Genomic DNA, 114,132 nt, shown 5'->3' with positions numbered 1-114,132 from the left:
CTTCGCCTTGCCGGTGAAGGTGAACTTGGCGTCCTCGCCGGAGCCTTCGCCGTCCCAGCCCTCGACATCGACCGAGATGGTCTGGCCCGGGCCGATCTCGCCGAAGAGGATCTTCTCCGACAGCTGGTCCTCGATCTCGCGCTGGATGGTGCGGCGCAGCGGCCGGGCACCGAGCACGGGGTCGAAGCCACGCTTGGCCAGCAGGTTCTTGGCGTTCTCGGTGAGCTCGATCGCCATGTCCTTGTTCTTCAGCTGCTTGGCGACGCGGTTGATCATCAGATCCACCATCTGGACGATCTGGTCGGTGGTGAGCTGGTGGAAGACGATCACGTCGTCGATGCGGTTGAGGAACTCCGGCCGGAAGTGCTTCTTCAGCTCGTCGTTGACCTTGAGCTTCATCCGCTCGTAGTTCGAGCCCTCGGCATTGCTCTGCGTGAAGCCCAGGCCGACGGCCTTCGAGATGTCCGAGGTACCGAGGTTCGAGGTGAAGATCAGCACCGTGTTCTTGAAGTCCACGGTCCGGCCCTGGCCGTCGGTGAGACGGCCGTCCTCCAAGACCTGCAACAGGGTGTTGTAGATCTCTTGGTGGGCCTTCTCGATCTCGTCGAACAGCACGACCGAGAACGGCTTGCGGCGCACCTTCTCGGTGAGCTGGCCGCCCTCCTCGTAGCCCACGTAGCCCGGAGGGGCACCGAACAGCCGCGAGGCGGTGAAACGGTCGTGGAACTCGCCCATGTCGATCTGGATGAGCGCGTCGTCGTCGCCGAACAGGAAGTTCGCCAGCGCCTTGGACAGCTCGGTCTTACCGACACCGGACGGACCGGCGAAGATGAACGAGCCGGACGGACGCTTCGGATCCTTCAGGCCGGCGCGGGTGCGGCGGATGGCCTTGGAGACGGCCTTGACCGCGTCCTCCTGGCCGATGATCCGCTTGTGCAGCTCATCCTCCATGCGGAGCAGACGGGTGGTCTCCTCCTCGGTGAGCTTGAACACCGGGATACCGGTCCAGTTCGCCAGCACCTCGGCGATCTGCTCGTCGTCGACCTCGGCCACGACGTCCAGGTCACCCGAGCGCCACTGCTTCTCCCGCTCGGCCCGCTTGGCGACGAGCTGCTTCTCCTTGTCGCGCAGCCGCGCGGCCTTCTCGAAGTCCTGCGCGTCGATCGCGGACTCCTTCTCCCGGCGCGCCTCGGCGATCTTGTCGTCGAACTCGCGCAGGTCCGGCGGAGCGGTCATGCGACGGATGCGCATCCGGGCGCCCGCCTCGTCGATCAGGTCGATCGCCTTGTCCGGCAGGAACCGGTCGTTGATGTAGCGGTCGGCCAAGGTCGCCGCAGCCACCAAGGCGCCGTCGGTGATGGAGACACGGTGGTGCGCCTCGTAGCGGTCGCGCAGACCCTTGAGGATGTTGATGGTGTGTTCGACGGTCGGCTCGCCCACCTGCACCGGCTGGAACCGGCGCTCGAGGGCGGCGTCCTTCTCGATGTACTTGCGGTACTCGTCGAGGGTGGTCGCGCCGATGGTCTGCAGCTCGCCGCGGGCCAGCTTCGGCTTCAGGATCGAGGCCGCGTCGATGGCGCCCTCGGCGGCGCCCGCACCGACCAGCGTGTGCAGCTCGTCGATGAACAGGATGATGTCGCCGCGGGTGTTGATCTCCTTGAGCACCTTCTTCAGACGCTCTTCGAAGTCACCGCGGTAACGGCTGCCTGCGACCAGGGAGCCCAGGTCCAGGGTGTAGAGCTGCTTGTCCTTCAGCGTCTCCGGGACCTCGCCGTTGACGATGGCCTGTGCCAGGCCCTCGACGACGGCGGTCTTGCCGACGCCGGGCTCGCCGATCAGCACCGGATTGTTCTTGGTACGGCGGCTGAGCACCTGCATGACGCGCTCGATCTCCTTCGAGCGGCCGATGACCGGGTCCAGCTTGCCCTCGAGCGCCGCCTGGGTCAGGTTGCGACCGAACTGGTCGAGCACCAGCGAGGTGGACGGGGTGCCCGCCTCGCCACGCGAACCGGATTCCACCGGTTCCTTGCCCTGGTACCCGGACAGCAGCTGGATGACCTGCTGGCGCACACGGTTGAGATCGGCGCCCAGCTTCACCAGCACCTGCGCCGCCACGCCTTCGCCCTCACGGATGAGGCCGAGCAGGATGTGCTCGGTGCCGATGTAGTTGTGCCCGAGCTGCAGCGCCTCGCGAAGACTCAGCTCCAGCACCTTCTTGGCGCGCGGGGTGAACGGGATGTGCCCGGACGGGGCCTGCTGGCCCTGGCCGATGATCTCCTCCACCTGGCTGCGCACGCCTTCCAGCGAAATGCCGAGCGACTCCAGCGACTTGGCCGCGACGCCCTCACCCTCGTGAATCAGCCCCAGCAGGATGTGCTCGGTGCCGATGTAGTTGTGGTTGAGCATCCGGGCCTCTTCCTGGGCCAGGACGACGACACGCCTCGCGCGGTCGGTGAACCTCTCGAACATCGCTCCCTCACTCTCCTGCTCCGACATTCTGGCAACAGACGCCGCAGTGTGCTGTGTACAACAACCGTGGGCGTCAGCCTGCCATGAAGCCCGGGGGTTGCGGCCCCCGCCTCCACTCTAGTTGGCGGGAGATGCCGCCGCCGCCAGTCCACCCTATTGCCGACCGGCAGCAGCACGGTCATTCACTCATAACGTGGGCGGCGCGGGATTCGTTTCCGGCCGGGTTTTGCCCTCAGCGAACAGAACACTCGCCGACCGGAACTCCACCGCACACGTACGACCTGGGCTGCCTACCCGGTGTATGGGTCGACCTAACCGCAGGGCACGGGGCGTTGATGTGCGGGATCGAGCGCGTTGAGCACGTAGGTCGCGGCCCTTCGACTGCCCGCTATGCCCGTATGCCCAGAGTAGTCCGTCGCGCAGCCGTCCTGAACCACGATATTCGTCACTCGCGGCCCGGCTACCAGCCCCGAGGTGTACGGCACCACCAACTCGTCCAGCACGGTCGCGATGTTCGTGTAGGTCACGTCCGGGTGGTACACACCGTCGGCGTTGAGCGCGCGCACGAACTCCGAGCCTTGCAGCACCTGGCGGCAGGCCATGCAGGGCGACCCGGCCACGGCGTCGAAGAACGGGCCGAGACCCAGCCGCGTGCCGAATTCGTTCAGGTCCGCCATGCCTGCGGCGTTCGAGCCGAGCCAGGGCGGGGCCAGCCCGACCATCCTGTCGACCTTCGCCGCGCCCGCGAGCCGCTTGACGAAGTAGTTGCCGATGAAATTGCCCTGGGAATGGCCGATGAGGTCGACCTCCGCGGCGCCGGTCGCGGCGCGTACCCGGTCCACGAAAGCGGCGAGCTGCGCCGCGCTCCGCTCGATCGGAAGCATGCCTCCGACGGCCGACGCGGGCCACGGCAGGTCGTAGGCGCCGAAGGTGGACGCGTACACACAGTAGCCCTCGTTGGCCAGCAGCGGCGCGAACACGCCCCAATTCGTCTGTGCGCCACCCCCCGTACCGTGCACGAGAACCACCGGATTCGGATGCGCGGAACCGGGCCGGCAGGACCAGTCGTTGGTGCCGGGCAGCGAACCGCCCGGATTCGCCAGCTCCGCGGGGATGCCTGCGAAGAAGTTGTAGTCGACCGGATAGCGCTCTTGCGCGTGTGCCGCGCCCGCGGTGGCGCACACCGCGGCGAGCAGAGCGATGAACAACGAAAAGCCTGGGACACGCCGCACGATAGCCTCCCGGTCCGGTCTCGTCTTCCGGGGAAGCTACCGCACGCAGTGGCCCAGACGGGGCACATTCCGGCGGGTCGTTGCGGAAACTAGCTCTGACCGAAGGCAGGCGCGCCGGACCGGTCCGGCACCGCGTACTGCCCCGCAGCCGGGTGGCCCTGCGTTCCCGCCGCGGCGGCGATCTTACCCTGCTGGACGCCCGCGACGAACAGCGCGCCGCACAGCGCCAGGAAGGCCAGCGTGTGGAAGACGCCGCGCACGATGTTCCAACGCACCCAGACGGATTCGAAATCGGCGCGCACCGCGGCGAGGTCGGCGATCGAGCTCGGGTCTCCCGCGGCGGCCAGCTGGTCGTTGAGCGGGACGTTCAGGCCGGAGGTCACCGCGAAGGCGATGACGTTCAGCACCAGCGCGAGCCCGATCCAGACCAGCGTGGCCCGGTGCTCGCGCCCCAGATGCAGCGCGGCGGCCAGGATGGTGAACCCGACCGTGCCCAGGAAGCCGATCATGAACCACGGATTGATGATCACCACGTTGATCTTCTGCATCACATCGATCATCGCGCGGTCGTCGGTCCGGGCCAGCGCGGGCATCACCGAATTGGCGTACGCGTAGAAAAGGCCCGCGATCAGGCCCGTCGCCAGCGTGGCGAGCACCAATGCGGCGAGACGTGTGGCGGTCATGAACTTCCTCCTGCTCGGAAAACCCGGCCGGAGTCGTCGTGGTTCCGGCTGTGTCTCCAAGTCAAGCCGTTGCCGCCGGGACTCTCCATGGTCGAGAAGCTCGACCACTTGAGCGAGCGTCTACGGTGGAGGTCTCACAGGTCCCGATCGGAAATGAGCCCACTCTGCATGGCCAGTCCAGCCAGCCGCACCCGCTTCTGGTTCTGCGGCAGATCCTCCACCCCGAACTTGGCGAACAAGGCGCGCAGATGGGTCTTGATGGCGTCGACGCTGAGGAACAGCTCTTCGGCGATCTGCTGATTGGATGCGGGAGTGGCGAAGCCCGCGCCGTGCTTGTACGGGCGGCACAGCGCGATCAGGACCGAGCGCTGCGTTTCGGTGAGCGACCGCGCGGTGGGCATCGAGCCGGTGGAGGTGCGGGTGATGTCGTCGGACACGCCGCCGAAGTCGTGAAAGGACACCCGCGAGGTACCGACCCGGATGACGTCGCCCGCCATCAGCCTGCGGCGGCCGACGAGCCGGTCCCCGTTGACGAACGTGCCGTTGCGGGAGAGGCCGTCGTCCACGATGGTCCAGTGCGCACCCAGGTACTCGACCGCCGCGTGCAGCCGGGAGACCTCCGCATCCCAACTCAGGGCGAGATCGGCATGCGGGGAGCGGCCGATGGTGACGCGACCGCGATCGGGCGTGAGCGTGAGCTCCTGCTGCCGACCTGCGTCATCGGTGAACCGCAAGAATGATCCGACGAATCCTGTCACTGCGCCGATACCTCACCTCTCCATACCGCCAGTGACCGTCGCACGGTTCCATGGTGCCCCGTTCGGGTACCACGAGCAAGATCGATCCACCCCGCCGCGACGGGCACCGCGTGATCAGGTTTCGTTGCTATATCGAAGCCCTATCACAAACAAGACCGCCGCCCCGGCGTCGCACGATTCGCCGGGACGGCGGCCGAAAAAGAACTATCCCTTCGCGGCCTTGTTGTACGCGTCGGTGATGTCGGCGGAGATGCGGCCCCGCGCGGACACCTTGTGTCCATTCCGACGCGCCCACTCCCGAATTGCGGCGCTTTGTTCCCGGTCGATGGAGACCCGGCTCTTGGGAGCGCCCGCAGCGGCCGCGGCGGCCTTGACCCGGCGCCGGCCGCTGACCCGGCGCGCATTCGAAACCCACTCTTCCAAACCGTCGCGCAGCTTCGCCGCATTTGCCGACGACAGGTCGATCTCGTACGACACACCGTCGATCGCAAACTCGATGGTCTCGTCCGCGATGGACTCACCGTCGACATCGTCGATCAGGCTAACGGTGACCTTCTTTGCCATGAGATGAACGTCCTCTCGAAATCGTGCGACCCGCATACTAGGCCGATTACCCGAGGCAAGAATACCTCGAATTCCGGAAATTCCAAGACGGAGTCGCTGCTTTGCAATCCAGTTGGTCACCTGGTGACCGGACGCACAATTGGGAACAGTATCGTTTCTCGGATTCCCAATCCCGTGAGCGCCATCAACAACCGATCGATTCCCATACCCGTTCCGGTCGTCGGCGGCATGCCGTGCTCCATCGCGGCGAGGAAGTCCTCGTCCAGCACCATAGCCTCGTCGTCACCCTGCGCGGCCAGCCGAGCCTGATCGAGGAAGCGCTCGCGCTGGATCACCGGGTCCACCAACTCCGAATAGCCCGTGGCCAACTCGAAGCCGCGCACATACAGATCCCACTTCTCCGTGACGCCTGCCGTACTGCGATGCTGCCTGGTCAACGGGGATGTCTCCACCGGGAAGTCCCGCACGAAAGTCGGCGCGTACAGCTTGTCGCCATACTGGTGTTCCCAGAGTTCCTCGACGAGTTTCCCGTGGCCGTAGCCCTTGCCCTCCGGAATTTCCAGACCGACCCGATCCGCGAGTGCGCGCAATTCGGCGACCGACGTTTCCGGGGTGACCCGCACACCCAGCGCGTCCGACAGCGAGGGGTACATCTCGACGGTGGCCCACTCACCGCGAAGATCGTATTCGGTGCCGTCGGCCAGGGTCACCACCTGCGTGCCGAACGCCTCCTGGGCCACCTCCTGCACCAATTCCCGGGTCATCACCGCCGAGTCGTCATAGGTGCCGTATGCCTGGTATGTCTCGAGCATCGCGAACTCGGGGGAATGCGTGGAGTCCGCGCCCTCGTTGCGGAAGTTCCGGTTGATCTCGAAGACCCGCTCCAAGCCGCCGACCACGCAGCGCTTCAGGAACAGCTCCGGCGCGATGCGCAGGTAGAGATCCATATCGAGGGCATTGGAACGGGTGACGAACGGCCGGGCCGCCGCGCCGCCGTGCAGCGTCTGCAGCATCGGCGTCTCCACCTCGAGGAATCCCCTGCGCTCGAGCGCGTTGCGCAGCGCGCGCACCACCGCGATCCGGGTACGGGCCATTTCCCTGGCCTCGGGACGCACGATCAGGTCGACATAGCGCTGCCGGACCCGCGACTCCTCGTTCATCTCCTTGTGCGCCACCGGCAGCGGCCGCAGGGCCTTCGCCGCCATGGACCAGGAATCGGCCAGCACGCTCAGTTCGCCGGTCCGCGACGAGATGACCTCACCGTGCACGAAAACGAAGTCACCGAGGTCGACATCGGTCTTCCAGGCGCCGAGGGCGTCCGCGCCGACACCGTTCAGGCTGATCATCGCCTGCAACTTGGTGCCGTCGCCCTCCTGCAGTGTGGCGAAACACAACTTGCCCGTATTACGCAGGAATATGACGCGGCCCGCGACGCCCACCTCTTGTCCGGTGGCCGTGTCCGCGGCGAGGTCCGGATATGCGGCCCGAATTTCCGCGAGGGTGTGCGTGCGCGGCACGACGACGGGATAGGCTTCGCCGCCGGCCGCGAGTAGCCGCTCCCGCTTCTCCCGCCGAATCCGTATCTGCTCCGGGGCATCGTCGGCGTCGAGCGACACGGCGGGCCGCGAATCCGATGACGATGCGCTGGAGGATGCAGAGTTCGGGGTGCTCACATCGAACAACCCTAGCGTGCACCGGAAATCGTTTTGCGCGCCGCCCGGCCTCTGACTCGGAGTAACGAAACGGTATCGAAGCCTCATCCCATCCAGGACCGGCGCAGCGGCGCTCCAGAGACGCGAAATAGCCGGTGCGCATCAGGCGATGTCCGAAAACACCTGCGCGCCCGGCTATTTCAGGATGGAAGTGTTCGCGGGGATTTACAGCGACGCCAGCGCGTCGAGCTCCCGTGCGAAGTGCGGCGCCCCTACCGCGACGTTCAACAGTCCCGCCGCCTTCAATGCCTGGTATCCGCCCACCAGGTCGGTGGCCCGGTGCAGCCCGAGTTGCTGCAGCGCGGCGGCGGCCAGGCTGGAGGTATAGCCCTCGGAGCAGACGACGATCCATTCCACGTCGTGATCGGCGGCCAGCGCCAAGCGGGCGGAACTGGTGGGGTCCAGCCGCCATTCCAGTACGTTGCGCTCGATCACCAGAGCGCCGGGCAGGGTACCCTCGCGTCCGCGCTGGGCCTGGGGCCGGATATCCACCAGAATGGCGCCGCGATCGATGGCTTCCGGCAATTCGAAGGCGTAGATCCGGTCGAGCTGGGCCCGTGCGTTCTCCAGCATCTGATCGATGGTCAAACGGGTCATCACATATCACCTTCGGGCTGGTCGGTGAGGACGGTTCGGGTGCGCCGCAGGGTGCCGTGACCGGTCACCTCGTAATACGACATGGCGGTGAGAGGCGGGGAGTAGGCGTGCACGCTCAGCGTCGGGTCGAGTGGACCCGCGGATTCGACGGCGGCGGGCGCGCGCATCACGTCGTGCACCCAGCCGATCGGGAACGAGGCCTGGTCACCGGCGGCGAGCGTGCGGCAACGCAGTTCCGTTCCGTTCCATCGGTATTCGGAGAGCGCCCCGCTGAGCACGGTGAGCGCGCCGAGCGAACCGGCGTGGTCGTGCAGCTCCGTCGACTTACCCGGCGTCCAGCTGATCAACCAGACGTCGACCTCGTCGTCGGCGAGCAACCGAGCCGCCCAGCGCTCGTCTTCCGGCCACGTCCCACCCCCGGGAAGCAGGTGGTCGTAGCGTCCGGCGAGCACGTCCTCGGCGCCTTCGTCGGTCAACCGGAGCAAATCGGCCGGACGTAGCCGAGTGGGCAGCGCGGGCGCCACCGAGCGCTCGACCGGCGGAGTAGCCGAGAAAGCGGTACGCGCGGAGGAAGCGGAGGAAAGGGAAAGAACGGAAGAACGCATGAGCGAATCTCCAGGAGGAAGGTATCGGTCGAGGGCGGGTAATCAGCCTCGATCGGTCGAGGCATGTCAGCCTCGACAACACTCCTGGGTGCTCACGACAAATGTCACGAGAGGGAGTTTAACAGCATGCGACACGGTGACGGCAACCATCCGGCCTGCGACGAATACAACACCGCGCAAATCAGACACTTCCCTTGCGCCGCTGGTTGCGTTCGTATACGAGCCGCAGACCGGTCAGCGTGAGGTGCGGATCGTGGTCCTCGATGGTTTCCGATTCCGGGACGATCAGCGGTGCGCTCGCGCCGGTGGCGACCACCGCGACATCGTCACCCGCGAACGCGTCGAACTCGTCCCGAATCCGATCGATCAGGCCGTCCACCAGCCCGGCGAAACCGAATACCGCGCCGGACTGCATGCATTCCATGCTGTTCTTTCCCAGCACCGAGCGTGGCCTGGTCAGCTCCGCCCGCCGCAGCGCGCTGCGTTCCACCAGCGCCTCGGTGGAGATCTCCACACCGGGCGCGATGATCCCGCCCAGGAACTCGCCCTTCTTCGACACCAGATCGACACAGATCGCCGTGCCGAAATCGACGACGATCGCGGGTGCGGAATACCGCTGATAGGCGGCCAGGCAATTGACGATGCGGTCCGCCCCGACTTCTTTCGGATTGTCCACCAGCAACGGAATCCCGGTGCGCACACCGGGTTCCACCAACACGTGCGGAACATGACCCCAGTACTGGCCGAGCATGCCGCGCAGTTCGCGCAGCACCGGCGGCACCGTCGAAAGCGCGGAGACGCCGATCACCTCATCCAGTTGCGCGCCGACCAACCCGCGCACCTGCATGGCGAATTCGTCGGCGGTCAGCAACGGATTGGTGTGCATCCGCCAGTGCCGCACGAGTTTCGAATGCGCTCCGGAACCGGAGAACAAACCGAGTTCGATACTGGTGTTGCGAACATCGATGGTCAGCAACATGTCCGGATCGCCGGCCCTCAGACGAACGACAGGGAGCGCGGCGAGGTGAGGCCCGAGCCCTCCGGCGCGTGAGCCGGGTCGGAGCCGAGCTCGACCGGGCGGTTGCGCTCGTCGACGAACACGACCTTGGGGTCGTATTCCGCGATTTCCTGCTCGTTCAGCTGGCCGTAGGCGATCAGGATGACGAGGTCGCCCGGGTGCACCAGGTGCGCCGCGGCGCCGTTGATCCCGATCACCCCGGAACCCCGCTCGCCGGCGATGACATAGGTCTCCAGGCGGGCGCCGTTGTCGATGTCCACGATGCAGACCTGCTCGCCTTCCAGCAGGTCGGCGGCGTCGAGCAGGTCCTGATCCACCGTGACCGAACCGACATAGTGCAGGTCGGCGTGCGTCACGGTGGCACGGTGGATCTTCGACTTCATCATGGTGCGCAGCATTGCGTCGCCCTTTCTAGTTGGCGGGAGGGAGCAGGGCGGGATCGGACACCGCCGTGACGGGCTGGGAGGAGTCCGCGACGGACCGCGACTCGGAGACGGTGGGATGACCGTCGATCGGAGCGCCGAGCGTGACGGCGATGTTGTCGATGAGCCGGGTCGCGCCGACCCTGGCGGCGACCAGCAATCTGGCGTTGCCGGACGCCGGGGCGGGCCCCAGAGTGGCCGAGCGCAGCTCCAGATAGTCGACGTCCACGCCGGTCGCGGCGTCGAGAACCTGGCGGGCGGCCGCGAGTACCGCCTCGCCACCGCGTCCGCCCGCGTGCTTGCCCGCCGACAGAGCCGCGGACAGGGCGAGCGCCGACTCGCGCTGCACCGGGTCGAGGTAGCGGTTGCGCGAGGACAGCGCCAAGCCGTCGGGCTCACGCACGGTGACCACCGGCGTGATCCGGACGTCGAAATTCAGGTCGCGAACCATCTGCCGGATCAACGTGAGCTGCTGGTAGTCCTTCTCGCCGAAGAACGCCTCGGTCGGCCGCGTGATCTGCAGCAGTTTGGCGACCACGGTGAGCATGCCCGCGAAATGCGTCGGGCGGCTGGCGCCCTCCAGTTCCGCCCCGAGCGGACCGGGATGCACCGTGGTGCGCGGACCGTCCGGATACATGTCGGACACGCTCGGCGCGAACACCAGCTCCACGCCCTCCGCGCGCAGCAGTTCGACGTCGGCGTCCAGCGTTCGGGGGTACTTGTCCAAGTCTTCGTTCGCCCCGAACTGCAGGGGATTGACGAAAATCGACACGATGACGACCTGGTTGGTCCGCTTGGCCAGCCGCACGATCTCCAGATGACCCTCGTGCAGCGCGCCCATGGTCGGAACCAGCGCGACGGTGCGGCCGACACCGCGCAGGGCAGTGGACACCGCGCCGAGTACCGCGGGATCGTGGTGCACGGTCAGCGTGCCGGGCCGATACGCGCCGCGCAATTTCGGGTCGAACATCAGCGTCCTTCCAGCAGCTCGATGACGGCGGGAGCCGTGCCGGCCCGCTCCGCGGTGCGCAGCGACAGCGCGCGATAAGCCTCGGCCAGCCGGGTATCGACGGACTCGAGCGCGCGCAGGTGCACGGCCACCGCGTCCGCGTCACCGCGGGCCACCGGACCGGTCAGCGCGGACTGACCGCGGCGCAGGGCGTTGTCCAGCGCGGCCGAGGCCAGCGGGGCGAGCAGACGCTCGGCCAGACCGTTGGGCTGGTCGTCGACCAGTTGCTGGCCAATCAGGCCTGGGCCATCCAAGGCGGCGCGCAGGGCGGTCACCGCGTCGACGATCACCGTGACCAGGTGATTGCTGCCGTGCGCGAGCGCGGCGTGGTACAGCGCCCGGTTCTGCTCCGGGACGCGGACCGGCTCGCCGCCCATCTCGATCACCAGCGACTGCGCGATGGCGTAGCCGACCTCGTCGGCGGCGGTGATGCCGAAGCACGCGTTGCCGAGACGGGTCACGTCTTCGTCGTGGCCGGTGAAGGTCATGGCGGGGTGAATGGCCAGCGGAAGGGCGCCGACCTCGGCGAGGGGGGCCAGCACGCCGACGCCGTTGGCGCCGGAGGTGTGGGCCACGATGGTGCCGGGCCGGACGACTCCCGCACCGGCCAGGCCACGGGCCAGGCCCGCCAGTTCGGTGTCGGGCACGGCGAGCAGCAGCAGTTCGCTGCGGGCGGCCACCTGTTCGATCGGCAGGATCTCCGAGTCGGGCAGCCGGGTGCGGGCACGGCGCACCGAGGCGTCGGAGATCGCACAGACGCCGAACACCACGTGTCCGGCCCGCTCCAGTGCGGCGCCCAATGCCGAACCCACGCGTCCCGCCGAGACGATTCCCACCGTCAGGCGTGCAGGGGCGGGGTCGTAGCCCGAAGTAGCGTTATCGGAATTCACGCTTCTCGAGGTCAACGTTGTCCTCTCGATGTCGTTCCAGTCCCGCCATGCGGGTACCGGACGGTACGCCAAGAGAATATCGGCAGGTGGCTCGCCGCCGCCACGGGGTGCCCACGTGATCTATGACGCAGTGCGGGCCGGGCCCGGCCCCGGGTCATCGACCTTCGCGCTCCTCGGACTGCAGGTTGGCCATGATCTCCGCTACCGACAGACGTCGCGATGGCGACTCGTCGTCGCTCTCGGCCCGGCGCCGCCTGCGCGCGCTGGGCGTGCCCACGGTGGGCGCGGAGGCCGGCCGTGTGACCGGTTCCGGGTCCGGCTGGGGCCGCACGGCGGGCTGGGTCGGGGGCTCGTCGACCTGCTCGTCCACGGTCTCGGTGAACGCGTCGGCCCAGCCGCGCGGCCGGGCGTAGCGCGCCCGCTCCGTGTCGGCCTGGTCGGCGGGGTCGTCGTCCGCGGAGACGACCGCGGTCTCAGCGGTGACCGGATCGTCGAAGGGGCTGGCGAAGACCGGCGGCTCGGGGTGATCGGGCTCGAAGATCGGCGTCATACTGCTGCGGGGTTGCTGGTCGGCGAACACCGACCACATCCCGGCATTCGCCGAGCTATTGTTCCCCGATTCGGCGCTGGAACTGGTCAGCTCCTGAATCCGGGTCGCGTCGGCCCGCAACGCCGGGCGGTCCATCGGCAGATCGCCGTCGAACAGTCGTTGCAGGCTCTGCCGCAGCACGGTGAGTTCCGCCCGCAAGGCCGCCATCTCGGCCGCGTCGGCGCCCACTTCCTGGCGCACCCGCGCCTCCACGCCGAGTTCGTACTCGCGCCGCGCGGTGACCTCACGCTCCAGCTGTAACTCGTAGACGGTCTGCAGATCGCGGACCTTCGCCTTGTCGATGGTCGCCTCTTTGCGGTACTTCGTCGCAGTAAGAGCGCCGATTGCGGCCGCCCACAGCGCCACAACCAGACCTACCCGTACGAACTCCACGCTGTTACTGAAGATCAGGAAAACGCTGGCAACCAGACCGAGCAGGATCAAGACGCCGACGAATAATTTTCCCGCGTCGTCCCGCCGTCGACGGGAAGTGCTGCTACGGGAGGGTGAAACCATGCCAGCCAGGGTAGCCAATAGGTGGTGCCGCGCCCAGATTCCGGTTTTGTGATTCCGTTCGTTCCACTAGCTATGTAGTTGCCGCATCGTCTGGGGGGTCCTCCGGAGCTCGGCAGCAGTACTCCAGCCAGAGGGCCGCAGCAACCAAAGCGAATCCCGCCAGCATCCCGACGATCGCGCCAGGGCTGTCGGCCGCCGCCGCGCGCAGAGTGCCGCGCTGCGGGAAGACCCAGCACAAGAAGCCGAGCCAGATGCCCGCCGCGATCGAACCGACCTGCACCGACGCCTTGGCCAACGCGACAGCGCGGGCCGCGGTGATCGGATGCAACTGGTGGCGCCCGTCGCCGATCTCGTGGTCGTTCACCCTGGCCCGGATGACAAAAGCTAGCACCGCCTCGATGGCGGCCACCGGGTACAGCGAAGCGCCCGCGAAAAGCGAGATCGGCGGGAAATTGTCATAGGCCACGCGGGTGGCGATCCACGCGACTATCGCGGCGATCAGCACGTTCGCCACGAGGTCGAGGACGCGAGTCGGCTTGAGTTTCACGACGGCGTGCCCGTCAGCGAGAATTCGGTGCGGCGCACGCCCGCGCGCTCGGCCGGATCGAGCCGGGCCAGCAGATCCGCCACTGCGCGCGGCGAGCCGTCGACCTCCAGCACCGCGTCCGGCGCCACGTCCAGCCACGGCACGAGCACGAAGGCGCGCCGGTGCGCCTGGGGGTGCGGCAGGAGCAGATCCGGGTCGGCGCTGCGGCACGCCACCGGCTCCCCGTCGCGCAGTTCGGCGCACCACACCACGTCCACATCGAGTGTGCGTGCGCCCCAGCGCACCTCGCGCACCCGTCCCGCGGCCTGCTCCAGTTCCTGGCCGCGACGCAGCCAGTCCGCGCAGCCGAAAGCTGGATCTTCCACCAGCACAGCGGCGTTGAGATAGTCCTCTTGCGCGACGCCACCCCAGGGCGCGGTGGCGTACACGGCGGAGACGGCAAGTACTCGATGCCCGAACCCGTCCAGGACACTACGCAAATGCGCGAGCCGGTCACCCAGATTCGACCCTATGGATAGGACGGCACGGGTCATCGGCGTGCCTCCGCGGCGCCCGGCCCGCACTGGAAAAGGGCCGCGCGGCAGTTCCGCTCGCTCATTCGGCGGGCTCCCCCCGGTGCCGCGAGGTGATCACCCGGACGTCGGCGAACGTGTGCGGGATCGGCGCGGACGGCTTGTGCAGCACTACCTCGACCGCGGTGATCCGCGGATCGGTCATCACGTCGTCGGCGATCTCCGAGGCCACGGTCTCGATGAGATTGCGCGGCGGGCCCTGAACTATCCGCACCGCGCGCTCGGCGAGCGCGCCGTAGTCCACGGTCGCCACCAAGTCGTCGGACGCCGCCGCCACGCCGAAATCCACCCACACGGTCAGGTCGACCGAGAACTCCTGACCGTCGCGACGCTCATGATCGAACACTCCGTGATGCCCGTAGGCACGCAGGCCGCGCAATTCGATCCGGTCCGCGCCGCGCCGGATCGCCGAATCGCGCGGCGGCGCATGTTCTTCGGCGTGGACCGGGGACCGGCTCATCGGTGAGCTCCTTGCGCACTGGATCGGATGGTGTCGTGCTGCGCGGCGCGCTGCCGTGCGGCATTCTGCCACGCGTCGGTGACCGCGATGGCGTCCAGCGACGCGCGCACGTCATGCACGCGCACTCCCCACGCGCCGTGGAGCGCGGCCAGCGCGGACACGGTCGCGGTGGCCGTCTCGCGGCCGTCCGGTGGACGTGGCCCCGTCTCGTCGGCGAGCAGCGAACCCAGGAAACGCTTGCGTGAGGCGCCGATCAGGATCGGCAACCCGTGCGCGACGAGTTCGGGCAGAGCGCCCAGCAGGGTCCAATTGTGCTCGGCGTTCTTCGCGAAGCCCAGGCCGGGATCGAGGACCAGCCGGGAGGGGTCGACGCCCGCGGCGACAGCCGAGTCCACCTGCGCGGTCAGCTCTGCGAGTACCTCGGCGACCACGTCGTCGTAGTGGTCGGCCGGTCCGGTGTGCCGGTAGTCCGCGCCCGCCCGCCAGTGCATGAGAATCCACGGGACCTGCGCGGAGGCGACCACGCGCACCATATCGGGGTCGGCGCGGCCACCGGAGACGTCGTTGACCACCGATACCCCGGCTTCGATCGCCGCGGCGGCCACGGCGGCGCGCATGGTGTCCACGCTGGTCGGCACCCCTGCCGCGACCAGTCCGCGGATGACCGGCGTCACCCGCGCGGCCTCGGTCGCCGCGTCGATGCGCACCGCGCCCGGCCTGGTCGACTCACCGCCGACATCGATGATGTCCGCGCCGGCGGCGTGTAGTCGCACGCCGTGCGCGACGGCCAGCTCGGGGTCGAGATATCGCCCGCCGTCGGAGAACGAATCGCTGGTGACGTTGACCACGCCCATCACCACGCAGGAGCGCCCCTCGCGTGCGCCGACGTTCTCGAGTCCGCTCGCCGGGGTCGATCGCCCGTCCGGGCGTGCGGCGGCCTCGGTGGCGGTGTCTTCTCCGGTCGCCGCGCGCCCCGCGCCCTTCAGCTCGGACACCGCGGCCCGCTCACTTCCGCAGGATCAGATCGAGCGCCTCGGCACGCGAGGCGGCGTTGGATTGCAGCAGTCCACGCACGGCGGAGGTGGTGGTGCTCGCGCCCGGCTTGCGGATACCGCGCATGGCCATGCACAAGTGCTCGGCCTCGACCACCACGATGGCGCCGCGCGGGTCCAGCTTGCGCATCACCGCGTCGGCGATCTGGCTGGTCAGTCGCTCCTGCACCTGCGGGCGCTTGGCGTACAGATCCACCAGCCGGGCGAGCTTGGACAGACCGGTGACCCGGCCGTGCGGGCCCGGGATGTAACCGACGTGGGCGACGCCGTGGAACGACACGAGGTGATGCTCGCAGGTGGAGTACATCGGGATGTCCCGAACCAGCACGAGTTCCTGATGGCCCTCGTCGAAGGTGGTGTTGAGCACCGAATCCGGTTCCACGTAGAGCCCGGCGAACGTCTCCCGGTAGGCGCGGGCGACGCGGGCGGGCGTCTCCCGCAGGCCGGGCCGATCCGGGTCTTCGCCGACGGCGAGCAGCAACTCCCGAACCGCCGCTTCGGCCCGCGCCTGATCGAACGATCTGCCGGTTTCCAGGGCGACGAGGCCGGGGTCGGTGATGCCGATGTCGACACCGTCGTACTCAGCGTCATCCGCTTCGGCGAGGGTGTAACCACCGCCATGCTCGTTGGCCGACAATCGAGGACACCTCCAAACTCCCGGGGCACCGGCAATTTCTCGGCACCCCCACGATGGTCGAGCCTAATCGTCACTCGTCAGTGACGACCGTTCGGTCCATCCCAATCGCCGTTGTCGCCCTCGCCGTTCGGGTTGGTCCGGCGCGGCTCGTCATAGCCGCCGTTGTCGCCGTACCCGTCCCGGTCGTAGCCGCCTTCCGGCGTGCCCTGCGGACCCCACTGCTGGTAGCCGGGCCGCGACTGCTGCTGGTCACCCCAGCCGGGCTGACCCTGCTGCTGCGGCTCGTCCCGCGGCGGCCAGCCGGGGGCCGACCATCCCGCCGGAGCGCCGTAGTCCGGCCGCGAACCGTGCGTGCCCTGGCGTGGATACGCCGGAGCGGGCGCCTGCGGCAGTGGGTAGCCGGGCGCGGCCGGGCGCGCGTACTGCGGCGCGCCGTAACCGCTCTCGTGCGGCGGGTAGCCGTTGGAGGTCTGCGGCTCGCGCTGCGCGGAGGCGGCCACCGGCTGCGCCACCGGTTCCGGCGGCCACGATTCGCCGCGCTCGGCGGCCAGCTCGCCCGGCGTCTTCACCGGAGGCTTGTCCGAGGGGACGCGGTCGCCGAAATCGTTGAACGCGGTGATCCGCGGGCGCTTCTCCACCGAGGCGAGGATCTGCTCGAGATCCTTGCGGTGCAAGGTCTCCCGTTCCAGCAGCGCGGTGGCCAGGTCGTCGAGCACGTCGCGGTACTCGTTCAGGATGGCCCACGCCTCGGTGTGCGCGGCCTCGATCAGGTTGCGCACCTCCTCGTCGATCGCGCCGGCCACCTCGTGCGAGTAGTCCGAACCCATGCCCATCGAGCGTCCGAGGAACGGGTCGCCCTGCTCCTGCCCGTAGCGGACCGCGCCCAACCGGGCGCTCATGCCGTACTCGGTGACCATCGCGCGCGCGATCTTGGTCGCCTGATCGATATCGGAGGACGCGCCGGTGGTCGGCTCGTGGAACACCAGCTCCTCGGCCGCACGGCCACCCATAGCCATGACCAGGCGGGCGATCATCTCCGAGCGGGTCATCAGGCCCTTGTCGTCCTCGGGCACCGTCATGGCGTGGCCGCCGGTGCGGCCGCGCGCCAGGATGGTGACCTTGTACACCGGCTCGATGTCGGGCATCGCCCAGGCGGCCAGCGTGTGACCGCCCTCGTGATAGGCGGTGATCTTCTTCTCGTGCTCGCTGATGATCCTGCTCTTGCGGCGCGGGCCGCCGATGACGCGATCGACCGATTCCTCCAGCGATTCCCCGGTGATCATCGCGCCGTTCTCGCGGGCGGTGAGCAGGGCGGCCTCGTTGATCACGTTGGCCAGGTCGGCGCCGGACATGCCGACGGTGCGCTTGGCCAGGCCGTCCAGGTCGGCGTCCGGCGAGATCGGCTTGCCCTGGGAGTGCACCCGCAGGATCGCGCGGCGACCGGCGAGGTCCGGATTGCCGACCGGGATCTGACGGTCGAAGCGGCCCGGACGCAGCAGCGCCGGGTCGAGGATGTCGGGACGGTTGGTCGCGGCGATCAGGATGATGCCGGTGCGGTCGCCGAAGCCGTCCATCTCGACCAGCAGCTGGTTGAGGGTCTGTTCGCGTTCGTCGTGACCGCCGCCGAGGCCCGCGCCGCGCTGGCGGCCGACCGCGTCGATCTCGTCGACGAAGATGATGCAGGGGCTGTTCTGCTTGGCCTGCTCGAACAGGTCGCGCACGCGGGAGGCGCCGACACCGACGAACATCTCCACGAAGTCCGAACCGGAGATGGTGAAGAACGGCACACCGGCCTCACCCGCGACGGCACGAGCCAGCAACGTCTTACCGGTGCCGGGCGGGCCGTAGAGCAGGACGCCCTTGGGGATCTTGGCGCCGAGAGCCTGGTAGCGCACCGGATTCTGCAGGAAGTCCTTGATCTCGTAGAGCTCCTCGACCGCTTCGTCGGCTCCGGCCACGTCGGCGAACGTGGTCTTGGGCATGTCCTTGGACAGCTGCTTGGCCTTCGATTTGCCGAAGCCCATCATGCCGCCGCGGCCACCGCCCTGCATGCGGGCCATCACGAAGATGAACAGGCCGAGCAGGATGACCATGGGCAGCACGAACAGCAGGATCTGGGTGAACCAGCTCTCCTGCTTGACCACGGTGTTGTAGGGCGCGCCGGAATTCTTCACGGCGTCGAAGATCTGAGCGGAGGTCTCGCTGCCGCCCGGATACTTCGCGATGATCTTGTTCTGCCCGCTGGTGGCGTCGTTGCCGTCTTTCAGTTCGATGCGCAGCTGCTGCTCGCGATCATCGATCTGCACGTTCTCGACGTTGCTCTTGTTCTCGAGCTGGCTGAGGGCAACCGAGGTATCGACGCTCTTCCAGCCCCGCGTGTCGTTGCCGAAGTAGCTGAACGCATAGATCACGAGCAAAATGCCCGAGACTATGGCCAGGGTGCGAAACACTGTCTTGCGGTTCATAGAGCGTCGGCCGGGGCGGCCAGTCCTTTCCGGTGTCTCCGGTTCTTGCCTAGCGATGCGTCTGGCGCGTCCGGTTCCGCGGGGGTTCGGATGCGGACATGCCACGTTACCGCGTACGGTCTACTCGATACATCGCGCAGTTCGGCTGCAGGTGCAGTTAATGAGGTAAACGGCCGGGGATCGACGGTGGTTCCCGATGTCCCCGGCCCGGCTTCCTCCAAGTGGCAACAATCATGGCATGTTCGGCCTATCGTGAGCGACGACACAACATGGCGGCGCGAGCGACGGGCACGTAAGCGGTAGCTCGCAAACCACGAAGAGCCCCGGAGCGCCGCAGACCAGACACGAGCGCAGGGGGTATGGACATAGTCGAGTTACGCACACCTACAGCGATACTGCGCCACGGCCGCGGCAGGTTGATCGTCCTGCGGCCCGGGTCCGACGGCGAGCGCGTACTGGATGTTCCGGTCTCGGACCTGCTCAAGGTCCGGCTGAACCGGCGCGCGGACGACGCCGTCGTCATCGAGATCTATCTGCGTTACCCCACGCCCGTGCTCACCGGCGTGCCCGCGGACCGCACCCCGCTGCCGGTCCTGATCGCCGAGCACGACGTACCGGCGGCGACCGAGATCATCGACCGGATCAACGCGCACATCCTGGCCACCCAGCGCATCGATATCGCGGCGCCGGATCTGCAGCCACCCGCCCCCACCTGGGGCCGCGGCGGTCCCACTCGCGCGGACGTCGATCGGGCGACGCGCAGGATGTCCCCGCGCCGCGAGGCGAAGCAGGCGATAGCGGCTCTGCATCGTTACGTGACGCCGGAAGAGTACGTTCTGGAAACCGCGATCGCGGTCGCGCATCCGCCCGCGGGGACCGGCTCCGGCCTGCTCGCCGCGACGACGGCGCGACTGCTGTTCATCTCGATCGGCGACGACCGGTACGCGCACGAACTCCCGATTCCCGTGGTCTTGTGGGCGCGCACCACGGATACGCCCACCGCCGGGCGCGGCGAGATCGGTCCCGGGCGCGGCGCGACAGGCATCGAGGTGCACGACGGCAGCCGGACGCTGCACTTCTCCGGCGCCGACCACGCCGACACCGAACGGGTCACCTGCGCGGTCAACTTCGCGGTGCGCCGGGAATCCGCCGACGGCGCCGCGGGCTTCGCCGACCCTGGTGTGGCCCAGCTGTATTCGGAGTGGGAACTGCTGGTCGAGCGGCACTCCCTCGGCATGGTGGACGACGCGCAGTTCCAGCGCTACGGCCGCGGCATCCTGCGCTCACTCCCCGACGGGAACTGAGTTCAGCGCGACCCGCCGCCACGGGCTGGTCGGGCGCAGCCACAGCCGCAGCAACTCCTTGCGGCGGTCGACGCCGCCGTTCTTCAGTTCCGCCAAGTCCTCGCAGGCCTGCCAGTAGGTCCAGCCGGTGAGGTAGGCGTCGCCGAACTGACGCCAGTTGCGGTACTTGCTTTGGGCCAGCGGCAGGGCGCGCGCCAGATAGCTCCAAGCCACCTCGGCATCGAGGTACCCGGCGGTGTAGGCCATCCTGGCCACCGCGACCACCCTGGCCAGATCCCAGGCATGGATGTCACTGGGCAGCGGCCGGGCCAGATGGTCGGTGAATCCGATCTTGATCGCCTGCGACCAGATGTCGTAGTCACGAACCAGCGCCTCGGGGTTGTCCATCCCGCGGAACGCGCCGACCTGCCGAAGGAACGCCCGATGCCGGTCGGCCCGCTCACCGAAACGGTCGCGCTCACTGGCGTTGATGGACGCCGTCACCAGCGGGTGCACCAGCGCGTAGAGCGGGGCGTGCATGCCACCCAGCAACTGCTCCATCGATGCTTGCGCCTCGGTACCGTCGGTGATGCCCCACGCTCCGGTGAGGGTGTCTATGGCCAGCTCACGTCGGTCACCGAGGGGATGCGCGCGCTCGGGGCCGAGCAGCAGCGCGTCATGGAAGGCGTCCCAGCGCGCCGAGTAGAAGGCGCCGAGGGCCAGCGCTCGCAGTTCGTCGTCGGAGATCGCGGCGCCGGACCAATGGTCTTGCTCCCGTTCGTCCAGCTCCGCGTACGGAAACGTGGTCAAGGTGGGTACACCGCGCGAGGACATGCCCCGATTGTTCCCCATCGGTCCCGGCGAACGCGCCGTATTCATCGATGGCGGCGAATGTTCGATGACTTCTTACCCTGACGCAGGTCGTGATCTGGGGCTAGTGTGCTCGCATGTGTAGAAACATCACCGTCCTGCGTGGTCTGGAACCTGCCGCAACCGAGCAGGAGATCTATGCCGCCGCACTGCAGTACGTGCGCAAGGTCGGTGGCGTGTCCGGCCTGAGCTCGACCACCAAATCGGCCGTCGACAAGGCCGTCGCGGCCATCGCCGAGGCGACCACCACCTTGCTCGCCGAGTTACCCGACCGCAGGGTGGCGCCGCCCACCGAGCCACCGCTGCGCCGCATCGCCGCCCGCGAAGCCGTGGCGGGCGAGTAGCCGGGCATTCAGGGCAGGGCGTCCACGCCGTAGACAGCGACGCACACCAGCGCGATCTCCAGCGGCAAGCCACGCTCTTCGATCGGATATCCCAGGAGTTGTTCGATCCGCTGCACCCGGTAGCGGACCGTGTTCTTGTGCACACCCAGCACTTTTGCCGTCGCCTCCGGGCTGCGGTGACTGCGCAGATAGGCGTGCAGCGTCTCGCGCAATCGCGCGGCGTTCGCATCCCGGCCCGCCAGCGCGCCCAGTTCGCGCTCGACCAATCCGCGCATGGCCGCTTCGTCCGCGCCGGCGAGATAAGCGATCTCCACCGCTCGATACCCGGTGACCCGTCGGCCGCCGACGGGTGCGCGCTCGGCGACCTGCCGCGCGGCCACCGCCTCGTGATGACTCCGGCGGAAGCCCGCGATCCCCCCGGCCGGCACACCGAACGCGACCCGCACCGGGGCTTGGACGTGCGCCGCTGCCAGCCGCTCCACTTGTCCCGGCGCCGCGATCTCGGCGCCGCGTTCCGCCTCGTCCCAACCCGACCACGCCCACATCGCGCTGGCGCCGGAGGCAACGGTGAGCACGCGCGCGCTGCCGAGCGCCGCGGCCAGCCGCGCCGCGACCCGATCCAGCAGTCCGGTCGCCTCCGCCTCCGCACCGGTGGGTTCTCCGGTCGGCTCGTCGGTCCACAGCACGAAGGCCAGATGTTGCTGGGAGAGCCGGTAGCCCAGCCGCATCGATGCCTGCTCGATGTCGACGTCGTCCCCGTCCAGCAGGGCGCGCACGGTCTCGGCGCGTCGGTTGAGCGCCGCGCGCAGGACCTGCTCGCGCTCCTCCATGTAGGTGTCGGTGAGCAATTCGACCGAGGTGTTCATCCACTTGGTGGCCCGCTCGAACAGCCGCAGCAGCACCACGCGCTCGAGTGCGGGCGTCGCCTGCCGCTGCTCGACGACCTCGGTCATGTAGTCCAGCACCGCCTCCATGCCCACGTGATAGACCCGCAGCAGCAACCGCAGCTCGAATCCGCGCCTGGCCACGCTGCGTGCGAAGGCGTGCGCCTCCTCCGGCAGCGAGAATTCGAAGGTGTCGCTGGTCAGGCGACTGAGCACGATCCTCGCGTGCGCGCGGGTGCTGGCCGCGAGGTCACGGCGCATATCGCGATCGGCGAGTTCGGGGATGCGCGCGATGATCACGTCGTCGAGCCGGCCGACGATCTGCTCGAGGGTGTCCGCGCGCATCGTCTCGTAGACGTACTCGGCGAGCCAGTCGCGCACTTCGTCGGGAGCGGGGCTCGGCCGGGCGGCGCCCGGAGATGGCCGAACGTTCATCGCCACCTCCTTCGGCTCGGCGGATGCCCGTCACTGATTGTTCCGAGGGAACAAATTCGCCCGTCCTACTTGACCGAATGGGCCAAGAAAGTCTGTTCGGATTGTGTCACGATCATAGTTCAGTGGCCTGCCTCACAGCAGTCAGCAGACCGCGGTTCAACACGACGTCAGTGGGAGAACAGCAGTGACCAACACCGAACCAGCGCCCGCGAACGAGAAAGCGCGGGCAGACAAAACGACCGCGCGGATGGACGGCCCCGCCGTCATCGAGGTGCGCAATCCCGGCACCGGTCAGGTCGTCGGCACGGTGCCGGACGAGACCGCCGACGCGGTCGCCGCCAAGGTTCGTGAACTGCGGCTGTACCAGCCGGAGTGGGAGGCGATCGGTCCCGAAGGTCGCAAAGTCTGGCTGCTGAAGTTCCAGGACTGGTTGATCGACAATACCGACCGGCTGGCCACCGTGCTGCAGTCGGAAACCGCCAAACCTCGGGTGGACGCCCTGATCGACCCGGGGTTCGCGACCGATCTGATCGGCTACTACGCGCGCCGCGCGGCCAAGTTCCTGGCCGACGACCACCCGTCGCCGCACAGTCCGCTGGCTCGGGTCAAGCGACTGACCACGGTGTACCGGCCCTATCCGGTGGTCGGCGTCATCACGCCGTGGAACTTCCCGCTGGCCATGCCCGTGATGGACGTGTTCCCCGCGCTCGCCGCCGGGGCGGCCGTCATCCTCAAGCCGTCCGAGGTGACTCCGCTGTCCGCGCTCGAACTGGCGAAGGGCTGGGCCGAGATCGGCGCGCCGCCGGTCTTCTCCGTGGTCACCGGCGCGGGCGCGACCGGAGCGGCCGTGGTCGGCAACGCCGACTACATCCAGTTCACCGGCTCCACGGCCACCGGCCGCAAGATCGCCGCCGCGTGTGTGGAGCGGATGGTGCCCTACAGCCTCGAACTGGGTGGCAAGGACCCGGCCATCGTCCTGGCCGACGCCGACCTCGACCGGGCCGCGCACGGCATCGCCTTCGGCGGCATGTTCAACTCCGGCCAGGTCTGCATCTCGGTGGAGCGGGTATATGTCGAGGCGCCCGTGTACGACGAGTTCGTCGCCAAGTTGACCGCCAACGTCAAGGCGCTGCGCCAAGGGCTGGACGGGCGCGACTCGAAGTACGACGTCGGGGCGCTGGCCAACGAGAACCAAGTGGCCATCGTGCAGCGCCACGTCGAGGAAGCCGTCGCGGCCGGCGCCAAGGTGCTCACCGGCGGCAAGCGGGCCGGGTTCGGCACCGCCTTCGAGCCGACCGTCCTCGTCGACGTCGACCACACCATGTCCTGCGTCACCGAGGAGACCTTCGGCCCGACGTTGCCGGTGATGAAGGTGGCCGACGAGTCCGAGGCGGTTCGACTGGCCAACGACTCCATCTACGGCCTGTCGGCCTCGGTGTGGACCGGCGACAAGGAGCGCGGGGAGCGGATCGCCCGGCAACTGAACGCGGGCGCGGTCAACATCAACGACGTCTTCGCCAACCTGTTCAGTTACGCGTTGCCGATGGGCGGCTGGGGCCTCTCCGGTGTCGGCGCCCGCTGGGGCGGAGCCAACGGTGTGCGCAAGTACTGCCGTCAGCAGGCGATCACCACGCCGATTCTGCCGACCCAGCAGAAGGAACTGTTCTGGTACCCGTATTCGATGCCGAAGCTGCTGTTCGCACTCGGCGCCATGCGCGCGGCGGGCGCGCGCGGCCTGCGTCGTCTCGACGTTCCGGCCCTGCTGAAGCTCAGAGGAGGCGACAAGTGACCGAAGCGAAGCAGATTCGCGGCAAGGTCGTCGTCATCACCGGTGGCGCCCGCGGCATCGGGCTCGCAACCGCGACCGCGCTGCAAGCCCTCGGCGCGCGGATCGCGATCGGCGACATCGACGAAACCACGGTCAAGGAGTCGGGGACGGCGCGTGATTTCGAGCTCTACGGCAGGCTCGACGTGACCGACCAGGATTCGTTCGACGGCTTCCTCGACGAGGTGGAACGCACCCTCGGCCCGATCGATGTGCTGATCAACAACGCGGGCATCATGCCGACCGGCAAGCTGGTCGACGAGCCGGACCCGCTGACCCGGCGCATCTTGGACATCAACGTCTACGGCGTGATCCTGGGGTGCAAACTGGCATTGCGCCGGATGCTGCCGCGCGGCAGCGGCCACATCATCAACATCGCCTCGCTGGCCGGCGAGACCCACATCCCCGGGCTGGCCACCTACAACGCCAGCAAACACGCGGTGCTCGGGTTCACCGACACGCTGCGGGAGGAGTACCGCGGCACCGGCGTGCGCTTCTCCTCGGTGCTGCCCACGTTGACCAACACCGAGCTGGGCTCGGGTGTCACCGCGCCCAAGCTGCTGCGCCCCGCCGAGCCGGAGGAGATCGCCGACGCCGTCGCCGAGCTGATCGTCAGGCCGAAGTCGAAGGTGCGGGTGACCGCGGTGGCCGGCTTCATCTCACAGTTCGTCGGCTTGCTGCCGGAAAAGCTCGGCGACGGTATCGGTCGGGCGCTCGGGTCCGGGCGGGCTTTCCTCGACGACGTCGACGCCGAGAAGCGCAAAGCGTACGAGGAGCGCGCCCGCGGGGTGTGAACTCGGCGCCGAGCCAGGGCGCCGCGGCCGGGATTCCTTTCGGCCGCGGCGCTTCGCCGTGCGGCCGCTCCGGCTACGTGACGAACAACTTGTGAGGAAAATCACGCGAGCTGTCGCTTACACCGCGTAGCCGGTCAGCGGCAAATTTTCAGCCCGCAGGCGGCAATCGCGGCGGCGTCCACTATCCGCTACCCGCACTCCCGACCGGCCCTCATCCATGCTGGTCAACCGCCCAATTGCGGGGATGCGGCCGGAAACGCTCGATGCATGCCGGAAATTCGCCAACCGCCTAGTGCGGAGCACCACCGGAAGCAATATGCTGTCTCTAACAAACCTGCCGACTGTTTCGGCGCCAGTATCCGAACTTTTCGGCCTGATAAGGCTGGAAATTCCGGACCGATTCTGATAGCAAGGGGCTATGGACCCGCACTTGCGCGATCTGCGGTATTTCGTCGCCGTCGCTGAGGAACTTCACTTCACCAACGCCGCTCAGCGGCTGCACATCGCTCAACCCACCCTGTCGCGTCAGATCCGTCAGCTGGAACGCCAGCTCGACGTGGTCCTGTTCGACCGCAACCAGCGCAGTGTCGCGCTGACCGTCGCGGGCAAGGAGCTGCTCGAAGGCGCCCGCAAGATCCTGGAGCTGTGGGAGGTCACAAACGTCTCGCTGCAGGAGGCGGGCGAGGTGCTGCGCGTCGGCATCCAGTCCGCTCTCGGCCGCGGCCTGCTCAGCGACCTGGAGAGCGCGAGCGGACACCGCCTCGCGCTGCACGCGGCCTCGTGGACCGATCCCTCCAGCGGGCTCGCCGGCCGTCAGGCCGACCTCGCGCTCGTCTGGTTGCCGCTGCCCGACCAGAGCCGCTACCGGTGGCAGGTGCTGCGCACCGAGCCGCGTTGGGTGCTGCTCCCGGAGAACCACCCGCTGGCCGTCTCGGAGACCATCGAGTTCACCGATCTGCTCGACGAGCCCTTCGTCGCCCTGCCCACCGAGGCAGGTGCGGTGCGCGACTTCTGGCTCGGCAACGACGGACGCGGCGGCCGTCCGCCGAAGATCGGCGCGGAGGCCGCGACCGCCGAGGACAAGCTGGAAGCCGTGAGTCTCGGCCTGGGCGTGTGCCTGCTCGCCGAGAACAACGTGCCGATGTACCGCTGGCCCGGCCTGACCGCGCGCCCCGTGGCGGGACTCGCGCCGTGCGAGCTCGCCGTGGCATGGCGGGCCGACGACAACCGGCCGACCATCCTCGAGTTCGCCGGGCGGGCCGTGGAGGGCGGGTTCGCCGCGCAGCAGTCGCCGGTCAGCGTCTGAATCGGCCCGGCGGGGCCGCGGGCGCGGTGCGCCGCCACGGGTGGCGTGCCTCCAACTGCGCGGACAGTCGCAGCAGAGTGGATTCGCTGCCCGGCGGTCCCGCGAGCTGGGCGGCCACCGGTGTGCCCGACCGAGGGTGCATGCCCATAGGGACGGAGGCAGCGGGCCAGCCCACCAGATTCCACATCGGGGTGAAGGGTGCGAACCGCGCGCCGGCGAGCAGAGTGGCCGGTCGATTGCGGAAGTGCCAGGCCCGCGCCGTGGGTGGCGGGGCGGCGAGCGTGGGAGTGATCACCACGTCGTAACGCTCGAAGAACTCCAGTAGCCGCGCCTCGACCCGGTCGATCTGGGCGGGGCGCGCGAGCCGCAGTCGATGCACTGTCCGGCCGAGGGCCAGTCGACGGCGGGCTCTACGCGATAGCTGGTCGGGCTCGGGTAGTTCGGGGGCATCGCGTGCGCCGAGGGCCAGCCAGCGTAGGGATGCCGCGAACAGAGCGTTCCCATACGGTAGCGCGGTCGGTTCGACCAGATGGCCCGCCGCCGCGGCCACCGAAGCCGCTCTGCGGGCCGCCGCCGTCCAGTGCCGGTCGACACGCATCAGGCCAGAGGGTGGATCCACGGCCAGACCGATGCGTAGTCGGGCGGGTGGATCCACGTCGGCTAGGTCGGGCCGCGCCGCCAGCACCGACAGCGCCAGCGCGGCGTCGTCAACACTCGTCGCGAGCACACCGCTTTCGACCAAGCCGGACCAGGCGCCCGCACCGGGGACCGTGTACTGCCCCGGCTTGATCCCGAAGATTCCGCAGCATGCGGCGGCGACCCGCACCGACCCCAAGCCGTCGCAGCCGTGCGCCACCGGAACCAGCCCGGCCGCGATCGCGGCGGCGGCCGCACTTCCCGCGTTGCGTGTGGGGTTCCATGGATTGCGGACGACGCGCTCGCCGTCCGCGCTGGTCACCCACCGGCCCAGTTCGGGCGCCGCGACGAGCCCCAGGACCACCGCGCCCGCGGCGCGCAGCCTGGCCACCACCGGATGATCCGCGGCGGCTGCCGTACCCCATGGCACCGGCTCGCCCGCGATCGCGACGCCGTGTTCGACCGCGACCGGAACACCGGCCAGCGGCAGCACGTCGAGGTCGTCGCGCTCCATCAGGCCGACCGACTCGGCCATGGCCTGCTCGGCGCGAAGGACGCTGAACGCGTCGACATCCCGCTCCGCGGCCGAGATCCGCGTCCCGGCGTCCGCGGCCACCTGGCCGGGGTGCAACAGTCCGTCGCGCACGCACGCCGCGATGGTGGCTGCCGGGCCGCGTTCGAGGCCGTACTCGGCTTCTGCGATGCGCTCCGGTCGCGCGTCGGCAGCGGCCCCGAGTAATCGCGCGAACGCCGTTTCGGTGGTCTTCGCATTCGGAATGGTTGTTTGCGGTGCGGCGTTTCTCGCCGACATCGAGCCGTTCGCCACTACCGCGGCCTCGTCAGACATGTGCTGGTCATCCCCCGTCGCGTCGTTGTCGAAATCGGGTGATCCACTGTCGAGCCGCAAGTTATCATTTCGGATACGGCGCGGGGGATGATGGTGTTGGGTGTGGCGGGAAATTTTCGGCGCATCCGACCAACCACCGTTGCGGATTCCGCGGCGTCCGCCGAGCCACTAGGTCCGAGCATGAGTGCGAACTCTGAGAGAAGTTCCGAGCGCGACACAGGTGTTTCCACCCGTGCGAGGAGTGGCGACCTGTCGCGTGCCGAATCCGACGCGGTATCGGCATTCTCCGCGGCCTGGGAATCCACCCGGCGCCCACCGCCGATCGCCGAATACCTGCCCGACGCCGCCACCTTGCGCCGCGCCGCATTGCTGGAGCTGATCCGCGTCGACTTGCGTCATCGCTGGCTGCGCCGTTCCCGCGCGGGCACGGCGCCGGAACCCGCCACGCGCCTGCGCTTGGCCGATTACTGCGCAGAATTTCCCGAACTCACTTCCGATGATTTTCCTGCCGGTCTGGTGTACGAGGAGTTCGTCATCCGCCGCCAGAGCGGGGCGCGGGTCGATCCGCGCGAATGCCTGCGCGAATATCCGCGACAGGCCGAGGAACTGCGCGAGTTGTTGAACGCCGACGAGATCGACCAGAGCACCCACCGCGCGACCCCGGACGATTCCACCCGGACCGTCGTGGCGCGCCCCCAGGGCCTCCTCGCCGACACCGCGTTGAACCGAACCGCCGAGTCCGATCGTGATTCGGAGATGACCAGAACGACCGCAGCGGATCCGACCGGAACGGCCACCGCCGTGCCTACGACGATCGGCACCGGACCGGGCAGATACAACGCGCTCGACCGCATCGAGGTCGGGCAACGGATCGATGATTTCGATCTGCTGACCGGTTTGGGCAGTGGCGCGTTCGCCCGTGTCTTCCTCGCGCGCCAGCGCTCGCTGCAACGGCTGGTGGCGGTCAAGATCTCCGCCGACCACGGCACCGAGCCGCAGACCCTGGCCCAGCTCGACCACGACTACATCGTGCGAGTGTTCGACCAGCGCCTACTCGACGACGCCGAGGGCGCCGCGCGCCGGCTGCGGCTGCTCTACATGCAGTTCCTTCCCGGTGGCACGCTGCTCGGCCTGCTGCGCCGGGTGCGTGCCACCCCACCCGCCGAGCGCAGCGGCCGGCTCCTGCTCGACGCCGTGGACGCGGCGATGGAGGAGAAGGGCGAGATTCGGCCGACCGACTCCAGCGTGCGCGCCGAGATCACGACACTGAGCTGGCCGGAGACGGTGGCCTGGCTGGGCCGCAGGCTGGCCGAGGCGCTGGAATACGCGTCCTCGCACGGAGTGCTGCACCGCGATGTCAAGCCGGCCAACGTCCTGCTCACCGCCGAGGGCGTGCCGAAACTGGCCGACTTCAACATCAGCTTCAGCCGCAACGTGGAGGGCACCAGTCCAGTGGCCTACTTCGGCGGCTCGCTGGCCTACATGTCGCCGGAACAACTGGAGGCCTGTCATCCCGGTTTCGGCCGTAGCGCCGCCGACCTGGACACTCGCGCCGACATCTATTCGCTCGGGGTGGTGCTGTGGGAGCTGCTCACCGGCGCCAAGCCGTTCGACGACAGCACGGCGGGCGTGGGCGGCCAAGGCGACGACACCACCTTGGAAGCCATGCTGGAGCGGCGCAGCGCCGGTGTGGACACGGCCGCGCTGGAGGCGGTCCCGCCCGACTGCCCCGCCGCGTTGCGCCGTGTGCTGCTGACCTGCCTGGCGCCGGAGCGGGCCGACCGCTGGTCCAGCGGCACCATTCTGGCCAGGCAGCTGGAGATGTGCCTCGACGAGCGCGCACGCGAACTGGTCGATCCCGCGCCGAACAGCTGGCGGCGGCGGCTGCGCCCGTACATAGTGCCGGTCGCGCTGGTGGCGGTGGCACTGCCGAATGTGCTCGCCTCGCTGTACAACATCCAGCACAACGAAAACCTGATCATCAGCCGCATGACCGAGGATGCCCAGCGGACCTTCCTCGTCATCACCGGCACCGTGAACGCGATCTTCTTCCCGGCTGGTATCGCGCTGGTGCTGTACATGGCCAGATACGTGCTCACGGTGCCCCGCGGTCTGCGCAAAGGACGACGATACGACCCGGAGACCCTACAGCGCGCCAGAAAGGACGCGCTACTGATGGGCGATCGTGCCGTGGCCGTGGCATTCTCGCTGTGGGTACTGGCCGGGTTGATCTTCCCGCTCGCATTACAGGTCTCGACCGGGGACATTTCGACACCAGCCATGGTGCACTTCTTCTCTTCCCTGGTGGTGTGCGGTGCGATCGCGGTCGCCTATCCCTTCTTCCTGCTGACCTTCTACATGGTCCGGTGCATCTATCCGCTGTTCCTCCGGCACGGCGACATCAGCCCCGAGGACGCGGTGTGGTTGCGTGGCCTGGACCGGCGCTGCAACCGCTACCTCGCGGTGGCCGCCTCGGTGCCGCTGCTCGCGGTGGCCGGAGTCACTTTCCTGCCCCCGCCCGACATCCCGTCGGTGATCTTCGCGGTCCGGCTGCTGTGTGTGGGCGGCATAATCGCGTTCGTGGGCACCTACTTGCTGTTCCGTGCGCTGGAAGCGGATCTGCATGCGCTGGAGCGGGTCGTCGATCCCGAATCCGCCGCGATGGGAGCCCCCGCGGGCCAGCCTGTACGAGTGTCGACGGCCACAGTGGAGACCAGCACGTGACCTCCTCGCGCACCGATGCCGTCGCCCGGTTCGCCACCGACTGGCAGCGCAGCCTCCACAACGATCGGTTGCCGCCCCGAATCTCCGACTATGTGCCCGACGGCGCGCGGGTGCGCTTGGCCGTACTCGTCGACCTGATCCGGGTGGATCTATGGCGGCGCTGGGAGCGCGAAGGGCTCGGTAAACGGATCGCGGAATACCGATCGGAATTCCCCGAGGTGGAAGACAGCCCCGAGCTGGTCGATCTGGTGTGCGAGGAATTCCGCGCACGCCGGGAACGCGGACCGCTGCCGCCGGAGGACTTCCTCGCCGAGTATCCGGACCTCGCCGACTCGATCCGCGAACGTCTCGCCGTCCTCGCCGCCGACGCCGACCTCAGCGCGGCCGAGTCTCGTGCAGCCGCCGCGGCGCTGGCCGACCTCGCGCCCGGTCTGCGGATAGATGACTTCGACCTGCTCACCGACTTGGGCGCGGGCCTGCTCGGCCGCGTCTTCCTGGCCAGGCAACGTTCGATGCAGCGGCTGGTCGCCGTCCGGTTCTCGGCGGGACGCGCGGGCGCGCCGCACACGATGGCCCAGCTCGACCACTCCCATATCGTGCGCGTCTTCGACCAGCGGGTGCTCAGCGCCGACGCCGCGCGCACCCTGACCGTCGCGGGTCCGCTCGCGAACGGCGGCCGCACCACCACGGCCGCTGAACCGAACGCGACCATCGCGGTGCGTGACCTCGACGCCACGGTTTCCGAGCCGTTCGATCCCGACGCCACGGTCGCGGTCACGCCGGCCCGCCCGACCGCGAGCCACACCGGCGACGATCCGGCAGTCGCCGAGCCCGGTGCTCCGGGCATGGGACGAGCCGACGTAGCCGTCGGCCGACGATCCACCGCGGACGACGCGACGGTCGCCGCCGGAACGAGCGCCGCCGCGGGTAGCAGCAGTGACGACACCACCGTCAGTGCGCCTCGCACGCGTCCTGCGCGCCGCGACGGCACGCCGATCCCCGAGCACGAGGCCGGGCAATCCGCCGGATCGGCCGACGGCACCGTGGTCCTCGCCTATCCGGACGCGACGCAGGCCGAATCGACCGACCCGGACGCCACGCTCCCGGCCCCGCCGGACCAGGCCGACGCCGCGCCCGGCCCACAACTGGCCCCGGACTCCCGCTTGCCCGCACTCCCACGCCTGGTCTACATGCAGTACCTCCCCGGCGGCACCGCGGTCGGGCTGCTCGAGCAACGCCGTCTCGGCCCGGTGACCGACGGCGGCACCCTGCTGCTGCGGGCGGTGGACACCGCCATGGAGGACAAAGGCGAGATCCGTCCGGCGGATTCGAGCGTGCGCACCGAGATCGCGCGGCTCACCTGGCCGGAAACCGTGGCGTGGGTGGGCAGGCGGCTGGCCGACGCGCTGGATTACGCCGAGCACCACGGCGTGCTGCACCACGACATCAAACCGGCGAACGTCCTGTTCACCGCGGAGGGCATCCCGAAGCTCGCGGATTTCGCTCTCGGCGAGGCGGCGCCGCGCACACCCGCTCCGCACCAGCCCGGCGCGACCGACGCACTGGTCTATCGCTCCCCGGAGCAGCTGGCCCATTATCTCGATCCCGATGCGCCCGCCCCGGGTAACGGCAGCGACATCTACTCCCTCGGCGTGCTGCTGTGGGAAATGCTGACGGGGGCAACCCCGTTCGACGATCCGCCGCCCACCGACGACGTCCCCGAGACTTACGCGCGGATGCTCGCGGTGCGCCGTGGCGGCGTCTCGGCGGCGGCCCTGTCACTCCTGCCCGAAGACACTCCAGCCACGCTGCGCCGCGTGCTGCTGGACTGCTTACACGCGGAGCCCCAGCGGCGCTGGCGCAGCGGCGCGGAGCTCGCGGGACAACTCGACCTGTGCCTCGACACCCGCGCGCGCGACCTGGTCGATCCCCCGCCCGACAGCCTCGCCCACCGAGCCCGCGGCTGGCTGCTCCCGGTAGCGGCGCTGTGCGCCGGCGTGCCGAACGTGCTGGCCAGCTTCTACAACATCCAGCTGAACCAGACTCTGATCATCGACCGGATGTCGGCCGCCGACCAGGAGAAGTTCGCGGCGGTCGTATTGATCAACAATCTCATCGCGTTTCCGGTCGCCGCGCTGCTTTTGCTGTTCATCACCCGGCGGCCGCTCGCCATCGCCTACCGGCTCGGCCACGGCCGGGGATACTCCGCGCGCATGCTCGCGAAAGCGCGTCGCGACACCCTGCTGATGGGCGATTGGGCAGTGTGGATCCCCTTCGGTTTCTGGCTGATCGCCGGCATCATCTGGCCGCTGGGAGTGGCCTTCTCCGGTGTAAGCCTGCCGAGCGGGACCTTCTTGCATTTCTTCGCGGCGCAGGTGGTGTGCGCGGCGATAGCCCTGGCCTATCCGTTCTTTCCGATCATGGTCTACTCGGTGCGCTCGATCTATCCACAACTGCTCCTGCGCGGTGGCATCGGCCCTGACGACGAACGCCAGCTGCGCGCGCTGGCCAAGCGCGGCAATTTCTACCTCGGTGTGGCGGCGTCGGTTCCCCTGCTGGGAGTGGCGACCGCGACCTTCGTCGACCCCGCCGACCTGCAGCTGGTGATCGTTCCGGTGCGCGTGCTCAGCGTGGGTGGCATCCTGGCATTCGTGCTGACCTATCGGCTGTTCCGGTTCCTCGAAGCAGATCTGCTCGCTTTGGCCAGGGCGATTCCGCAGCGGGCGCGATGACCCCACCGCGGCCGCTGGGGCGGCTGATGAGCCTGTCGCACGTCCACGATCCGGTCACCACTCCGCTGTATCCGGACGATCCGGAATTCCGCACCGACATCGTGGCCACGATCGCGAACGACGGCTATCACCTGCGCTACATCCAGCAAGGCGAACACACCGGAACACATTGGGGCGCACCGATCCATTTCCGTGCCGACGGGCTGGCCGCGGACGAACTCGAACTGGACGATCTGCTGCTGCCCGCGGTGAAGATCGATGTGCGGCAGCGCTGCGCGGACGATCGCGACTACACGATCACGGTCGGCGATGTGAAGCAATGGGAGGCCGAGCACGGCCGGATTCCGGACGGCGCCGCGGTGGTCGCCTGGACCGGCTGGGACGCCAAGTGGGGTACGCCCGAGTTCATCGGCACGGGCGAATCAGCCGGTCGGCAACCGGGTTTCGCGGTGGAGACGGTGGAATGGCTGTTGCGCACCCGCAGGCTCGGCCGCCGCGGCGCGCTCGGCATCGACACGTTCGGCCCCGACGTGGGAACCGACGAGACGTACGCGGTGTCCAAACTGCTCTACGGCGAGCACCGGATCAGCTTGGAATGCTTGGCGAACCTGACCGCGCTGCCCGCGACCGGGGCGTGGGTGCTGGTGGGCGGACCGATATACCGCGGTGGTTCCGGCTCTCCCGCAACCATTTTCGGTATCCTGGGCGGCTGACGCCTCAGCCGCCGTATACCTTCGGGTCCAGGGTGCCGATGTAGGGCAGGTCGCGGTAACGCTCCGCGTAGTCGAGGCCGTAGCCCACGACGAATTCGTTCGGGATGTCGAAGCCGACGTGCGCGACTTCCACGGGTGTGCGTAGCGCGTCGGGCTTGCGTAGGAGGGTGACCACCTCGAGCGAGGCCGGGTTTCGGGTGGACAGGTTCCGCTTGAGCCACGACAGCGTCAGCCCGGAGTCGATGATGTCCTCGACGATCAGGACGTTGCGGCCGGCGATGTCCTTGTCCAAGTCCTTCATGATGCGCACGACGCCGGAGGAGGAGGTCGACGACCCGTAGGACGAGACGGCCATGAACTCCATCTGGGTCGGGATCGGCAGGGCCTTGGCCAGGTCGGTCATGAAGAAGATCGCGCCCTTGAGCACGCCCACCAGCAGCAGGTCCCCCTCGGGAGCGCCGGGGGGATACCGTTTGGCGATGAGTTCGGCCAGCTCCTGGGTCTTGGCGGCGATCTGTTCCTCGGTGATCAGCACCGACGCGATGTCGTCCCCGTACACGTCAGCTGGTGTCCCTTCCGTGGTGGTGAGCCCGTTGGGCCGGTTCGGTCTGCTTCATCGGTCCGATGTCTTCCGCGCCCAGCCGCAGTGTCAGCCTGCCATGTTCGCGCCCGGCGACCAACCTGCTACCCGGCCTTCCTCCGCCGACCGCGACGCCGCCCTGCCCACGCCACGCTGTCACCAGGTCGTCGACCGCCTGTAAGTGCTTCGTGGTCAGGGCTTTCGCCCCGTTGGCCAGCAACCATGACCGAATGGCCCGTTTGCGCAGGGCCGCGGGCGCAGTGGCGAGGGTCTCGATCACCAGCGTCTGCCCATCACTGGCGGTGTGCCGCAGTTCGGCGGCGAGCGCGTCCAGCACCGCGCCGTCCTCCCGCAACTGCTCGGCCGTCCGCGCGAGCGCCGGGGCGACCCCGCCGCCGAGAATTCGCTCCAACAGCGGCAACGCCTCGGTGCGCAGCCGGACCCTGGTGAACTCCGGCGAGAGGTTGTGCGGGTCCTCGTGCGGCGTCACGCCCAGGTCGGCGCACACTCGCCGGGTGGTCTCCCGGCGCACTCCGAGCAGCGGCCGCCCCCAAGGCTCGCTACAGGGCGCCATCCCTTGGATCGAGCGCCCACCCGAGCCGCGCGCGAGCCCGAGCAGCACGGTTTCGGCCTGGTCGTCGAGCGTGTGCCCGAGCAGCACCGGCAGGCCCCCGCGCGCGGATTCCAGCGCCGCGTAGCGGGCTTGGCGCGCGGCGGCTTCCACCCCGCCCTCGGTGCCGACCTGGACCGCGAGCACACGCGCGGACCGGCAGCCCAGAGCGAGCGCCTGAGCCGCCGCCTCGGCGGCGACGGCCCCGGAACCGGGTTGCAGCCGGTGATCGACCACCAGCGCGTCGACCGCATGCGTCTCGACCACCGCGGCCGCCGTGAGGGCCAGCGAATCCGCGCCACCGGACAGCGCCACAGCGACTGCTTGCTCCTCGGTTTCTCGCGGCCCGAATCCGGTCAGCCAGTCCCGGACGGCTCGGCGGACGGCGAGCACGGCGGCGGTCTCCGGGAGGCGCCGAACGGTGCCGGGCTCAGGCGGACGCCCGACGCCGGATGACCCGGCCTCCGGCCCGGAACGCCCGTGTGTCCCTCTCGGCGCACGCCCCATGGGCGCAGCCTACCGACCGGACTCGCGCACCGCCGCACCGCCGGGCCCGAAGGCGGCGCGCTCGCTCAGGCCAGCACGCGCTCGATCCAGCGCTGCGGATGCTCGATCTCGTCGGGGCGGGGCAGCGTGTCGGCATCGGTCCACACGGTGTTGAACCGCGTCATCCCGACGGTGCCGACCACCTCGTCCACGAACTTCTTGCCGCGCACATACTGCGCGACCTTCGCGTCCACCCCGAGCAGGGCGCGCAGGATGCGTTGCACCGGGTTGGTCGGACGCCTGCGCCGCTGGTCGAACGCGGTGCGGATCTGCTCGACCGACGGGACGACGGCGGGGCCGACCGCGTCCATGACGTGATCGGCGTGGCCCTCCAGCAGAGTGCCGAGCATGAGCAGGCGGTCCAGCGCCTCGCGCTGCGGCGGCGCCTGGGTGGCGCGCAGCAGACCGATCACGCCGCGTGCGGCCGGGTCGTCGGAGGCGGTGCCGCGACGGCGGTCACGTACCTCGTCGACCAGGCGCGACAGCATATCGCCGAGCGGCTCGTCACCGACCTCGCCGAGCACCTCGACGTTGGCGCGCATGTAGTCGCCGAGCCAGGGCGCGGAGGAGAACTGCACGCGGTGGGTCACCTCGTGCAGGCAGACCCAGAGCCGGAAATCGCTCGGTGACACCCCCAGCGCGCGCTCGACCGCGACGATGTTCGGCGCGACCAGCAGCAGGGTGCCGTCCGATCCCGTGAACGGGTCGTATTGGCCGAGGATGGCGGTGGACAGGAAGGCGAGCATCGCCCCCGCCTGCACACCGGCGGGTTTGCCCGCCAGCAGCTTGCGTTCGGCCCGCGTTTCACCGGTTCCGGTGAGCTGGGCCATCGAGTCGGCGGCGGCGGAAATCCATCCCGGCCGGTCGACGATCCTGGCAGCGGGCACCGGCCGGTCGTCCAGCAACCCGGTGACCTCACGCACGGGCCCCTCGGCTCGCACCGAGGCATCGGCGAGTTCGGTGACCACCTGCCGGGCCGAGTAGCGCGAGGTACGCGGACCCGCGGGTACCAGCGCGGAGCCGGTTCTCGCGGCCAAGCGCCAATCGACCACGCCGGACAGACCCGAACGGGCCTTGCCTCGGCCGACCGCGCCCGCGGAGCCGGACTCGGCTGTGTCGGAACCTTGCTGGGTCATACTCAACCACCCGTCACGAGCATCCACAGTTTCGCAGCGTGCCTGCGATCGCGTCCAACGCGGGCCTGCTCACCTCCGGCGGTCGATCGTTCGACATCAAAGCGAAGGTCAGCACCCGCCCATCGGCGTCCAGCACATACCCGACCAACGCGCTGGACACCGACAGAGTTCCGGTCTTGGCCCGCACCCAGCCCGCGGCCTGCCGGTCCCGGGTGACGTAGCGGCTGGTCAGCGAGCCCGTGGCGCCCGCAACCGGCAGGTGGTCGAGCATCGGCGCCAAGGTGGCCGCGATCCGGTCGTTCTCCGGCTTGGCCTTGGTACCGGCCGGTTGCACCGCCGTGGCGCCGGTGGGCTTGGCCGCGGTCGCCACGACCCGGTCGAGCAACCGCGCGGGAATCCGGTCGTCGACCGAAAGCCCACTGCTGTCGTGCATATCCAGGCCGGACAGATCGAAACCGGCCTTGCTCAGCGCCGCGCGCACCGCGGCGACGCCACCGTCGAAGGAAGCCGGGCCACCGGTGGCCGCGGCGATCTCCCGCCCGATCGCCTCGGCGAGCACGTTGTCGGAATAGACCATCGTGTCGCGCAGCCGGTCGCGCAGCGGCGCCGACTGCACAGAAGCGACCTCGGTCGCGCCTACGGGGGCGACGCCCGCCCGCACTCGCGCCGGGTCGAGCCCCAGATCGGCGGCGAGTCGCCGTCCGGCGTCCAGGGCGGGCGTCGGGGTGCGGGGCGAGTACTCCACAAGGGGCTGCAAGCGGCCGCCGTCGATCATCACCGGCTCGATAGGGGCGATGGAGCCCTCGGGGATGTCGATCGGGTCCCAGCCCTTCGCCATGGTCGGGCCGGTGTAAGCGGAGGTGTCGACGATGATCGTGTCCACCGGGCGGCCCGCGGACTTGATCTGGGCGACCAGGTCGGACAGACGCGGTCCGTTCGGGTAGTAGCCCTTGCCGTCCGGTTGCGCGGTGAGCGTCGGATCGCCGCCGCCGACCAGCACCAGTTCGTTCGGCGCGGAACCGGCGACCACCTTCGTGGTCACCCGATGCTCGGCGGGCAGCGTGAGCAGGGCGGCCGCGGTGGTGAGGATCTTCGCGGTGGACGACGGGATCATCGGGCGGTTCGCATCGCCGCTCCACAGCACCATCGCGCTGTCGGCGTCGGTCACCTGGCCCGCGAACGCGCCGAGGTCCGGGTTGCCGATGACCGGCGCGAGCGCGGCCGCGACGCCCGCCGGACTCGGTGCGGAACCGGTGGGCCGGGCCGCGCCGACCTGTGGCGACGGTTCGACCGGAGCGGGCGGGGCGGCGATGGTCAACCCGCCGTGCCGGAACTCGTCGGTCCACGGCCGCACCGCGAGCAGTGCCACGACGGCGACGGCGAGCAGCACGACCAGCGTGGCCGAGATCCAGATCCATCTGTTGCGACGCCGCCGGGCGGCCAGCCCACCGATGTTCTCGTTGCCACCAAACACGTCGCCGCCGCTCTCCTGACCGATTCCCGCAGCAGCCGCCTGCCGCACCCATATCCCCGGGGACCACACTATCCTCGTTGCGCAACCGTTCCCCTGAACAACCTGGCGAGTCGGCGCACTCCGCAGCGGCCGAGTCGGCAGTCGCCGAAAAGAAGCCGAGTCGCCGGGCTCGGCACCGATGCACGAAGGAGATGGCGTGGAGTTCGACGTCACCATCGAGATTCCCAAGGGTTCTCGGAACAAGTACGAGGTCGATCACGAGACCGGCCGGGTCCGGCTCGACCGGTTCCTGTACACGTCCATGGTCTATCCCGCCGACTACGGCTACATCGAGAACACCCTCGGTGAAGACGGTGACCCGCTGGACGCGCTGGTCCTGCTGCCCGACTCGGTGTTCCCCGGCGTGATCGTGGAGGCCCGTCCGGTCGCGATGTACAAGATGACCGACGAGGCCGGCGGCGACGACAAGGTTCTGTGCGTACCGGCGGGCGACCCGCGCTGGGACCACATCCAGGATCTGAAGGACGTCCCGGAGTTCGAGCTGGCCGCGATCAAGCACTTCTTCGAGCGCTACAAGGACCTGGAGCCCGGCAAGTACGTCAAGGGCTCGGAGTGGGTCGGGCGCGCCGAGGCCGAGGCAGAGGTCGAGGCGTCCATCCAGCGCCTGAAGGACCAGGGCGGACACTGAAAGCCGCTACGGCACAAGCGAAGCGGGGAGTCCGGTAGGCCCGGACTCCCCGCTTCGCTCTGCGGGCCGCATCGAAGGCCCGAGAGGGTGAAAAGGGACACCCGGATACCGGATGCCCCTTCTCGGTGACAGGTGGCTCAGTAGGAGATGTAAAGGTCCCAGCCGTCGTAGGTCTCGATGCACTCCCAGTAGTAGCCGCCGGTGCTCGGCGAGATACCGTCCGCCCGGCAGGCTTCGAAGGTCGCGTAGGTACCGATGTAGGTGCCGCTGTAGGCGACGTCCTGGTAAACCGGCGCGGCCGAGGCCGAAGCGGCCGTCGACACCCCGGCGACGGCAGCGGTGGCCAGCAGACCAGCGGCGAGGAAGGACTTGATACGCATTTCTTGTGCTCCTGAATGCGAGGCGAAATCTTTTACGTCCCAAACGATATGGACGTTCGGCGCCGCACACAGCCACCCCTAGGGTGAGGGCAGGGCAACCCTGAGGCGAATCACCTTGCCCACCCTTCCTACCCACCCTTGGTGCACGGCGCGCCCGACCCGCCGTCGGGCGCCGTGGGCATCACCGACCGCGGAACTCGGGCGGGCGCTTCTCGAAGACGGCCTTGATCGCCTCGGTGAGGTCCTCCGAGGGCAGGAACGCGGCATTCCACGCGGAGACGTAGCGCAGGCCCGCTGCGACCTCGTCCTTACGCCGCTGATCCAGCACGTCTTTGACACCCTGCACCACCAGCGGCGGGTTCGCGGCGATCTCGCGCGCGGTGGCGTGCGCGGCGTCCAACACCGACTCCTGGTCCGGGAAGACGTCGTTGACCAGGCCGATCTTCTCCGCGCGCGCGGCGTCGATGTCCTTGGCGGTGTAGGCGAGCTCACGCAGGTGTCCCTCGCCGATGATGCCGGGCAGCCGGTGCAGCGAGCCGATGTCCGCGACGATCGCGACCTTGGCCTCTCGCAGGCTGAATTTGGCGTCCGCGCTGGCATAGCGGATGTCGACCGCCGCGATCAGGTCCAGCCCGCCGCCGATGCACCAGCCGGACACGGCGGCGATCACCGGCTTGCGGCAGTCCGCCACCGCCGTGACCGAGGCCTGCATCTTGCGCAGTTCGGTCAGGAAGTCGGTGCGCGGCGCGGCCAGCGCCCGTTCGGCCAGCAGCGGACCGAACGTGCCGCTCATCGCGGGCAGGTCGAGGCCGTAAGAGAAATGCTTTCCCGAGCCGGTCAGCACGATCGCGCGCACCTCGGAATCGGCGTCGAGCGCTTGGAAGACCTCCGGCAACTCGCGCCAGAAGTCGGGGCCCATCGCATTGCCCTTGCCGGGGCCGGTCAGCGTCACCTGCGCGACGTGATCCTTGGTTTCGACGGTGAAAGCCTGCCAATCTGTCATTTGTACAGCGTATCGAGACTCGTCGCGGCCGGTATTCCGACCCGGGAAACGTCCCGGCGTGCGCGACTCGCAAAGGAAGTCGCGCGAGTGTAAAGGCTGTGCGAATTCGCAGTGATCTACTGGTTCCCGGTTCGGAGAAAAGCGGATCATGAGCAGGTCAGCAAACCTCATTCATCGGGTTCGGAGGACACTGTGCTGATGCATCGCGGAATCGGCCTCGACCGATTCAACCAAATGCCCCGCGGTCGCGCGGTTCACGCGCTGTATGAATGCTGTTGCAACGTGACGTGGGCGGCGACACTCGCCGACGCTCGCCCGTACCGGGACCGCGAGGCACTGCTGAGCAAGGCCGATGCCGAACTGCTCGCGTTGTCCCCGCGGGATGTCGACCGCGCCTTCGAAGCGGTTGCGCACGAAGCGGTCTCCTCGCGCGACGTGACCGAACTCGCGCGGATCACCGGCGAACGCATCGCCGGAATGCTCGGTCCCAGCGAGGGATACCCGGAATACTGAGCGGGCGGCGCGACTCGCCCGGCGTACGGTCCGCAATCGCTCTACCCTGGTGAGATGCGCAGGTCGTCATTGCCCCCGGTCGCCTGCCGGGTCGCGGACACCCTCATCTCACGGGGCCATCACGGTCTCATCGTCGCCCAGCCGGAACCGACGCACACCGCCGCGGATGCCGCGCGCGCACTCGGCGTCGATGTCGGGGCGATCACCAAATCACTGGTATTCCTGCTCGACGACGACCCGGTGCTGCTACTGGTTTCGGGCGCGCACCAGGTCGACTTGGCGAAGACCGGTGCGCGCCTGGAAGGGACACTGACCCGCGCCCCCGCCGATATGGTGCGCGAAGTGACCGGTCAGCCCATCGGCGGCGTCGCGCCGGTCGGCCACCCGACCAACCTTCCCACCTGGGTGGACAACGCGCTGGCCGCCCATCGAGAGATATGGGCCGCGGGCGGGCACCCGAACACCATTTTCCGCACGTCGTTCCCACAGTTGCTGCGGATCACCGCGGGTCTTCCGATCGACGTGGACTGACTCGGGCCCGGGCCGCGGAAATCATGCCGAAGGCCACACACCCCGCGCGGTTCGGGCGTCCGGGCGTAGTTTCGTCATGTGACCGACGCACCACGGCCGGAGACGGGACTACAGATTCCCGATGATCTGAGCGGCATCACCGCGGAGCAGTATCGCGCGTCCATGCGCCACTATCCGGCGGGCGTCACCGTCGTGACGCTGAACTCGCCGCAGGGGCCGGTCGGCTTCACCGCGACCTCCTTCGCCTCGCTGTCGCTGGATCCGCCGCTGGTCTCGTTCAACATCGCGCACACCTCCTCCAGCCTGTCCGCCATGCTGGACGCCGAGTCCGTCGTCATCCATTTCCTCGGCGAACACCAGCAGCACCTGGCCCACCGGTTCTCCCGCGCCGCCGAGGAGCGCTTCACCGACCGCGCACTGTGGACCACGTTGGACACCGGCGAACCGGTTCTGCACGGCACCCCCATCTGGCTGCGCGCCACCGTGCACCAGTTGATCCCCATCGGCGACCACACCTTCGTCGTCGGCTTGGTCACCCGCGTCCACGACAACACCGACGAAAAGCCCGCCGCCTCGCCACTGCTGTACTACAACGGCCGCTACTACCGCCCCACCGCCCTGGGCGACTGACCGTAGATTCCGACTACGCCACCCGGCCTCACGCCCCGTCCAAGGTGGCGAAGTCGACGTCCACGGGGAAAGGGCCGGTCAGCCGGAGCACGTACTCGGACACTGGTGAGACGACTTCGACCACCAGCAGTACGTCCGCCGTCGTCAACTTGCGATCGCCATTGATACACCGGTGCAACGCCACGTCCGGGCGGCGAAAAGAGAAACCAGGGCTTCCCAGGCGGCTGCGCACGTAATGCATTTCGAAGTCGGTCACTACTCCGGTGCACGGCTCGTCCGGGGCGGCCTGCTCCAACGCGTTGGCCAGTCGCCGCGCCACATTGTTGTGCTCGAAGGTCCCACTGCGGCAGATGATCACATGGCCGTCGACCACCTCGATCTGCCGCTGGATGTCTTCGGGAAGCGCCGCGTAGCCCTCCTCTGTGATGAGGAGGGCCCCCGGATCGGTGGCCCAGACGGGCAGCGTGCTCATAAGTTCGCCTCAGCTCGGATTCGAATACGGCGATAGTATCCGGCGGCGCTGCCCTGATCGGGCGTACGCGGACTCAGCCGACCAAGCAGGGGGCAGCGCCGGCGGGAGCCGTGGAGGTGAAGGGGCGGGTTTCGGGGGTGGGATTCCACAGGCCGTTGGTGACGGTGTAGTCCCAGGTGGGGCCGGTGCGCACCAGGGTGTCCACGGCCTCGACGAGACGGTCGGCGTCGGCGGAGGTGGTGCCGAGGCCGATGCTGGCGCGCAGGGCGCCGGCCAGCCCGAGGCGGGTGAGCAGCGGATGGGCGCAGAAACGTCCGTCACGCACGCCGATGCCGTGCTCGGCGGAGAGATAGGCGGCCACGTGGCCGGGGGCGAAGTCGGCGAGTGTGAAGGCGACGATGCCGACGGAGTCGGGACTGTCAGTCCAGATGCGCAACAGCTGGACGCCGGGGATCGCGGCCAAGCCGTCGCGGAGGCGGTCGGCGAGCCGATGCTCGTGCGCGGCAAGGGTTTCGGCGTCGATGGCACCGAGCGTGTCACAGGCGGCGGCCAGCGCGGCGGCGCCGAGCACATTCGGCGAACCGGCTTCGTGCCGCTGCGGAGCAGGCGCCCACTCGGCCCCGTCGGTACGCACCTCGCGCACCGCCCCACCACCGGCCAGGTACGGCTGGGCCGCGTCGAGCCAATCCCGCTTGCCCACCAGCACACCCGCACCGAACGGCGCGTACAGCTTGTGTCCGGAGAACGCCAGATAGTCGATGCCGGTGTCGCGCAGGCTGATCCGCCGATGTGGCGCCAACTGCGCCGCGTCCACCAGGATGCGGGCGCCGCACTGGTGGGCGATGGTGGCCAGACGCTCCAGCGGAAGCACCTCACCGGTCACGTTCGAGGCGCCGGTCACCGCGAGCAAAGCCGCGGGCCTGCTGCACAGTTCGGCGACCAGCTTGCCGATCGTCTCCTCGACCGTGCCCGCCGCCTGCACGACGCGCCTTCCATTCCTGGTCCACGGCAGGAGGTTGGCGTGGTGCTCGATGTCGAGCACCACCGTGTCGCCGGGGACACAGGACGCGAGCAGGTTGAGCGAGTCCGTGGTGTTGCGGGTGAAGACGACCACCTGGTCGTCGGCGGTGTCGAGGAACCGACAGACCGACCCGCGAGCGGCCTCGTAGCACTCGGTGGAGATCCGGGAGGCGTAGCCCGCACCGCGGTGCACGCTCGCGTAGAACGGAAGCAGCTGCTGCACACGCTCGCTGACCTGCGTCAAAGCGGGCGCACTCGCCGCGTAGTCGAAGTTGGCGTAGGTCGCCGTTCCGCCTTGCACCAGCGGCACGCGCAGTTGGTCACCGGAGACCTGGGCGAGTGCGGCACAGGCGTTGTCGAGGGCAGTAGTCATCACGTGAATCCCGTCGGCTAAGGGACCCGCGATCAGATGAGTCGTCGAGTCCGCGCTTGCCGCGCCCGGTCGGGCGGCGGCCGGGTCGTCACCCGGAGCACCCCACCGCGGAGGAGGGTTGCCGGCCAGCAAGCCGGGGCTTTGCACTGGCACTCATGACCTGACCCGAGAGTGGCAGAAGCGCCCCGGCACTGTCAACCACATCCGACCCGAGTCCCCCACGAGCACCGCGTGGACCTAACCACCATGTGGGAGCCATTACAAGCACCCCCACGAAGACACGCGAGCCGCGCCTGCCTCGCGAAATCGTGGACCCCTCGGCGACAGACGACTGCCACCGCGCCCGGTGCCGCGATCCGCGACTCGACGTTCGGCACCACCGTGCGGGAGGCAACCGACCACTTCGATGAGCGGAATCACACCCTCGGTTCAGCGATCTCGTGGCGAATGCACGAGACTGACCCGCCGACCAGCCGTTGCCCTGCGGAAAGCCGTAAATAGCGGGCTCACCTGCAACAACACCCGCAGCACCGGCCGCTCCCGCGCGCCGTCCGGTGAACAACAAACGACGACAACCCCGGGTACCGTGGACAACTGGCCAGCATGGCGTTTGCCCTTTGGTAACCCAGCTATGACACAACAACAGGAAAGTGTGAGGCAGGTCGATGGGAGGTGCACAGAGCACCATGCTCGAGACAGAGCTCGAGACAGAGGTCGACGCGCCGGCGCGTCCGTTGTCGCGCGGCGATCACGCGCCGGCGGCCAGGACGCTGGTCGACATCCTCACCGCGACGGCGCTCGCGCACCCCGATGCCCCCGCCATCGATGACGGCCGAGTCGTGCTGTCCTACCTGGAGCTGGTCGTCGAGATCGAGAAGACCATGGCTCGCCTCGCCACGGCGGGCGTGCGGCCGGGCGACCGGGTCGGCGTGCGCATGCCCTCGGGCACCCGCGAGCTCTACGTCACCATTCTCGCCATCCTGTACTCCGGCGCCGCCTACGTGCCGGTCGACGCCGACGACCCGGACGAGCGCGCCCAACTGGTCTTCGGGGAGGCGCAGGTCACCGCGATCGTGACCGCGCAAGGCATCGAGACCACCGCCGCGGGCATCCGCGCGGCGGAGCGGCAGCGCGAGGAGACCTGGTCGACGCTGCCCGGCCCCGGCGACGACGCCTGGATCATCTTCACCTCCGGTTCCACCGGAACCCCGAAAGGCGTGGCGGTCACTCATCGCAACGCCGCCGCCTTCGTCGACGCCGAAGCGGACCTGTTCCTCCGCGACGCTCCGATCGGTCCCGGTGACCGGGTACTCGCGGGTCTGTCGGTCGCGTTCGACGCCTCCTGCGAGGAGATGTGGCTGGCCTGGCGCAACGGCGCCTGCCTGGTGCCCGCCCCACGCGATCTGGTGCGCACCGGAGCTGATCTCGGTCCCTGGCTGGTGCGGCGGGAGATCAGCGTGGTCTCGACCGTACCGACCCTGGCGGCGACCTGGCCGGTCGAGGCGCTGGAGGCGGTGCGCCTGCTCATCTTCGGCGGCGAGGCCGTGCCGCCGGAACTCGCCGAACGCCTTGCGGGCAACGGTGATTCGGCTCGCGAGGTATGGAACACCTACGGCCCCACGGAAGCGACGGTCGTCGCGTGCGCCGCGCGCTTGGACGGCCGGTGGCCGATCCGGATCGGACTGCCGCTCAACGGCTGGGATCTGGTCGTGGTGGATCCAGCGGGCAATCCGGTGGCCGAGGGCGAATCCGGTGAATTGGTGATCGGCGGAGTCGGTCTCGCGCGCTACCTCGACCCGGTCAAGGACGCCGAGAAGTACGCCCCGCTGAACTCCGTCGGCTGGGAGCGCGCCTACCGCAGCGGCGATCTGGTCCGCAACGACAGCGCTGGGCTGATCTTCCTCGGCCGCGCCGATGATCAGATCAAGCTGGGCGGTCGGCGCATCGAACTCGGCGAGATAGACAACGCTCTCCAGCACCTCCCGGGCGTCACGGGCGCCGCGGCGGCCATCCGAACCACGAAGGCGGGCAACAAGCTCCTGGTCGGCTATTTGACCGGGCCGGGGACGGACTTCGATGCCAAGGCCGCGCGAGCCGCCCTCGCCGGACAACTCCCGGCGCCGCTGGTGCCCAGGCTCGCGGTGGTCGACGAGCTGCCCACCCGCACCTCCGGCAAGGTCGACCGGGACGCGCTGCCCTGGCCGCTGCCCAATGCCGCCGAGGACGACGACGACAACGACCTGACCGGCACCGCCCAGTGGGTTGCGGGGCTGTGGGATTCCATCCTCGGCGCGGAGGTCGGCGATCTCGACGCGGACTTCTTCGATCTGGGCGGCGGCTCGCTCGCGGCGGCGCAACTGGTCACCGCGCTGCGCGAACGGTATCCGCAGATCACGGTCGCCGATGTCTACGACCATCCCCGCCTCGGCGCGCTCGCCGACCTGCTGGAGCAGACCACGCCCGCGGTGGCGGTCGCCGAGCGGACGGTGCGACCGACGCCACCGATGGCGCAAGCGGCGCAGGTGCTCGCCACCATCCCCCTCACCACCCTCACCGGGCTGCAGTGGCTCACCTGGCTGGCGATCGTCGGCAACATCGCGGCCTGGTCCGGCTCGCTGCCCTGGCTGCCCCAGCTGTCCTGGTGGTGGACGCTGGTCGCGTTCGCGCTGTTCATCTCCCCACCCGGCCGCATGGCCATCTGCGTGGCAGGCGCGCGCCTGCTGCTGCGTGGCATCCGCCCCGGCCGTTATCCGCGCGGCGGATCGGTGCACCTGCGCTTGTGGGCGGCCGTCCGCCTCTCCGCGGCCAGCGGCGCCGAGAACCTCTCCGGTGCGCCGTGGATGGTGCCGTTCGCTCGCGCGCTGGGTGCGAAGATCGGCAAGGGCGTCGACCTGCACAGTCTCCCGCCGGTGACCGGCATGCTCGAACTCGGCGACGGTTGCAGCGTGGAACCGGAGGTCGACCTGTCCGGTTACTGGATCGACGGCGACGTGGTGCATCTCGGTCCGATCGCCATCGGCCCCGGCGCGGTGGTCGGCTCGCGCTCGATCTTGTTGCCGGGCACGAAGATCGGCAGGAACGCCGAGGTGGCGCCCGGCTCCGCGGTATCGGGCAAGGTGAAGGCCGACCAGGAGTGGGCCGGTTCGCCCGCGGTGAAGGTCGGCAAGGCCCAGCACCGCTGGCCGTCGCACCGGCCCGACCGAGCCCGGCACTGGGTCGGCGTCTTCGGCATCACCTCGATGGCCTTGGCCGCCATGCCGATTCTCGGTATCGGCGCGGGTGGCGTGTTCATCGCGTGGTTCGTTCGCGACACCCGCACGCTCGCCGACGGCGTCGCGCGGGCGTTCACCGTCCTGCCCCTCGCGACCCTGCTCAGCCTGGGCGTGTACGCCGCGGCGACCATCGTCGCGGTCCGGCTGCTGAGCATCGGTCTCACCGAGGGCTACCACCCGGTGCGCAGCCGCGTCGGCTGGCAGGCCTGGGCCACCGAGCGGCTGCTGGATTCCGCGCGCACCTTCCTGTTCCCGCTGTACGCCGGCCTGCTCACGCCGCTGTGGCTGCGCTCGCTCGGGGCGAAGGTGGGCAAGAGCGTCGAGGCGTCCACGGTACTGCTGCTGCCCAAGTTCACCACCGTCGCCGACGGGGCGTTCCTGGCGGACGACACCATGATCGCCGGGTACGAACTCGGCGGCGGCTGGCTGCGCATCGGTGAGGCGAAGGTCGGCAAGCGCGCTTTCCTCGGCAACTCCGGGATGACCGCGCCCGGCCGCCGGGTGCCGAAGAACGGCCTGGTCGCGGTGCTGTCGGCGGCGCCGTCCAAGGCGAAGGCCGGCTCGTCCTGGCTGGGCAGCCCGCCGGTGCGGCTGCGCCGCGCCGCGGAGAGCGCCGACACCGCGCGGACCTTCGACCCGCCGTTACGCCTGCGCGTCGCCAGGGGCCTCGTCGAAACCTGCCGCTTGTTCCCTGTCCTGGTGACCTTCGCGATCGGCCTCGGCGTGCTGTTCACCCTGGCCTGGCTCGCGCGAACTTTCGGCCACCTCACCGCCGGACTGCTCAGCGGGCTGGTGCTGCTGGCGGCGGGCGCCGTCGCCGGAGCGAGCGCGGTGGCCGCCAAATGGTTGCTGGTGGGACGAATCCGCAGCGAGGAGCATCCGCTGTGGAGCTCGTTCGTCTGGCGTAACGAGGTCTCCGACACGTTCGTGGAAACGGTTGCCGCACCGTGGTTCGCGCGCGCGGCGACCGGGACGCCCGTCCTGAACCTCTGGCTTCGCGGCCTCGGCGCCCGCATCGGCCGCGGGGTATGGTGCGAGTCCTACTGGCTACCGGAGGCGGATCTGGTGACTCTCGGCGACGGCGCGACCGTGGAACGCGGCTGTGTGGTGCAGACCCACCTGTTCCACGACCGGATCATGGCCATGGACACCGTCACCCTCGGTGCGGGCGCCACCCTCGGACCGCACTGCGTGGCGTTGCCCGCCTCCGCGATCGGCGACGGCGCGACCGTCGGCCCGGCCTCTCTGGTCATGCGCGGTGACGCGGTGCCCGCCTCGACGCGCTGGTGGGGCAACCCGATCGCGCCCTGGTTCACGGGCGACCCCGGGGCGAGCTGATGGCGGGCAAGTTCTACGAAGCCCCCATCGACGAGTACCTACCGCAGAACGGCAACCGGGGGTATCGGGTGTCCCGATACGAACTCGATCTGGCCTACCGGGTGGCCGCCAACCGGCTCACCGCGCGCGCCGCGATCACCGCGGTGACCACCGAGGCGCGGCCCCGGTTCGCCCTCGATCTCGCTCAGGGGCTGAGCGTCTCGAAGGTGTTCGTCAACGGGGTCAAGGCCGCGAAATTCGCCCACCAGCACGGCAAACTGGTGGTCACGCCGCAACAGCGGATCCCCGCGGGCGGCGTGCTCGCGCTGGTGGTGCAGTACGGCGGCACCCCGAGACCGGTGCGCGGGCCGTGGGGCGAAGTCGGCTGGGAGGAGCTCACCGAAGGCGCGCTCGTGGCCAGCCAGCCCAACGGCGCCGCGTCCTGGTTCCCGTGCGACGACCACCCGAGTTCCAAAGCGACCTACCGGATCTCGATCACCACCGATTCGCCGTACTACGCGGTGGCGAACGGGACTTTGCTGCGCAAGCAGACCAAGTCCAGTCAGACCACGTGGGTGTACGAGCAGCCCGAACCGATGTCGAGCTACTTGGCCACCGTTCAGATCGGTCACTATCGCAAGCACCGCATCGGCTCCTCGCACTCCCCGGTACCGATGCAGGCCGTCCTCCCGCCGCGACTGCGCACCGCTTTCGACTACGATTTCGCGCGTCAGCCGATGATGCTGGAAGTCTTCAGCGAGAAATTCGGCCCGTACCCGTTCGAGGACTACACCGTGGTCGTCACCGACGACGAGCTGGAGATTCCGATCGAGGCGCAGGGCATCTCGATCTTCGGAGCCAACCACTGCGACGGCCGCCGCGGCGCCGAACGGCTGGTCGCGCACGAACTGGCTCACCAGTGGTTCGGCAACAGCCTGACCATCCGGCAGTGGCGTGACATCTGGCTGCACGAGGGCTTCGCCTGTTACGCGGAATGGATCTGGTCGGAGGCCGCGGGCGGGCCAACCGCCGATCAGCTGGCCCGCGCGGCACGGCACAATCTTTCCCGCGAGCCCCAGGACATCGTCATCGGCGATCCGGGACCGCAGCGCATGTTCGACGATCGCGTCTACAAACGGGGCGCGCTCACCCTGCACGCCCTGCGCTTGGAACTGGGCGACTCGACGTTCTTCGACTTACTGCGCGAGTGGACCATTCGCTACCGCCACTCGTCGGTGACCACCGAGGAATTCACCGATCTGGCGGGGCACTACAGCCTGGTGCCGCTGCGTCCCCTGTGGGAAAGCTGGTTGCTCGCCGAGCGGCTGCCGCAGTTACCGCCCTATGGCGGCGCGTCGACGGCCTGATCAGAACACGAGATAACGTGTGGCGAGTTCTTCGACGAGCGGATCGTCCTCCGAGACGTTGGCCAGCGCGTCCAGATCGGTTTCCACGGCGATCTGGCGGGGGTCGTCGTGCTCGGTGTCCCGCGGATCTTCGACGAGCTGGCGCAGCAACTTCTGCCGCACCCGGGTCTTCAGCGAATCGTTCATACCTCGGGGTGCCCGCATACCGGCTTGTTACACCGGTGTGAACAGGGTTCCCCACGGCGTATTGCGCACCACGGTGTAGATCGCGAGCAATGCGAAGAAGGTCCACATGGTGGTCTTGCTGATCGAGGGCAGCCGCATCTTCTGGCCACGCCAAGCCCGGACGGTCCAGTCCGTCACCCACACAGCGAACGCGAGAATCAGCGGAATCGCGAGCAAGTTGCTGTGCAGGGCGTCGAGGACCTGCCCGTCGGTGAGATTGTGCACGGCGCGCATCCCCCCGCAACCCGGGCAGTACCAGCCGGTCAGCGCGTATACCGGGCAGGTGCCGTAGGAGCCTTCGACGTGGGGATCACGCAGGTGCAGCAGCACGCCGACACCCACTCCGACGCCCGCCACGAGCAGGGGAACAGCCGCCCCGCGCCACCCGGTCCTCGGCTCGGTTCCCGGGTCCGCCGCGGGGCCGGAGGAAGTATGCGCGATGTCCACGAACTCAACCGTAACCGGGCGGTGAGCGGGGACGCCACAGCAGCGCGGCGCTACTTCGACTGCGCGAACCGCAGCACGTTGCCGGACGGGTCGGCCAACTCGAACCCCGGCCCGCCCGGCCCGAAACGCTCGGTTCATCGCGGGCGATGTTTTGGGTAGGAATGATCTTTAGCCCGACCGAATCCGGGGTACTCCCTGGTACAAGCCAGGACATCCCGTCATACAGCGCTAGCACTAGCAAGCACTCTGCTTGCACTGTACGGTGACGGTGGACACAAAGGAGTGCTCGATGCTGGTGAAGTCGATGAGGACGCTGGCGGACGCGTACGACGGTGCGCTGACCGCCGACTACCGTGCCGGACTGCGGTCCCGCACCTTCCGGACGGCGTCGTTGAACGCCCCCACCGCCCGCCACGCGGTTATCCCGGTCACCACCAAGGACGGCGCTCGCCTGCGCGTACACGCCTACGGTCCGGCCGAGGGCGATGTCATCGTCCTCATCCACGGCTGGAGTTGCAGCATCGAGTACTGGAACCCGCAGATCAACGCGTTCGCCGACCGGTACCGCGTGGTCTGCTACGACCAGCGCGGCCACGGCGCCAGTGAGCTCGGCAAGGCCGCCCCCAGCAAAGAATCGCTGGCCGACGATCTGTCGGCCATTCTGGACGCCACCCTCCGGCCAGGGCAGCGCGCCGTGCTGGTCGGCCACAGCATGGGCGGAATAACCATTCAGGCCTGGGCCGCTCGCCATCCGGAACAGGTCCGTAAGCAGGCCGCCGCCGCCGTCCTGTTGAACAGCTCCTCGGGCAACATCCGCTACGACACCGACTTGCTTCCGCTGCTGAACAAGCCGCTCACCCTGGCGGATCGGCCGATCACCGTGCTCGGGGCCACCGTGCGGATGCCGATGATCGTCGCGGAGACTCTGCTCACCGCGCCGGTCCCGTTGCCGGGGGGTTGGCCGGCCAGCGCGCTGCTCAAGGCGCGCGTGATGACCCCGCACGCGACCGCGGATCAGGTGGAATTCGCGCTGGGCATCGTGCGGTCGTGCCGACCGCTCACCCGCGGCAGGCACGCCGCCGCGCTCGCCGACATGGATCTCGCCGAAGCCGCCGCGTCCCTCACCGTGCCCACCACGGTGATCGCGGGCGCGCACGACCGCTTGCTGCCCGAACGCATGTCGCGCCGGATCGCCGACGCGCTCGCCGAGACCGGCCACCTGGCCGCGTACCACGTGTGGCCCACCGGCCACCTGGGCAATATCGAAGCCGCCGACCGCTTCAACGCGGAATTGGCGGCCATCGCCGAGCGCGCCCACCTGCGCTCCGCAGTCGCCGGCTGACCCCGGAGACCGTTCTCCTGGGCCGGTCAACGGCGCCCGGTCCAGGACAACGGTCCGCAACGCCGCCGCCACCGAGAGATTCCAGCGCTTTCAGTTCGAATAACACTCCATCAACCCGCCTGCCGTTAACATGCAGCCAGTCCCTGTCGACACAGCAGACAGACAGTTCGGTTCCGGCGAAGGGAGCATCGGTGAAAGTCCGGCACGGCCTAGCAGTCCTGGCTCTGGCCATCGGCGCAGTCGCGGTGACCACCCCGGCGGCCTCCGCCCTCCCCCGTGGCGTCCCAGCGGCACGAACGCTCTGCGGCGGCGGCGGTGCCGGTATCGGCATGATCACGGCCCACTACGACCCCGACCGCAACTCCTCCGGTACTCCCACGCTCTGGATCCGTCCGGAGTTCGTCTTCACGCCCGACCGGCCCGGCGGCGCCTGCGGCGTAGAGGTCACGGTGTCGTGGCAGAACTCCGACACCGGCGTGCTGGGCACCCTTCCCACGTTCTGGGTCGCCGACGACACACCGACCAAAGAGAATGTCGCCGGTGCGTGGGTGCCGCTCGGCCTCCCCTCCGGCCTCGGCCGGGTGGAAGTACTGATCGCGACCAACTTGCCACACGTTCCGGGAAAGGGAGTGTTCGTCGTCACGTAGCAGGGACGGCAGCCGTAGCTCGACGATTTCGCCCCATGGGCATGTGCCGGACGGCGTACGAGCGGAGAGCGGAAACCGGTGCGGGAATGAAAACGCGGCGCCAGCCGTAGAACGACATATGAAACTCGACGACGAGGCTCGCGCACTCATCGGGCCCGGTGCCGACGCCACGCTGGTCACGATCAATCCGGACGGCAGCCCACAGGTATCGGTCGTCTGGGTGGGATTGCAGTCGACACCGGACGGCGACGAGCTCGTCACCGCCCACTTGGGCGTCTACCAGAAAATCCGCAACGTCCGCCGTGACCCGCGCGTCGCGGTGACCATCCTCTCCCCGGAACGGGGCGAGGTGATGCGCCCGTATCTGTCGATCATCGGCACCGCGCGCGTCGTGGAGGGCGGCGCACCGGAGTTGCTGAAAGAACTCGCCAAGACCTTGGCCAGTCCGAACGTCACATTTCCGCCCGCGGACGCCCCGCCCGGTTACCTCACCCGTATTCGGATCGAGAAAGTTGGCGGCATCGGTCCCTGGGCTTCCTGAGCTGTGTTCCCGCCGAGTCGCTCCGGCCGAGTCCGACCTCAGCCGGAGCGGCGACGCGCCTTCAGTCTCCGAACCCATTGCGCGATAGCCGCCACCGCCGAGAACATCGCCGTCGCGCCTGCCAATAGCGCGTCACCGGTGAGCTTCGCGGTCGAGAACTCGACCTTTCGCAGCCCTGGTAGCGGGTATTGCCCGTTGCCCGAAGCCCATCGGATCACGAAGCCGGCCTGCGTCCCGAGGTCGGTGGGAGGGCCGGACCCGATCATGGAGCGCAGTTCCGGCCCCTTTCCGTTGAGATAGACCAGGGTGAAAGCGACGAAAAGCGCCACCGCCACCGCGGAACCCGTCGTCAAACGAGCCAGCGTTTCGGTGCGGGCCCAGAGATTCGCCAACGCGGCGAGCACGGTGAGGAAGATCGCGATGGTGGCGAGAATCGCCCACTTGCCACTGAGATTGGAGTGGGCGGGCGGCTTCTGCGACCAAAGACCCACGAGCGTAGTGCTGATATGGGTTTGGCCGAAGGCATTGCTCCAGATCGTGCCGTCGGGTCCGCCTGTGGTCAGCCACGGCTTGAACAACAGGGTGAAGGTGATGAGGCAGCCCACCGCGGCCAACAGATAACCCGAGTTGTCTCGGAGCAGAGTGACGAGCGGTCGGACCCGCGCCCGCAGTTTCTCCGCGTCGACCCGCCGCTTTCGGCCGCCACCCGTCGCGCGAAGCGGTGAGCCTGCCTGCCGGTTCTGATTCTTGCGTGCCCCCCACGGAGTCGGCTGCACCATATCCGTCATTCCCTGCTCAGTGAATCGATACATGATGAACCGTCAGATATCGGCTCGTTGGATTCTGAAGGTTTACCGATCGTTGCCGGTTCCTGATGGCCCTTCATGTCGGGGGCTTGCGCGCTGTCGCCGCTCACCTCGTCGGGGGCTACGCCGAGAGCCGTTTTCGATGGTTGAGCTATCGACAGTGGATCTGCGATGTCCTCCAAGGACCGGCCTTCGGCGTTCACTCCGAAGAACCAGGCGACCAGGCCACCGAAGATCATGAATCCGGCGCCGATGAGGTAACCGACCGTGAGCGGAAACCGGTCGGGACTCGGGTTCTCGGCGCCGCCCACCAGGTGGCCGAAGAGGAACGGGGCGATGACCCCACCCACGCCCTGCGAGATGGCGAAGAAGAACGAGATGGCTTGACCACGCAGTTCCAGCGGGAAGATCTCGCTGACCGTGAGATAAGCGGAGGACGCCCCCGCCGAAGCGAAGAAGAAGATGACACACCAGAAGATGGTCTGCGTGGTTGCGTCGAGAATACCCGCGTTGAACGCCCAAGCGGAGATGAAGAGCAGAAAACCGGACCCCACATAGGTCGCGCAGATCATCTTTCTGCGGCCGATGCTGTCGAAGAGCGGGCCGAGCACCAGAGGGCCGATAAGATTGCCGACCGCGAAGGGGAAGAAATAATAACCCGTGTGGTGGGCCGGCACATTGTAGAAGTTGATCAGCACCAATCCGACGGTAAAGAAGATCGCGTTGTACAGAAACGCCTGTGTGGCCATCATCGTGAAGCCGAGGAAGGAACGGGAAGGATATTTTCCGAAGAAGATCCGACCCATCTGCACATAGGAGAGCCGACCCGCGTCCACGACGTCCAAGGCTTTGCTCTCGTCGACCGGAGGAAGTTCGATTCCTCGACTCCGAACCTGCGCTTCGATCTCGTCGACGGTCCGCTCGGCTTCCTCGGCCCGTCCATGAGTGAGCAGCCAGCGCGGGCTCTCCGGGATGTGCCTGCGCAGGAAGATGATGATCAGCCCGAGGACGGGCCCGATGAAGAAACCGATGCGCCATCCCCAGCCGGTCGGGATGAAACGTTCGTTGAACAGGACCAGGCTGGCCGCCGCTCCCAGAGCCGCGCCGCCCCAATAGGTGCCGTTGATCGCGATGTCGACCCGGCCGCGATACTTGGACGGCATGATCTCGTCGATCGCCGAATTGATCGCCGTGTATTCTCCACCGATTCCCATACCCGCGATGAACCGGAAGAAGTACAGCGACCACGCATTCCACGAGAACCCGGCCAATCCACTGCCGAGGAGATAGATGGCCAAGGTCAGGATGAACAGTTTCTTGCGGCCGAGCCGGTCGGTGAGGCGGCCGAACACGAGTGCGCCGACGACTTGACCGGCCAGGTACCACGACGCCATCGCGCCGACCTGACCGGAGGTCAGATGCAGCGCATCCGCGTCCTGTAGCGGTCCGCCCATGCTGCTGACGATCTGGATTTCGATCCCGTCCAGAATCCAGGAGACGCCCAGACCGACGACGATGAGCCAGTGAAACCTGGTCCACGGAAGCCGGTCCATCCGGGCGGGAACCAGACTTCGAACTACCTTGGTTTGCGTTTCCAACATTTGATGATCACCTCGACTCGAGAATTAGCCAGTCCGTCCATGCCCCTGCGTGAGGGTGGCGGGATCAGTCGATATTCACCGCCTCTTCTCGACATCGGCGAGATCTCGGCTCGGACGGGCCTGGCAGCACGCGAAGCCGATGGGTGCGACTCGTCTTGCACGAGCTCATGCCCCGGGCCGGCCTGGCCCGTGCAGGGCGCACAAACTCCCCCCTTCGGCGTCCGGAGCGCGGCGCCGGGCGACGGTGAGCATCCGGGCGCGGAGGCATTGCGCGTGTGCGTCTCCCCATCTGGACTGACGTCCCTCCTCACCGCCCTGAGCGGAACATGGTTACGCCCGGGTTACGCGAATATTGGTTCGCTATGAATTGTGCCACTATTCGACGGCTCATTAAACACATGTGGCCGTTCCCATTTCGGCGAAGTGGCGTTCCAGCAGGTGACGGCTCGGTGACACGGCCGCGCGGATCTACTTGTGCCCCACAAGGAGCCCCCGATCTCGCGGCGGCGCGGTATCCCAGCGCGGGATCAGCGCGTCGTGCTCTGCGAAGGGGGTAGCGCGTGGATTGCGAGAACGGCGGTATCGTCCTCCACTCCGGATCCGAAGGAGTGCAGCAGTTCTCGGATGGCTGCGACGCCACCGGAAGCCGTGACAGGCGCGAGGCCCCGAGCGAAATCGACGAGGGCTTGGTCGCCGTAGCGACCACCGTGGGCCTCCGTACGAGCTTCGGTGAGTCCGTCGGTATAGAGGAGCAAGGTGTCTCCGGCTTCCAGGCGTGCGCTCCTGGTGACGATCTGAGCGTGCGGGATCGCCCCGATGAGCTGACCACCGCGGGTATGCAATTCCTCCACGGCGCCGTGGGAATGCAAGAGCAGGGCCGGCGGGTGTCCGCCACTGGCCAAGGTGATCTCGCAACCCCCGCCATCGGGAGTGGGTTCGATCAGTCCGAAGATGATCGTGCAGAACCGAGGGTTGTGTCCGTGGTAGCGCTCGGTGAGCGCGGTGTTGAGCGTGTCCAGTACTTCGGCCGGATCGCGGGTGTAGGCGGTGGCCGTGCGCAGGGTGTATCGGGCCAGGGATGTGAGGGCAGCGGCGGGAGCGCCTTTGCCGCAGACATCGCCCAGGAACATTCCCCAGATGTCCGTGGAGATGGGGAACAGATCGTAGAAGTCGCCGCCGACCTCGTCGGCCGAGGCGATGTGGTAGTACGCGGCGACCTCGAGACCGGGGACCTGCGGCAGTTCAGGTGGTAGCAGTGTGGTCTGCAAAGTGGCGTTCAGACGCTGGAGGCGCTCGCGCTCCTGCTCGGCCTCGCGCCGTGCCCGCAGCAGTTCGGTCTCGTACGCGCGGCGCTCGCGGGCATCGAAGACGGTGGTACGAATCAGCAGCGGCTGCCCGTGGCTGCCGGTCTTGACGATGGAGGTCACCAGCACGGGTAGTCGTCGCCCATCGGCGGCCTTCATCTCCAGGGCGATGCCGCGGACTTCGCCTTGCATCCGAAGCAGGGGAGCGAAATGCGTCTCGTGGTAGAGGCGACCTCCCACGGTGAGCAGGTCGGAGAACTGTTTACGGCCGACCAGTTCCTCGCGCAGATAGCCCAGCCAGCCGAGCAGTGTGGCATTCACTTTGGCGAGGCGGCCGTCCAGCGTGGTGGACAGGTATCCGCAGGGCGCGTGTTCGTACAGGTCCTCGACGCTGTCCTCGAGCAACGCGGCGAACGCCGCGTCGTCATCGTGTCCGGCTTCGAGGTCTCCGCGATTCCTGCCACAGTCTCGGCCGCCCGCCGCGCCGGTCATCCGGTCTCGCGGGCGAAGGCGGCGATGGCGGCGGCGGTCTCCGCCGGTGAACTGAGCTGAGGGCAGTGGCCGGTCGCCGTCAGGGTGACCAGTCGGCTGCCTGCGATTTGTTCGTGCACGAAGGAGCCGACCTCGCGCGGGGCGATGGCGTCGTCGGAGCACTGCAGAACCAAGGTGGGTACGGTCACCGCGGAGAGGTCGGCCCGATTGTCCGACAGGAACGTCACACGGGCGAAGACGCGCGCGATCTCCGGATCGGTGCGGCAGAAACTGTTGGTGAGTTCCTCGGCCAATTCCGGACGTTCCGGGTTGCCCATGATGACGGGCGCCATCGCACCCGACCAGCCCAGATAGTTCGAATCGAGCGCCTCCAGGAGTTCCTCGATGTCGTCGGCGCTGAAACCACCCCGGTACCCGGTGGCCGGATCGTCGATAAAGCACGGCGAGGGAGCCAGCAATACGAGTCCGGCGAACGCCGCGGGCTCGCGTGCGGCGGCGAGCACGCCCATCGTCGCACTCACCGAATGCCCGACGAAGACCACCGGCCCCAGCGCCAGGTCGCGAATAACCGCGAGCACATCCTCGACGTAGCCGTCCATACTGGAGTATCGCCGCGCGCTCCACGCCGACAGATCCGAGCGGCCCGCGCCGACATGATCGAACACCACGACGGTGAAATCACGCTCCAGGGTCGGTACGACCAGCCGCCACATGTTCTGGTCGCACCCGAAGCCATGAGCGAGTACGACCACCGGCGCGCCGGTCTTGCCGCTCACAGTCACATGATTCCTGGCCAATACCTCCATATACACACCCTCGCAGAAAATTTGTCCGGATGCTCACCCATCGGCCGGTTCTGCCTGTCCCGGACGGTAGGGTGACTCGGAGTGCGCGGCCCGGTACGGGCTGATCACCGCATCCGCGTCGATTCGAGGGTGCGGGCGGCGTGCGGCAGGATTGCACTCACCATGACCGACAACGAGGTCTCCTCACCTACCAGCCGACGGTGGCACATCGGGCGGCTGGCGCTGTTCGCCGTGGTCCTGTTCGGCATGTTCTATCTCGTCGCCGTCGCACGGGTGATCGACCTCGCCGAGGTGCGCGGCATGATCGCGGCGACGGGGCCGGCGGCGCCGTTGGTCTACGTGGCGGCATCGGCTGTACTCGGCGCGATCTTCGTCCCGGGCCCGTTGCTGGCCGGTGCGAGCGGCCTGCTGTTCGGGCCGCTGACCGGGACGTTCGTGACGCTGGGCGCGGCGGTGGGCACCGCGACCATCACCAACCTCCTCGGACGGCGGGCGGGCCGCGATAGTGCGCGCGAGTTGCTCGGCAGCGAGCGCGCCGATCGCATCGACGCACGGATCGAACGGCGTGGCCTGTGGGCCGTCGTCGGCCAGCGCTTCGTCCCCGGCATCTCGGATGCGCTGGCGTCATACGTTTTCGGCACGTTCGGAGTCCCGTTGTGGCAGATGATCGTCGGCTCGTTCATCGGATCCGCACCACGCGCATTCGTCTATACCGCGCTCGGCGCGTCGATAGGTGAGCTTTCGGCGCCTCTCGCCTACACCGCGATCGCCGTGTGGTGCGTCACCGCGATCATCGGAGCCTTTGCCGCGCATCGCGGATACCGGAACTGGCGTGGCCACGGTGCACGCCCAGAGCTCGAAGCGGTGCCGGATCGTGGCCCGGCATCCGGCGAATGAATTGGCTTTGCGTCACCCCACGATTGTGTATCCACATTTCGCGAATCTTCAACATGACTAGGATGCGGGAGTGCTGTCCGAGGAGGAATTGCTCCAGGTATTTCAGGCGTTGTCGAACCCGTCGCGACGCCAGATCTTGGTCTGGTTGAAAGATCCGATGAGCTTTCCCGGCCAAGAGCCGGAGGATGTCGAGATCGGTGTGTGCGTCAGCGACATCCAGCGACGTATCGGTTTGAGCCCGTCGACCACCTCGCGATATCTGACCCTGCTGCGCCAGGCGGGTCTCGTGACCGCCACACGTCGTGGCAAGTGGACCTACTACCGCCGGGACGAGGACCGGATCGCCCTCCTGCTGCGCACCCTCGGCGAAGTGTTCTAGGCAACGGTTCGACCTGTGATTGAAGATCCACGATCCGGGTAGGCACGGATCGAACACTTGTTCTGTCCAACGGGAGGAGCGGTGATGGTGCAGCCGAAGCCGGAGAAGGATCCGGACCAGTGGACCACCGGCGACGAGCCGATGACCGGCCCGCAGGAGTCCTATCTGCATACCCTGGCCCAGGAGGCGGGCGAGGAGGTGCCGAAGGGGCTGACCAAGGCGGAGGCATCGCAGCTGATCGATGAACTCCAGCAGCGCACCGGCCGCGGCGCCTGACCGGCCCCGGCTGGGCAGCTCGCTGACAGACCCTTTGCGGACCCATCAACCGGAGCTCTTCGAACCCACAGAATGGTCATTCATGGGCGCCGACGGCAGCGGCTGGGTCGATTTCGGTCAGCGAGGTGTAGGCGACGATGTTGGATCGGTAGCTTCGGGTCTCGTGGTCGAACTCACCGCCGCAGGTGACCAACTGCAATGCGCTGTGGCCATGCGATCCATACACTTCTTGGGCCGGGAACTCCGTCTTCGGGTACGTCTCGACCTTGGTGACGGCGAAACGTGCTGTCCGTCCGTCACTCGAACTCACCTCGAACTCAGCGCCTGCTTCCAAAGATCGAAGCCGGTGGAACACAGCCGGACCGTCGAAGGAATCGGCGTGACCCAGGATCACCGCCGAACCCGGCTGGCCGGGTGATGGCCCGAACTTGCACCACCCTGGCTGCTGGAAATCGACGGGTACCTCGACGGTTTCGTCGGGATTGTTGTCCTAGCGTGCGCCAACACCGCGAAGGACGTCGCGGTCCCCAATCCAACCGGGGGCTGCGCGGCCGACGCGACTCCGCCCCAAATCGCCAGTGTGGCGACGGTCCCCGCAGCCGTTACCACCAATAGCCAACGACGTACCGGACCGGACCTCCACGCACATAATGCATCAGTGATGCACGAAACAACCCCTCACATCGAACATCCCGGCTGACTGAATAAACCCCTGAAATACCGTGGTGACAACAATCACATACCACTCCTTCGCGGCCTGCTCGCGCCGTATGCGCGGAAACGCGCTCGCGCGGTACTGAGGGGACGGGAACGCAGCAATGCGTTCCCGCTATCCGAAGATCTCCGGGACGGCACGTTCGACCCAGATTCCTGAACCGAGGCAACAGATCGATGGGCCACCCGAATACCGAACAACCCGGTGCTGCCGACTCAGTTCGTGTGCGGGTGGTTCTTGTGCGGGTGCCTGATGGAGTCGCCACCTTTTGTCTCGTGCAACCGGCCGAACCGGCTGGCGAGCAGATGCGCCATGCTCTCGGCCGCGCCCCGGCAGGCGTCATCGATCGTCGCGGCGTTGTGGGTCACCGCGACCGGCTGCTGACCGGTTGGACGAGCCTGCAGCACGCATCGCTTGTCGTCCGGTCCGCCTTTGCCCGCGTTCTGGTCACTGAGGTGGGCTTCCACGCTGGTGATCTGGTCGCTGAAGCGCTCGAGCGTCGAGGCGATCTCCTCCTCGACGTGCCGGATCAGCTTTTCGCCGCTGTCGATGTTGCTGTCGGTGTTGACCTGAATCTGCATGTGCGCATCCATTCCGGTAGGTGGCAACTGTTACTCGGACGGAACCGGATGATGTTCGTCATCGACTCCGCCGCCGAAGCTCGCATCGTCTATACCCCGTTATTCACCGTAATCCCCGATGATTATCGGACTGAGCGGTCTGGGTGCCCCACTGTTGACAAATGACCTGACTCCTGTGCTTTCAAGGAGGTCCGACCGACCCGCGTCGGCTGCGCGCGCGGACCGGACTCCTCCGCAGGGTCGTGCATCAACGCTCGTGTCGTGGATACGGCAGCCGACGTGCCGTTTCTCGTGCAGCGCGACGCATGCCCTCAGCGACGTGCGGTAGGAGTCGACCCGCACCGCTCACCCCCGACAGCGACGCCCTCGACCCGCTCGTGTTGTGAAACGATCATCGACTACCTGCGCGGCCGCCGAGATCCGCATCGGCGCCGACCGCCGCGCCGAGATACTTCTCACCGACAAGCGTCCACCGATCGAGCAACTCGTCCTTGTCAAGCCCCTCATCACGCGGCAAACTACACCGCCACCACCAGAGCTACCAAGCAGTTACGGCTCATGTGTAGGATGACGCGATTCTTACCGGCACCTGGTTTCGATCGTGAATCCGGGCAGCAGTCGGTCGTGAATCGCGACATCAGTTGGTGGAGTGGGGTTTTTGTGCGCGCGAATTTCGCCACTGTTGTTGCGGCAGGGCCTCGCGCCAACCTCGCGCCGACCATCGAGCAGGGAACCGTACGATGGACCACACATCGCCCACGCTGTGCTCGGCAGGGTATTCCGCACCCACGTCGGCATATTCGTAAGGGTCAGCGTCGTCGACAACGAAGACCCTCATAACCGGATTCGGTGACCCGGCACCTGTGAATGTTCGTGGTCACCGCGTCGTTGTCCGGTTTCGATGCATAGCCCGAACTGGTGATGGTTGGCAGCTAATTCGTTGCATTTCACCCGAGGTGCAAACTCGCCGTGGTCGTTCCACAGGGGCACCCGCACAGTGGACACGTCACCCCAGCTCAAACGGGGCGCCTGCACGTTGATACCGAAGCAGCGCCACGCGCCCTCGTCCACATGGAACGAAAGCTCCGCGAGTCCGTAGCCCCGCCGCATGAGGTCCCGTGCCCTGTCCTCGAGATAGTGCAAACCTCGTGCTTCCCACGCAGCAGGATTTGTGTCCGATCCGGCCCCGGCACTTCGCCACGCGTGGCGAAGTGGACATAGAAATCGAGGTCAGGCATCGACCTCCCTCTCTTGTCATACTGCCCGGCCGCAGACGCCCATCACCGGCTCCTACAGACCCGCCCACGCCTGAACCAACCCACCGGTGGCCTTCCCAGCAGGACAGGCCGATCCGACACACCAACTCAGGTGATGTCTGTTTTCGTGGCCATCGGGGCCATACGCCCGGTGCCTGGAGCCGTGATCAACCGGCACCAGAATTTCGCCCGCACACGGCAGCACCCGAAGTAGACGACGGTGCCCTGTCGAATCCGGGTGGCAAGGTCACGCCTGATGTCCAGCTTTCCAATAGCTAACGGCGGCAGACGAAAACGGACAAGACCGGACGAAAACGGACTGGGAATGCATTGCCAAAGTACCTCAACTGGAGGACTACTGGTATTAGCGGCCCAACAACGATCAGACCTCTGCTGCTGCGTGAGAACCCTTTTCACGTTTCCTGAATAGAAGGTAAGAAAATGGCACCTGTCATCACCTCGCTGAATCCGTCTTTCGGCCCTCCAGCGGGTCTCAATTCTGTAATCATCAACGGCTCCGGATTCGCCAATGTCGGTCCCTTGACTGTCCGGTTCGGCACGAACGCAACGACATTCGCCATCAACTCCGATACGCAGATCACGGCCATCGCCCCGCCAGGAACCGGCACGGTGAACGTCACCGTACAGGCACTGCTGGACGGCACGAGCAACCCGATGCCGTACACCTATGGTGGCGGGCTTCCTAACTTGAGCGGCATCAATCCGGCTTCGGGGTCCGCAACAGGTGGTACGACGGTCGTGCTCACCGGGACGAACTTCACCGGAGCCACCGCAGTGAGTTTCGGTGGGACACCGGCAACCTCGTTCACGGTCAACTCACCGACACAGATCACGGCGGTGGCACCTGCCCATGCAGCTGGGACGGTACTGGTCACCGTCACCACCGCGGTTGGCACAAGTAACGGTGTCGCGTTCACCTATATCGCGGTGCCCACCCTCGCCAGCGTCACTCCGAGCTCAGGGCCGCCCAGCGGTGGAACAGTGGTTGTGCTCACCGGCACAGGCCTCACCGGCGCCACCGCAGTGAGTTTCGGTGGGACACCAGCGACCCTGTTCACCGTCAATTCCGACACCCAGATCACCGTCCTCACCCCAGCCCATGCAGCTGGCACAGTGCAGGTCACCGTCACCACCCCCGGCGGAACCAGCAACGGTGTCGCGTTCACCTATATCGCGGTGCCCACCCTCATCAGCGTCACTCCGAGCTCAGGGCCGCCCAGCGGTGGAACAGTGGTTGTGCTCACCGGCACAGGCCTCACCGGCGCCACCGCAGTGAGTTTCGGTGGGACACCAGCGACCCTGTTCACCGTCAACTCCGACACCCAGATCACCGTCCTCACCCCAGCCCATGCAGCTGGCACAGTGCAGGTCACCGTCACCACCCCCGGCGGAACCAGCAACGGTGTCTCCTACACCTACGCTTCGGGTCTGGCGCCGGTCAATTTGGGGACAGCCGCGTCGTTCGCGGTGCTGGGTGCCTCGACAGTCACCAACGCCGGAGCCACGGCCATCACGGGGAACCTGGGTGTCAGCCCGGGCACCGCAGTGACCGGATTCCCGCCGGGAACGGTGACCGGCGGAGCGATCCATGCCGGGGACTTGGTCGCGGCGCAGGCACACACCGATTTGCAGGCTGCCTACCTCGACGCGGCGAGCCGCACACCCACCGCGTTCGTGGTCGCCGATTTGGCGGGGCAAACCCTGACCTCCGGGGTCTACAAGGCAGTGGGCGGGATCGGCCTCAACGGCACCGTCACCCTCGACGGGCAAGGCAATCCGAACGCGGTGTTCATCTTCCAGGCCGGGACGACACTGATCACCGGGGCGAACAGCACCGTGAACCTCATCAACGGTGCCACCGCAGACAACGTGTTCTGGCAAGTCGGTAGCTCGGCCACATTGGGCGCCAACACCAACTTCGCCGGCAACATCCTGACCTTCACCTCGGACACGGTGACAACCGGCGCCACCGTGAACGGAAGCGTCTTGGCCCTCAACGGCGCGGTCACCCTGGACACCAACACCATCACGGCAGCCTGAGCCCCGACCCATCGAAAGGATCCCCGACTCCTGTCCGCGCGCCGACGGCGCGCGGACAGGCGCGTAGGCCCTTTGGCGTCACCGCCCGCGGCGAGCCGGTTGTCTACGGTTGTGCCTGTCGTGTTCGGCTGAGGGCTTCGAGCAAATCGGGGTCGGTGACGGCGAGATCTGTCAAGATCAAATGATGGTCGGTACGGGTGGGGACGACAAGGCTGTCGACGGTAGCGAATTCGCGGGTGGAGTACACCTGATCGGGTGAGCCGTCCCACCCGGGAACGGTTTTGGTGCCGGGTGGCAGGGCGGCGCTGAGGCCCATGTCGTCGAAGTGGTCCTTGTACACCACTTCGGGGCGTGCGGTGTTGATGTCGCCGCCGATCACTGTGGGGCCTTTGATCATTGATCGCAGCGTCTCGGCGATCTCTGTGGCGTGCTGTGCGCCTCCGCTGGTTTCGTAGTCGTGTCCGAGGACGCCCAATGGTATGGGGAACGCATTGACGACGGTGATGCCGGAGACTGTCGCGCCTTGGACGTACCGCGGCAGCGGATCGACCGGCTCGCCGAACAGGGTCAGGGGCAGGTCCGGATCCGGGATCCGCCGGGCCCATGTTTGCTCGAACGGTAATTTGCTCATGATCGCCATGGACAAGTCTTGGTCGGCGGACATGTGCGATCTGGAGATGACGGTTTCGTGGATGTGCGGGTAACCGAGCGATTTGGCCAGCTCACGTAGATCCGATCTGGCCCGGCCCACCGACATCTCGTTGAAGGCCCGACTGACCTGCCCCTCCTGGAAGAGCAGGACATCGGGTGGAGGGTGCACACTGTTGAGCACCTTGGCGAAGTAGTCGACGTCGCGCGGACTGTAGTCCCACATGCCGTGGGACCGGATGGTTTGCAGCCCGGCGACATTCCAGGTCCCGGTACGCAGAGGCCGCCGTGGATCGGTGGCGCTGCTGCTGCCGAAGCCCCGCGCGGCGGCCAGTTCGGGCAGATCCCGGCCGTGGATCGAGTCGACCTCGGGCGTAGCTGGGTCGTCCACGGCACGTTTCAACCCCGGGGCGAGCGACTCGTCGGCGGCGATATCTGTTCGCACAACAGACCGCAAACCGTCCGCACCGCTGGAGGGCAGACGCGCCGCTGATCTCGCGGCGTTCGGTATGGGGCCGGTCCTCGGCATGTCACGCAACGCTTGCCACGCCCTGCTGATGTTACTCACACCACAACCTGGTCGATCATTTCACCTATTCGATAAGACGGAGTGGTGTATCACTGTGGCACATGACGTTTCGTTGGAGGGTGCGGTAGCCTGCGGGCCGGGCGAGTTCGAGCAATTCTACGCCGATTCCAATTCTGCGGCGGTCGAGATCATAGTCGCCCGGGCTCCATTTCGTCCGTGTGGGGTCGCGGGTTGGAGTTCTCCCTCGCGGTAGGAGAGCAGGGTGCCGTGGTGGGTGGTGGCGACGTACGCCACCCGGCCCGATCACGGCCGTGGCGTCGGAGTGTCCCCAGATCCACACTATTCGTGCCCGGCGTCGCGGGAGACGACGAACAGCGGCACCCCGTCCTGCAACTTCCAGGAGATGCCGGTGTGGCGCAGGGGTAGGGACTCAGCCGCTTACCGCACCGTGTTGACCGCGCTGCCGTAGTAGGCCAGCAGCAGTTCGGGGTCCTCACCGCGCCACAGGGCCTTCTTGGTGAACAAGCTGAAGTCCCGGCGCGACAGCGCCTCGAGGCGGCGTAGCGCGGGCTGCCAGGCGTTCTTGTAGAAGTGGTAGGCGGTGCCGGGTGTGTCGTTGCGGGTGTGGAACAGCAGCGTGTCGCGTGGACGCGCCAGATCCAGCCGGGCCCGGTTTTCAGCGGCACATTGACGGTGCGGGTGCCGTCGTCCTTCCATGCCTGGTGTGATCCACACCGCGCCGGTCTCCGGGTCAATGTGGGCCTTTGCTTGAGCCGCCTGGGGGAATCGAACCCTCGGCCGCCTCGCCGCAAAAGGCCTGGTCAAGAAGCTGGCCTTGCCACATCGCCGCCGCTCAACTGCCGTTTCACGACGTGTCGCTACATTTCAATACGGAATGTACCACTCAGCTGATGACAGGGTCATAACCAGCCAAAACAGGTGCATCACACTGACAGGTGATGACAGCGTCATCACCTGTCATCCCACGCGACACGGCCCGCGACCTGGGCTGATCTCCGCAGTGCGGGGAGGCACAATGCACTCGCTTGCGCGCGAGATGTTGCAGGGGCTCACCCCCGCGTGCGCGGGGAGCACCGGCCTTCACTCGGCATCCCCCTCGTCGTCTCCGGGCCCCTCCCCGCAGGCACGGGGAGCACGCCAGGGCAATCAGGGTGATCAGGGTCGCCCAGGTTCGGCCGGTCCATCCCCACCGACTGGGCGCCGGGTGCCTCAGCGGGAACAGCTCGCCCCTCACGCCACCCTCCTGGGGCCGATCCACCAGCGCCCAGTCGCCATTTCGATGTCTGGGCACGCTGGTCACAGCGGCGGATGCTGCGGGGTCGGGCCGATCGGCCGAACCATGGTCCCGCGCTTCGTCCCCCCCAGGAGCCGAACACCGGTTCGCAGCTCTGCCCATTTCAGCCCACGGCCGCCGAACGACACGCGATTTGACTCGTCAGCCAATGACGGAAGGGACTTGTCGATGCAGAAGCTCACGAATAGCTCTCGACAGCAGATAGCGAACGGTGTTGGATACCCCACAAAGCTTTCGTTGCAGGTTCCATCCATCCGAATCGAGGAGGCCCTGCAATGGCAGCAGTTGCTTCTCCGGCAACGGCGAACAATGGCCTCTCCCCCGCTCGGGAACTGCTGCCCTCGAGTGGTGGTGATGTGCTGGCTTCGGGCCCGAACCTGCTCGGCTACGACCACTACTTGATCAGTCTCGTGGCGGCAAAGACAGTCAAGCCCTTCTGGATGTCCTCGTGGAACTGTACGCCGAGGCAGGCGACCTCGACCGTGTCACGACCGTCCATGCCGACATGGGTCGAGACGAATTCCGTGGTGTTCAAGCTGGGTCAACAACTGTCCAATGGCGTGGTCAAGCGGGCGAACGGGTGCTTGGAGACTCCGTTCCGGCTCGGCGGCGAGACATGTCGCCACAGGAAATCCGAGTAGGTAGCTACTCGTGTGCCTCTCCTCACCAGAGTCGTACGGTCGTTATTGGCGATATGTCCGGAAGTCAATCCGCAGACTTCGCCGATCAGGTACGAAATCCGGACCGCTCGAGTTAGGAGACACGATGGAACACACAACACCGTCCGACTGCGATACTGACTCCGCCGCCTCTTCCGCCCGTCTGGACAGGGTTGGCGCACGGGTTCCACAAGGCTACAAACTCAACGTGCGAATTCGGTTCGGCGCACGGCAGGGGGCGCTGAAACACCTCACCGATGTATCGCGCCACGCGCAAGGCGGGACCGCCACCGCCGCCGCGGGTACCGGATTGCCGAAGGCGCTCGCGTCCAAGATCGAGGAATCCGACCGCAAGATCGTCAACTGGCTCGCGAAGAATGCCGCGAACCGCCAGCTTTTCATCACCCAGCCGGTCGATGCGCTCGTGGCCGCCGGCGTGGACCTAACCCGTTTCGAGCGTAAGTTACTCCAACGGATTCACCGCGCGGCGGGAGAGACGAACGTCTTACCTCCGGGCGCGGAACTAGCCGAGGTGGCAGTCACCACCGCAAAGAACCGCGGGAACAAGACAGGTCGTGACTAGCGATGCAACGCACACGTACATCGGATTTCGATGCGCTGCTACAGGTGTCCGAAGACGAGCTGAACAACCAGATCGCCAACGCATTCCTCACCGAGTCCCTTTTCCCTCCGATCGTATCCAGAACCGACGAGGACAGTCCGATCCAGGCGACCGCATTCCTGAATTTCAGGACACCGACCGTCGATCTAGCGGCAACCCCATCCATCATACGATTGCTCGTCGATTTCTCCGACTCTACCCTCGTCATCGACGAACCGCAGGAGCTCGCCGGTGAAATCACCGGACTTGGTGGCACAATTCAGATCGAGGAACGAATTAGAACGACTGAGGAGGACGGGGAAATCTCTATATTCCTGAATTTCACCGGTATCGCGGACGACGACATCGACCTCGATTTCGATACGGACTCCATCAATGCTCTCAACCAGCAGGGAATACCGGCCGAACAGGCGCGGGCGGAAATGCGGAGAATTCTGGCCGAAACGCTACGGGAAGACGTTCAGCGTATGCCTTTGTCACCCCCGGTTTCGGCGAATACAATCTCCGATATCCGGGTGACGACCATCAACGACATGAAGTTCACGGATCGCGACTGCCTCGCGCTCGGGATACGAATGTCGGCCGATTCGGGCGGTGATCCGAATGCTGGTCGTATCGACGACGTACGGCAGAACTTCGTACCACCCGCCAGTCCGGCACTACTCATGATCAGCAATCGTTTTCTCTTCGCACAGTTCCGCAGGGAGGCTGCAGACGAGCTCGAAATACCCCCGGACAGTTTCGCGTCTCCGTTCGAACTGAGATCCCCGGTGACCATCGACGATATTCGGATAAGAAGATTCACAGGACGAGTCGACGGGAACAGGATTCGATTCGACGGGTTCGCGGAGCACACCACTCGCCTCGCCGACATCGAAGCGACCTTTACCTTCTTCGCCGATTTCTCGGCAGAAGACGGTGGCGTCACCATTTCCTTCACGAGACCGAACGTCGACGTCGAAGTCGAGCTCCCGCCGAGCGCCTATATCATCGGCGGCCTGCTCGGTGTCATATTCCCCGGCGTAGGAACCGCGATCGCGGCGTCGGTCCTCATCGTCCTGCGAGCGGGCGTCGAGTTCCTCGAGATACTGTTGGAACAATTTGTCAACAGACTTTGGCGCAGCTCGTCTTCCAGCGGTCTGCGCGGCCTGTTCGGCGGATCTCTGCGGATCGACGGCATCGAGCTCGATGATCTGGAGCTGCGCTGCTCGATCATCCCAGAGTTCCGCATACTGGCAAGGGAAGAAGGGAGTCATTCATCCCGATCCGGATTCGCTGTCGATCTCGACTCGGGAACCATCGAACCGGACACATTTCCAGGAGCCGACCTGGTTTGGTCGCCAATCCGAGGAGTTTCCACGGTAGACGGAGCGCGATTGCAGGTCGTAGCGATATCGTATGAACAGTTGACACCGGAGCGAATGGCTCGGCTCGAGTTGACGGATCGCCGGATACCTCGGACAGATATCCCAATCGGTGGCGAGGAATTCGTTCTCGACTTCGGACGGATATTCCTCGGCGGGGTCGTCTTCGCCGTTCGCACGAGCGCAGGCCGCTTTGCCAGAGTGCGGGCTTGGCAGGACGAGGAAGCCGACCGGTTCCACATGACCTGGGTAACCTACGACAACCCCATTCCGCGAATCGACCTTCGATCTCGATTCTCCGTACGCGCCAAGGGCGAACAACTCAATCCGGGAGCGACGCTCTGTCAACGGTTCGGTGTCCGCTCCCGAACAGTCCTGGATGCCCAGCCGAATCTGATGGCGCTGCCGATCGACTTCGAATGGTCGCTGAACGGCGAGCTACTGACCACTGCGACCGGTAGCGTCACCGTCCCGGGCGGAACCCTCGACTACAGACTATCCGCGGAGCGTGATCGGTTGACCGTCGAGACGACCGAGATCGGGCAGCTGGTCGACTGTCCGCTGTGCGTGACCGGTACCGACGCCCGTGGACAGGAGGTCGTGACGTGCACCGATCTACGGCCGAGGCCGATTGTCATCGAGAATTGCAAGATTCCGGATCCACCTCGTCCGATTCCCCGTTTCCGGATAATTCCGGCCGGACCACTGGTCGCGACTTGGCGACCCCTCCTACCCGAAATTGCGAAGGCACTCGCGAAGAGGCCGACCTGACCCAATTCCTATACCTCCGACCAATTCGGAGGGTTCGCCAATGAGGGCCGGGGCCGATCCTCCAGCCCCGCACCGTTTGAGATCTGCCGTGTCGATCACCACGGCGATCTTGGGGATTTACGGTATGGCAACCGTCGCTCATGGGTTCTTCCGATCGACTACTCGAAGACTGTCTCGATGACACCAGCCTGTTCGGCAGTGCCAGCGCGGAAGTACCGGGCGCCGTGGGTGTGTCGGGGGTCCACCGCTGCTACACCGCGCCCGCCCGCGCCTGGCGGTCGGTCGACACCGTGGCCCGCGGCAGCCGCGCCGAAACCGGGGACATACTGGGTCGGATCGCCGCCCGCCTTCGGGTCCCGTGCGAGGTCGACGGTGTCCACGCCCGCGTGTGGCTGACCGCGCACGCGACGATGACCTATCCGCCTGGCCCACATCCCCGACCCCGGTGCGGACCCCTTCGACATCGCCTTCTCTCTGGGATCTTGGCGTCCACGGACTCACCGCCTCGACGGATGACCGTCCCGGGGGGCCTCGACGACGAACCGGGGGCGGTTTACCGCGATCGGCGGTGCCGGAAGCGGGAGGCATCGCCTCCTGGTTATCACTTTCCCGGGGACGAGACCGGGGACGCGGCACCGGTCGCTCAGGGTGTCTGCTGGGTGGGGCAGGCGTCGACCGGGATCGCCATCTGTACGGTCCCCGCGTTTTCGAAGGTGAACCGCATGTCGAGGTTGCGTCCCGGCTGCACCCAGTCCCGCAGCTCGACGACATCGACGGTGATCGGGGCTTCGCTGCCCGGGCGATCGGGCTGCTCGACCGGTTGCCCGGCCGCCAGCGCGCCGTCGGCGGCGATCACCAGTTCATCGGGATCGGCTTGAATCCGCACCGATCCCGCCGCCGGGCTTTCGATGCCGACGAGCCGGTCCGGCTCGCCCGCGTTGTTGGTCGCGGTGAACGACAGTTCGGCGGGCGCGTCGTACTGGATCACGCAGGTTCCGGGCAGCAGCGCGGGCACCAGATAGGCGTTCTGCACTGTGACTTCTCCGGCCGTGCCCTCGCTGCCGCGGGCGTGGCTGGAGTTCTCGCCTTCGTTGTCGGCGCACCCGCCGGCCACGATCGCGAGCGGGACGGTCAGCATCATCAGCGTTGTCCTCCGCATGGTGGGCGGATAACCAGCGAGGCCGGTCCGAATCAGGTCGATGCGTGCCGGGCAGGGCGCAGAAGTTTCCTCGGACGCGGGGTGGGGTACTTCAGGTGGCGCTCGGAGGGATCTGAATGACACAGCTGGTGATCGTGGAAGACGACGACCATGTTCGCGCGTCGCTGCTTTTGGCGTTGGAGGACGAGGGTTTTGTGTGACGGAGGCGGGGGCCGCCGACCAGGCGCTGCGGGTGATATGGGAGCAGGGCCCGCGTTCGGTGCAACGGCGCCGACGTGCATCTGTCCCGGCTGCGCACCAAGATCGAGCGCGACCCCTCCGCTCCGCGGATCGTTGTCGCCGTGCGCGGCCTCGGGTATCGCGTCGATGTCGGGTATTGACCGGGAACTGCCAGGGCGGAGTCTCGGTATGCGGGCGCGGACTGTCGTCGCGGTCACCCTCGCCACCGCTCTCCTCACCGAGGCCGTGGCCACCGCGGTGCTCCTGATCCCTACCTCGAGTCCCAGCGTGAGCGATCCGCCCAACGGCTGGTGAGCATCCGCGCCGGAGTGCTGCACCCGCTGCTCGACCGCCCCGGTGTCACCGGGCACACCGCGCTGGCAGCGCTGCTCGAGCGCGTCCACCCCACCGCCCCGGCTCCCCCCTTTCCCCGCGACTATGGCGCAGACCTCGTCAGCGACGAACAGGCGCGCCGGCTCTGCGACGGAATCGGAAGCTGGCCAAAAGCTCCTAACAGGTTTGGTTGCGCAGTCGTCGCCAGCAGATGAGCGTGGCCGCCAGTGACAGGAAGCCCCGGTGGATGTCGGTGCGGTGTTCCCAGCGGGTCGCGAGCTGGCGGAATTGGCGCAGCAGGGACAGGGTCTGCTCGACGACCCAGCGGGCCGGTGTGACCTCGTCGGGGGGTCTGTGCCGGGGGATGTAGCCGGTGACGCGGCGTCGGCGCAGTTCATCGTGCACGCGCGGGTAGTCGTTGCCCTTGTCGGCGATCAGCATCCGGATCGTGCGCCGCGGTGGGCCTGGCCGGCCGCGCAACGGGCGCAGTCGAGCGGCGCGGGCAGCATCAGGCGGTCGTTGAGGTTCGCGCCCAACAACGCGACGACCAGTGGTAGCCCGTTGCCGCAGGTCAGGACGTGGTGCTTCGAGCCGGTCTTGCGGCGGTCGACCGGGCTCGGGCTCCTGCGGGAGGCCTTCCCATCCGATACCGGTGAACAGCATGAACAGGATGCCCTGCAGCACCAGCCGGTTGTCCATGCGAGGCGGACCTGGCGTTCCCGGCGCTCGCACGGGGAGTAGCGGCTCGATCACTGCCCACAACCCATCGTCCACGATCCGCGGTGCCGCCCGACTGAACATGCTGCACCACAACAAGACTCGCCGCTACCCGGCCGATCCCGTTAGGAGCTCTAAGCACCGTCACCTGTTCGTGCACCAGCCCCGCCGAGAGTTCACGGCCGCCACAGGTCATCGAATCGCTGTGTCGGTCACCACCGCGAGGTGTTCCTCCAATCCCCGCCGAGTTCCGTCGTCGAACTCCTGATCCGCGATCGTGCGCCCCACCCGCGAGAGCTGTTCGCGCACGGCCGCCCGATCTCCTTCCCGGCGGCACGTGTGGCCCAACGCTCCCAGCAGCGACAGCAACCCGTGCAGGACGAGCGGATCGTGGGCGCCGTAGTGCCGCGGCTGGGCGCAGGCCGTGTCGAGCAGTTCGGGCAGGTCGGGGCGCGGGAGGTGGACGCGGGCGGTGCCGTGGTGGTCGACGAGGGTGAGGGGGCCGCAGTGGCGGTCGGCGAAGGCGCGCAGGACGGTGGCGGCGGAGTTGAGGCCGTGCACGGCGGTGGTGGGGTCGTTGATGCCGGGGGAGAGGGCGCGGACGACGACGTCGGTGAGCTGGCGGATGCCGTAGCCGAGGTCTTGGGTGGTGGTGCGTTCGGGGCCGTGGTGCAGGGCGCTGGCGATGCGGTGGTCGATGTCGTCGCCGGAGTCGGGGCGCAGGACGGCGGGGGTGCCGGCGACGACCGTGTCGCCGACGGTGTGCTGGACCCAGAGGACGGTGTCGCAGTCGACGGCGATGTCGAGGAGGCGTTGTTCGTCGATCTCGACGAGAAATCCGGAGCCGGCGGCGGCGGTGATGTGGGGGTTCGGCGGGGGTGGAGGCGGCGGGGCGGGGTGGTCGTCGGAGTCCAGGGGGCGGAGCAGGCGGCGGCCGGTGGCGATGGCTTCGGTGGCGACCTGGTCGAGCATGGTTTCGATGCGGATCTGGCGGACCAGGTGGCCGAGGAACAACACCAGCGCGAGTACGCAGGCGACGCCGAGGGCGTAGGCGGTGGTGACCGAGAACTGCGGGACGAATTCGTTCACGTCGCCGTCGGCGTTGCGGATGGTGCGCAGGACGGTGAGCGCGTAGGTGAAGGTGCCGAGGAGCAGGGCGAGGGTGCGCTGCACGAAGGGGTCGCCGGAGAAGGTGCGCAGCAGGCGGGGCGAGTACTGGCTGCTGGCCAGTTGCAGGGTGACCAGGGTGAGCGAGAAGGTCAGCGAGGTCACGGTTATCAGCGCGGTGGCGATGGTGCCGAGGATCGTCCTGGCGGCGTCGGCGCCGCCGCCGAACAGGTAGTCGGTGAAGGCGGCGGGCAGTTCGGGGTCGAGGCGGGCATCGAGTTCGGGCAGCAGGATGCCCGCGATGATGCCGGTGACGACGGCGGCGGCGGGCACCGGCCACAGCCGGGTGCGCACGGCGTCGCGCAGCGCCTGCCTGCGCGCTCGGATGCGGCCGAGGAAGCCGGAGGCCCGGTTCGGCCGCCGGATGTCAGCGGGGACCTCGGTGGTCCCGGATTCGGCGGCTGGCGGCATCTGGCCGAGCTTACCCGCGGGGGCGCGGTGGACACGAGGATCCGCCGGGGCACGGCCGTCCTGGACGATCCGCCGCCGAAGCGGGTGCGGACGGGTGTTCCGGCAGGTACTCGCACCGACCGTCCGCCCGGTTCGGTATTTCTACCGATGACAGCCGCTCGCCGGCGCTCGATCCTTTCTCCACCGAACACTGGAGAAGGTGCGCGAGCGGGCCCCGCTGCCGCTTGCCCGGTGCGGAGCCACCGCGGCCGCGGTCAGCGGCGACATCGAGGGGAATCCGGCGGGGCTGACCCGGTAGCCGAGGGTGCGCAGCCAGCTCTGAGCCCTTTCGATCCGCCGCCCGCGCGGCAAGGGCCGGACCTACGCTCGGTGCCCGCGGATCATCGCGGCGGCAGACCCGGCGCGTGCCGCCGCTGCGTGCCGCAGCGACCGGGTCAGCAGCCGGCGCAGCGCGACCACGGTCGCGGCGGCGATGATGGTCCGCCAGGAATCGGCCGCGCCGAGGCGCAGCAGCCCTGCGACGAGCAGCAGATCGAGCAGGATTGGCAGCGACGCCGACAGCGAGCGGGTCCTCACCAGTGCCAGCGCGGCCAGCACCACCCCGGCTCCGGCGAACAGCGCCGCCGTCGCACCCCACCAGGTGGTCACGGCGACGGCTTGTCGCCGACATCCGCGGGCCCGTCGCCCGCGTCGCGCTTGCGGCCCAGGATGCATTGCGCCTCGGCGACCTCGCGGGCGAGGAAGTAGTTCAGCGCCGTCCGGATGGCCGCGATCGCGGCCAGCTTGCCGATCTGGTCGAAACTGGGCACGACGGCCGTGCACAGGATGTCACCGGCGAGCTGGAACTCCAGGCCGAGCGCCAGGAAACGCCCCAGCGTCAGCCGTACCGGAACGAACGCGTCCGGGTCCCTGCGGGGCAGCGCGCGCAGGAAACCGATCACCGCGACCACCGCCCCGATGGAGATCACCAGCACCGCCGCCGTAGAGCGCAGCGTCTCCTCGGGCAGGATCTCCAACGCCCGGCAGCTCCCGGCGGCGGTGCATCCCGCTCATCGGATTTCCCCTACTCCCTCCAGTGCCGAGCCGTTCCCCATCGACTCGCGGGAGACCACACTCAGGGTTCCGTCGGTCTCCAAAACCACCGCGGCGATCCGGCTCAGGTCACCGGTGCCGGTGGCGCGCACCGCGTGCCGGATGTCGGCGGCGCCGACGCGTTGCCCGCGCATCGCCTCCTCGAGCAGGCGCCCCTCTCGCAGCACCAGGGTGGGGCCCGCGGTGAGCAGCGTGCGCGCGCCGGGCAGGCGGGTGGCGAGCAGGGCGGCGGCGAATTGCAGCACCGCCAGCAGTATCAGCGCCACAGCGCCCTCGAGCCAGGAGACGTCGGTGCTGAGCAGGATGGTCGCCAGGGTCGAGCCGAGCGCCACGGTGACCACGAAGTCGAAGGCGTTCAGCTTCGCCAGTGTCCGCTTCCCGGACACCCGCAGCACCACGACCAGGGTCAGGTAGGCGGCCGAGCCCACCAGTAGAACCCGGCCGATGCCGGACCACGAATCGAACCACATCGCGTCGGCTCAGCCCAGCACGGACAGCAGCGCCCGGCACGCCTGTGCGCACCGTCGGCACGCCTCGGCGCAGAGCCGGCAGTGCTCGTGGTGTGCTGCGTGCCGGTCGCATTCCCGCTCGCACTGTCCGCAAGCGAGCGCGCAGGTCTCAAGCAGGGATCGGAGCGTGGCGGTGTCGGCGCTGCCGGGGCGGGAAAGCACGGCTGCGGTCGCCACGCAGATGTCGGCGCAGTTCAGGTCGGTGCGGATGCACGCGCGCAGGTCGGCGACAGCCTCTTCACTCAGGCAGGCGTCCGCGCACATCGCGCAGGTGCCCGCGCACTCCCGGCAGGCTTGCAGGCAGGCGATCAGCTCGTCCCGGTGGGCCGGTGCCGAAGGGTGCGCATCGATCATCGGCGCAACGGAATTCATACGGTCCTCCTCGTTCTCGGTCGGGGGTGCCGCAGGCTGCCGGCCTGCGGCACGCAGATCTCCCGGTTCGCGCTACCCGAGATCGGCCCGCTCACGCATCCGGGCCATTCCGGACGGGCTCATCGCCGTCACCGTCCTCCAGGTCGATGACGACTTTGACGTCGTCGGGGTGCGCAACGAACGCTGCGGCAGCCGGCGGTACCCGGCGGGTCAGCAACGATTCGAGCCAGTGCACGTCCGGGTCCGCAAGCGCCTCGGCGGCGGCCCGGTAGTGCGAGACGTTGGCGTTCACCGAGCCGAGAGCCCGCCCGCCGTCTTCGGGAGACGCCGCCGAGAATGGGTTGTTCACCCGCGGTGCAGCCCGGGCTTGTTCGGCTTCGGCCCCGCTACGGAATCAGCCCGGGAGCCGGGTTCCACAGGGCCTGGCGTGTCGGCTATCCGGCGCTGACTGTCTGCTCCGGCGGCTCGGGCATCGATCTCGCGTCGCGCGAAGGCGATATCGCGTGCGCTACGCACTGACAATCGGCCGAGCGAGGCCGCGGCGAAGAACAGGATCAGCGCACCGAGACCATAGAAGTAGGTCAGCTGCAGCACGGCACGCTTCAGGTCGGACGTAGCGACGGGTTCCCCGACGTCCCCGATCCCCAGTGGGTCCGCCAGCAGCGGCCCGATCACGAACCACACGCCCGCCGCCACTGCCAGCCACCCACCGAAGCTCGCCACGAGTCGGTTGCGGCTTGCCAACATGAGCAATCCGCCGATGATCGCGGCGACGCCGGGCAATACCTGGAGCCACCCACGCGCAGCCGTCCACACCCATGGCTCGTCCGGAGTGAACGCGAAATCGAAGTACGGCCCGACGAACGGGATCAGCGCACCCCACACGCCCAGGAGCAGCACCGCGAGCCCGCCGAGGGCTCCCCGGCTACGCGGAATCCGAAGCGGACGGCCGCGGCCTGCGGAAACATTGTCGTCGACGTCCCTCATGACGCCTCCATTTCATCGAAGTAGATGCTTGTACCGCCTACCCGCTGTTCACCGCGATACGCACGAACACCGCAAGCGGTGTCCCCAACCTCCAGTGACCGGCGTTCGTGCGGCTGCGAAACAACACCTGGGCCGAGCTGCGGGGCAGGGCAGGGCGAGATACGCCGCCGTGACCACGCCGCTCATGCGTCCGGTTTCATCGACGGCGACGCCGAACTCCAGTCGGGTATAGCACCACTGCCGCTTCGGCCCCGGATTCATGCTCCCCGGGGCCGAAGTGCTGCTCTCGCACTCGGAGAAGGATCGGCGCCGATGATCCGCGCCGACCCTGGCGAGCGCGCCTCACCCGGTGGTGAGTTGCCCCGTGGTGGCGTTCCATTCGATCCAGCCGCGTTGGAAATCCATGCGACGGCCGGTGGGGACGTCGTGTTCGTCGGAGGTGGGGAATCCGAGTCGGCCGTTCTCGTAGCCTTGCCGGGCCCATTCGCCGAAGATACCGCCGTAGACGGCGTGGGTTCCCGCCGGGGAGTGATAGATGTTGCCGGTCTGGAACCGGTTGAACCGGGCCAGGCCGTTCGGCGTGGACAATTCTCCGCTGACCGGCCATCGCAACGCGGACGCGGGCCCGCCCATACTGTCGTATTTTTCCCCGATCAGTCCATACACTTCCCATGCCCCGGTCTTGTCTGTCCAGTAGATGGCACCGTTGTCGAAGTCTTGAACGCGGCCGCCATCTCTGTCGAACTCCCCACCTCGGCAGTCCCCGAGGGGACCGGTCGGACCGGAAAGTTCGGCATAGCGAGTGCCGATCGCGGCGGTGGGCCAGCAGCACACCTCCTCATCCGAATCGCAGGCCGCCAAACCCAGCGCAACCACTGCCAGGACTGCCGTCAGAGCCACGCCGCTAGAGATTGCTCGAATAGCGTTCATGAGCCGACCTCTTCCTGAAATCGTTCCCCTCCGACCGGGATGACACGACACGCGGACATATAAACCTGCGTCTTACCTGCGGGAACAGCAGTCAGCGGCGCTCGCGGGCGGACAGGAATTTAAGGTTTGCCAATAAATAGCGTGGGTACACTTTGTGGTGTAAGGCCGACCTGTGAGCACACCCGGTCGGAGGGCCTGTCACGGTTGGCGTTGCCCTCGCGCCGATGGGCGCTCAATATCGAGGAGGGCGCCATGAGCGCCGAAAGTCAACCGGTAACGGTAACGAACAGATCAGGAAAACACTTTCTCCGCCGAGAACACGGCGATCGGAAGGAGCAGCCACACACGGGCGGCCGCGCGGCGGCATGGACTGCGCGCGCGTGGATCGAGATGGCGGTCGGCGCGATCCTCGCGGTCCTGCTGCTGATCTTCATTCTGCAGAACACCGCCAAGACCGCGATCTCCTTCCTGCCGTGGAGCTTCACTCTGCCGCTGGGGGTAGCGCTGGCCTTCGCCGCCATCGGTGGGGTGCTGGTGATGGGATTGGCCGGAGGCGCCCGCATCTGGCAACTACGCCACCAACGCACCCCGACGGCGAAACACGAACGCGCTGGGAGCTGACCGTCCCGCTCGGCCGCCCGTATCGGTCGCTGCGGGGCATCCCAGCGGCACAGCGCAGCCCCGCCGAATCCAATCCGCATCAGCTACCGAACGCCTCCCGGAAGACCTACGATGACCGCCGCTAAGCATCCCACCGAAGACTTGCCGGTAGTTGACCCTCCCGGTCAGCGCGGCTTGGTCGAACGCCTGCTATTGGGCTCACGCGAGACTGCTGACCAGCGCGTCCGATGGCATCAACGAGTGCCCGGCCCGCAACTACCAGGACTGGTATCCACCATCACGCTGCTGTTCGGTGCTTGGCTCGCCCTCGCCCCGCTGCGATGGCCCCATCCCACCGATACGGGATGGTTCGCGGCCGGTTGGAACGAAGTACTCACCGGCAGCGCCATCGCCGTGCTCGGCTTGCTGCGGCTCAGCCGTCCCCTGCGTTTGAACACCGCCACCACTCTCGGCGCTCTTCTGGGCGGTTGGCTTCTGATTTCCCCGTTGCTGTTCGATCACGGCACGACCGAGGAAGCGATTCCTGCCATCGTCAACGATCTTCTTGTCGGCCTCGTCATTCTCGGTGCCACCCTTCTCGGACACCTCGACGCCCGCCGCGCCCTACCCTCGAACTCCGGGGGCCGGGATGGAATCGCGCGCGCCGGTACGCCCGAATAGTGCTGGACGACCGCTCGGCAAGCCCGACAAGCGGAATCGGCGAACGCGCGCTGCGACGTCTGTGCTGTGACGGTCTATCCGATCGCCGGCAGCCGCTGGAGCCGCGGCTAACCACAGGTGGAGGAAATCGAACCATGAAAGCCGTTCCTTCCTCCTTCCCGCGCAGCCGGGTCGTCATCGAGCGGTGAGGCGCCACGTGTGGTGGCGCCTCCGCGCGTGGTCAGTTGGTGAGGTCGCGGTGGTTGAAGCGAGCAAGCCCGCAGACAACCAGGACCACCGAGATCACGACCAGGACTGCGGCGTCGGTCCATTGGATCCCGTTGCGCAGCGGTTCTCCGCCGATGTAGTAGTGGAACGGCGAGAGATACTTCAGCCAGTCGGCGCCGATGACACCGGCGAGGCTGTTGGCGGCGTAGGCCAGCACTCCGATACCCGCGGTCCCGGCCAGAACCGGACCGCGCCTTCCGGTCGCTGCGCCGACCCCAATGGCCAAAGCGCCGAAAACGACCGCCAGCAGCGTCAGGTTCAGGCTTTGCGCCGCGAACTCACCGATGCTGATCGAATCCAGATCGGCCGACGAGCGAATCGCCATCATCCCCAGCAAGACCACTACCCCGATCGCGACGGCACCGGTGGCCAGGGCAGCGAATCGTTGCAGCGCCAGCCCGGTGCGGCTGACCGGATACGCCAGCAGCAGATCCAGATACCCGGATTCCTCATCACCGGCGATCACGCGGGCACCGAAGGTGACTCCGAAGAACATCGCCAACAACGGCAGCAGCAGCCCGAACACGCTGGAGCCGAGATAGCCCGCGGCGGAGGTCATATCGTTCAACCGCAATGCCTCACGCATCGCCTCCGGGTAGCTGCTCACCGCGTCGGCCATACCTCCTGCGGACACTTGCGGATAGAACCCTGCATACATCAGGCCGACAGCGGCCGTGCCGACCGACCAGGCGATCAGCGAGCGACGGTTGTCGACAAGGGTCTGGGTGTAAATGTCAGGCAGCATCGGATTCTCCGGTGTAGTAGCCGTGGAACAGGTCCTCGAGAGCGGGTTCGGTGACCAGCAGCCCCGTCACGCGATGGGCGACGATGGCCCGCAGCAGTGCGTCCGGACTGCCGGTGACCTGGCAACGCAGCACCGTGCCGTCCACCCGGACGTCACGAACAGCGGGCAGGTCGGCGAACCCGTCGGCGGTCACCGGCTCGGCGAAGGTGACCTCCACATCGCGCACGGCAGTGGCCCGCAACCCGGACACAGTGTTCAGCGCGACCAATCTCCCCTCGCGGATGATGCCGACCCGGTCGGCGACCGCCTCCACCTCGCTCATGATGTGGCTGGACATGAACACCGTCTGCCCGTTGCCGGAGGCCTCAGCGACCATCTCCAGGAAGATCTGCTGGCCCAACGGATCCAGACCCGAGGTCGGCTCGTCCAGAATCAGCAACTGCGGGGAGTGCATGAACGCCTGGACCAAACCGAGTTTCTGCCGGTTCCCCTTGGACAGGCTGCTCACCTGTGCGTCCTGATCCAACCCCAAGCGCCCACACAGCTCGCCGATCCGCTGCGGTGTCACACCGCCGCGCAGCGCCGCCAGGAACCGCAACATCGCACCTACCCGCTGCCGTCCCGGAACAACGAAATCGCCTGCGAGGTAGCCAATTTCCGCATGCAACCGGACCGCATCCCGCCGAGGGTCGAGACCCAGCACGCGAGCACTGCCCGCCGTAGGCCGGATCAGATCCAGCAGCAGCCGGATGGTCGTCGACTTACCGGCCCCGTTCGGGCCGAGAAAGCCGAAGACCTCACCGCGGCGGACCTCGAGAGACAGCTCCACCAGCCCGCGCCGCGAGCCATAGGTCTTGGTGAGCCCTTGCAGCTCGATCACGTTCACCATGACCTGACGGTAATGAACTTTCATAGATTTGTAAATGTTCTAAACCTATCGAACTTGCTAAGCTTCGGGTGTGGGAACCAACGAGCGCTTGCGGGCCGCCGCGGAGAAGCTGGCCTTGACCCTGTCCGACGGTGGCGGGATGCAACGCACCACCGCGCGCGTGATGACCGCCTTGCTCTACACCGAACAGAACACGATGACCGCCGCGGACCTGTGCGCAGAGCTGTCGATCAGCTCCGGCGCGGTCTCCACCGCGATCAAACAACTCATCCCCGTCGGCTTGATCGAACGCGTCCCCGCCCCCGGCAGCCGCCGCGATCATTACCGCTTCCGCGCCGGAGCCTGGGCAGCACTGATGTCACAACAGAACACCATGCTGGCCACCATGCGCGACGCCGCCCAAGAAGGCATCGACGCTTCCGCCCCGGACACCGCCACCGCGGCGCGCCTACACGAGATGCAGGACTTCTATACCTACATGACTAACGAACTGGTTCCGCTCGTTGATCGCTGGCGCGAGCAGTACGCCGCCGAACACGACTCAGTTGAACTCCGCCACCGTAAGCTCAGTTAGCCTCCAATCCACTAAGCCAGCGGTGATGCGGCCGCCCGTGGCGTAGCCGAACAGTGAGCAAATCACCTCAGCAACTTCAAGTCGACACCGTCGAGCGCCCGGGTTCTGCGTCGGCGACGTGCAAATCCACGACCACGACCGCCAGTGCGGTCATCGCGCACCCGGCACTTCAGGCAGGTGTTGGACGGGCGAACTGTCATCGCAGGGCCCCTCGGGAAAGGTGCGCTCACACGCGGATGGATGGAAGGCCACTTCCTCAGCCGAACCAGCCGTGAAACGGGCGCACCGACCACGAGAGGCTGACGACGATCGGTGGGATCCACACAGGCGAGCCGACCACCCTAGCGGTGTGAGCCATCTCGGCGCGCGCACCGATGCGGCTCCTCTGCCGCAGACTGGGGTCGGAGGATCGAATCCTCATAGCGCACACAATAAAAGGCAAGGCCAGCGCCGGTACGTGGAGTGGCAAGCGCCCTCATGTCATCAATTAGCGATGACTGTGTCATCACCAAAAGCGGACTAAAGGGACATCAAATAGGCGAAAACAGCCCCTCACCTGGTGTTATAGCAGATTTAAATGGTGGCCTAGGAGGACTTGAACCTCCGCACCCCACGACCGCAGAAACTGCTGGTCACGGCTTCGAAACGCCACCCTGCCAGCGGATTTGAACCACATCTCACGACGTTTGGGTACGTTTCAATACGTAAACATACACGTTCCTGGTGACATGCCACCAGGCGAAACACTGGCCCGATGAGTTGTATCGGTGACCGCGCCACCAGGTATCCCGCGACTCCTAGGCGCGATTGCCCCTCCGGAGGCGGGCCTCCCTGATGGGACACGCTTCCCGGCCCAGGTTCGGCCCGTCCATCCCCACCGACTGGGCGCCGGGTGCCTCAGCGGGAACAGCTCGCCCTCTCACGCCACCCCCTGGGGCCGATCCACCAGCGCCCAGTCGCCATTCCGATGTCTGGCCACGCCGGTCACAGCGGCGGATGCTGCGGGGTCGGGCCGATCGGCCGAACCATGGTCCCGCGCTTCTTCCCCCCACGAGCCGAACACCGGTTCGCAGCACTGCCCATTTCAGCCCACGGCCGCCGAACGACACGCGATTTGACTCGTCAGCCAATGACGGAAGGGACTTGTCGATGCAGAAGCTCACGAATAGCTCTCGACAGCAGATAGCGAACGGTGTTGGATACCCCACAGAGCTTTCGTTGCAGGTACCAGCACCACAGACGCGCCGCTACAGCGCAACGGCTTGTGAGGGGGTTGCCCGTATGGATGTCGATCTGACGTGTCCGCACTGCCACCGACTCGACTGGGTGCAAAGTGTGCCCGCCTTGCATGCCGATGGCGTGTCGACCAGCTTCGGGACAAACGTCTACTCCGGCATGGGAATCGCATCTACTGGCCTGGTGCCGGTGTTCGGCACTGCCACCGTCGACCGCACCCACACAACAGCACTCGCCCACAGCCTCGCCCGTGAGCCCGCCCGCACCCCCGCCGGGTGGCTGACCTTCTTCGCCCTGGTGCTGCTCGTGCCAGCGATGTCATGGATCGTTCCGGCGATCGTTTCGATCGTCCATCCCGCCCCCGGGGTATCGCATTGGGTTGCCGCCCTGGGCACGGTCGTGTTCTTCGGGGGGTTAGCGGCGCCTGGCGCTGTCCTGCTCACTGTCGCGGTGTGCCGTATTCGCCGCAACGGCCAAATCGTGCGGGGACGTCGCCACGCGCATGCGGTGTGGCAGGCCGGTTTCTACTGCCATCGGTGCGGTGTGGCGTTCTGGCCTCAGTCTCCGGCCCCGGGTGTTCCCGCTCGCCAGGCATTCGTCCCGCAGCAGTTCCGCTGGTTGGTGTGGAATGCCGGTGGCTACGCCAACGCCTGATCTCACCGGGCTCGATGACGGGCTCGTCGAGGGATGGCCAGTCCAGCCATGACAGCTTCAAGCCCGGGGGATGTGATCGTCTCGAGTCGGTAGCCGCACCCCGGAGGGATCGATCTCGGCGCGCAATCCCCGCCAGCTCGGATGCCGCAACGCGCCGACATACTCGCGATACTCGACGGTGCCCACCAGCTGTGGTCTCACCCACCGCGCCGCCGTCATCCGCCCAGGATGGTGCCGATCGGTCGAACGGGCTGTCGGTTGTGGTCAATGCCTTCAACCGCTCGAGCAGTGCCCGGCGCGCTGCCACTGTGAAGCCGGTGCCGACGTGCCCGACGTAGACCAAACGGTTCGACTCGTCATAGGCACCCAGGATCAAGGAGCCGAGCGCGCCACGCTCGCCGCCGCCGCTGCTGGGAACCCAGCCGGCAATGACCACCTCTGTCGTCTGCCGGATCGCTGTCTTCAGCCACAGCCGCGAGCGCGTCCCGGGCCGGTACACGGATCTATTGACCGGACTAACGGGCAACACGCCGATGGTGAGGCGACCCGCTGGGGTCAGCTGACTGCGGCCGGGCAGCGGCGAAGTGGTCGGGCCAGGATCTCATCCCGGCCGAGTAAGGAGAACTGCACGCCGTGGCGATAGACAGCGGCGCATATTCACCTGGGCGAACAACCGCAGATTCGTTGCCGGTTCGTAGGGCGGGGCAGTTCCGCAAGTGGTGCATCGCGGCGCCGACCCGATGCTGTCACACACCGGAGGAACGCAGCGCGCGGGCTCCATCGCTGCCAATTCTCGGGCTACCCGGTGTTCGCACCCGGACGCCGCTGCCACGCCTACCGGTGCCGACCCACCCCTAAAGACCGATTGGTTTGTTATACCGGTAGGCTACCGCTCGTGGCGCGTGTCCCGGCGCCGATGCTCGCGACGGCAGGCCCGGTTCCCGCCGATGACGACCTGCGGTACGCCTATGAATTCAAATACGACGGCATCAGGTGCCTTGCCCGGATCGCCGGCGATACCTGCCGTCTGATCACCCGCAACGGCAACACGATCACGCACAGTTTTCCGGAGATCGCCGAAGAGTTGATCGCCCTGGCGGCTGGCAGGGAGCTGGTCCTCGACAGCGAGATCGTTACCCCCGACCGCGCCGGGATCCCGCGATTCGCGCTGCTGAGCCAGCGCCTGGGGGTGATGCGGCCCAGCCGCACCCTGCTGCGCACGGTTCCGGCCCAGGCCTACGTCTTCGATCTGCTGCACGTCACTGGTGGAGAGTCGATATTCGGAGTGTGCGCTATTCTCCGCGGGAGCGGGGAGGGGCGGGCGCTCAACTCTGAGTTTATTCGCGAGATCAACTGGCGGCCCAAACCGAACCGCTCGCCCAGCGGCAATCCCGTGCGTTGCCGAGCTGCGAGATGATCTGCCGTTGATCTTCGGGCGTGGCGTGTGGCCGGCTCGCTCAGCGCGCACAGCGGCAGATCCGGGCGTTCGCAAACGCCCCGCACGGCGGCTAGGACGCTGCCCGGCAGCTAGATCATCGTCGGACGAGGAAGCAGTCCACACCGATGCTGATGCGAATGAGCGGCCACACCTCGGGGGTCTCTCGGTAAGTACGCTCGGCCGTCCGCGGAAGCGCTGATCCGGTGGCAAGCTCAGACCGACTCCGCCGCCCGGAGACGTGCTATCGCCGCCGCCGGACGGCGGGGTCGGCTGGCATCCTCGCAGTTGAGGGGCAGGGATCATTCCTTACGGATCCAGGCGGGCGTGACCCGGATCTCGCTGAGTCGCCAGCCCGCCGACGTCCGTACTGCGGTGCAGGTCTGCCGGAGACTGCCTGTCTGGTGGGGTGGCTGGCCGTCGCGGTAGTAGTACACGATCGAGTTCGACGAGGCAGCGGCTTGGTCGCCGTTCACGTTCACCAGTAGGTCGGTGGTCGTGTGCTGGGTATGTTCCCCGTCGACCTCGGCCTGGCGCATGAAGTCGACGACCTTGTCGATACCGCGGACTTGAATTCGGGGTGAGTTGACCTTCACATCGTCGGCGAAGACGGTGCCCGCGTCGTCCCAGCGCCGCTCGTCCAGTAGGCGGGCGAAGCGGGTGAACAGGTCGGCGATCTCGATGCGGTCGGCGGTCGAAGCAGCGGTGGACATGGTGTCCTCTTTCGTTGTCGTGGTGGAGATACCGTTCTCGGGCGTGGCCGTGTTGTCGGCCCCGCAGGCGGTGGCAGTGAGTATGAGAGTGAGGGCGGCGGCGCAGGTGGCGGCGGCCCGGAGCACGCGGTGCATATTCCTCGATTCCGATCGGCCTACAGAGCCCGAGCCAGCGCTTCGGTCCGCGCCACCGGTGACACTTCGAGTCGGTCGAAACGCCAGCCGCTGGCGCTGCGGCGTGCTCGGTAGTGGTGGATCGCGGCCGCGACGGCCTCGGTCTTGTCGTCGAGGACGTAGACGGCGACGTCGTGCGCCCGCACCGTCGCGGTGTCGCCGTCGATGTCGATGACGAGGTTGCACTTGCTGTGCATAGTGCGGGCGTAAGCTTCGTGCCCCTTGCGCGCGAGGGCGGTGAGCGCCTCGATCCCGTGTGCCTCCCCTCGGATGGAGGTGACCACGGCGTCTTCGGTGAAGAGCCGGTCGGTGTCGGCGTAACCCTCGTCGACCCACAGGCTGTGGCGGGCGATGAGTTCGGTCAGTTCGGCGCGGTCGGCGAGGTCGCGGATCGTGGTTTCGATGGTGGGCATGGCTGGCTCCCGAAATAGGTAGTGACACTAACGTTAGTGTCATTAATGAAAATAGGTCGTTAGTGGCACTAACGCAAGGGGTAGGCTCAGGCGCATGGAGATCGGCGAGGAACTGCGTTTCGACCACGGCGAGCACACCCCGGCACGACTCAAGACACAGCTCGCCCGCCTGACCGGGATGACCGCCACCCAGATGGGCCGTGTCTCACGCGACGCACTGCGCGATGCGGGCGCCCGCAAGGATCACTTCGTCGTGCTCGCCGCACTCGCCGAGTTCGGTCCGGCCAGCCAGGCGGGGCTGTCCGACCGAACCAGCGTCTACAAGAGCGACCTCGTGTCCGTCCTCAACGACCTCGAAGACGGCGGGTGGGTTCGCCGCGCCCCCGACCCTGCCGACAAACGTCGCAACATCATCACCATCACCGAACTCGGCCAGCGTCGCCTCGCCGAACTCGACCGCGTCCTCGACGGAGTCAACGAACACATCATGACCCCGCTCGACCACGACGAACGTGCGCAGCTGTTCGATCTGCTCAACCGCATCAACACCCACCTCGCCACCACAGCGGGCGACACCAGCCCACCGGGCCGCCAATGGACCTACGAATAGCCCCCGACATGCTCCCTCGTCCTCGCCGGGGGCGGCGGGATCGCGCAGCAGCCGGTGTCCCTCGCCGAGTTCGGGCAGATGGAAGCTGCAGTGGCCTTCCATCCGAACATGTTTACGGATAAACGCCGAGATCGGGTGGCGTCCTCATCGCGCACCGGAAAGTGCTGCGGGGCGATGGTGCTTGGCTTGACTGCCTATGAGGTTGGCGAGGTGCGGTCAGGGCGATTGCTGGGTGGGGCAGGAGTCGACGGGGACGGCGAGTTCCAGGGTGCCGGCGTGGTCGAAGGTGAAGCGAATGTCGAGGTTGCGGCCGGGTTCGACCCAGTCCTGGAGTTGGTGCACCTGTACCGTGATCGGTTCCTCGCTGCCGGGGCGTTCGGGCTGGGCAAGGGGTTGACCAGCGGCGAGTGCGCCGTCGGCCGGAATGACCAGTTGCTCAGGGCTGGCTTGGAGCTGTATGGATGCTGCGGCTGGGCTTTCGATCGCGGTGAGGCGATCTGGCTCGAGAGCGTTATTGGTGGCGGTGAACGCCAACTCGGCGGGCGCCTCGTACTGGATTACGCAGGTGCCCGGGACCAGCGCGGGCACCAGGTACGCGTTCTGGACTGTAATCGCCCCGATCTTGCCCTCGCTTCCACATGCATGACTGGAGTTCACGCCGGCATTGTCACTACATCCGGTGAGAGCGGCCGCCGCGAGGACGGTGATCGGCAGCAAAAGTCGTCGGCTTCGCATGCCTGGCGGTTAGCCACACACGCCGATTCCAATCCGTCTGATCGGGGTTGGATCTGCGCTGAGACCACGATCCGTCATGTCGTGCGCCTCGAAGCGGTGGCTGCGGGTCCCGGCCAGCCCGATGTTGTCCGGCTAGACTCGCCTGAGCGTTCGGACAGACGGGTGGACAATTGGGGTCGGACTCACAGCCAGATGACGAAGTCGAGCAGCTGCGGGAACGCTACCGCGAGCTGCTCGAAGAACTTCGCACGATCATCCCCGGTTCGCAGGTGTTGCTGGCCTTTCTTCTGACGGTGCCGTTCAGCTCCGGCTTCGACGACCTCGACGACCTCGGCCGCAAGGTGTTCACCGCCGTACTGCTGGGCGTCGCCGCGGCAACCGCGCTTTTCCTCGCGCCCGCGGTACACCACCGGACCGCCCCCGACGAAGACCGCAAAACGCGCCTACGTCTCGGTATCGCGCTCACCGTGGCAGGCATGGCCCTCCTGGCAGCATCGGTATCGGCCGCGGTGTTCGTCGTCACCCGATACATCTTCGACGACAACGCATGGGTCGGCGTGGCGAGCGGCGCCGCCGTGGCCACCTTCACGGCCACCCTGTGGTACGTGGTGCCACTCGTCCGTCTCCATCGGCGCCGCGACTAACCGGCCACCTTCAACGGTGACTCGACGTTCGAACAGGCAGATTTCAGTAGTAGTGGTGCAGATTTCCAGCAAGTTAAATTCGCAGGTCGAAGCACTTTTTTGGGCTCCGAATTTGGCAGTGAGCCTGTAATTTTCAGCTCGCCTCGGCAGTGGGGTCCACCTAGCCCAGAGTTCGATTGGGGTGAAGACGGAATCGGCAAACCAACGAATGTGGAACCGCAGGATTGGCCACCCGTTATCACTGCCTCGTGAGGACGCACGCCCAGACACGAGTCCGCCACCCTCATTCACCTGAGGCGAGGTCAGGCGTATAGAACTTCTTATAGGCGTTTCGTTTCACGCTCGATCCGGGGGCCACGTCTTCACTGGGAAGCCAGATGTCGGTAGATCGTGGGCGGGTGACGCCGAATCGGCGACGGTGTAACGCCGCTTGCCGCGGTCGTCGACCTTGTCGTACCTCGCCCGGCCAGCTGCACCCGCCTGGGCCGCGAGATAGATCCGCGCCGTCGGCCCATACAGGAGAGTCGTGCGCTACACCTGCGGGCCGACGACGCAAGCCATACTAGCCAGGCGAGAATTGGCCAGCGGCCACAGGATCGGGCTCGTCAGCCGCCTCCCGCTTCAACCGAAGGTGTGGTTGTCGTGTGTAACGACGGATCACTTCGGTGAGCTGTTCGCGGTGTTCCCGGGCGGCGTGGCTCGCCAAGGCGTGGGCAGCGGTGATGGCGCGGGCGTATTCGATGTCACGGGCTTCGATGCGTTGCCGATGTTCACTGCGCTCGGTGTCGAGGCGTTCGCGCAGGAGCCGGTTCTCTTCGCACAGGGCGTGGTGCTGGTCGCGAAAGAGGTCGCGCTCACCTTCGGCGCGGGCCTGGGCGATCCGAGCTGCTTCTACGGTATCGCGCATCTCGCTCCGCGCGGTTTCGGCTTCCGCGTAGATCTGGTCGCGCTCGGCCTCGGCCGCCACGACCCGCGCGGCGGCTTCCTGTTCGACGCGCGCGAGGCGGTCGCTGGCGTGCTGTGCTCTGGCGTCGGCTTCGTCGGCGGCGGCCAAGCCCTGCTCCGCGCGGGCGAGGGCGCGTTCGAGGCGTTTTGTCAGTGCGCGGTTGTGCTGTTCGGTATCGGCGCGGGCTTGTTCGGCGGCGGTGACGCGGCGGGTGGCTTCGCGCTCGATGTCGGCGATTTCGCGGTCGATGGCGGCTGGGTCGGTGAGGTGTGCGAACAGGTCGGTCACGTCGGCAGCGACGGCGGCGAGCTCGTAGCGCAACTGGGCGTAGCGATCCAGCAACGCCGACAGGTTGGTTTTGCCGTCGGTGACCGGTCGCAGTGACAGCTGGCGCAGGTCGAGCTTGGTGGCTTGGCGGTGGAGGTTTCTGCTGTGGCGCAGTGCTTTCTGGGCGGTGTGGTCGGGGTTGTCGCAGTAGCGGCGCGGGGCGCCGCGTTGTCCGGGGGCGCGTGGGGGCAGCGGCGTGTGGCAGCCGGGGAATTGGCACAGGCCTTCGGGTGGGCTGATCGGTGCTCCGGTGACGGCTTTCAGCACATGAGTTCCATTCCAATCCATTCCATTTCATTCCGCCGGTCGGGACGGAATGAAATGGAATGGATTTCGCTCGGTGCGGACGTCGGGGAAACGGAAAGGTCAGGCGGCGAGGGTGAGCATGCTGGCACGCACGCGTGGTAACCGTCCGGCGATGACTTGGGCGGCGGAGGCGCTGGCGGCGCGGTCGTTGTGGCCGTAGCGGCGGTCGGTGGTGGTGACCGATTCGTGCCCGGCGTCGCGGGAGACGACGAACAGCGGCACCCCGTCCTGCAACTTCCAGGAGATGCCGGTGTGGCGCAGGGTGTAGGGACTCAGCCGCTTACCGCACAGCGTGTTGACCGCGCTGCGTAGTAGGCCAGCAGCAGTTCGGGGTCCTCACCGCGCCACAGGGCCTTCTTGGTGAACAAGCTGAAGTCCCGGCGCGACAGCGCCTCGAGGCGGCGTAGCGCGGGCTGCCAGGCGTTCTTGTAGAAGTGGTAGGCGGTGACGGGTGTGTCGTTGCGGGTGTGGAACAGCAGCGCGTCGCCCGGACGCGCCAGATCCAGCCGCGCCACGGTTTCCAGCGGCACGTTGACCGTGCGGATGCCGCGTTTCGATTTCGGCTTGCCCAGCCGCAGGCGGGTGCCGTCGTCCTTCCATGCCTTGTTGATCCGCACCGCGCCGGTCTCGGGGTCGATGTCGCGCACCAGCAGCGCGCCGACCTCGCTGGGTCGTGCCATGGACACCAGCCCGAACTCGGCCTGCGGGCGCCACCGTTCGAGCAGCAACTGCTCGAACAGCTCCCATTCGTCGTTGGAGAAGATATCGATCTCCGCCGGATCGTGCCGAGGCAGCCGGGTACCCGCGCACGGGTTGTAGGGCAGCAGCGGTGTGGGGCGCTGCTCGACGGCCGCGCGCAGCGCGGCGCTGAGGAAGCCGTGCTTGTTGGCGATGGTCTTGGGTGAGTTACCCCGGTCCTGTTCGAGATAGACGACCCAGGCGGCGTCGGTGTCCTGGGTGACGGCGTCGATCGGGGCGCGTTCACCGAAGAACGGGACGATGTCGTTGCGGATGAACGCGCGGTACTTGCGGCGGCCGTCCTCCTGCACGCCGGTCATCCGGTCGATGTACCGATGCAGCCAGGTGGTGAGAAGGATCACATCGGAGCCGGACTCGCGTGTGGCTTCGAGGACCTTCAGCGCTTCCTCGATGCCGACCTTGTCGATGAGTGCGGCCCACCACTGGGCCTCGGCGTACTCATCGAAGGTTTCCGAGGATTGACGGCGCTTGCCGCCGGTGTCGCGGTAGTAGAAGGGGACCTGCCAGGCGACGCTGCCGTCGCTGCGGGGCCGCGGGCGGGGTGTGGAGGCCATGGTGAACCTTCCGGTTGTCGGAAGACACGTCGCCTCGAGATGCGGTTGATGACGGCGGTGATGACACCGGGCCTGCTCCAGGGTACCAACATTGCGGTTGACCTGGCTTTTACGTGGAGCCGCCTGGGGGAATCGAACCCCCGACCTTTTCATTACGAGTGAAGCGCTCTACCGACTGAGCTAAGGCGGCGTGCCTTGCGGCCAAGCGAGTCTATCGTCTTGCGGCCCGATCGCGAAAACGCGTGGTCACGGTCACTGTGCGCGGGCGGCGATGAGGGCGGCGGCCATGGCGGCGAGGGCGAAACGGGGTTTGACGTTCTGGTCGAGGGCTTCGCGGCAAGCGAGGACGGCCTCGATGGACTTCAGCAGGCCCTCGGGGCGCACCCGCTCGGCCAGATCGTGGATCTCGTCGGACAGGTCCGGGTGGGTGAGCGCGACGCCGGATCCGAGCCGGGTGGCGCCGAATCGGACGGCCAGTGCGTCCCGGTAGACGCCCGCCACATCGATCAGGGCGCGATCGAGCGCGTCACGGCCGGTGCGGGTCGCTCGCGACTTCTGCCGCCGCTCCAAGTCCTTGAGCACGCCCGCGGAGCCCCGGGTGGCACTCGCCGCGCCCTTGCCGGTGCCGCCGGCGCCCATCGCGGTCGCCAATTCCTCGCGCTCGCGTTCGTCGCGGGTCGCGCTCATCTGCTTGGCCTCGTCGTCGGCCGCGCGCACCAACTCGTCGGCGGCGGCGTAGGCCGCGCCGGGCTTGCCGACTGCGGTGACCAAAGCCAGGGCACGCTTGCGGCGGGCTCGCGCCTCCTCGTCGGTGGCCAGCCTGCGGGCGCGGCCGACGTGCCCGCCGCTGATGGCGGCGGCCCAATGCGCGGTCTTCTCGTCGAGATCGTCGCGTTCCCGCAGCACCCGCGCGATGGCGGGCACCGACGGCGTCACCAGGTGCACATGACGGCAGCGGGAACGCAGCGTGATGGAGATGTCCTCCGGATCCACCGAGGGCGCGCAGAGCAGGAACACCGTCCGGTCCGGCGGCTCCTCGACGACCTTGAGCAGCACATTGCCCGCAGCCTCGGTCAATCGGTCGGCATCCTCGATGACCACCACCTGCCAGCGCCCCGTGCTCGGCCTGCGCGAGGCGACCTGCACGATCTCGCGCATCTCCTTGGTGCTGATGCTCAGCCCCTCCGGCACGACCCGGCGAACGTCGCCATGCGTGCCCGCCATGGTCGTGGTGCAGGCGTGACACCTGCCGCACCCGGGTGTCCCCGGGTCGGTGCACTGCAACGCCGCCGCGAAGCAGAGCGCAGCGACGGATCTGCCGGACCCCGGCGGGCCGGTGAACAACCACGAATGCGTCATAGCGCCCTCGACCACGCCCCCGCGCGCCGCGACGGCGGCAGCCGTCAACTCGGACTCGACCGCCTCCTGGCCGACCAACCGATCGAAGACTCCCGCCACGCCGTCCACCCTATCCGCCCCGACCGACAGTTCACCGCGATCCTGGCAGGCCCCGGCCACACCGAGCAGCGCAGAAAGCGCGCTCGTACGGTGGTGCGGGTGACATTCGGCAGACTCCTGACTAGGAGACGCGCTGTGATGTGCTGTTCGCCCCGTCCAACGCCTCACGGATGATGTCGGCGTGCCCGGAGTGGTGCGCGATCTCCCGCAGGATGTGCAACACCGTGTAGCGCACCGACTGCCAGGTTCGCTCCGGCGTCCACGGCGCCGTCGGATAGGGGATCGAGGTGTCGAGGCTGTCCACCGAGCGAATCAGTTGGGCCGTCGCCGCGGCGACCTCGTCCCAGGTGGCCAGCAGTCCGGCCACGGTCTCCTCGGGCGCCATGACGTACTCGCCACCGAACTTCGAGACGTCCAGTTCCGCGTTCTCATCGCGCTGCACGATCACCGTGGTCCAGTGGCTTTCGCAGCTGACCAAGTGGTGCAGCAGGCCGCCGAGGGTCAGTTCGCTCACCGTGGTTCGCCGCCGCGCCTGCTCGTCATCGATGCCACGCAGGGTGATGCGGAAGAGCGCACGCTGGTCGGCGAGCATTGCGATCAGATCTTCGCGCTCCGGTTCGATACTCATGGCGCTCAGGCTACGGCCGATGCGACGAACCGAGAATTCACGACTTCCCGACGCCGGTCTTCTTGGTCGCCGCCTTCGACGCCGCGCTCTTCTTGGCCACCGTCTTCGTGGTGGTCGCCTTCTTGGCCGCTGTCTTCTTCGCGGGCGCCTTCTTCGCGGCGGTCTTCTTGGCCGTCTTCTTCACCGGTCCGCGCGCCCGCCGGTCGGCGAGCAGTTCCATGGCCCGTTCGGGAGTGATCGATTCGATCTCGTCGCCCTTGCGCAGCGTCGCGTTGGTCTCACCGTCGGTGACGTACGGGCCGAAGCGGCCGTCCTTGATCACCATCGGCTTGCCGCTGGCCGAGTCGGTGCCGAGCTCACGCAGCGGGGCCGCGCTCGAGGCTTGGCGTCCACGGCGCTTGGGCTCCGCGTAGATCTTCAGCGCCTCCTCCAGCGTCACGGTGAAGATCTGGTCCTCGGTGTTGAGCGAACGCGAGTCGGTGCCCTTCTTCAGGTACGGCCCGTAACGTCCGTTCTGCGCGGTGATCTCCTCACCGTTGGCCGGGTCGGTGCCGACCACCCGCGGCAGCGACAGCAGCTGGAGCGCTTCATCGAGCGTGATGGTGGCCAAGTCCATGGACTTGAACAGCGAGCCGGTGCGCGGCTTGGGCGCCGCGGCCTTCTTCGCGGTCTTCTTGGCCGGTTCCTGTCCCTCCTCGACCTGCGGTTCGGGCAGGATCTCGGTGACGTACGGCCCGAAACGCCCTTCCTTGGCGACGATCTCGTGCCCCGACTCGGGATCGATGCCCAGCGACCGGCCTTCCTGCGGCGTCGCGAACAGCTTCTCGGCGACCTCCGGCGTCAGCTCGTCGGGCGGGAGATCGTCCGGCAGATTGGCGCGCTGCGAGACCGAATTGCCCTCGGGGTCCTCGGGATCGGCGACCATCCGCTCCAGGTACGGGCCGTACTTGCCGACCCGGACGACGACATCGCGTCCGGCGGAATCGCTGAACAGCTTGATGGAGTTGATCTCTCGCGCATCGATGTCGTCGAGCCGCTCCCCCACCATCTTCTTCAGACCGCCGGATCGCGCGACCGAGCCTTCCACGCCGTGATCGCCGCCGAAGTAGAAGCTGGACAACCAGTTTCCGCGCTGCTCCCGTCCTCCCGCGATGGCGTCGAGGTCGTCCTCCATGGCGGCGGTGAAGTCGAAATCGACCAGCCTGCCGAAATGTTCCTCCAGAAGCCCGATCACGGCGAACGCGACCCAGGACGGCACCAGCGCGCTGCCGCGTTTGTAGACGTAGCCGCGGTCGAGGATCGTCTTGATGATCGACGAATACGTCGACGGACGGCCGATGCCGAGCTCTTCGAGCGTCTTGATCAGCGACGCCTCGGTGTAGCGCGCGGGCGGATTCGTGCTGTGTCCATCGGGGTTCAGCTCGACCGCGGTGACCGCCTGGCCTTGCTCGAGCGCGGGCAGCCGGGACTCGGCGTCGTCGGACTGACCGCCCGCCTCCTCGTCGACGCTCTCCACATAGGCCTTCAGGAAGCCGGGGAAGGTGATGGTGCGGCCCGAAGCGGAGAACACGCACTCCTCGCCGGTGCCCGCGACGCCGGTGATGCGCAGCGTCAGCGTGGTGCCCCTGGCGTCGGCCATCTGGGAGGCGACGGTGCGCTGCCAGATGAGCTCGTAGAGGCGGAACTCGTCGTTGTCCAACCGCGCGTGCAGTTGACCCGGCGTGGCGAAAGTGTCGCCTGCCGGACGGATGGCCTCGTGTGCCTCCTGCGCGTTCTTCACCTTGCGGTTGTATTGCCGCGCGGTCGGGTGCACGTTCTCCGAGCCGTAGAGCTGAGTCGCCTGCGCGCGCGCCGCGGCGATGGCCGACTCCGACAGCGTCGTCGAGTCGGTACGCATGTAGGTGATGTAGCCGTTCTCGTACAGTCGCTGCGCGACCCGCATGGTCCGCTCGGAGGTGAAGCGGAGCTTGCGACCGGCCTCCTGCTGCAGCGTCGAGGTCATGAACGGCGGATACGGCTTGCGGGTGTAGGGCTTGGCCTCCGCCGAGGAGACCACCAGGTCGGCGCCGTCCAGCGCCTCGGCCAGCCGCCGCGCGTAGCCCTCGTCCAGCACGACGACGCCGTTGCTCGCTTTGAGCTGCCCGTCCGATCCGAAATCACGCCCGGTGGCAACCCGAGCGCCGTCGACGGCGACCAGCCGCGCGCCGAACGTCCTCGGGTTGGCGGCGTCGCTCGCTTCGCCGTTACCGGCGTCCAGCTTGGCGGCGATGTCCCAGTACTCGGCCGAGCGGAACGACATCCGTTCGCGCTCGCGCTGCACGATCACCCGGGTGGCCACCGACTGCACTCGGCCCGCCGACAGCCGCGGCATGACCTTCTTCCACAGCACCGGGCTGACCTCGTAGCCGTAGAGCCGGTCCAGGATGCGGCGGGTCTCCTGCGCGTCGACCAGATCGTTGTCGAGGTCGCGGGTGTCCGAGGCGGCGGCCTGGATCGCGGGTTCGGTGATCTCGTGGAACACCATCCGCCGGACCGGCACCTTGGGCTTGAGCGTTTCCAGCAGGTGCCAGGCGATCGCCTCGCCCTCGCGGTCGGGGTCGGTGGCCAGATAGAGCTCGTCGGCGTCCTTCAACAGACTCTTGAGCTCGGTGACCTTGGCCTTCTTGTCCGGGCTGACGACGTAGATGGGTTCGAAGTCGTTGTCCACATCCACGCCGAGACGCGCCCAGGACTGGCCTTTGTACTTGGCCGGTACGTCGGCCGCGCCTCGCGGCAGATCCCGGATATGCCCGACCGACGCCTCGACCGTGTAGTTACGACCGAGGTACGGCGCGATCTTGCGGGCCTTGGTCGGGGACTCGACGATCACGAGACGACGCAGGGGACGGCCCTGGTCGGCTGCACCGCGGTCTCGTGTTGCCACCGGCGAATACACCTTTCCTTATCGACCCGCGCTGCGTTGTTTCCGCTGTGCGCGGCTGGGGTAAGCGGCTGCGACGGCTGTACATCGCCACCAGACACGTTTATACCGTGACGCCGCGTGTGGTCGAGTTGCTTGCGACTCGAACCACTGAGCGTACGCGCGTCAGTTCGAATCAGTATGCCTTGTCTGTTCGCCGCACTCTCGCCGCGTCGTGCTCGGCGGGCTGTTCCGCCAGTTCGCGCGGGCAGTGCTCACCCCAGATATAGCTCGTCCCCCACCCCGTTACCGGTGGTGAGGGACGAGCTGTGAATCTCGCGCCGCTCAGCTGAGCGCACGCACTCCGGTGGCCTGCGGGCCCTTGGTGCCCTGGCCGACCTCGAACTCGACCTTCTGGTTCTCCTCGAGGGTGCGGAAGCCCGAACCCTGGATCTCGGAGTAGTGGACGAAGACGTCAGCGGAGCCGTCCTCCGGCGCGATGAAGCCGAACCCCTTCTCCGCGTTGAACCACTTCACAGTTCCCTGTGCCATTCTGTTCCTTCTCTTTTCTTACCGGAACGGCGGACAACTGGGTTCGTCCACCGGGTCCGTTGTGACCGCTGTACTGTTGGTTCCCCCTGCAGGAAAGCACCAAGCACACCGTTCGCAACATCGATCCTGCTGACGGTTTGGACTTTGGATCCGTCCCTCGAACACAGAAGCTTGCGACCAGGAACCAGTGAACCATGTCTTCGGGCAATTCAACAGTCGAGTTACCGACAATTTGCAAAAAAGTTGATCTTGCGAATGTGCAGGTGAGGGAGACAATGGCGGAATCCGGACTTGGGGTCCGTTTGCCTGCTGATAACCGAGTCGACATACAGCAAAGGAGCTGTGACCCAGGTCGCTATTGGGTATCGAAATGGCAGGTGGACGTTCCCGGACGCACACGTTTCACACTTCCGGAGCGTGTTGCGGGGTTCTCATCGTGAATCCGGCGGACTCGGCGCCGCGTGCGCGGCTGCGAACCGGACTCGGCTACGGGGCATCGTTGCTGAATCGTGTCCTAGCCGGGGTCCCGGATGACGACCCCCGGCTGACCCATGTGGTCGAGCTGCCCGCCCGGGCCGCCGATCACGCCGGTTGGCCCGCTTGGGCATCGCCGGATGTGATTGCGGCATTACGCGACACGGGCGTCGACGCGCCGTGGCGCCATCAGGCGGAGACGGCGGATGCGGCGTTTCGAGGCCTGCATGTGGTCGTGAGCACCGGGACAGCCTCCGGCAAATCGCTCGGCTACCAGCTCCCGGTACTGACGGCGCTGCAAGCGGATTCGAAGGCCACCGCGCTGTATCTGTCGCCGACCAAGGCGCTCGGCGCCGATCAGCTGCGCGCCGTCGGCGCCCTGACTCACGAAGGCCCGTTGCGCGACATCCATCCGGCCACCTACGACGGCGACACGCCTGCCGAGATCCGGCAGTGGGTCCGCGCGAACGCGCGATGGATTTTCACCAACCCGGACATGCTCCACCTGGGCATATTGCGCTCACACCAGCGCTGGGCACGCGTGCTGCGCAGGCTGCGTTACGTGGTGGTCGACGAATGCCACGCCTATCGGGGTGTTTTCGGCTCACACGTCGCGCTGGTGCTGCGCAGGCTGCGGCGGATCGCCGCGCGGTACGGCGCCGATCCCGTGTTCGTGCTCTGCTCGGCGACCTCGGCCGAACCGGCGGCGGCCGCCGAGCGTCTGATCGGCGCGCCGGTCATCGCGGTCACCCGGGACGGATCGCCGCGGGGGCCGCGGACCGTCGCCCTCTGGGAACCGCCTCTGCTCACCGCGGTGACCGGCGAGAACGGCGCACCGGTGCGCAGGGCGGCCACCGCGGAAGCAGCGCGGATCATGGCCGATCTGGTGGCCGAAGGCGCGCGCACCTTGACCTTCGTCCGCTCGCGCCGGGCCGCCGAGCTGACCGCCATGGACGCCAAAAGACTGTTGACCGAGGTCGATCCGGACTTGGCCGCGCGCGTGGCGTCCTACCGGGCGGGATATCTCGCGGAAGATCGGCGCGACTTGGAAGCGGCCCTGTCGGACGGATCGCTGCTGGGCGCGGCGACGACCAACGCGTTGGAGCTCGGCGTCGACATCGCGGGACTGGATGCCGTGGTCATCTCCGGTTTCCCCGGAACGGTCGCGTCGTTCTGGCAGCAGGCCGGGCGGGCCGGTCGACGCACACAGGGGTCGCTGGTCCTGCTCGTGGCGCGGGACGACCCGTTGGACACCTACCTGGTCCATCACCCCGACGCATTGCTGGACAAGCCGGTCGAGGCCACCATCACAGATCCGCGCAACCCCTACGTACTGGGTCCGCAACTCCTGTGCGCCGCGCTGGAACTGCCGCTCACCGACGTGGAGGTGGACGAACTCGGCGCGCGCGAAGTGCTGGCGGAGCTGGCCGCGAAGGGGCTGATCAGACGGCGCGGCACCGATGACCGCGCGCGCTGGTACGTGACCGCCGAGACGCAGCCGCACGACGCGGTGGACGTCCGGGGCGGGATCGGCGCTCCGGTGGCCATCGTGGACGGCGAGACCGGCAGGCTGCTGGGTACCGCCGACGCGGCGCGGGCACGGGCGACGCTGCACCAAGGCGCCGTTCACCTGCATCAGGGCGAGACCTACGTGGTCGACGAGCTGGATCTCGACGACGGCGTGGCCTTCGTGCACGCCGCCGAGCCGGGGTGGACCACCAACGCACGTCAGGTGACAACGATCGCCGTCGACGTGGTGACCGAGCACCGCGCTCACGGTCACGTGACGGTGAGCCTGGCCGGGGTGCGGGTCACCAGCCAGGTGATCGGTTATCTGCGCACGCTGCTCACCGGGGAAGTGCTAGACCTGGTCGAACTCGACCTCCCGCCGCAGACACTGCCCACCAGGGCGGTCATGTACACGGTGACACCGGAGTTGTTGGCGCTGGCCGGGATCGAACCGCAGGACGTTCCCGGAGCGCTGCACGCGGCCGAACACGCGGCGATCGGACTGTTGCCCCTGGTGGCGACCTGCGACCGCTGGGATATCGGCGGCGTGTCCACCGCCGAGCATCCGGACACCGGGCTGCCGACCGTCTTCGTCTACGACGGCCAAGCCGGCGGAGCCGGTTTCGCCGAACGCGGGTTCGCCCGGCTACGACAGTGGCTTTCGGCGACCTTGGCGGCCATCGAGTCGTGCGGCTGCGCGGCAGGCTGTCCGTCCTGCGTGCAATCGCCCAAGTGCGGCAATGGGAACCACCCGCTGCACAAGGCCGCAGCGGGACGCCTGCTCACGGCCGTACTCGCCGAACTGTCCGCTGGTGAAGACGCTGCGCATCATTCGTGACGGGCCCGAGCCGGACATGTGACCAATTGTCGACCTTGCCAGCGAGCACGCTGGGAAGGTTGGGACATCTCCCAGTGGAATGACACCGCTTCACCTCTGCCGAATAAAAAGGAATACATTCATGTTAACTAGATCATTGCCACCGCCTCCATTGCGGACATGCGCATTCATTCGTTTTCCATATCCGGACTCGCGCGGGGAATTGCACCGAGGCCTTTTTTAACCGGCCAGTAGAATTACCGTTTCCCGCTACCGGAAGCGACGCGCGGGCGACTGTGTATCGAACTCTCTCACTCTTCGACTGGTCCGGCCCGCGCGCTCGCTAGAACGTCGCGACCTCCATACAGACCTATAGGTACATTCCTTTCGACAGTCACCATGGCGTCCCAATCCGCTACGTCGCACTCGCGGATTCGCGTGCCCATCCGGCGTGCCACCGCTGTCGCCTCGCCGCATGCGACGTCGACGCCTCCGACCAAAGCGCCTGCCGCGGCCAGCGCCGCCATATCCGCTGCTGCCTGCGCCCGATGCCGCGCCACCACCACGGCACCGATCTGGGCGATCAAGAGCGTCACCCCGATCAGCGCCACGAGCGCCAGGCACGCGAACACCGTGGCCAACCCCTCGTCAGCGGACATGTGGCGCCCGGCCCCAGAGGACGTGCGCTGTCTCCGCTCGAGCCGGGCGCTGCCCGCGACCTGCTCAGGTCCGGTTCCTCGGGCCATTCACGTCACCCCCGCTGTCATCCCGGACTCGTCTTCCCTGGTCGGGGCGTGTGCCGACACACTTCTTCCACTCCGAACAGCCACCCTCGGATCGGACTGCCCAGGGCGCATGGCGTGGTCGGCCACGTCGACGTGCAGCCTCCGCGCTCCACTCGCTCCTTCCGGCAGTACCGCGCCGACGAACCCGCCCCGACGTGATGGGCCGACGGACGTGAGGGAACGGACTGCCAGGACCACCTTCACTTCGCGAGCCCCGGTTCGAGGTTTGCGACCGCTTCGGCACGGAGCGTGAGCAGAGGCAGAAGCGGAGTTCGGGCGGATACCACGGCTATGGCACGAGCGCCGTCGGTGCGCAGGGCGATGTCGGCCGATGGTGGGGCGATGCGCTCCGCCGCCGGGAGGGCGTTCGCATGATCGCCGCGCGCCGCGAGGCGGGCCGCCTCACGGGCGGCGTCGACACAGCGGACCTGTGTCGACGCCGCCAGCAAAGCACCGAGACACAGCACGAGGGTCGCGAGGACCGCCGTCAGTGCAATCGCGGCCTCGATCGTCACCGCTCCCCGGTCGTCGCGCAGTCTCGGCGAGGCGCGACGCTGTCGTGCCGCGGCGACAGCTACACCGATGTGTTGAGCGCCCGGTCGATGATCTTCGTCAACGCGTTGACGATGCTGTCGCCTGTCACCACGCCGTAGAGCACGGCGCCGAAGGCCGCCGCCGCGATCGTGCCGATCGCGTACTCCGCCGTACTCATGCCGTCCTCCGCGACGACTGCCCGTAGCACCCGCGTCCGCAGGCCCATATATACAGCCCTTGGTATCCGGCCCACGGATCTCCTGACCCCCTCGATACGCACCCGATTCCTCCTTTCCGACCCGTGCGGCCCGTCCGCACGAGCACGCTTCTTCCGGGGCAGTGCGCGGCGCGAGTGCCACGTACCGCCGTCTCGAATCCCCCGCGCCGCCGATCAGGACGCCCGGATCAGGCGAACGCGCACCTCGCGCATCACCCGCAGGCACCGACGCCGTGCCCGGCGAAGCCACGGTGCGCCGCGTGGCTACAGAAGCCCGCCGTCGAGCACTCGGCCTGCCAAGCCGATGACCACCGGCACTATGCCCAGACAGACGAAGGCCGGGAGGAAGCACAGACCCAGAGGGCCGGCGATCAGGACGCCTGCGCGCTCCGCCTTCGCGGCCGCCGTGTCCTCGGCAGCCGACCTGCGCTGTTCGGCCAACTCCGTGACCGCGGCGGACAGTGACGATCCGGACCGCGCCGAACGGCGAGCCATCCGGGCCAGTGACTCGATCTCCTCGGCACCGGGTCGCCCGCGCGCATCCCGTGCGACCTGTTCCCAGGCCGTGGCGGCGTCGGCGCCCAGCGCGAGCAGGTCCGCCGCCCGGCGCAGTGCCGCCCCGAGCGGCTCCGGCGCCTCCGACGCCACAGTCCGCGCCGCCCCGGCCATGGGAAGCCCGGCGCGCAGGCAGGCGGCCAGCAGCTCCAGGACCGACGCCACAGCCAATGGATCGGTCTCCTGGTTCGTTCGGCGCGACGACTCGGCCGGTCCCTGGTGTGCTCGGCGGAGAGTACACCACCGTCGGTTCACGGCCACCCGTCCCGGCATGAGAGTCAGCGCAGCCGCCACCAGCAGCAACGGCAGTGCGGTCCCGGTTGTGATCACCATCAGCGGCCTTCCTCTCCAATGCTGTTGCAGAAGGTCCCTTCGCAGGACGTTCTGTCGGGCCGTGCGCGGCGGTGCCACCCGTGGATGCGGCGAGAACCACCCCTCGAACCGAAGCGCATGGTTGCCGTAGCCCAATCGGCCGACCCGGACCGGCAAGGGAAAACGCCTTCATATCAGCGCCTTTCGGGTGATCACATCGGTCCACAGCAGGCCCGTGCAGGCCAGGCCCGCGCCGAGCGGCAGCAGCACCGTCCCCACGGACGAGGCGAACAGGACGTCCAGCGGCGACGCACCCATCATCTGGCCGAGTGCGATGCCGAGAAACGGCAGGCAGGCCAGCACCGCCGCGGTGGCGCGTGGGCCGGCCAGCGCAGCCGTGGTACGGCCGTGAAAGCGAATGCGCCCCATGAGATCCGCGCGAGCGGCCGACAGCAACTCGGCCAGTGCCAGACCATGCTGCTCGGCCATCCACCAGGCGCCCGCGACGCGGGAAAGTTCGGCGGCGACAGAGGAAACCGGTCGGCGCAAGCCCTCCGCCGCCGAGCCACCGAGCCGGCTGCGCGCGGCCGCGACGGCGAACGTGCGCGCCGACTCGCCCTGCACCTCCCGTGCGGCGGCCTCTGCGGCGGCGCTCGGATGCGCCCCCACGCGCAATTCGGCGATCACGGCTTCCAAGGCTTCGAGCAAGTGCCCACGCTCGACGTTCCTGCGCCGGTCTCGCGCCGCCCGGCGGGCTCGCAACCCCACCGTTCCGGCGACCATGCCGGCCGCGACGGAAGGACCTGGCCCGAGGAGGACGAACGCGACCACGACGCCTGCGATCGCACCGGCGCGAAACCAGAGTCGCCGTTGCGGCATTCGATACGCGACGTGCGCGGTGAACAGCTGCCCGAACCGGCGCCGGGACCGTGGCGCCGGAATCACGACCAGCGCCAGCGCGAGGCACACCACCGCCCCGCTCATCGGTCGAGCCGCTCGGCGAGCAGGTTGGACAAGTCCGCGGCGGCCGGGGCCGAACCCGTCTCGTGCCAGGCGGGCGTGATCCGCACCCGTCCCTCTCCGGTGCGGTGCACGAAACCGATCTCGCGCAGGCCACGCGAGCCGTCGGATCGGCGGTGCACGTGCAGGACGACCTGCACCGCGGCGGAGAGTTGGCTGTGCAAGGCCGCTCGGTCCATGCCCCCCAGGGCGGCGAGGGCTTCCAGACGGGCGGGGACCTCGTGCGACGAGTTGGCGTGTACGGTCCCCGCTCCTCCGTCGTGACCGGTGTTCAACGCGGTCAGCAGGTCGACCACCTCGGCTCCCCTGACCTCGCCGACCACGATCCGGTCCGGCCGCATGCGCAAGGCTTGGCGGACCAGATCGCGCACGGTGACCTCGCCGACACCCTCCACGTTCGCGGTCCTGGCGACCAGGCGGACCACATGTGGGTGCGGCGGCGCCAGCTCCGCCGCGTCCTCGACGCAGATGATCCGCTCGGACGGGTCCACGGTGGCGAGTAACCCGGACAACAGCGTCGTCTTCCCGGCTCCGGTGCCGCCGACCACCAGGAACGCCAGCCTGGCCCGAATGATGCGCTCCAGGAGAAGTTTCGCGCCGGAGGGTATCGAGCCCGCCGCGGCGAGCGCGGCGAGCCCCTGGGTGGCCGGACGCAGCACGCGCAGCGACAGGCAGGTGCCGCCGTGCGCGACCGGCGCGAGGACCGCGTGCAAACGAACGCCGAACGAATGTCCGAGCGCCGCACCGGGTCCGGTCAGCCGGCCGTCCACCCACGGTTGCGCGTCGTCGAGTCGTCGCCCCGCCGACAGCGCCAGGCGCTGTGCCAGCCGCCGGACCGCCGCCTCGTCGGAGAAGGTGATGGAGGTCTTCTCCAAACCGTGGCCTCGATCGATCCACACCGCGTCCGGGGCCGTCACCAACACGTCCGCGACGTGGGGATCGTGCAGCAGCGGTTCGAGGACACCCGCGCCGGTCAACTCGGTCTGCAACAACCGCAGGGCACGCAGCAGGTCTGTGTCACCGAGCACCCCGCCTGCCTCGGCGCGGATCGCGGCGGCGACCTGCGCCGGATCCGGATCGCCGGTCTCGGTGGCCAGTCGCTCCCGCACCCGATCCAGCAGCTCGCTGGTCAGTATCGCGCTCATCGCCGCCTCCTCACCGCCGGTGCCCGGGTGGAGCGTTGAGCACGCCGAGCACGGCATCGGCGGCATCGCGCAGGGGCCCGCGCCTGCGGACCGAGACCCCGCCGCGCTCCAGACGGTGCGCCAGACCGGTCTGGGCGCGGACGGCGGCGAGCAGCGGGAGGTCGAGCACCTCGGCGACCTCGGCTCCACGGAGGCCACCGGGCGCAGGTCCCCGAACGATCAACCCCTGGTTCGGGTTTCGCCGCGCGATGTGCGCGGACACCGCTTCGGCGGCGGCGACCGCCCGCAGGCGCGCCGGGACGACCAGCACTACGAGATCCGCCGAGTCGAGCATCTGGTCGGCATGCGGCCCGCGCTCACCGGAAATGTCGCAAACTACGAAATCGCCTGCGGCACGGCCCGCTTCGATAACCGCGCGGATTCCGGCCGAGCCGAGCTCGCGTGGCAATCGTCCCGCACCGCAGCGCCCGCAGGACAACACGGCCAACCCGGGCGCGGCGATGGGCAGGGCGCCGTGCAGCGCGGCCGCCGACACGCGCCCGTCCTCGACCACCAGGTCGGGCCAGCGCAAACCCGCTGTGTTCTCGATACCGAGCAGCAGGTCGAGGCCACCGGCGAAGGGTGCGCCATCGATCAGCAAGGTTTCGCGCCGGAATCCCTCCGCGGCGGCGCGCAGCCCGACCGCGACGGCGAGGGTGGATGCCCCGGCCCCGCCGCCCGCCCCCGCGACGGCGACAACCACGCCGTCGCCCGCACGCTGCTCGCCGTACTCAGCAAACATCTCGATAAGCCCCACGGCAGCACCGGGCAGGGCGATAGCCCGCTGCGCGCCGACCGAGGCGGCGGCCTGCCAGTCGAGCAAACCTGGCTCACCATCGGTTACCAACACCACGCCGGTCCGGCGCAGGTAGCCGGCGGCTGCCGCCTCCCGCGCAGAGGCGGTATCCAGGATCACCAGCGGAGCGCCCGTCCAGGCGTGCCTGCCGACGGGTTGTGTCCGCTCGTCGAGAGCCCGTTCGGCGGCCGCCGCGATACGCCGGACTTCGTCACGGAGGCGGTCGTCATCGATGAGCACGAGGGCGGGCGGTGGCGCGCTCGGCTCCGATGCTTCGAGGTTCATGCAGGTCAGCGTCGCTGAATGCGGGTAGGGAGAGAAGGCGCAGTATGCCGAATGTGGATAACCCGCGGGCTGTGGACAACTATCCGCCTGCGCGGCCTACCGAAGCGTCCCCGAAATAGAGGACGGCCCCAGCCGGGGGGGGAGGAGGCTGGGGCCGTCGGGGTTCAGCCCCGGGGGGTCGGGCTGAACGCGCCTGGACCATGTCCAGGTGCCAGCAATACTACACCCAAGCCCCGCCCACAACGCAAGTCCGCCGTTGGACATCTTTGCGGCCGTCACAGCCCCGGCGTCTGCGGGGCAAACTTCATCGATGCGCCGACGGCAGCGGCCCCGCCGCCCGGAACACCGCGTGCCCAATGGACGCGGCCGAAGTCCTTCCGCCGCCCACATCGGCCCGAACGAAGGCAAGGCAGCCACTCGACAGGCGTGACGGGGTCCGTGCACAACATGCCGAGGCCGCTTCGAGACAAGGCCGCCGTGAAGCCGACGTCGACAGTCCGCACCGCGCCGAAACAGCCGGTCGAACTCCGCCGCAGCCCGAGCCGAAGGCGCGCCCCCTATCCTGGTCAGGTGGACAACTCAGCCACGGGCGGCCGCGTCGCCGCCTTCTTCGATCTGGACAAGACCGTGATCGCGAAGTCGAGCACGTTCGTGTTCAGCAAGCCCTTCTACGCGCAGGGGCTTTTGAACCGCCGCGCCGTCCTGGAGAGCAGCTACGCCCATTTCCTGTTCCTGCTGTCGGGCGCCGACCACGACCAGATGGAACGGATGCGCGCCCACCTGACCAGCATGTGTGCCGGCTGGGACGTCGAACAGGTCAAATCCATCGTGGCCGAGACACTGCACGAGCTGGTCGATCCGCTGATCTACGCGGAGGCGGCCGACTTGATCGCCGACCACAAGATCCGGGGTCACGACGTGGTGATCGTGTCGGCCTCCGGCGAGGAGATCGTCGGCCCGATCGCCGAGGCGCTCGGAGCCTCGCACACCGCGGCCACCCGGATGGTCGTGGCGGACGGCAAGTACACCGGCGCGGTCGAGTTCTACTGCTACGGCGAGGGCAAAGTCGCCGCCGTCGAAAAACTCGCCGCCAGTGAGGGTTACGACCTGTCGCGCTGCTACGCCTACTCCGACTCGATCACTGATCTGCCGCTGCTGGGCGCGGTGGGTCACCCCACCGCGGTCAACCCGGATCGCAATCTGCGCCGCGAAGCCACCGCGCGCGGCTGGCCGATCCTGACCTTCTCCAATCCGGTGTCGTTGTGGTCGCGCTTCCAGGCGCCGTCCTCGACGACGCTCGCGGCCACGGCCGCGGTCGGCCTGAGCGCGCTGGTGGCCGGGGCGATCAGCTACCGGATGCTCCGTCGGCGACGCTGAGATCGGGCGCCCCGAACGGGGCGTGAACACCGGTCGCCGGATGCTTGCCGAGGGATTCGCCGACTTAGCGGAACCGGCAAGAGACCAGGCATTTAACCACGAAACGCCGAGAAACACGCCGATTATGCAATGTTCTATCATCCCTTGATGTGAGTGCAGTCACAGTGTAGAAAGGTAACTACGGAGGGACGGAAGGCCAAGGCAGCACCGGAAGAGAAGGTACTGTCTCCCGACCATCCTTCCCAGCACGGACACCAGGCACCCACGCGGAGCGCGCCGCGACAAGGGCAGAAGCGTTGTGGGCCTGCGAGATTCGGATAGTCGACGGCGAGGGCCTCGCACAGGTTGCGGGGATGAACCGGCGATGTCCGGATTGTCGCCGAGGCCGCAGAACACAACCCACCACAGCACGCTTGGTAACCGGGTAGTCCGTGCTAGCGGGCGGTGAGGTCGACAGACAACGCCGCCCGCTTTGACGTGTACGGGGGGTTATTTCACCGCCGAGTCGGCGATCGACGTGGCCTCGCGCGCACCGTCCTCGAAAGCCCCGCAGCAGAAGATCACCCAGCCGCCAACGGCCTCCGGATCCCCGGTCCCGAACCCGGCGGCCGCGTCCAGGTACGCCTGCCGCCTGCGCAACCAGAACACCTCCGGCACGCCGAGGCTGTGCGGATCCAGCCCACTGGACACCGCGACCAGCCGAGAGGCCGCCCGCGCGACCACGCCGTCGGCCGTTCCGAACGGACGCAGTGCCAGTAGCTCACCGTGTACTACGGCGGCCAGCACGGGCGCGGGCGCTCGCGAACCGACCACCGTCTGCGCCAGCAGGTCCAGCCGCTGCGCCACGCCCGCGTCGCCGCGGGGTCTGCCCAGCGACTCTTCCTGCTCGACCAGATCGGCCGCGGCGAGCAGGTGTAGCCGCGCCAACGCTTGCAGTGGAGCGCGCTGCCAGGTGCTCACCAGATTCCGCAGCGCGTCTCCGTCCAATGCCTGGCCCACGCGCAGCGAACCGGCCAGAATCGGGTCCTCGACGCGTCCGTCGACGGGGATGTCCGTGCCGCCGCCGTCGATGGCCGCCGAGGACCGGGCCGCACGCACCGCGGCCTCGGCCGCCGTGGTCGGCCACCCACGCCGGTTCGCTTTGTGCCGGTGTACCTCGGCGAGCGCGTCGCGGGCGCGGTCGGCCGCGTCCCGGACACCGGGAAGATCGACGAGGGGCTGCAGCGGATCGGTCACGGCATACGAGGCTACTTGCGCCCGCGGGGAACGGTCCGCGCGCCTGTCTCGCCTAGCCGGCCAGCAGATCGCGGCCCGGGATCGCGTCGAGCAGTTTGCGCGTGTATTCCTGCTGGGGATCGTCGAACACCTCGTCGGTCGTCGCCGCTTCGACCACCTTGCCGCGTTGCACGACCAGCACGTCGTCGGCGATCTGCCGGACAACGGCCAGGTCATGGGTGATGAACAGGTACGCCAGCCCAAGCTCGGCCTGCAGTTCGTCGAGCAGCCGGAGGATCTGGGCCTGCACCAGCACGTCGAGCGCGGACACCGCCTCGTCGCACACCACCACCTCGGGCCGGAGTGCGAGGGCACGCGCGACCGCCACGCGCTGACGCTGTCCTCCGGACAGTTCGCTGGGATAGCGCCGCATGACGCCGGCGGGCAGCGCGACCTTGTCCAGCAGTTCCCGTACGGTCGCCTCCCGCTCCTCGGGCGTCCCGATGCGGTGGGTTCGCAACGGCTCCTCGATGGTGCGGTAGATCGTGTACATCGGGTCGAGCGAACCGTACGGATCCTGGAAGATCGGTTGCACCCGACGCCGGAACGCGAACGCGTCCTTGCGGTTCAGAGTGGCCACGTCCTTGCCGTCGAACCTGACCGCGCCGGAGGTGGGCGCGAGCAGACCGAGCACCATCTGCGCCACCGTCGTCTTGCCCGAGCCCGACTCTCCGACGATCGCGGTGGTCGATCCGCGCCGCAGCCGGAACGACACATCGTCCACGGCGACGAACTCGGTCGATTTCCACGGCGCGCGCTCGCGGATGCGAAAGGTCTTCTTCAGGTGTTCGGCTACCAGCACCTCGTCCGTGATCACCGTGTCGTCCGCGGCCACCTGCTCGGCCCGTACGTGGATCTCGGCTCGGCGCCGCACTGCCGACCGCCGCTGTGCGGCCAGCGAGGGCGCTGAACTCACCAGCCGCTTGGTGTACAGGTGCTGGGGATCACGCAGAATCCGCAAGGCGGGGCCGGACTCCACGACGCGGCCGCGATACATCACCACCAGATGTTCGGCGCGCTCGGCCGCGAGGCCCAGATCGTGGGTGATCAGCAGGACCGCGGTGCCCAGTTCGGCGGTGAGCCGTTCGAGATGGTCGAGGATCTGCCGCTGCACGGTCACGTCGAGCGCCGAGGTCGGCTCGTCGGCGATGAGCAGCTTGGGCCGGCAGGACAAGCCGATGGCGATCAGCGCGCGCTGGCGCATGCCGCCGGAGAACTCGTGCGGATATTGGTTCACTCGGCGTTCGGCGTCGGGCATCCCCGCCTCCTCGAGCAACTCCACCGCGCGTTTCCTGGCGGCTTTGCCCTTCGCGACGCCATTGGCCTCCAGCGTCTCGCGGATCTGAAATCCGATCTTCCATACCGGATTCAGGTTCGACATGGGGTCCTGCGGGACCAACCCGATGCCGCTGCCGCGCACCGCGCCGATCTCTCGCTTCGAGGCAGCCGTGAGGTCCTTACCGTCGAACTCGATCGAGCCGGAGGTGATCCGGCCCGTGCCGGGCAGCAAGTCGATGATCGCGTGCGCGGTAGTCGACTTCCCCGAACCCGATTCCCCCACGATGGCCACGGTCTGCCCCGGATAGACCGACAGGCTGACGTCCCGCAAGGCGGGCACCGGTCTGCCGTCGGCGGTGAAACTCACGTTGAGATCGGTGATCTCCAGCAGCGGCCGCGCCGACTCACTCATCGCTTCCTCGCCTTCGGGTCGAGGGCGTCCCGCACGGCGTCGCCCAGCATGATGAAGCTCAGCACGGTCAGCGCCAGCGCCGTCGCCGGATAGAACAGGATCGCCGAGGTGCGGATCTCCTTCTGCCCGGTGGCGATGTCCGCGCCCCAGGACACCACCGTGCGCGGCAGCCCGACGCCGAGATACGACAGCGTCGCCTCGGTGACGATGAACACGCCCAGCCACAGCGTGGTCACCACGATCAGCGGTCCCGCCGAGTTCGGCAGCACATGGCGCAGCAGCGTCTGTATTCGCGAGACCCCCAATGCTTTCGCCGCCGTGACGTAGTCGCTGTTCTTCGCTTGTATCACGGCGCTGCGGGCGATCCGCGCCGCCTGCGGCCAGGTGAACGAGGCGAGGATGACGATCACGGTCCAGATCGTGCGGGCCTCCAGCAGCTGCATGATCACGATGGCGGCCAGCATCAACGGGATCGCGAAGAAGATCTCGGCCAGCCGGGAGACGATCGAGTCCAGCGGCCCGCCGTAGAAGCCCGCCAGCGCGCCGAGCGTGCCACCGACCAGCACGAACAGCAGCGTCGCGCCGACCCCCGTGAGCACGGATGCCCTGGCACCGTACACGGTCCTGGCGTAGATGTCGCAGCCTTGCTTGTCGAAACCGAACGGATGGCCGGAGCTGCGCGGGTCCATGCTGAAGTCGCCGTTGCAGTAACGCGGGTCCTGATCGGTGAACGATCCCGGCCAGATCACCACGATCAACACGAACACGATCAGGACGGTGGCGACGAGGAAGATCGGGTTACGCCGCAGCTGCCGCCACGCGTCGCGCCAGATACTGGTCGGTGGACCGGCGTCCAGCACGGCGTCGGTGGCGAGTACCTCTACCTCGTCGGGCGGTGCGACGAAGTGTTCCTGGCCGCGGCGCTGGGGGCCGTCGCTCTTGGTCACCTCAGGCATAGCGGATCCTCGGGTCGAGTGCGGCGTAGAGCAGGTCGACGATCAGGTTGGTGATCAGGAAGATGACGATCAGCACCGTGACGAAGGAGACCACGGTCGGCGGCTCTCCCCTGATGATGGCCTGATACAGCGTGCCGCCCACGCCGGGAATGTTGAAGATGCCCTCGGTGACGATCGCGCCGCCCATGAGGGCGCCCAGATCGGCGCCGATGAACGTGATCACCGGGATCATCGAATTGCGCAGGATGTGCACGGTCACGACACGCGGCCTGGCCAGGCCCTTGGCGGTCGCGGTGCGCACGTAGTCGGCGGACATGTTCTCCGCCACCGAATTCCGGGTCAATCGCAGGACATAGGCGAACGAGAGCGACCCGAGCACGAAGGCCGGCACCAGCAGTTCGCCGACCGTCGCCTTTCCCGAGACGGTCACCGGAGCGATCCCCCACTTCACCCCGAGCAGATACTGCGCGAGGAAGCCCACCACGAAGACCGGAACCGCGATGATGATCAGGCTGACCACGAGCATTGTCGAATCGAACAGCTTGCCCTTGCGCAGCCCGGCGACGAGCCCGAACAGGACGCCGAAGACCGACTCGATCAGAACCGCCATGATCGCCAACTTGATGGTGATGGGAAAGGCGCGGGCCAGCTCGTCCCGCACCGGCCTGCCGGAGAAGGCGGTGCCGAAGTCCAACGTGAGGATGCCCTTCAGGTAGAGCAGGTACTGCACGATGAACGGCTCGTCGAGGTGGTAGCGCGCACGCAGTTGCGCCTCGACGGCGGGCGTCATCGGTTTGTCGCCGGCCAGCGCGTGGATCGGGTCGCCGGGAACGAGGAATACCAGGGCATAGATGAGCAGCGTCGCCCCGAGGAAGACGGGGATCATCTGAAGCAGACGCCGCAGGACATACCAGGCCATTACGCCTCCGGGGTCGGTGCCGCCGCGCACCGGGCCGGGCGCGGCGGCGAGCGGCTACTTCTCGATGTTCTCGAAGTCGAACAGACCGTTCCAGGCGAGTTCGGCCTTCCGCACTCGATCGGAGCGGCCCGCGGCGGCGACGTAGTCGAACACCGGGATGTCGGCCATGTCCCTGATCAGCAGGGCCTGTGCCTGAGCGATGATCTTGTAGGACTCTTCCTGGGCCGGGGCGGCCTGGGCGGCATCCAGCAGGCGGTCGAACTCGGGATTGTTGTAGTCGACGTTGTTGGTGTCGGAGTAGCTGTAGTACTGCGAGGTGAGGAACTGCAGCATGGTCGGGTAGTCACCCTGCCAGCCGTAGCGGAAGGCCTTGCCGATGCTGCGCGCGTTCACCTCGTCGCGGATGTTCTTGAACGTCGGATACGGCGTGCCGACGGCGTCGATGCCGAGGGTGTTCTTCACGCTGTTCGCCACCGCCTCCACCCAGGCCTGGTGGCCGCCGTCGGAGTTGTAGGCGATCTCGTAGCGGCCCGACCACGGCGAGATCGCGTCGGCCTGCGCCCACAGTTTCTGGGCCTCGTCCGGGTTGTACTTCAGCACTTCCGAGCCGGGGAGGTCGGGCTGGAAACCGGGCAGCGTGCTCGCGGTGAAGTCACGCGCCGGAATCCGGGTGCCGTGGAAGATGTTCTGCGCGATCTGTTCCCGGTTGATCGCCTTCGAGATCGCGCGCCGCCGCAGCAGCCCTTCCTGGCCGGAGAAGTGCGCGACGTTGGACTGGATGCCGATGTGCTGGTTCTGCGCGGTCGGCTTGGTGATCGCGCGGTCGCCGAGATCCTGTTGGTAGGAGGTGAGCGCACTGTCGGGCACGGTGTCGAGCGCGTCGAGGTTGCCCGCCTGCAGGTCCGCGTAGGCGGTGTCGAAGGACTGGTACATCACGAACCGCAGCGCTTTGTTCTTGGCCGCTCGGCCGCCGGGGTAGTCCGGGTTGGCCACCAGGTCGATCTTGACGTTGTGCTCCCACGCCCCGGGCCGGGCGAATTTGTAGGGGCCGTTGCCGATCGGGTTCTCCCCGAATGCCTTGATGTCCTTGAACGCGACCTCCGGCAACGGGTAGAACGGCGCGTATCCGAGCGCGGTCTCGAAGTCGATCGAGGGGGCTTTCAGCTCGATGGTGAACGTGCGGTCGTCTATCACCTTCAGGCCCGACATCGTCTGTGCGGTCGGCTTTTCCGCGGAGACCTCGTCGAAACCGACGATGGGACCGAACACATAGCTCTGCAACTGCGCGTTCGCGCCGAGCGCGCCGTAGTTCCACGCGTCGACGAACGACTTCGCCGTCACCGGGCTGCCGTCGGTGAATTTCCAGTTCGGCTTGATGGTGACCCGGTAGTTCTTTCGATCCGTGGTCTGGATCGACTCCGCCATCTCGTCGTGCGCCTTGCCGTTGGCGTCGTAGTACTTCAACCCAGCGAACAGCCGGTCGACCACGCGCCCGCCCATGTTCTCGTTGGTGTTGGTGGGCACCAATGGATTCTGCGGCTCGCCTCCGTTGACGGTGACGATGTCGGCATCTGCGTCGTCGCCTGAGGAACACGCGGACAGTCCCAAGCTCGTGGCCAGCACGACTGCCGCGGTCAGCGCCATCGCTCTGTGGAATTTCAACGCGTCCTCCCGGTGCGAGAAGGGGGGAGCCGGGCGGCACCCGCGCGAGGTCCATCAGCGCATGCCGACACGATCCCCCTGTGTGGTTGGCAGAGTAACCACCGCCGCGGGCACTGTCATCTGATTGATCCGAGTTCGTCGCACTTGTTACCGATCCGGCAACATCGCCGAAACACCCCAAGTTTCGTGCGGAAATACTCCTGCTGCCGGAACATTGCCTCCGTCGAGGGCGGAACAGGAACACCGCGTGCGGGCCGTCCCCGGCGGGCACGGGCATCGGCGTGCTGGCGGAGACACCCTCGGCACAAGCGCACGCGGCGTAGGTCACAGTTGATTACTGTCGAACTCGGCTGCGAAGAATCGAGCGCTCAGGCTACGTGGAAAGAAGAGACGAGATGACTGAAACCAGCGCCGACCACAGGGACTCGTATCCGCCCACCGCGGAGTTCGCGGCGGCGGCCAACGCCGATGCCGGGTTCTACGAGCGGGCGGCGGCCGATCGTGAAGCGTTCTGGGCCGAGCAGGCGGGGCGGCTGCACTGGCACGAACCGTTCAGCCAGGTGCTGGATTGGAGTGACGCGCCGGTGGCGAAGTGGTTCGTCGGCGGCAAGCTCAACGTCGCCTACAACTGCGTGGACCGCCACGTCCTCGACGGCCACGGCGACCAGGTCGCCATCCACTGGG

The 114,132-nt window shown here is 67.6% G+C and carries 109 protein-coding genes, 1 tRNA gene, 5 pseudogenes and 1 riboswitch (1 of these 116 only partly in view); of the genes and pseudogenes, 36 read left to right on the top strand and 79 right to left on the bottom strand.

All coding sequences use genetic code 11. The annotated features are described in order from the left end of the window. The 19 genes from M8859_RS20120 to ftsH form a co-directional block, all read right to left on the bottom strand. Positions 1-2,469 carry the 5' portion of an ATP-dependent Clp protease ATP-binding subunit gene (locus M8859_RS20120; protein WP_159924585.1) on the bottom strand. 87 nt of this gene lie to the left of the window's left edge, so 2,469 of the gene's 2,556 nt are visible here — the first part of the coding sequence; its start codon is at positions 2,467-2,469; its stop codon lies beyond the left edge, outside the window. Between the two features lie 311 nt (positions 2,470-2,780). Then, positions 2,781-3,701 (bottom strand): esterase/lipase family protein, encoded by a 921-nt coding sequence (locus tag M8859_RS20115; RefSeq protein ID WP_372492923.1) that lies wholly within the window; start codon positions 3,699-3,701, stop codon positions 2,781-2,783. An 89-nt stretch (positions 3,702-3,790) separates the two neighbouring features. Further along, the gene (locus tag M8859_RS20110; RefSeq protein WP_195070247.1) at positions 3,791-4,384 is read right to left on the bottom strand and encodes an anthrone oxygenase family protein; all 594 of its coding nucleotides are present in this window, start codon (positions 4,382-4,384) and stop codon (positions 3,791-3,793) included. A gap of 134 nt (positions 4,385-4,518) precedes the next feature. After that, positions 4,519-5,142 carry an FHA domain-containing protein gene (locus tag M8859_RS20105; protein WP_159924579.1) on the bottom strand — a complete coding sequence of 208 codons (624 nt, stop codon included), beginning with the start codon at positions 5,140-5,142 and terminating at the stop codon, positions 4,519-4,521. Positions 5,143-5,346: 204 nt separating this feature from the next. Continuing rightward, positions 5,347-5,706, bottom strand: coding sequence for a histone-like nucleoid-structuring protein Lsr2 (locus M8859_RS20100; protein WP_159924577.1), 360 nt, complete (start codon positions 5,704-5,706; stop codon positions 5,347-5,349). Positions 5,707-5,822: 116 nt separating this feature from the next. Then, entirely contained in the window at positions 5,823-7,322 is a 1,500-nt protein-coding gene (gene lysS, locus M8859_RS20095) for a lysine--tRNA ligase (RefSeq protein ID WP_159924813.1), read from the bottom strand. Between the two features lie 261 nt (positions 7,323-7,583). Next, positions 7,584-8,006, bottom strand: a complete 423-nt coding sequence (locus M8859_RS20090; RefSeq protein WP_159924811.1) for a rhodanese-like domain-containing protein — start codon at positions 8,004-8,006, stop codon at positions 7,584-7,586. Positions 8,007-8,014: 8 nt separating this feature from the next. Beyond that, positions 8,015-8,620 (bottom strand): cysteine dioxygenase, encoded by a 606-nt coding sequence (locus M8859_RS20085; protein WP_159924575.1) that lies wholly within the window; start codon positions 8,618-8,620, stop codon positions 8,015-8,017. Between the two features lie 181 nt (positions 8,621-8,801). Continuing rightward, positions 8,802-9,599 (bottom strand): type III pantothenate kinase, encoded by a 798-nt coding sequence (locus tag M8859_RS20080; protein ID WP_159924573.1) that lies wholly within the window; start codon positions 9,597-9,599, stop codon positions 8,802-8,804. 17 nt (positions 9,600-9,616) lie between these two features. Next, positions 9,617-10,036: an aspartate 1-decarboxylase gene (gene panD / locus M8859_RS20075; RefSeq protein ID WP_040773236.1), complete on the bottom strand. Its 420-nt coding sequence runs from the start codon at positions 10,034-10,036 to the stop codon at positions 9,617-9,619. Between the two features lie 13 nt (positions 10,037-10,049). Then, the gene (panC, locus tag M8859_RS20070; protein ID WP_249644696.1) at positions 10,050-11,030 is read right to left on the bottom strand and encodes a pantoate--beta-alanine ligase; all 981 of its coding nucleotides are present in this window, start codon (positions 11,028-11,030) and stop codon (positions 10,050-10,052) included. Beyond that, positions 11,030-11,959, bottom strand: coding sequence for a Rossmann-like and DUF2520 domain-containing protein (locus M8859_RS20065; protein ID WP_159924569.1), 930 nt, complete (start codon positions 11,957-11,959; stop codon positions 11,030-11,032). Before M8859_RS20065 ends, panC begins: the two co-directional genes overlap by 1 nt. Before the next feature lie 154 nt (positions 11,960-12,113). After that, positions 12,114-13,064: a DUF6779 domain-containing protein gene (locus M8859_RS20060; RefSeq protein WP_159924567.1), complete on the bottom strand. Its 951-nt coding sequence runs from the start codon at positions 13,062-13,064 to the stop codon at positions 12,114-12,116. A 70-nt stretch (positions 13,065-13,134) separates the two neighbouring features. After that, the gene (locus tag M8859_RS20055; protein ID WP_159924565.1) at positions 13,135-13,611 is read right to left on the bottom strand and encodes a DUF3180 domain-containing protein; all 477 of its coding nucleotides are present in this window, start codon (positions 13,609-13,611) and stop codon (positions 13,135-13,137) included. Continuing rightward, positions 13,608-14,144: a 2-amino-4-hydroxy-6-hydroxymethyldihydropteridine diphosphokinase gene (gene folK, locus M8859_RS20050; RefSeq protein WP_159924563.1), complete on the bottom strand. Its 537-nt coding sequence runs from the start codon at positions 14,142-14,144 to the stop codon at positions 13,608-13,610. The genes M8859_RS20055 and folK overlap by 4 nt, the downstream gene beginning before the upstream one ends. A gap of 61 nt (positions 14,145-14,205) precedes the next feature. Beyond that, positions 14,206-14,643: a dihydroneopterin aldolase gene (folB, locus tag M8859_RS20045; RefSeq protein WP_159924561.1), complete on the bottom strand. Its 438-nt coding sequence runs from the start codon at positions 14,641-14,643 to the stop codon at positions 14,206-14,208. Beyond that, positions 14,640-15,497 (bottom strand): dihydropteroate synthase, encoded by an 858-nt coding sequence (gene folP, locus M8859_RS20040; RefSeq protein ID WP_159924809.1) that lies wholly within the window; start codon positions 15,495-15,497, stop codon positions 14,640-14,642. Before folP ends, folB begins: the two co-directional genes overlap by 4 nt. A 151-nt stretch (positions 15,498-15,648) precedes the next feature. Further along, positions 15,649-16,260, bottom strand: a complete 612-nt coding sequence (folE, locus tag M8859_RS20035) for a GTP cyclohydrolase I FolE (protein WP_195140825.1) — start codon at positions 16,258-16,260, stop codon at positions 15,649-15,651. A 149-nt stretch (positions 16,261-16,409) separates the two neighbouring features. After that, positions 16,410-18,797 (bottom strand): ATP-dependent zinc metalloprotease FtsH, encoded by a 2,388-nt coding sequence (ftsH, locus tag M8859_RS20030; protein ID WP_159924557.1) that lies wholly within the window; start codon positions 18,795-18,797, stop codon positions 16,410-16,412. Positions 18,798-19,156: 359 nt separating this feature from the next. Here ftsH and M8859_RS20025 point away from each other — a divergent pair, with 359 nt between their 5' ends. Then, on the top strand, positions 19,157-20,101 hold the full coding sequence (locus M8859_RS20025; RefSeq protein ID WP_195070245.1) for a hypothetical protein: 945 nt from the start codon (positions 19,157-19,159) through the stop codon (positions 20,099-20,101). Here M8859_RS20025 and M8859_RS20020 read toward each other — a convergent pair. Next, positions 20,081-20,914, bottom strand: coding sequence for a DUF1266 domain-containing protein (locus M8859_RS20020; RefSeq protein WP_159924553.1), 834 nt, complete (start codon positions 20,912-20,914; stop codon positions 20,081-20,083). The two genes, M8859_RS20025 and M8859_RS20020, sit on opposite strands and share 21 nt — an antisense overlap. A gap of 113 nt (positions 20,915-21,027) precedes the next feature. On the opposite strand from M8859_RS20020, the gene M8859_RS20015 reads away from it, so the two are divergent. After that, positions 21,028-21,294: a DUF2277 domain-containing protein gene (locus tag M8859_RS20015; RefSeq protein WP_043685870.1), complete on the top strand. Its 267-nt coding sequence runs from the start codon at positions 21,028-21,030 to the stop codon at positions 21,292-21,294. Between the two features lie 8 nt (positions 21,295-21,302). Here M8859_RS20015 and M8859_RS20010 read toward each other — a convergent pair whose 3' ends face one another. Continuing rightward, on the bottom strand, positions 21,303-22,613 hold the full coding sequence (locus M8859_RS20010; protein ID WP_159924551.1) for a PucR family transcriptional regulator: 1,311 nt from the start codon (positions 22,611-22,613) through the stop codon (positions 21,303-21,305). A gap of 184 nt (positions 22,614-22,797) precedes the next feature. Between M8859_RS20010 and M8859_RS20005 the strand changes: the two genes are divergently transcribed. From M8859_RS20005 to M8859_RS19995, 3 genes are all read left to right on the top strand, one after another. Further along, the gene (locus tag M8859_RS20005) at positions 22,798-24,402 is read left to right on the top strand and encodes an aldehyde dehydrogenase family protein (RefSeq protein WP_321210176.1); all 1,605 of its coding nucleotides are present in this window, start codon (positions 22,798-22,800) and stop codon (positions 24,400-24,402) included. After that, entirely contained in the window at positions 24,399-25,232 is an 834-nt protein-coding gene (locus tag M8859_RS20000; RefSeq protein ID WP_159924547.1) for an SDR family oxidoreductase, read from the top strand. Before M8859_RS20005 ends, M8859_RS20000 begins: the two co-directional genes overlap by 4 nt. Positions 25,233-25,650: 418 nt before the next feature. Further along, on the top strand, positions 25,651-26,538 hold the full coding sequence (locus M8859_RS19995; RefSeq protein ID WP_159924545.1) for a LysR family transcriptional regulator: 888 nt from the start codon (positions 25,651-25,653) through the stop codon (positions 26,536-26,538). Here M8859_RS19995 and M8859_RS19990 read toward each other — a convergent pair. After that, on the bottom strand, positions 26,528-28,021 hold the full coding sequence (locus tag M8859_RS19990; protein ID WP_249644695.1) for an amidase: 1,494 nt from the start codon (positions 28,019-28,021) through the stop codon (positions 26,528-26,530). The two genes, M8859_RS19995 and M8859_RS19990, sit on opposite strands and share 11 nt — an antisense overlap. A gap of 180 nt (positions 28,022-28,201) precedes the next feature. Here M8859_RS19990 and M8859_RS19985 point away from each other — a divergent pair, with 180 nt between their 5' ends. From M8859_RS19985 to M8859_RS19975, 3 genes are read left to right on the top strand one after another with little or no spacing between them, the layout of a single operon-like run. Continuing rightward, positions 28,202-30,745 (top strand): serine/threonine-protein kinase, encoded by a 2,544-nt coding sequence (locus M8859_RS19985; protein WP_195070243.1) that lies wholly within the window; start codon positions 28,202-28,204, stop codon positions 30,743-30,745. Next, a complete protein-coding gene (locus M8859_RS19980) occupies positions 30,742-33,477 on the top strand; it encodes a protein kinase domain-containing protein (RefSeq protein ID WP_249644694.1) in 2,736 nt (911 codons plus the stop codon). The genes M8859_RS19985 and M8859_RS19980 overlap by 4 nt, the downstream gene beginning before the upstream one ends. Beyond that, positions 33,474-34,190 (top strand): cyclase family protein, encoded by a 717-nt coding sequence (locus tag M8859_RS19975; protein ID WP_249644693.1) that lies wholly within the window; start codon positions 33,474-33,476, stop codon positions 34,188-34,190. Before M8859_RS19980 ends, M8859_RS19975 begins: the two co-directional genes overlap by 4 nt. A 4-nt stretch (positions 34,191-34,194) precedes the next feature. Here M8859_RS19975 and hpt read toward each other — a convergent pair whose 3' ends face one another. The 4 genes from hpt to dacB form a co-directional block, all read right to left on the bottom strand. Next, entirely contained in the window at positions 34,195-34,749 is a 555-nt protein-coding gene (gene hpt / locus M8859_RS19970) for a hypoxanthine phosphoribosyltransferase (protein ID WP_159924535.1), read from the bottom strand. 1 nt (position 34,750) lies between these two features. Further along, positions 34,751-35,887: a tRNA lysidine(34) synthetase TilS gene (gene tilS, locus M8859_RS19965; protein WP_249644692.1), complete on the bottom strand. Its 1,137-nt coding sequence runs from the start codon at positions 35,885-35,887 to the stop codon at positions 34,751-34,753. Positions 35,888-35,952: 65 nt separating this feature from the next. Further along, positions 35,953-37,062, bottom strand: coding sequence for an Rv3626c family coenzyme F420 biosynthesis-associated protein (locus M8859_RS19960; RefSeq protein ID WP_195070240.1), 1,110 nt, complete (start codon positions 37,060-37,062; stop codon positions 35,953-35,955). A 13-nt stretch (positions 37,063-37,075) separates the two neighbouring features. Further along, entirely contained in the window at positions 37,076-38,515 is a 1,440-nt protein-coding gene (dacB, locus tag M8859_RS19955; RefSeq protein WP_159924807.1) for a D-alanyl-D-alanine carboxypeptidase/D-alanyl-D-alanine endopeptidase, read from the bottom strand. A gap of 217 nt (positions 38,516-38,732) precedes the next feature. Between dacB and M8859_RS19950 the strand changes: the two genes are divergently transcribed. Next, on the top strand, positions 38,733-39,224 hold the full coding sequence (locus M8859_RS19950) for an inorganic diphosphatase (protein ID WP_014348688.1): 492 nt from the start codon (positions 38,733-38,735) through the stop codon (positions 39,222-39,224). A gap of 137 nt (positions 39,225-39,361) precedes the next feature. On the opposite strand, the gene M8859_RS19945 is transcribed toward M8859_RS19950, so the two are convergent. Both M8859_RS19945 and M8859_RS19940 read right to left on the bottom strand, forming a co-directional pair. Then, positions 39,362-39,604, bottom strand: coding sequence for a hypothetical protein (locus tag M8859_RS19945; protein WP_195070238.1), 243 nt, complete (start codon positions 39,602-39,604; stop codon positions 39,362-39,364). 181 nt (positions 39,605-39,785) lie between these two features. Then, positions 39,786-40,607, bottom strand: coding sequence for a crotonase/enoyl-CoA hydratase family protein (locus tag M8859_RS19940; protein WP_159924527.1), 822 nt, complete (start codon positions 40,605-40,607; stop codon positions 39,786-39,788). Between the two features lie 198 nt (positions 40,608-40,805). Between M8859_RS19940 and M8859_RS19935 the strand changes: the two genes are divergently transcribed. The 3 genes from M8859_RS19935 to M8859_RS19925 all read left to right on the top strand — a co-directional run bounded on the left by M8859_RS19935 (position 40,806) and on the right by M8859_RS19925 (position 42,281). Beyond that, positions 40,806-41,120 carry a 2-oxo-4-hydroxy-4-carboxy-5-ureidoimidazoline decarboxylase gene (locus tag M8859_RS19935; protein ID WP_223520204.1) on the top strand — a complete coding sequence of 105 codons (315 nt, stop codon included), beginning with the start codon at positions 40,806-40,808 and terminating at the stop codon, positions 41,118-41,120. Between the two features lie 54 nt (positions 41,121-41,174). Then, positions 41,175-41,651, top strand: coding sequence for a YbaK/EbsC family protein (locus M8859_RS19930; RefSeq protein WP_159924523.1), 477 nt, complete (start codon positions 41,175-41,177; stop codon positions 41,649-41,651). A 78-nt stretch (positions 41,652-41,729) separates the two neighbouring features. After that, positions 41,730-42,281, top strand: coding sequence for a flavin reductase family protein (locus M8859_RS19925; RefSeq protein WP_321210174.1), 552 nt, complete (start codon positions 41,730-41,732; stop codon positions 42,279-42,281). Between the two features lie 28 nt (positions 42,282-42,309). Here M8859_RS19925 and M8859_RS19920 read toward each other — a convergent pair whose 3' ends face one another. Both M8859_RS19920 and M8859_RS19915 read right to left on the bottom strand, forming a co-directional pair. Further along, a complete protein-coding gene (locus M8859_RS19920; RefSeq protein ID WP_249644691.1) occupies positions 42,310-42,753 on the bottom strand; it encodes a Uma2 family endonuclease in 444 nt (147 codons plus the stop codon). Positions 42,754-42,826: 73 nt separating this feature from the next. Next, a complete protein-coding gene (locus M8859_RS19915) occupies positions 42,827-44,146 on the bottom strand; it encodes an aminotransferase class V-fold PLP-dependent enzyme (RefSeq protein WP_223520200.1) in 1,320 nt (439 codons plus the stop codon). A 47-nt stretch (positions 44,147-44,193) separates the two neighbouring features. After that, a riboswitch (SAM riboswitch) is annotated at positions 44,194-44,307 on the bottom strand. 525 nt (positions 44,308-44,832) lie between these two features. Between M8859_RS19915 and M8859_RS19910 the strand changes: the two genes are divergently transcribed. Together M8859_RS19910 and M8859_RS19905 are read left to right on the top strand one after the other, a co-directional pair. After that, on the top strand, positions 44,833-48,756 hold the full coding sequence (locus M8859_RS19910) for a Pls/PosA family non-ribosomal peptide synthetase (protein WP_249644690.1): 3,924 nt from the start codon (positions 44,833-44,835) through the stop codon (positions 48,754-48,756). Beyond that, positions 48,756-50,102: a M1 family metallopeptidase gene (locus tag M8859_RS19905; protein ID WP_159924515.1), complete on the top strand. Its 1,347-nt coding sequence runs from the start codon at positions 48,756-48,758 to the stop codon at positions 50,100-50,102. Before M8859_RS19910 ends, M8859_RS19905 begins: the two co-directional genes overlap by 1 nt. On the opposite strand, the gene M8859_RS19900 is transcribed toward M8859_RS19905, so the two are convergent. Continuing rightward, positions 50,103-50,288: a hypothetical protein gene (locus M8859_RS19900; protein WP_159924803.1), complete on the bottom strand. Its 186-nt coding sequence runs from the start codon at positions 50,286-50,288 to the stop codon at positions 50,103-50,105. 27 nt (positions 50,289-50,315) lie between these two features. Further along, entirely contained in the window at positions 50,316-50,774 is a 459-nt protein-coding gene (locus M8859_RS19895) for a DUF2752 domain-containing protein (RefSeq protein ID WP_223520195.1), read from the bottom strand. A gap of 289 nt (positions 50,775-51,063) precedes the next feature. On the opposite strand from M8859_RS19895, the gene M8859_RS19890 reads away from it, so the two are divergent. The 3 genes from M8859_RS19890 to M8859_RS19880 all read left to right on the top strand — a co-directional run bounded on the left by M8859_RS19890 (position 51,064) and on the right by M8859_RS19880 (position 53,304). Further along, positions 51,064-52,116, top strand: coding sequence for an alpha/beta fold hydrolase (locus M8859_RS19890; protein WP_159924513.1), 1,053 nt, complete (start codon positions 51,064-51,066; stop codon positions 52,114-52,116). Between the two features lie 191 nt (positions 52,117-52,307). Further along, a complete protein-coding gene (locus M8859_RS19885; protein WP_159924511.1) occupies positions 52,308-52,763 on the top strand; it encodes a hypothetical protein in 456 nt (151 codons plus the stop codon). Between the two features lie 118 nt (positions 52,764-52,881). Continuing rightward, on the top strand, positions 52,882-53,304 hold the full coding sequence (locus M8859_RS19880) for a PPOX class F420-dependent oxidoreductase (RefSeq protein ID WP_249644689.1): 423 nt from the start codon (positions 52,882-52,884) through the stop codon (positions 53,302-53,304). Between the two features lie 38 nt (positions 53,305-53,342). Here the strand turns inward: M8859_RS19880 and M8859_RS19875 are convergent, their stop codons facing one another. The 4 genes from M8859_RS19875 to M8859_RS19860 all read right to left on the bottom strand — a co-directional run bounded on the left by M8859_RS19875 (position 53,343) and on the right by M8859_RS19860 (position 58,313). Next, a complete protein-coding gene (locus M8859_RS19875) occupies positions 53,343-54,092 on the bottom strand; it encodes a hypothetical protein (RefSeq protein ID WP_195070229.1) in 750 nt (249 codons plus the stop codon). After that, positions 54,089-55,711, bottom strand: coding sequence for an MFS transporter (locus M8859_RS19870; RefSeq protein WP_249644688.1), 1,623 nt, complete (start codon positions 55,709-55,711; stop codon positions 54,089-54,091). Before M8859_RS19870 ends, M8859_RS19875 begins: the two co-directional genes overlap by 4 nt. A 527-nt stretch (positions 55,712-56,238) precedes the next feature. After that, positions 56,239-57,507, bottom strand: coding sequence for a SpoIIE family protein phosphatase (locus tag M8859_RS19865; RefSeq protein WP_249644687.1), 1,269 nt, complete (start codon positions 57,505-57,507; stop codon positions 56,239-56,241). After that, positions 57,504-58,313, bottom strand: coding sequence for an alpha/beta fold hydrolase (locus tag M8859_RS19860; protein WP_195070227.1), 810 nt, complete (start codon positions 58,311-58,313; stop codon positions 57,504-57,506). Before M8859_RS19860 ends, M8859_RS19865 begins: the two co-directional genes overlap by 4 nt. Before the next feature lie 162 nt (positions 58,314-58,475). On the opposite strand from M8859_RS19860, the gene M8859_RS19855 reads away from it, so the two are divergent. The 3 genes from M8859_RS19855 (at position 58,476) to M8859_RS19845 (ending at position 59,865) form a co-directional block, all read left to right on the top strand. Then, entirely contained in the window at positions 58,476-59,210 is a 735-nt protein-coding gene (locus M8859_RS19855) for a TVP38/TMEM64 family protein (protein ID WP_249644686.1), read from the top strand. 70 nt (positions 59,211-59,280) lie between these two features. After that, positions 59,281-59,589, top strand: a complete 309-nt coding sequence (locus tag M8859_RS19850) for an ArsR/SmtB family transcription factor (protein WP_195070225.1) — start codon at positions 59,281-59,283, stop codon at positions 59,587-59,589. An 84-nt stretch (positions 59,590-59,673) separates the two neighbouring features. Further along, positions 59,674-59,865: a DUF3072 domain-containing protein gene (locus M8859_RS19845; RefSeq protein ID WP_159924497.1), complete on the top strand. Its 192-nt coding sequence runs from the start codon at positions 59,674-59,676 to the stop codon at positions 59,863-59,865. 76 nt (positions 59,866-59,941) lie between these two features. Here M8859_RS19845 and M8859_RS19840 read toward each other — a convergent pair. Together M8859_RS19840 and M8859_RS19835 are read right to left on the bottom strand one after the other, a co-directional pair. Beyond that, a pseudogene (locus M8859_RS19840) lies at positions 59,942-60,307 on the bottom strand (sortase domain-containing protein); the annotation flags it as partial. Positions 60,308-60,795: 488 nt separating this feature from the next. Beyond that, positions 60,796-61,161 (bottom strand): HPF/RaiA family ribosome-associated protein, encoded by a 366-nt coding sequence (locus M8859_RS19835; protein WP_223515229.1) that lies wholly within the window; start codon positions 61,159-61,161, stop codon positions 60,796-60,798. A gap of 1,697 nt (positions 61,162-62,858) precedes the next feature. Between M8859_RS19835 and M8859_RS37680 the strand changes: the two are divergent. Then, positions 62,859-63,047: pseudogene (locus M8859_RS37680) on the top strand (IPT/TIG domain-containing protein); the annotation flags it as partial. Beyond that, positions 63,048-64,478 carry an ice-binding family protein gene (locus tag M8859_RS19825; protein ID WP_249644683.1) on the top strand — a complete coding sequence of 477 codons (1,431 nt, stop codon included), beginning with the start codon at positions 63,048-63,050 and terminating at the stop codon, positions 64,476-64,478. A gap of 103 nt (positions 64,479-64,581) precedes the next feature. Here the strand turns inward: M8859_RS19825 and M8859_RS19820 are convergent, their stop codons facing one another. From M8859_RS19820 to M8859_RS19810, 3 genes are all read right to left on the bottom strand, one after another. Further along, entirely contained in the window at positions 64,582-65,694 is a 1,113-nt protein-coding gene (locus M8859_RS19820) for an endonuclease/exonuclease/phosphatase family protein (RefSeq protein WP_249644682.1), read from the bottom strand. A 399-nt stretch (positions 65,695-66,093) separates the two neighbouring features. After that, complete coding sequence (locus M8859_RS19815; protein WP_249644681.1) at positions 66,094-66,372, bottom strand: hypothetical protein; 279 nt, start codon at positions 66,370-66,372, stop codon at positions 66,094-66,096. Between the two features lie 992 nt (positions 66,373-67,364). Further along, positions 67,365-67,505 (bottom strand): hypothetical protein, encoded by a 141-nt coding sequence (locus M8859_RS19810; protein ID WP_249644680.1) that lies wholly within the window; start codon positions 67,503-67,505, stop codon positions 67,365-67,367. Between the two features lie 230 nt (positions 67,506-67,735). Here M8859_RS19810 and M8859_RS19805 point away from each other — a divergent pair, with 230 nt between their 5' ends. Together M8859_RS19805 and M8859_RS19800 are read left to right on the top strand one after the other, a co-directional pair. Next, a complete protein-coding gene (locus M8859_RS19805; RefSeq protein WP_249644679.1) occupies positions 67,736-68,212 on the top strand; it encodes a hypothetical protein in 477 nt (158 codons plus the stop codon). Positions 68,213-68,256: 44 nt separating this feature from the next. Next, on the top strand, positions 68,257-70,386 hold the full coding sequence (locus tag M8859_RS19800; RefSeq protein WP_249644678.1) for a hypothetical protein: 2,130 nt from the start codon (positions 68,257-68,259) through the stop codon (positions 70,384-70,386). A 158-nt stretch (positions 70,387-70,544) separates the two neighbouring features. Here M8859_RS19800 and M8859_RS19795 read toward each other — a convergent pair whose 3' ends face one another. Continuing rightward, positions 70,545-70,790, bottom strand: a complete 246-nt coding sequence (locus tag M8859_RS19795; protein ID WP_249644677.1) for a hypothetical protein — start codon at positions 70,788-70,790, stop codon at positions 70,545-70,547. A gap of 239 nt (positions 70,791-71,029) precedes the next feature. Continuing rightward, positions 71,030-71,545 carry a copper chaperone PCu(A)C domain-containing protein gene (locus tag M8859_RS19790; protein WP_249644676.1) on the bottom strand — a complete coding sequence of 172 codons (516 nt, stop codon included), beginning with the start codon at positions 71,543-71,545 and terminating at the stop codon, positions 71,030-71,032. A 272-nt stretch (positions 71,546-71,817) separates the two neighbouring features. Between M8859_RS19790 and M8859_RS19785 the strand changes: the two are divergent. Next, positions 71,818-71,925: pseudogene (locus M8859_RS19785) on the top strand (winged helix-turn-helix domain-containing protein); the annotation flags it as partial. Between the two features lie 28 nt (positions 71,926-71,953). After that, a complete protein-coding gene (locus M8859_RS36910) occupies positions 71,954-72,079 on the top strand; it encodes a hypothetical protein (protein WP_283779871.1) in 126 nt (41 codons plus the stop codon). A gap of 195 nt (positions 72,080-72,274) precedes the next feature. Here the strand turns inward: M8859_RS36910 and M8859_RS19780 are convergent, their stop codons facing one another. The 9 genes from M8859_RS19780 to M8859_RS19740 all read right to left on the bottom strand — a co-directional run bounded on the left by M8859_RS19780 (position 72,275) and on the right by M8859_RS19740 (position 78,252). After that, on the bottom strand, positions 72,275-72,898 hold the full coding sequence (locus tag M8859_RS19780; RefSeq protein ID WP_249644675.1) for a transposase: 624 nt from the start codon (positions 72,896-72,898) through the stop codon (positions 72,275-72,277). 108 nt (positions 72,899-73,006) lie between these two features. Continuing rightward, positions 73,007-74,392: a DUF2254 domain-containing protein gene (locus M8859_RS19775; RefSeq protein ID WP_249644674.1), complete on the bottom strand. Its 1,386-nt coding sequence runs from the start codon at positions 74,390-74,392 to the stop codon at positions 73,007-73,009. Between the two features lie 360 nt (positions 74,393-74,752). After that, a complete protein-coding gene (locus M8859_RS19770; RefSeq protein WP_249644673.1) occupies positions 74,753-75,040 on the bottom strand; it encodes a hypothetical protein in 288 nt (95 codons plus the stop codon). Then, positions 75,037-75,408: a DUF1622 domain-containing protein gene (locus tag M8859_RS19765; protein ID WP_249644672.1), complete on the bottom strand. Its 372-nt coding sequence runs from the start codon at positions 75,406-75,408 to the stop codon at positions 75,037-75,039. The genes M8859_RS19770 and M8859_RS19765 overlap by 4 nt, the downstream gene beginning before the upstream one ends. 33 nt (positions 75,409-75,441) lie before the next feature. Next, the gene (locus tag M8859_RS19760) at positions 75,442-75,954 is read right to left on the bottom strand and encodes a DUF421 domain-containing protein (RefSeq protein WP_249644671.1); all 513 of its coding nucleotides are present in this window, start codon (positions 75,952-75,954) and stop codon (positions 75,442-75,444) included. A gap of 9 nt (positions 75,955-75,963) precedes the next feature. Further along, positions 75,964-76,365, bottom strand: a complete 402-nt coding sequence (locus M8859_RS19755) for a four-helix bundle copper-binding protein (protein WP_249644670.1) — start codon at positions 76,363-76,365, stop codon at positions 75,964-75,966. Between the two features lie 91 nt (positions 76,366-76,456). Next, a complete protein-coding gene (locus M8859_RS19750; RefSeq protein ID WP_249644669.1) occupies positions 76,457-76,714 on the bottom strand; it encodes an MDR/zinc-dependent alcohol dehydrogenase-like family protein in 258 nt (85 codons plus the stop codon). Further along, entirely contained in the window at positions 76,711-77,352 is a 642-nt protein-coding gene (locus tag M8859_RS19745; RefSeq protein ID WP_249644668.1) for a hypothetical protein, read from the bottom strand. Before M8859_RS19745 ends, M8859_RS19750 begins: the two co-directional genes overlap by 4 nt. 342 nt (positions 77,353-77,694) lie before the next feature. Then, positions 77,695-78,252 (bottom strand): LGFP repeat-containing protein, encoded by a 558-nt coding sequence (locus M8859_RS19740; RefSeq protein ID WP_249644667.1) that lies wholly within the window; start codon positions 78,250-78,252, stop codon positions 77,695-77,697. Between the two features lie 420 nt (positions 78,253-78,672). Between M8859_RS19740 and M8859_RS19735 the strand changes: the two genes are divergently transcribed. Together M8859_RS19735 and M8859_RS19730 are read left to right on the top strand one after the other, a co-directional pair. Further along, positions 78,673-78,903 (top strand): LapA family protein, encoded by a 231-nt coding sequence (locus M8859_RS19735; protein WP_249644666.1) that lies wholly within the window; start codon positions 78,673-78,675, stop codon positions 78,901-78,903. Between the two features lie 111 nt (positions 78,904-79,014). Further along, positions 79,015-79,563, top strand: a complete 549-nt coding sequence (locus M8859_RS19730; RefSeq protein ID WP_249644665.1) for an SPW repeat domain-containing protein — start codon at positions 79,015-79,017, stop codon at positions 79,561-79,563. A gap of 220 nt (positions 79,564-79,783) precedes the next feature. On the opposite strand, the gene M8859_RS19725 is transcribed toward M8859_RS19730, so the two are convergent. Continuing rightward, on the bottom strand, positions 79,784-80,575 hold the full coding sequence (locus M8859_RS19725; protein ID WP_249644664.1) for a DUF2705 family protein: 792 nt from the start codon (positions 80,573-80,575) through the stop codon (positions 79,784-79,786). Continuing rightward, a complete protein-coding gene (locus tag M8859_RS19720; RefSeq protein ID WP_249644663.1) occupies positions 80,565-81,464 on the bottom strand; it encodes an ABC transporter ATP-binding protein in 900 nt (299 codons plus the stop codon). Before M8859_RS19720 ends, M8859_RS19725 begins: the two co-directional genes overlap by 11 nt. A gap of 70 nt (positions 81,465-81,534) precedes the next feature. Between M8859_RS19720 and M8859_RS19715 the strand changes: the two genes are divergently transcribed. Then, positions 81,535-82,038, top strand: a complete 504-nt coding sequence (locus tag M8859_RS19715) for a GbsR/MarR family transcriptional regulator (RefSeq protein ID WP_249644662.1) — start codon at positions 81,535-81,537, stop codon at positions 82,036-82,038. A gap of 1,281 nt (positions 82,039-83,319) precedes the next feature. Next, on the top strand, positions 83,320-83,928 hold the full coding sequence (locus M8859_RS19710; protein ID WP_249644661.1) for a hypothetical protein: 609 nt from the start codon (positions 83,320-83,322) through the stop codon (positions 83,926-83,928). Positions 83,929-83,985: 57 nt separating this feature from the next. On the opposite strand, the pseudogene M8859_RS19705 reads toward M8859_RS19710, so the two are convergent. Both M8859_RS19705 and M8859_RS37675 read right to left on the bottom strand, forming a co-directional pair. After that, positions 83,986-84,150, bottom strand: a pseudogene (locus tag M8859_RS19705) (ATP dependent DNA ligase); the annotation flags it as partial. A gap of 31 nt (positions 84,151-84,181) precedes the next feature. Then, positions 84,182-84,364: pseudogene (locus M8859_RS37675) on the bottom strand (ATP dependent DNA ligase); the annotation flags it as partial. A 459-nt stretch (positions 84,365-84,823) separates the two neighbouring features. Here M8859_RS37675 and M8859_RS19700 point away from each other — a divergent pair. Beyond that, positions 84,824-85,345: an ATP-dependent DNA ligase gene (locus M8859_RS19700; protein WP_249644659.1), complete on the top strand. Its 522-nt coding sequence runs from the start codon at positions 84,824-84,826 to the stop codon at positions 85,343-85,345. Between the two features lie 320 nt (positions 85,346-85,665). On the opposite strand, the gene M8859_RS19695 is transcribed toward M8859_RS19700, so the two are convergent. Together M8859_RS19695 and M8859_RS19690 are read right to left on the bottom strand one after the other, a co-directional pair. Further along, on the bottom strand, positions 85,666-86,202 hold the full coding sequence (locus M8859_RS19695; protein ID WP_249644658.1) for a nuclear transport factor 2 family protein: 537 nt from the start codon (positions 86,200-86,202) through the stop codon (positions 85,666-85,668). Positions 86,203-86,231: 29 nt separating this feature from the next. Next, entirely contained in the window at positions 86,232-86,663 is a 432-nt protein-coding gene (locus tag M8859_RS19690) for a nuclear transport factor 2 family protein (RefSeq protein WP_249644657.1), read from the bottom strand. 94 nt (positions 86,664-86,757) lie between these two features. On the opposite strand from M8859_RS19690, the gene M8859_RS19685 reads away from it, so the two are divergent. Continuing rightward, positions 86,758-87,273, top strand: coding sequence for a MarR family winged helix-turn-helix transcriptional regulator (locus M8859_RS19685; protein WP_249644656.1), 516 nt, complete (start codon positions 86,758-86,760; stop codon positions 87,271-87,273). A gap of 216 nt (positions 87,274-87,489) precedes the next feature. Here M8859_RS19685 and M8859_RS19680 read toward each other — a convergent pair whose 3' ends face one another. Then, positions 87,490-87,930 (bottom strand): copper chaperone PCu(A)C domain-containing protein, encoded by a 441-nt coding sequence (locus M8859_RS19680; protein WP_249644655.1) that lies wholly within the window; start codon positions 87,928-87,930, stop codon positions 87,490-87,492. Between the two features lie 248 nt (positions 87,931-88,178). Here M8859_RS19680 and M8859_RS19675 point away from each other — a divergent pair, with 248 nt between their 5' ends. Then, positions 88,179-88,652 (top strand): DUF6328 family protein, encoded by a 474-nt coding sequence (locus tag M8859_RS19675; RefSeq protein ID WP_249644654.1) that lies wholly within the window; start codon positions 88,179-88,181, stop codon positions 88,650-88,652. A 562-nt stretch (positions 88,653-89,214) separates the two neighbouring features. Here M8859_RS19675 and M8859_RS19670 read toward each other — a convergent pair. The 8 genes from M8859_RS19670 to M8859_RS19635 form a co-directional block, all read right to left on the bottom strand. Next, the gene (locus tag M8859_RS19670) at positions 89,215-90,192 is read right to left on the bottom strand and encodes a coiled-coil domain-containing protein (RefSeq protein WP_249644653.1); all 978 of its coding nucleotides are present in this window, start codon (positions 90,190-90,192) and stop codon (positions 89,215-89,217) included. A 99-nt stretch (positions 90,193-90,291) separates the two neighbouring features. Further along, positions 90,292-90,465, bottom strand: a complete 174-nt coding sequence (locus tag M8859_RS19665) for a hypothetical protein (protein ID WP_372492922.1) — start codon at positions 90,463-90,465, stop codon at positions 90,292-90,294. A 38-nt stretch (positions 90,466-90,503) separates the two neighbouring features. Next, positions 90,504-91,544, bottom strand: a complete 1,041-nt coding sequence (locus tag M8859_RS19660; protein WP_249644652.1) for a tyrosine-type recombinase/integrase — start codon at positions 91,542-91,544, stop codon at positions 90,504-90,506. A gap of 114 nt (positions 91,545-91,658) precedes the next feature. Continuing rightward, a tRNA-Thr gene (locus tag M8859_RS19655) sits at positions 91,659-91,734 on the bottom strand. Between the two features lie 62 nt (positions 91,735-91,796). Beyond that, positions 91,797-93,002 (bottom strand): DNA polymerase III subunit delta', encoded by a 1,206-nt coding sequence (locus M8859_RS19650; protein ID WP_159924486.1) that lies wholly within the window; start codon positions 93,000-93,002, stop codon positions 91,797-91,799. A 121-nt stretch (positions 93,003-93,123) separates the two neighbouring features. Further along, positions 93,124-93,630, bottom strand: a complete 507-nt coding sequence (locus tag M8859_RS19645; RefSeq protein WP_249644651.1) for a mycothiol transferase — start codon at positions 93,628-93,630, stop codon at positions 93,124-93,126. Between the two features lie 37 nt (positions 93,631-93,667). Further along, a complete protein-coding gene (gene topA, locus M8859_RS19640; RefSeq protein WP_443678228.1) occupies positions 93,668-96,553 on the bottom strand; it encodes a type I DNA topoisomerase in 2,886 nt (961 codons plus the stop codon). A 321-nt stretch (positions 96,554-96,874) separates the two neighbouring features. Further along, entirely contained in the window at positions 96,875-97,081 is a 207-nt protein-coding gene (locus M8859_RS19635) for a cold-shock protein (RefSeq protein WP_011206895.1), read from the bottom strand. A 436-nt stretch (positions 97,082-97,517) separates the two neighbouring features. On the opposite strand from M8859_RS19635, the gene sftH reads away from it, so the two are divergent. Further along, a complete protein-coding gene (gene sftH, locus M8859_RS19630) occupies positions 97,518-99,902 on the top strand; it encodes a DEAD/DEAH box helicase (protein ID WP_321212448.1) in 2,385 nt (794 codons plus the stop codon). 290 nt (positions 99,903-100,192) lie between these two features. Here the strand turns inward: sftH and M8859_RS19625 are convergent, their stop codons facing one another. The 7 genes from M8859_RS19625 to ssd all read right to left on the bottom strand — a co-directional run bounded on the left by M8859_RS19625 (position 100,193) and on the right by ssd (position 105,569). Next, positions 100,193-100,540 carry an Rv3654c family TadE-like protein gene (locus M8859_RS19625; RefSeq protein ID WP_249644725.1) on the bottom strand — a complete coding sequence of 116 codons (348 nt, stop codon included), beginning with the start codon at positions 100,538-100,540 and terminating at the stop codon, positions 100,193-100,195. A 326-nt stretch (positions 100,541-100,866) separates the two neighbouring features. Continuing rightward, entirely contained in the window at positions 100,867-101,181 is a 315-nt protein-coding gene (locus tag M8859_RS19620; protein ID WP_249644650.1) for a TadE family type IV pilus minor pilin, read from the bottom strand. A 59-nt stretch (positions 101,182-101,240) separates the two neighbouring features. Then, positions 101,241-101,426 carry a DUF4244 domain-containing protein gene (locus M8859_RS19615; RefSeq protein ID WP_159924475.1) on the bottom strand — a complete coding sequence of 62 codons (186 nt, stop codon included), beginning with the start codon at positions 101,424-101,426 and terminating at the stop codon, positions 101,241-101,243. 255 nt (positions 101,427-101,681) lie between these two features. Beyond that, complete coding sequence (locus M8859_RS19610; protein WP_159924473.1) at positions 101,682-102,305, bottom strand: type II secretion system F family protein; 624 nt, start codon at positions 102,303-102,305, stop codon at positions 101,682-101,684. A 168-nt stretch (positions 102,306-102,473) separates the two neighbouring features. Beyond that, a complete protein-coding gene (locus tag M8859_RS19605; protein WP_159924471.1) occupies positions 102,474-103,268 on the bottom strand; it encodes a type II secretion system F family protein in 795 nt (264 codons plus the stop codon). Beyond that, entirely contained in the window at positions 103,265-104,449 is a 1,185-nt protein-coding gene (locus M8859_RS19600; protein ID WP_159924469.1) for a TadA family conjugal transfer-associated ATPase, read from the bottom strand. Before M8859_RS19600 ends, M8859_RS19605 begins: the two co-directional genes overlap by 4 nt. A gap of 10 nt (positions 104,450-104,459) precedes the next feature. Then, the gene (ssd, locus tag M8859_RS19595) at positions 104,460-105,569 is read right to left on the bottom strand and encodes a septum site-determining protein Ssd (protein ID WP_249644649.1); all 1,110 of its coding nucleotides are present in this window, start codon (positions 105,567-105,569) and stop codon (positions 104,460-104,462) included. Positions 105,570-106,139: 570 nt separating this feature from the next. Between ssd and M8859_RS19590 the strand changes: the two genes are divergently transcribed. Beyond that, positions 106,140-106,946, top strand: a complete 807-nt coding sequence (locus tag M8859_RS19590; RefSeq protein ID WP_159924465.1) for an HAD-IB family hydrolase — start codon at positions 106,140-106,142, stop codon at positions 106,944-106,946. Positions 106,947-107,435: 489 nt separating this feature from the next. On the opposite strand, the gene M8859_RS19585 is transcribed toward M8859_RS19590, so the two are convergent. The 5 genes from M8859_RS19585 to M8859_RS19565 are packed head-to-tail and all read right to left on the bottom strand — an operon-like array spanning position 107,436 to position 113,430. Further along, positions 107,436-108,182 (bottom strand): Fic family protein, encoded by a 747-nt coding sequence (locus tag M8859_RS19585; protein WP_159924462.1) that lies wholly within the window; start codon positions 108,180-108,182, stop codon positions 107,436-107,438. Between the two features lie 52 nt (positions 108,183-108,234). Beyond that, positions 108,235-109,911 carry a dipeptide ABC transporter ATP-binding protein gene (locus M8859_RS19580; RefSeq protein WP_249644648.1) on the bottom strand — a complete coding sequence of 559 codons (1,677 nt, stop codon included), beginning with the start codon at positions 109,909-109,911 and terminating at the stop codon, positions 108,235-108,237. Further along, a complete protein-coding gene (locus M8859_RS19575; protein WP_159924458.1) occupies positions 109,908-110,867 on the bottom strand; it encodes an ABC transporter permease in 960 nt (319 codons plus the stop codon). The genes M8859_RS19580 and M8859_RS19575 overlap by 4 nt, the downstream gene beginning before the upstream one ends. Further along, entirely contained in the window at positions 110,860-111,786 is a 927-nt protein-coding gene (locus M8859_RS19570) for an ABC transporter permease (protein ID WP_159924456.1), read from the bottom strand. Before M8859_RS19570 ends, M8859_RS19575 begins: the two co-directional genes overlap by 8 nt. A gap of 54 nt (positions 111,787-111,840) precedes the next feature. Continuing rightward, positions 111,841-113,430 carry a peptide ABC transporter substrate-binding protein gene (locus M8859_RS19565; RefSeq protein WP_159924793.1) on the bottom strand — a complete coding sequence of 530 codons (1,590 nt, stop codon included), beginning with the start codon at positions 113,428-113,430 and terminating at the stop codon, positions 111,841-111,843. A 413-nt stretch (positions 113,431-113,843) separates the two neighbouring features. Between M8859_RS19565 and M8859_RS19560 the strand changes: the two genes are divergently transcribed. After that, a partial coding sequence (locus M8859_RS19560; RefSeq protein ID WP_283779869.1) for an acetyl-coenzyme A synthetase N-terminal domain-containing protein occupies positions 113,844-114,132 on the top strand: 289 nt, incomplete at its 3' end.

Source organism: Nocardia sputi (assembly GCF_023501985.1).
Note: the sequence above shows the minus strand (reverse complement) of the source record. Positions and strands in the feature narration are given on the sequence as shown.

Bases quoted from the DNA above. Each gene is read 5' to 3' on its own strand.
- M8859_RS19625 (WP_249644725.1), bottom strand. From the start codon at position 100,540: ATGTCCGCTGACGAGGGGTTGGCCACGGTGTTCGCGTGCCTGGCGCTC.
- M8859_RS19780 (WP_249644675.1), bottom strand. From the start codon at position 72,898: ATGTTCAGTCGGGCGGCACCGCGGATCGTGGACGATGGGTTGTGGGCA.
- folP (WP_159924809.1), bottom strand. From the start codon at position 15,497: ATGGGCGTGGTCAACGTCACCAGCGATTCGTTCTCCGACGGCGGGCGA.
- M8859_RS19905 (WP_159924515.1), top strand. From the start codon at position 48,756: ATGGCGGGCAAGTTCTACGAAGCCCCCATCGACGAGTACCTACCGCAG.
- M8859_RS19685 (WP_249644656.1), top strand. From the start codon at position 86,758: ATGGAGATCGGCGAGGAACTGCGTTTCGACCACGGCGAGCACACCCCG.
- M8859_RS19755 (WP_249644670.1), bottom strand. From the start codon at position 76,365: ATGAATTCCGTTGCGCCGATGATCGATGCGCACCCTTCGGCACCGGCC.
- M8859_RS19890 (WP_159924513.1), top strand. From the start codon at position 51,064: ATGCTGGTGAAGTCGATGAGGACGCTGGCGGACGCGTACGACGGTGCG.
- M8859_RS19575 (WP_159924458.1), bottom strand. From the start codon at position 110,867: ATGCCTGAGGTGACCAAGAGCGACGGCCCCCAGCGCCGCGGCCAGGAA.
- M8859_RS19805 (WP_249644679.1), top strand. From the start codon at position 67,736: ATGGAACACACAACACCGTCCGACTGCGATACTGACTCCGCCGCCTCT.
- M8859_RS19845 (WP_159924497.1), top strand. From the start codon at position 59,674: ATGGTGCAGCCGAAGCCGGAGAAGGATCCGGACCAGTGGACCACCGGC.
- M8859_RS19995 (WP_159924545.1), top strand. From the start codon at position 25,651: ATGGACCCGCACTTGCGCGATCTGCGGTATTTCGTCGCCGTCGCTGAG.
- M8859_RS19605 (WP_159924471.1), bottom strand. From the start codon at position 103,268: ATGAGCGGGGCGGTGGTGTGCCTCGCGCTGGCGCTGGTCGTGATTCCG.
- M8859_RS19725 (WP_249644664.1), bottom strand. From the start codon at position 80,575: ATGCTGCCTGACATTTACACCCAGACCCTTGTCGACAACCGTCGCTCG.
- M8859_RS19815 (WP_249644681.1), bottom strand. From the start codon at position 66,372: ATGGAAGGACGACGGCACCCGCACCGTCAATGTGCCGCTGAAAACCGG.
- M8859_RS19735 (WP_249644666.1), top strand. From the start codon at position 78,673: ATGGCGGTCGGCGCGATCCTCGCGGTCCTGCTGCTGATCTTCATTCTG.
- panC (WP_249644696.1), bottom strand. From the start codon at position 11,030: ATGTTCGACCCGAAATTGCGCGGCGCGTATCGGCCCGGCACGCTGACC.
- M8859_RS20080 (WP_159924573.1), bottom strand. From the start codon at position 9,599: ATGTTGCTGACCATCGATGTTCGCAACACCAGTATCGAACTCGGTTTG.
- M8859_RS19940 (WP_159924527.1), bottom strand. From the start codon at position 40,607: ATGACAGATTGGCAGGCTTTCACCGTCGAAACCAAGGATCACGTCGCG.
- M8859_RS20015 (WP_043685870.1), top strand. From the start codon at position 21,028: ATGTGTAGAAACATCACCGTCCTGCGTGGTCTGGAACCTGCCGCAACC.
- M8859_RS19870 (WP_249644688.1), bottom strand. From the start codon at position 55,711: ATGTTGGAAACGCAAACCAAGGTAGTTCGAAGTCTGGTTCCCGCCCGG.
- M8859_RS19565 (WP_159924793.1), bottom strand. From the start codon at position 113,430: ATGGCGCTGACCGCGGCAGTCGTGCTGGCCACGAGCTTGGGACTGTCC.
- M8859_RS19720 (WP_249644663.1), bottom strand. From the start codon at position 81,464: ATGGTGAACGTGATCGAGCTGCAAGGGCTCACCAAGACCTATGGCTCG.
- M8859_RS19990 (WP_249644695.1), bottom strand. From the start codon at position 28,021: ATGTCTGACGAGGCCGCGGTAGTGGCGAACGGCTCGATGTCGGCGAGA.
- M8859_RS19985 (WP_195070243.1), top strand. From the start codon at position 28,202: ATGAGTGCGAACTCTGAGAGAAGTTCCGAGCGCGACACAGGTGTTTCC.
- M8859_RS19875 (WP_195070229.1), bottom strand. From the start codon at position 54,092: ATGACGGATATGGTGCAGCCGACTCCGTGGGGGGCACGCAAGAATCAG.
- M8859_RS20060 (WP_159924567.1), bottom strand. From the start codon at position 13,064: ATGGTTTCACCCTCCCGTAGCAGCACTTCCCGTCGACGGCGGGACGAC.
- M8859_RS19930 (WP_159924523.1), top strand. From the start codon at position 41,175: ATGCGCAGGTCGTCATTGCCCCCGGTCGCCTGCCGGGTCGCGGACACC.
- M8859_RS19900 (WP_159924803.1), bottom strand. From the start codon at position 50,288: ATGAACGATTCGCTGAAGACCCGGGTGCGGCAGAAGTTGCTGCGCCAG.
- M8859_RS19835 (WP_223515229.1), bottom strand. From the start codon at position 61,161: ATGCAGATTCAGGTCAACACCGACAGCAACATCGACAGCGGCGAAAAG.
- M8859_RS19660 (WP_249644652.1), bottom strand. From the start codon at position 91,544: ATGGCCTCCACACCCCGCCCGCGGCCCCGCAGCGACGGCAGCGTCGCC.
- M8859_RS20010 (WP_159924551.1), bottom strand. From the start codon at position 22,613: ATGAACGTTCGGCCATCTCCGGGCGCCGCCCGGCCGAGCCCCGCTCCC.
- M8859_RS19935 (WP_223520204.1), top strand. From the start codon at position 40,806: ATGCATCGCGGAATCGGCCTCGACCGATTCAACCAAATGCCCCGCGGT.
- M8859_RS19760 (WP_249644671.1), bottom strand. From the start codon at position 75,954: ATGTGGTTCGATTCGTGGTCCGGCATCGGCCGGGTTCTACTGGTGGGC.
- tilS (WP_249644692.1), bottom strand. From the start codon at position 35,887: ATGGGGCGTGCGCCGAGAGGGACACACGGGCGTTCCGGGCCGGAGGCC.
- M8859_RS19730 (WP_249644665.1), top strand. From the start codon at position 79,015: ATGACCGCCGCTAAGCATCCCACCGAAGACTTGCCGGTAGTTGACCCT.
- M8859_RS20020 (WP_159924553.1), bottom strand. From the start codon at position 20,914: ATGTCCTCGCGCGGTGTACCCACCTTGACCACGTTTCCGTACGCGGAG.
- M8859_RS19710 (WP_249644661.1), top strand. From the start codon at position 83,320: ATGGATGTCGATCTGACGTGTCCGCACTGCCACCGACTCGACTGGGTG.
- M8859_RS19880 (WP_249644689.1), top strand. From the start codon at position 52,882: ATGAAACTCGACGACGAGGCTCGCGCACTCATCGGGCCCGGTGCCGAC.
- M8859_RS36910 (WP_283779871.1), top strand. From the start codon at position 71,954: ATGCGGGCGCGGACTGTCGTCGCGGTCACCCTCGCCACCGCTCTCCTC.
- M8859_RS19570 (WP_159924456.1), bottom strand. From the start codon at position 111,786: ATGGCCTGGTATGTCCTGCGGCGTCTGCTTCAGATGATCCCCGTCTTC.
- ssd (WP_249644649.1), bottom strand. From the start codon at position 105,569: ATGAACCTCGAAGCATCGGAGCCGAGCGCGCCACCGCCCGCCCTCGTG.
- M8859_RS20100 (WP_159924577.1), bottom strand. From the start codon at position 5,706: ATGGCAAAGAAGGTCACCGTTAGCCTGATCGACGATGTCGACGGTGAG.
- M8859_RS19615 (WP_159924475.1), bottom strand. From the start codon at position 101,426: ATGGGCCTGCGGACGCGGGTGCTACGGGCAGTCGTCGCGGAGGACGGC.
- folB (WP_159924561.1), bottom strand. From the start codon at position 14,643: ATGAGCCGGTCCCCGGTCCACGCCGAAGAACATGCGCCGCCGCGCGAT.
- M8859_RS19920 (WP_249644691.1), bottom strand. From the start codon at position 42,753: ATGAGCACGCTGCCCGTCTGGGCCACCGATCCGGGGGCCCTCCTCATC.
- M8859_RS19580 (WP_249644648.1), bottom strand. From the start codon at position 109,911: ATGAGTGAGTCGGCGCGGCCGCTGCTGGAGATCACCGATCTCAACGTG.
- M8859_RS20025 (WP_195070245.1), top strand. From the start codon at position 19,157: ATGGACATAGTCGAGTTACGCACACCTACAGCGATACTGCGCCACGGC.
- M8859_RS20085 (WP_159924575.1), bottom strand. From the start codon at position 8,620: ATGCGTTCTTCCGTTCTTTCCCTTTCCTCCGCTTCCTCCGCGCGTACC.
- M8859_RS19860 (WP_195070227.1), bottom strand. From the start codon at position 58,313: ATGGAGGTATTGGCCAGGAATCATGTGACTGTGAGCGGCAAGACCGGC.
- panD (WP_040773236.1), bottom strand. From the start codon at position 10,036: ATGCTGCGCACCATGATGAAGTCGAAGATCCACCGTGCCACCGTGACG.
- M8859_RS19855 (WP_249644686.1), top strand. From the start codon at position 58,476: ATGACCGACAACGAGGTCTCCTCACCTACCAGCCGACGGTGGCACATC.
- M8859_RS19635 (WP_011206895.1), bottom strand. From the start codon at position 97,081: ATGGCACAGGGAACTGTGAAGTGGTTCAACGCGGAGAAGGGGTTCGGC.
- M8859_RS19865 (WP_249644687.1), bottom strand. From the start codon at position 57,507: ATGACCGGCGCGGCGGGCGGCCGAGACTGTGGCAGGAATCGCGGAGAC.
- M8859_RS19945 (WP_195070238.1), bottom strand. From the start codon at position 39,604: ATGCGTATCAAGTCCTTCCTCGCCGCTGGTCTGCTGGCCACCGCTGCC.
- M8859_RS19910 (WP_249644690.1), top strand. From the start codon at position 44,833: ATGCTCGAGACAGAGCTCGAGACAGAGGTCGACGCGCCGGCGCGTCCG.
- ftsH (WP_159924557.1), bottom strand. From the start codon at position 18,797: ATGAACCGCAAGACAGTGTTTCGCACCCTGGCCATAGTCTCGGGCATT.
- M8859_RS20110 (WP_195070247.1), bottom strand. From the start codon at position 4,384: ATGACCGCCACACGTCTCGCCGCATTGGTGCTCGCCACGCTGGCGACG.
- M8859_RS19775 (WP_249644674.1), bottom strand. From the start codon at position 74,392: ATGCCGCCAGCCGCCGAATCCGGGACCACCGAGGTCCCCGCTGACATC.
- M8859_RS19975 (WP_249644693.1), top strand. From the start codon at position 33,474: ATGACCCCACCGCGGCCGCTGGGGCGGCTGATGAGCCTGTCGCACGTC.
- M8859_RS19600 (WP_159924469.1), bottom strand. From the start codon at position 104,449: ATGAGCGCGATACTGACCAGCGAGCTGCTGGATCGGGTGCGGGAGCGA.
- M8859_RS19790 (WP_249644676.1), bottom strand. From the start codon at position 71,545: ATGCGGAGGACAACGCTGATGATGCTGACCGTCCCGCTCGCGATCGTG.
- M8859_RS19745 (WP_249644668.1), bottom strand. From the start codon at position 77,352: ATGAGGGACGTCGACGACAATGTTTCCGCAGGCCGCGGCCGTCCGCTT.
- M8859_RS19690 (WP_249644657.1), bottom strand. From the start codon at position 86,663: ATGCCCACCATCGAAACCACGATCCGCGACCTCGCCGACCGCGCCGAA.
- folK (WP_159924563.1), bottom strand. From the start codon at position 14,144: ATGACCCGTGCCGTCCTATCCATAGGGTCGAATCTGGGTGACCGGCTC.
- M8859_RS19610 (WP_159924473.1), bottom strand. From the start codon at position 102,305: ATGGTGATCACAACCGGGACCGCACTGCCGTTGCTGCTGGTGGCGGCT.
- M8859_RS19645 (WP_249644651.1), bottom strand. From the start codon at position 93,630: ATGAGTATCGAACCGGAGCGCGAAGATCTGATCGCAATGCTCGCCGAC.
- M8859_RS19960 (WP_195070240.1), bottom strand. From the start codon at position 37,062: ATGACCCAGCAAGGTTCCGACACAGCCGAGTCCGGCTCCGCGGGCGCG.
- M8859_RS19915 (WP_223520200.1), bottom strand. From the start codon at position 44,146: ATGACTACTGCCCTCGACAACGCCTGTGCCGCACTCGCCCAGGTCTCC.